The sequence below is a fragment of the Paracoccus shanxieyensis genome (assembly GCF_009711265.1).
In the GTDB taxonomy this organism is placed as follows: domain Bacteria; phylum Pseudomonadota; class Alphaproteobacteria; order Rhodobacterales; family Rhodobacteraceae; genus Paracoccus; species Paracoccus shanxieyensis.
This window is the reverse complement of sequence record NZ_WMII01000004.1, coordinates 166,755-278,497: the sequence shown is the minus strand read 5'-3', so window position 1 is coordinate 278,497 and position 111,743 is coordinate 166,755. Positions and strand designations below refer to the sequence as shown.

Sequence of the window (111,743 nt, the reverse complement as noted above, 5' to 3'; positions counted from 1 at the left end):
GCTTTCCCAGAATGCGCCGCCCCGCCGTGACCGAGGTATCGGCGCACAGCACTGCGCCATCCACGCCGGCAAGGGCCTGCGCCTTTTCCCGCGCCATCCGGGCGGTATAGATGCGGGCGTCTTCGGCACGGTGCGGTGTTTCGTCGATATCTGCCGGGCGGATCTCATCCGGGCGGATGCCGATCTGGGCCAGCAGCTCCAGCCGCCGCGGGCTGGCAGAGCCTAGCACAAGCCGGGGCCGCATATGCGAAACCCCGCCGTCATGCGTGCGGGGGCAGGTGGTCTTATCCATGTGAGGCCGCCTTCCACTTGCCGACATTCGCGATGACCGCGAATGGGGCCAGAGGTTCACTTGAAGCGGTAATTGATCCGCCCCTTGGTCAGGTCATAGGTGTTCATTTCCACCTGCACCTTGTCGCCTGCCAGAACACGGATGCGGTTCTTGCGCATCTTTCCTGCCATATGTGCGATGATCTCATGGCCGTTTTCAAGCTCGACCCGGAATGTCGCATTGGGCAGGAGTTCCTTCACGACGCCGGGAAATTCGAGCAGTTCTTCCTTGGCCATGTTCTCTCCTGTAAGGGTGACCCGCTATGGGCGGGCGCCCGCTACATGCGTCCGGAAGCCCGGATTTTCAAGGGGAATCTGCATCGGCATGAACAGGCGGGTCTGCAAAGGCGGCGATTTTGCTGCTTTTGCGGCCTTTGCCCTGCCGGAACGCGGGGGAAAACCGGCGGCGCTCAGGCGGTATTCTGATGCGGTGGCTGCGGTGCCTGGGCGTCACTGCGAAAGGCATCGGGGCGATGCACGTCGCCCATGGGAAGGTCAGCTGCCTCGGGCGCGGCGGGGGCCGAGGGCGCCGCGCGCAGATCGGCCGCGCGTTTCAGGCGCAGGGCGTGACGCCCCTCGGCCTCGCCCAGACGGGCGCGGGCGATGAACTGCCCCGAGGCGGTTTCGATCCGCACCTCATCCAGCGCATTCGCCGGGAGTGAGATGGTGGCGCCCGCCGTCAGGCCCCGCAATGCGCCTAGGCTCAGCACGCGGCGCGCCAGCACGCCGACCAGCGGTACCGGCGCCTGCTGCATCGCTGCGGCAAGCGACAGCGACGCTGCCTCGGCTGCGGCCGGGATCGGGGCCGGGGCCGCATCAGGACCGGCCAGCAACGCCGTGCCCGATCCCTGCGCCGATGATGCCTGCGGGGCACCCGTCGGCATCGGCAGGGCGATGGTGATGGTCCCGTCGCGCTGACCGCCGCTGCCGATGCGGAATTTCATCGTCATGCGCATCATCTCGCCATCCTCCAGCATCAGCGCCAAAGGGCGGGGATCGTCCAGATATGTGGCGTAGCGGAAATTGCCGAAGCTGGGGACGCTGTCGCGGCCCGAAAGTTCTCGGCCAAGCTCGGCAAGGAACAGGTTGACGAAATCGGCGGCGATGGTGGCGTCCGTGCGCGTGGCGCGGCGCGGCACGGCGGGCCGCGAGGTCACGCGACCCAGCGCCTGCATTTCAATCAGCGAGGTCAGAAAGCCGGGACAGATCGCTACGACGCCCAGCGTGTCGCGCCCGCCTTCGATCACCGCCAGCAAGGCGCGTTCGGGCAGAAGTTCCGGCATTTCCGACAGTGACATGGGCGCGAATGTCGTGGCCTCGACGAATATGGGCAGGTGATGCAGCCGTTCGGCGGCGCGCCCCAGAGCCGTCGCCGCTGCGCGTTCGCGGGTGACTTCGCCCGCCAGATCCGCTGCCGCAGCCGCCTGCCGTCGCGGCGTCTGGGCCAGATCGCGTTCCGCGATCATCCGGCGCAGAATCTGCCCCGGTTGCGCGCCCTGCGTCGCCATCTGCGTATCTGCGCTGTCCATCGTGAAACCCGAATCATCAATCGTCTTGTTTGCAGGATCGCAAGAAGCGGTTTCTAAATGATTGACCGCACCGCCTTTTTGGCCTCATCGCCGCCGATGCCCGGCGGGCGCGGCGGCAGGGTCATGCGAAAAGCCGCCCCGCCCTGACCGGGAAGATAGGCGATCGAGCCGCCCAGAAACTCCATGATCTCGCGGCAGATCGCCAGTCCCAGACCGGCCCCGCCCGCCCGCGCCGGATCGTCAAGCCGCGAGAATTTCTCAAAGATCAGCGCCCGGTCGCGTGGCGGGATCCCCGCGCCATTATCGGCGATATCGATCTGGATCACGCCGTCACGGCGCTTGCGGGTGCGGATGGCGATCTGCGGTGCGGCGGCATCGCAATATTTGCAGGCGTTCAGAATGACGTTCAGCAAGACCTGCAACAGCCGGTCGGCATCGGTCATGGCCATGATCTGTTCGGCGGCAATGTCGCGCAGCACCGCGAAATCGCGGCCCGGCAGGGTGGCGCGGGCAGAGACCAGCGCCCGCTCGATCAGCTCATGCAGGTTGACCACGCGCGGGATCAGTCTGGCCTGACCCGCCTCAAGCACGGCAAGATCCAGCAGATCCTCGATCAGGCGGGTCATGCGCGCGGCCTCATCGTGGATGATGGTGGCAAAGCGGGCGCGGTCGGCGTCGGACAGCGGCTCCATCAGGATTTCCGAAAACGCCCGGATCGAGGTCATCGGCGTGCGCAATTCGTGGCTGATCTGGCCCAGAAACGCATCCTTCTGCGCTGAAAGCTTGGTCAGTTTCTCATTGGCTTCCTGCAGCTTGCGGGCCGAACGCGCCAGATCCTCGCCCGCGGTTTCAAGGCGCTGTTTGTCGGCACGGGCCTGACTGGCCTCGCCTGCGACCTCCATCAGATCGGCGACCGTGATATCGCCGCGTCCTGCGACATGGGCCATCAGCGCGACGGCGGTGGCGGCCCCCACGGTCCCGGCCAGTTCGCGTTCAAATTCGGACAGAAAGCGCGGCGTCAGGTCCGGCAGATAGCCGGATTTGCCCTGTGCCTCGGCGGCGGCGCTGAAGATCGCCAGCGCCCGGTCCGTGCCCCAGAAGCGGCGGGCCAGCGTCAGCATCGCCTCGGCCCGGTCGATGCCGCTGGTGTCGCGGGCCCGGCTGTCGGGCGCGATGGCATGGACAAAGGAAAACGCCTGCATCCGCTCGACCGGGTTGGGAAAATCGGCAAGCGACAGCACGATCAGCAGCAGCATGTTCGCGCCCAAGGACAGCAGGACGGCGGCGGCGAAGGGGTCGATGCCCTGCGGCATGGTCGGCGCGGCCACCAGCCCCAGCGAGGGCAGAAAGATCAGCGCCAGCCAGATCAGCGCGCCCGCGCCGATCCCCGCCATCGCGCCGCTGCGCGTGGCCCCGCGCCAGCACAGGCCCGCAATCATCGCCGGCAGCACCTGCGCCATGCCGGAAAACGCCACGATGCCCATGACCGCCAGCGCCGAGGTCCCGCCCGAGATCTGGTGATAGGCCCAGCCGCCGCCCACGATCGCAAGGATCGCGATGCGGCGGGCGTTCAGCATCAGGGCGCGCAGATCCTCTCCGTCCTGACCGGATTGGGCCGAAAAACCGCGCAGCCACAACCAAACCGGCACCAGCCAATGGTTCGCCATCATGGTGGCCACGGCGATGGCGCTGACCACCACCATCGACATGGCCGAGGAAAAGCCGCCGATAAAGGCAAAGCCCGCCAGCCGGTCGTGCCCCTGCGACAGCGGCAGTTCCAGCACATACAGATCGGGATTGGCGCTGGCCGGCAGCATGTCGCGGCCCATGACGGCGATGGGCAGAACCAGAAAGGTCATCGCGAACAGGTAAAGCGGAAAGGCCCAGCCCGCATGACGCAGCCGGTCGTCGTCGCTGGCCTCGACCACCAGCACCTGAAACATGCGCGGCAGCACCAGCACAGCCGCCCCGGCCAGCGTGATCAGCACCACCCAGCGGTCGGGCTTGATGACCCAGCCCGCGCCTTCGGGTGTGGTGGCGATGCGGTCGATGCGGGCCAGCACATCCGCCGGGCCATCGGCCACCCCCCACAGCACAAAGGCGCCCACGGCCAGAAAGGCCGCCAGCTTGACCACCGCCTCCAGCGCGATGGCCATGACGACGCCGTGGTGACGCTCATCCGCGGCAAGGTTGCGGGTGCCGAACAGGATGGTGAAGGCGGCAAGGCCGATGGCCGTCCACAGCGCGACACTGCGGGGCAGCGGCGCGCCGGGTTCGGCAAAGGCCGACAGCGCCATCTGCACCGATTGCAGTTGCAGCGCGATATAGGGCGTTACCGCCACCACCGCGATCAGCGTGACCAGCGCTGCCAGCCCCGCGGATTTGCCGAACCGGCTGGAGATCAGATCGGCGATCGAGGTCACACGGTGCAGCCGCGCCACCCTGACCAGATGCCGCAAGCCCCACCACGCGCCTGCAAAGACGATGCCCGGACCCAGATAGATCGTCATGTATTCCAGCCCGGACTGCGTGGCATAGCCAACCGCGCCGTAAAACGTCCATGCCGAGCAATAGACCGACAGCGACAGAGTATAGATCACCGGGCTATTCATCCATGACCAGCGCCCGGCGCTGGCGGCGCGGTCGGCGGCATGGGCCAGCAGAAACATCGCGGCGACATAAAGGATCGCGGCGACGCCAAGGGCTTCAGGCGTCATCCTCGTCCTCCGGGCTGTCGCGGCCGATGGCGCGATGCAGCAAAGCGGTGGCAAGGATGGTGACGCTCCAGCCGCCCGCCAGCCACAGCGTGCCGGTCGCAAAGCTGAAGCGTTCGGGCAGCCAGACCAGCGGCAGCAGCACCGCCGCCGCAAAGGCCACCGGCACCAGCCGCGTCGCGTCGATCAGACGGCGGCGGCGATAGGCGGCGCGGCCAAGAAACAGGCGGGGGCCGCGCAGCCTCATGCCGGACCCAGGATCGAGGGCTCGTGCCGGGCGGGGCAGGCGGTGCGCGGACAGATGCGGCAGGCCGGGCCCACGGCCAGCGCAGGCCGCGTTTCGCTTAGCGGCGCAGGCAGCAGCAGCATCTGCGCCCGGCTGAGCGCGGGGCCGTCAAAGCCCATGGGCAGCAGCCGCTCGGCCACCGCCCATGCCAGAAACCGCGCGCCGTCCGGGGTCTGGATCACCCTGACCACCGGCAATTGCGGCTGGGCCAGCGCCTCGAACAGCGGCCACAGCGCGCAGCCTTCGCCCGGGCGAGGCAGGTCAAAGCCGGGCGGCGCCTGCCGATACAGCGTCGCGCCCGAGCCGTCGCAGATGATCAGCCCCGCCTGCGCCCACCGGCCCGGCCGCAGAATGCCAAGGCGGCGCAGCACCAGATCCAGCGGCTTTGCGATGCGCACGGCCAGCGTGGCCGGGTCGATGTCACCCGGCGCATCGGCGGCGCTGGCCAGTTCGGCATCGGCCAGCATCGCCCGGTCGCGGGTCTGGATCGCCAGCACGCCCCCGGCCAGCATCCGCGCCGCGTCCGAGGCCAGACCATCCGGCTGCGGCTGGCCTGCGGCGATCCATTCCTCGACCTCTTCCTGCGGCGACATCGGCACCGCGTCATCTTCAAAACTGTCCAGATAGGCGACAAGCGATTGCGCCGTGCGGGCCAGTCGCTGGCTGTCGCTGTCCAGATTGGCGTGGAACCGGTCGCGCCAGTCGGGCTCGATCTCGGGCGTTTCGGCCAGGATCGAGGCGGTCGAGCGCACGGCGGTCACGGCGGATTGCACCTCGTGCAGCGTGGCCAGCAGATAGGGGTCGCGCGTCATGCGGTCCGACATCGCGATCAGCCGCCGTTCAAGCCCGTCGGCGCGGCGGATCGCGGCGGCCAGCGCCGTGGCCCAGCCGGGAAAGCGCGCGGCGAATTCCGAGATCTGGTCCAGTTCGACGGCGAAGCGCTGGCCATCCGCCATGGCGGCGGCTTCCCGCAGGCCCGAAATCAGCGTCTCCTCGCGGTCCGAGGCCAGTTCGGTCGCGTCGATATCCAGCGCCTCGGCCAGACGCGACAGCAGCGCATCGCCGACCGGGCGGCGGTTATGTTCGATCAGGTTCAGATAGGCCGCCGAGATATCGGCCCGCCGCGCGACCTCGGTCTGGCGCTGGCCCAGAAGCATCCGCCGCTCGCGGATCCGCGTGCCGATCAGCGGGCGCCGTGCGGCGGGCAGGCGGATCGACATGCGGGCGGAGGGATCCTGCGGGGCGTTCGGCATCGGTTCAGATCCGGTCTCCGGTTTCGTCCAGATAGCGGATGGCCTTGACCACCAGATCGGCAAAGCTGTTCGCGCCCAGCTTGTCCTTCAGCGTCTGGCTGACATTCGACACGGTCTTGTAGCTGATGCCGGCGCGTTCGGCGATGTCGCGATACGCCAGCCCCTCGGCCATGGCGCGCAGGATATCGGTTTCGCGGGGCGTCAGGCGCGGGCGGGCCGGACCGCCCGGACGCTCCATCAAGGCGATGCGCCGCGCCAGATCCGCCGGGACGTAATCGCCGCCCGCCGCGACCTGCTGCAGCGCAAGACCGATCTCGTCCGAGGGGCTGTCTTTCATGATGATGCCGTTGCAGCCCGCCTGCAAGGCGCGCCGCGCGATGATCGGGCTGCGATGCATGGTAAAGACCAGCACCGGCTGCATCGCCCCCGCCGCCCGCAGCCGTTCGATCAGCCGGATGCCCGCCAGCTTGGCGTCGCCCATGGTCAGGTCCACGACGATGACATCCGCCGACGCCCGTCGCCACGCCCGGAAGGCCTGCAAGGGCGATGCCGCAGCGGTCACGCGGCAATCCAGCCTGCCGCGGGTGATGCGGTCCCAGCCCTCGGCCACGACGGGGTGGTCATCGACGATCAGGACGTGAAGCGGGCGGGTGTCGGTGTCGGTCATGGATGCGGCCTGTCTGCGGGGATCCTGTCTGCGGGAATACGGAATTCGGTCATCGTCCAGCCGCAGCGCCGCTCGGGCGGCAGCCATGTCGCCCCCAATGCGGCGGCACGGTCGGCGATGCCGGTCTGGCCCTGACCGCGCCGCTGCCGGGGCGCTGGGCCTGCACCGTCATCCTGCACGCGGGCAAGGGCCGTGCCGTGGTCGTGCTCAAGCCGGACCCGAACCTGAGGCGGGCGGGCATGGCGCAGGGCGTTCAGCACGCTTTCGCGCACGAACCGGTACAGCGCGATATTACCCGCATCGTCCAGGGTGGGCATGTCCGGGGCGCAGACAAAGCCGAATTCGGTGTCGGGGGCCATGTCCTGAAACTCGATCACCAGTTCCTGGATCATCTCGGCCAGACTGGCGCCCTCGGCGGGGCCAAGGCGCAGATCGTCGATGGCCGCGCGGGCCGAGTTGCGCACGGCTCCCGCGTGACGCGCGATGGCGGCCAGCGTTTCGGCCAGTTCGGGATCGGTCTCATGGCGCGCCGCCTGACCAACGGCGGCCTGCAGTGCGAAAAGCTGCGGGCCGATATCGTCATGCAGATCGGCGGCGATGCGGGCGCGCTCGGCCTCGGCCAATGTCATCATGCGGCCCTGCAGGCGGCGGTTTTCGGCGCGTTCATGGGCAAGATGCGCGGCCAGCGCGTTCACATCCTCGGTCAGGGCGTTCAGTTCGGCCAGCCCGGTCATGGGCGCCTGATGGTCCAGATCTCCGGCCCGCATCCGCGCCAGGGACCGGCCCAGCAGGCCAAGACGGCGCAGCACCAGTGCGGTGACGGCCATGGTGACGCCGATGGCCACCAGCGCCGTCACCAGAAGCAGGGGCAGCAGCACCCGCAGATCCTGCCAGACCTCGGCGATTTCGTCCGAGGGCTCGGTGCGGATCTCCAGCACGCCAAGGACATTGGGATATTGCGTGATGGGGATCAGATCGCGTTGCGGTTCGGGGCGCAGCAGGCGGGCGAACCAGTCCGGCGCGCGGGCGGCGCGGCCATCGGGGCCGGGCAGGGCGACGGGCTGACCCTTGGCATCGCGCAGCTCGGCGGTGACATGGCGCTGGTTGCGGATGTCGAAGGCGATCATCGCCGCCTGCGCCATCATGTCCTGCCGCTGGAACGAGGTCGGAAGCCGCAGGGTCGCGGCCGCACTGGCCAGACGGAACGCGCTGTCGGTTTCCTGCCGGACCGAGTCGCGGGCGTTCCACACGACGACCGTCACGGTGATGGCGAACATCACGATCCAGACCAGCGCCGAGCCGCCAAAGGCGATCGTCGAAAGCGCCATGCCGCGCCGCCGCCCGGCAACCTGTGCCGTGGCCATCGCGCCCATCTGGCCCGTCGCGTCCATATCCCCCCTCTGCCGGGTCACGGCAGTTCCCATCCCGAAAGACTAGGCCCGCCGGGGGCGCGGGGCAAGCACCGCGTCAGGCCCTGACTGTGGCGGGCGTCGTGTTGTCCTTGCGGTTCAGCACGCGCCGCACCAGCACGAAGAACAGCGGCACGAACAGCACGCCCAGCACCGTGGCCGAGATCGTGCCGCCCAGAACCGTCGCGCCGATGGTATTGCGCCCATTCGCCCCCGCGCCCGAGGACAGCACCAAAGGCAGCACCCCCAGCGAGAAGGCGACCGAGGTCATCATGATCGGACGGAAGCGCTGGCGCGCGGCCTCGACCACGGCCTCATAAAGCGGCTTGCCGCTTTGTTCGACCTGTTCGCGGGCAAACTCGACGATCAGGATGGCGTTCTTGCCGGTCAGGCCGATGACGGTCAGCAGGCCGACCTGAAAGAACACGCCATTGTCGAACCGGCCCAGCCACGCCCCAATCAGCGCGCCCAGAACGCCGATGGGCATGGCCAGCATGACGGCAAAGGGGATCGACCAACTTTCATAAAGCGCCGCAAGGCACAGAAACACCACCGCCAGCGACAGCGCATAAAGCAGCGTGGTCTGGTTGCCGGCCTGCTGTTCTTCCAGCGAAAGGCCGGTCCATGCCACGTCGAAGCCGTCGGGAAGCTGGCCTGCGATCTCCTCGACCGCGTCCATGCCCTCGCCCGAGGAGATGGTGGGCACGGGGTTGCCCTGTATCTGCATTGCGGGCACGCCGTTATAGCGGTCCAGACCCTGCGGCCCGAAGGTCCAGCGCCCCTCGGCAAAGTTGGAAAACGGCACCAGCCCGCCCGAATTGTTTCTGACGCGCCATTTGTCGATATCGGTCGGCTGCGCGCGCGAGACCGGCTCGCCCTGCACATAGACCTTCTTGATGCGGCCCCGGTCGATGAAGTCGTTCACATAGGTCCCCGCCCATGCCACCGACAGAAGGCTGCCGACATCGGTGGCCGAAACCCCCATCGCGCCCGCCTTGCGCCAGTCGATGTCCAGATTGTATTGCGCCGCGTCCTCCAGCCCGTTGGGCCGGGCCTGCGCGATGCGCGGGTCTTGCGCGATCATGCCCAGAAGCTGGTTGCGGGCCTCCAGCAATTGCTCATGCGATTGCCCCGAGCGCGCCTGAAGGTAGAAATCGAAGCCCGAGACATTGCCCAGCTCGATGACCGAGGGCGGCACGATGGGAAACACCATTGCGTCGCGGATCTGGCTGAAGGCCCCGAAGGCGCGACCCGCCACCGCCTGCACGTTCTGATCGGCATTGGGCCGGTCGTCCCAATCCTTCATGCGCACGAAGGCGATGCCCATGTTCTGGCCCTGACCGGCGAAGCTGAAGCCGGTGACGCCGAACATGCTGTCGACATTGGCCGATTCCTGTTCGGTGAAATAGGTCTGGATCTGTTCGATCACCGCCTCGGTGCGTTCGGTCGTGGCCCCTGTCGGGCCCTGGACCAGCACGAACATGATGCCCTGATCCTCATCGGGCAGAAAGCCGGTGGGGGTGCGCAGGAACAAGAACACCATGGCCGCGCCCAGCAGCAGATAGACCAGCATCATCCGCAGCGGGCGGCGGATCATCCAGCCGACCGCGCCGCTGTAGCCATGCATGGTGCGGTCGAAATTGCGGTTGAAGAACCCGAAGAAGCCGCGGGTCTTGTGGCCATGTTCATTGCGCAGCAGCGTGGCGCACAGTGCGGGCGTCAGCGTCAGCGCCACCACCACCGACAGGCCCATGGCGCTGGCGATAGTGATGGCGAACTGCTTGTAGATCACCCCGGTCGAGCCGCCGAAAAACGCCATCGGCACAAAGACCGCCGACAGCACCAGCGCGATGCCGACCAGCGCGCCGGTGATCTGGCCCATGGATTTGCGCGTGGCCTCGCGCGGCTCAAGGCCTTCCTCCTCCATGATGCGTTCGACGTTTTCCACGACGACGATGGCGTCATCGACCAGCAGGCCAATGGCCAGCACCATCGCCAGCATGGTCAGCGTGTTGATGGTGAACCCCAGCGCGGACAGGATGCCGAATGTGCCCAGGATCACGACCGGCACGGCCAGCGTCGGGATCAGCGTGGCGCGCCAGTTTTGCAGGAACAGCAGCATCACCAGAAACACCAGCACGATCGCCTCGACCAGCGTCTTGACCACCTCCTCGATCGAGATCAGCACGAAGGGCGTGGTGTCGAAGGGGATGACATAGCTGACGCCTTCGGGGAAGAAGCGGGCGAATTCCTCCATCCGCGCCTTGACGCGGTCGGCGGTGTCCAGCGCGTTCGCGCCCGAGGCAAGGCTGATCGCCAGACCCGAGGACGGGTTGCCGTTGAATTTGGCGCTGGTGGAATAATCCTCCGCGCCGATTTCCACGCGGGCCACGTCCTTCAGCAGGATCAGCCCGCCATCGGGTTCGGCGCGCAGCACGATCTGTTCAAAATCCTGCGGCGTCGACAGCAGCGATTGCGCGGTGATCGTCGCGTTCAGCATCTGGCCCTGCGGCGCGGGCTGGCTGCCGAACGCCCCGGCCGAGATCTGCGCGTTTTCCGCCGAGACCGCGCTGACCACATCGCCCGGCGTCAGTTCATAGGCGGCCAGCTTCGACGGATCCAGCCAGATGCGCATGGCATATTGCGCGCCGAAGATCTGGACCGAGCCCACGCCCTCGACCCGGCTGAGATCATTGACGAGGTTCGAGATGAGGTAGTCGGACAGATCGACCTGCTCCAGATCGCCGCCCTCCGAGATCAGGCCGATGACCATCAGAAAGCCTTCGGCGGATTTCTCGACCACGACGCCCTGACGCTGCACGGGTTCGGGTAGAAGCGAGGTCGCCTGCGCCAGCTTGTTCTGCACCTGCACCTGCGCGATGTCGGCATCCGTGCCGGTCTCGAAGGTCAGGGTGGTGCTGGAAATCCCCGCCGAGCTGGAGCTGGAGTTGAAATAACGCAGCCCGTCCAGCCCGGTCATCTGCTGTTCGATCACCTGCGTCACGGTATTGGCGATGGTATCCGCCGAGGCCCCCGGATATGTGGCGCGGATCGTGACCGACGGCGGCGCGATCTGGGGATATTGCGCCACGGGCAGGGTAAAGATCGACAACAGGCCGATCCCCATGATCAGGATCGAGATCACCCACGCAAAAACCGGACGGTCGATGAAAAAGCGCGCCATGATAGGCTCCTATGGGTCTTGTCTCGAATCGGGATCACCCGTCCGAGCCTGCCGTGCCTTCGGATTGCTGCGGGGGTTGGGCGGGCGTGTCGCCAGACGCTGCGGGGGCGGCGTCGCTTGATGCCTCGCCTGTTGGAGCCTCCTCTGCCGGAGCTTCGTCTGCCGGAGCCTGTCCTGATGGCGCCTGTCCCGTCGCTGCATCTGCTGCCGGGGCGGCGCCGCCATGCTGCGGGGCGGGGGTATCGCCCGATGCCGCCGCCTGCCGTTCCTGCGGATTGACCGGCGCACCGGGGGCGATGAATTGCAGCCCCTCGACGATTAGGCGGTCGCCGTCCTTAAGGCCCTTGCTGACCACCCAGTCATTGCCAAGGTTCTGCAGCACCGTCAGATCGCGGCTTTCGACCTGATTTTGCGCATTGACAACCATGGCGACCGGCAGCCCGCGCCGGTCGCGGCTGACGCCTTCCTGCGGGGCAAGGATAACGCCCTGCGCGGTCGCCTGCTGAACCACGGCCTGCACATACATGCCCGGCAGCAGGATACGCTGCGGGTTGTCAAAGGACAGCCGCAGCGTGACCACGCCGGTGGTTTCGTTCACATAGGGCTCGGCTGCGGTCAGTGTGCCCTTTTCGGGATATTCCGTGCCATCGGCCAGCCGCAGCGTCACGGCCTGTCCGGGATGTTCGCCGCCACCGCTCGTGGTGGTCTGCGCAGCCATGTCGCGCCGCCAGCGGATCAGTTCCGCCGCCGATTGCGTCACATCGACATGTACCGGGTCCAGCGTGCGGATCACCGCCAAGGGGTTGGCCTGACTGGCAGTGACCAGCGCGCCCTGACTGGTCTGGGCAAGGCCGATCTCTCCGTCCAGTTCGGCGCGGATGGTGGTGCGGTCCAGTTCGATCCGGGCGGCCAGAAGCTGCGCCTCGGCGACCTTGACCGCGGCCTCGGCGGCGTCCCGGTTGGCGATGGCGCTTTCGGTCGAGCTTTCGCTGGTCACGCGGCGGTCGCGCAGCGCGCCCGCGCGCTCGGCCTCGCGCCGGGCATTGTCGGCGGTGGCGCGGGCCTGCGCCACGCCCGCCTCGGCCTGCGCGACGGCGGCATCATAGGTGGTGGCGTCGATGCGGAACAAGGGATCGCCGCGCTTGACCTGCCGGCCTTCCTCGAACAGGCGTTCGGTCACGATGCCATTGACCTGCGGCCGCACCTCGGCTTCGGCCGAGGCAGAGACGCGGCCGGGCAGGGTGGTCGTCAGCGCCACGTCCTGACTGTGCAGCGTCACCACCGTCACCGTCGGCGGCGGCGCATCGCCCCCCGGTTGCTGGGCATGGGCGGGCGATGTGGCCAGTGCCGCCAGAAACGGCAGGATCAGACGGGGGGCATTTCGGCGCATGAAGCGTGTCATGATATGCTCGGCTAAGGCGGGCGTTCGGCCTATAACCACCGGAATCGTTACTCCGATCAATCTTTTTGTCGCAAATCCTTCGCGGAAACCCGGACGGCGTTGCCGTTTGCCGCGATCTTGCGAAGCATATCGGTGGCTCTGGATAATGGCGCGGAACCTGCGCTAACCTGCAAGTCAGTTGCGATGTCGCGCGGGGGGCAGAGGAGGCCCGCCGCCCGGTTGAGGGAGGTAATCATGGCGCATCCGAATATCTATGATCAGGGACTTGAGGCAGGTCCGGCGAATTTCGAGCAGCTGTCGCCCCTGCGTTTCATCGAGCGCACCGCTGTGACCTTTCCCGATGCGCCTGCCGTGGTGCATGGCGATCTGCGCCGCAACTGGGGCGAAACCTATGCCCGGTGCCGCCGGCTGGGCAGCGCGCTGACCCGGCGTGGCATCCGGCGTGGCGATACGGTCGCGGTGCTGGCGGCGAATATTCCCGAAACCTTCGAATCGCATTTCGGCGTGCCGATGGCGGGGGCGGTGCTGAACGCCATCAACACCCGGCTGGATGCGGCCAGCGTCGCGTTCATCCTGAACCATGGCGAGGCCAAGCTGCTGATCGTCGATCCCGAGTTTTCGCAGACCGCGCAGGATGCGCTGGCCCTGCTGGGGCGCCCGATCGAGGTGATCGACATTCTTGACCCCGCCATCCCCGCGCCGCGTCTGGGGCGTGAAAGCTATGAGGAGATGCTGGCCCAAGGCGATCCGGCCTTCGACTGGCAGATGCCGCAGAACGAATGGGATGCGATTTCGCTGAACTATACCTCGGGGACGACGGGCGATCCGAAAGGTGTCGTCTATCATCATCGCGGCGCGACGCTGAACGCGATGGGCAACATCATTTCATGGCAGATGCCGCAACATGCGCGCTATCTGTGGACGCTGCCGATGTTTCACTGCAACGGCTGGTGCTTCCCATGGGCGGTGGCGGCAGTGGCGGGGGTGAATATCTGCCTGCGCGCGGTCCGTGCCGAGCCGATCTTCCGGCTGTTTCGCGACGAGAAGGTGACGCATTTCTGCGGTGCGCCCATCGTTCTGAACATGCTGGCCAATGCCCCCGACGAGATCAAGGGCTTCGACCATCCGATCAAGGTGATGACCGCGGGCGCGCCGCCCCCCGCCACCGTCATCGCCGCGGTCGAGGCGATGGGCATCGACGTGACCCATACCTATGGCCTGACCGAGACCTATGGCCCTTCGGTCGTCTGCGCCTGGAAGGATGAATGGGACGACCGCCCCGAGGAAGACCGCGCCCGCCTGAAGTCGCGCCAGGGCGTGCGCAATGCCGCCCTTGGCGGGCTGATGGTCGCGGATCCCGCCACGCTGGAGCCGGTTCCCGCCGACGGGGCCAGCATGGGCGAGATCTTCATGCGCGGCAATGTGGTGATGAAGGGCTATCTGAAGAACTCCGGCGCGACCAAGAAAAGCTTTCGCGGCGGCTGGTTCGCCTCGGGCGATCTGGGGGTGATGCATGCAGATGGCTATATCGAGCTGAAGGACCGCTCCAAGGACATCATCATCTCGGGCGGGGAAAACATCTCATCGGTCGAGGTCGAGGATGTGCTGTATCGCCATCCCGCCGTGATGGAGGCCGCCGTCGTCGCGCGCCCCAGCGCCGAATGGGGCGAAACCCCCTGCGCCTTCGTCGCGCTGAAACCCGGACGCGAGGCCGGGCCTGAGGAACTGATCGCCTTCTGCCGCCAGAACATGGCGCATTACAAAGCCCCGAAGACGGTGATTTTCGGCGAGTTGCCCAAGACCTCGACCGGGAAGATCCAGAAATTCATGCTGCGCGAACAGGCGCGCGAACTGGGCTAGCGCCGCGCCCCTTGCCGGCGTCGGCATGGGTATTTGGAAAACAAGGAAGACCCGTTCGCGCGCGAGAAGGGGCTTGCGGGCGGGCGGGTTGCAATGCTATCGGGTCGGCTGCGCGGGTATGGTGAAATGGTATCACACGAGCTTCCCAAGCTCTTGGCGCGGGTTCGATTCCCGCTACCCGCTCCATAAAATCCCTGAATGGTTAGATTTATCAATATTTTGCGGGGCGTGGCGTCCCATGCGCGCTTGGCCGTGGGGCGACTGTTGCGCGCTGGCGCGGAGGGTGTGCGCCCACAAAAGCAGTCTGGCCGGAATCGCCTTATCGGGCTGTTTTTGTGTGAAGGTGACGGCTGCACGAGGATCGTGTTGCCTGTTGCTACCGCAGTCCCATTTCAGCCAGGGCGCGGGCGATGTCGGGGGGGAGGGTGGTTTCTTCCTCGCGGCCTTCGGGCAGGTCCGGGGGGGCGTCATGCGCGGTCAGGTAGCGCCAGCCCTGAAATGGGCGGCGGGGCACGGCCGCGGTGCGGATCATGCGCGGCTCCATGACAAGGGCGCAGCGGCGGATGCCGTCCTCACCCTGAACCTCCTCAAGGGCGATCAGGCGCTGGCGGGCCTGCATTACGCCTTTGAACACCCAGTAGATCGACCCGCCGGCCAGAATCTCGGCCTCGCGTTTGGGCCACATGCGGGTGACATGACGGGCCGGGCCGCCGTTCCAGCGGTCGCTTTGCCATGCGGCAAGCTCGGCCGGGCTGTCGCAGCCGACGCAGAGCTTCATGAGATTCAGAGCTTGGGTCATGCGCCAGATATAGCCCGCGCACGGGGATGTGCAACGGCGCGGGCCTTGCGCCGGGCGGAGGACGGGGATAGGGCGCAGAGGCTCCTACAGCATGAGGCCCCCTATGTCCGAGACGACATCGCCAGCCGCCGCCCGGCAGAGCCAGCCCGAATTCATCGCGATGCTTGCCGTGATCTTTGCGGTCATCGCCTTTTCCATCGATTCCATGCTGCCCGCGCTGCCCGAGATCGCGCAGGTCCTGACCCCGGAAAACGTCAACCGCGCGCAGCTTGTGCTAACGGCCTTTGTCGCCGGTATGGGGCTGGGGCTGTTCTTTGCCGGGCCGCTGTCGGATGCCTATGGCCGCAAGCGGGTCATCACGCTGGGCTTTGGCATCTATGCGCTGGCGGCGATTGCGGCGGTGTTTGCGCAGTCGCTGGAGATGCTGCTGGTGGCGCGCTTCGTGCAGGGGCTTGGCGCCGCCGGGCCGCGCATCGTGTCGCTGGCGCTGGTGCGCGACCTGTATCAGGGCCGCGAGATGGCGCGGATCACCAGCTTTGTCATGATGATCTTCATCCTGATCCCGGCGGTCGCGCCCTCGATCGGCGCGGGGGTGATCCATCTGGTCGGCTGGCGCGGGGTCTTCGGCTCATTCGTGGTGCTGGCGCTGATCGGCAGCCTGTGGCTGAACCTGCGCCGCGAGGAAACCCTGCCGCCCGAGCGTCGCCGCCCGATGAACCTGCGCAGCATGGTTCTTGGCGCGCGCGAGGTGCTGGGCGATGGTCAGGTGCGGCTGATCGCGGTGGTGATGACGCTGGGCTTTGGCCAGATGTTCGCGCTGCTGAGTTCGGCGCAGCAGCTGTTCGCCGACACCTATGGCAAGGTCGAGAGTTTTCCGACGTGGTTTGCGGTGATGGCGCTGCTGTCGGGCACGGGAACCGTGCTGAATGCGCGCTATGTCCTGCGGCTGGGGATGAAGCGGATCGTGACCAGCGCCTATGCGATGCAGGTCTGTGTCTCGGCGGTGATGGTGGTGCTGGTCTGGGGCGATCTGCTGCCGCCGCCGCTGCGCTTTGCAGCCTTCTTCATCTGGGCGGTCAGCGTGTTCTTCATGGCGGGCGTGACCTTCGGCAATCTGAACGCCATGGCCTTGCAGCGCATGGGGCATCTGGCCGGCACGGCGGCCTCGGTCATCGCGGCGATCTCGACGATTGGCGCGGTGCTGATCGCGGCGCCGGTGGGGCAGCTTTATGACGGCACGGCGCGGCCCATCATGCTGGCGACGCTGATCTGTTCGGGGCTGGCCTTGCTGCTGATGCGGCGCATTCAGGATGTCGGTTGAAACGGGGCGCTGCGGCGCCCTTTTTCGTCTTTGACCATACTGGGGAAAGTGGCAGCCCGTAGGGGAGTCGAACCCCTCTTTTCAGGTTGAAAACCTGACGTCCTAACCGATAGACGAACGGGCCACATTGCCTGCGGCTGAGGGGCGTTTAGGCCAGCCCGCGCGCCGCCGCAAGAGGGATGCGGCAAAATTCCGATGATTTTTCGCTGCCGGGTCACGGCCTTCACGACAAAAGAAAATGCGCCGGAAAGCGATGGGCTTTCGGCGCGCAACCTGATGATTTCAGGAAGAAGTGGCAGCCCGTAGGGGAGTCGAACCCCTCTTTTCAGGTTGAAAACCTGACGTCCTAACCGATAGACGAACGGGCCACTTTCTTTTCCGCCGGGTCAGTGCCCTGCGGCGTGGAGCGGTGTTTAGGCGAGGTGTCGGCAGCACGCAAGCACAAAAGCGGCAGTCCGGTGAAGTTTTTTCACGGCACCGCGGCGGCATCGTCCAGACGCAGCCGCACCCGTTCGCGCCCGCCCCAAAGCGACAGCTCCAGCTTGCCCGCAAGGTGAAAGCGGCGGCCCTTGGCCCCCAGCAGCGCAGGCCCCAGCGGGCCGATCATCGCACCCCATGCCACCGCCTCCAGCGCCGGGCTGCCGGGGCTGCGAAAGCGCAGGCGCAGGTGGCTGTCGCCAATGGTCGAGGCGCTGTCGATCACCTGATCGGCAAAGGCGAAACGCGGGGCAGGCGCGGCCTGACCGTAAGGCCCGGCGCGTTCCAGCATCTGCATCAGTTCGACCGTCGCCCCGGCGGGGTCCAGAAGCCCCGAGATGCGCAACTCATCCGCGCCGCTGCGGTCGGCCATTTCGCGCGCCAGAAGCTCGGACAGGCGCTCCATCGCGGCGGGGATGCTGGCTTCCTCGACCGTCAGACCGGCGGCCATGGCGTGGCCGCCGCCTTTCAGCAGCAGCCCTTCCTGTGCCAGCCGCTGGATGGCGCGGCCCAGATCGACCCCCGGCACCGACCGGGCCGAGCCCTTGCCGATGCCGCGTTCCACGCCAATCACCACCGAAGGCAGGCCGGTCGCCTCTTTCATGCGCGCGGCCACGATGCCCACGACACCGGGATGCCAGCCGATCCCGGCGGCCCATGCGATCAGCGGATCCCCCCCGCGCGCATCGACCTGCGCCAAGGCAGCCTCGCGCACCGTGGCTTCGATGGCGCGGCGTTCGCGGTTCAGATCGTCCAGTTCGGCGGCGTATTTCTCGGCCAGCCGGGGATCGGTGCAGGACAGGCATTGCGCGCCCAGATCGGCGCGACCGACGCGCCCGCCCGCATTGATGCGCGGCCCCAGCAAGAAGCCCAGATGAAAGGCGCTGGGGGCGCTGTCAAGGCGCGCTACATCGGACAGGGCCACCAGACCCGGACGCTCGCGCCGGGCCATGATGGTCAGGCCCTGCCGCACGAACGCGCGGTTCACGCCCACCAGCGGCGCGACATCGGCCACCGTCGCCAGCGCCACCAGATCCAGCAGGCCGACCAGATCGGGCTGGGGCAGGCCCGCCGCCCGCAGCAGGCGGTTGCATTGCACCAGCGTCAGAAACACCACGCCAGCCGCGCAAAGATGGCCAAGGCTGCCGTCTTCGTCCTGCCGGTTGGGGTTCACCACGGCCAGCACATCGGGCAGGGTCTCGCCGCCCTGATGGTGGTCCAGCACGATCACGTCGCGGGGGGCGGCGGCGGCCAGCGCCTCATGGCTGAGCGTGCCGCAATCGACGCAGATGATCAGGTCATGCGCCGCCGCAAGCCCCTGCATGGCGGGGATGTTCGGGCCATAGCCCTCGTCGATGCGGTCGGGGATATACAGCGTCGCCTCAAGGCCCTGCCGGCGCAGCCAGTCGATCAGCAGCGCGGCCGAGGCGCCGCCATCCACGTCGTAATCGGCAAAGATCGCAATGCGCTGCCGGGCCTGCACCGCGGCGACGATGCGGTGGGCGGCGCGGTCCATGTCGCGCAGGGTCAGCGGATCGGGCAGCAGGTCGCGCAGCTTGGGGTCCAGAAAGCCCGGCGCCTCATGCGCGGGAATGCCGCGCGCGGCCAGCACGCGGCTGACGGGCAAAGGCAGGCGGCTGTCCTGAGCCAGCGCCTCGGCGGCGCGGTCAAGGGCGGCATCGGGACCGCGCCATGTGCGGCCGGTCAGCGAGGAGGAGACGGAAAGAAAAGCGGTCATGAGGGGCTTCATCCCCCATGACCGCCCGGCAATCAAGTTCCTTGATTGCGCCGGTTACTTGATCGGGTTGCGATAGATCATGCGACGGACCGAGCCGGTCTTCGAGCGCATCAGGATGGTTTCGGTGGTCAGGTATCCCGGCTCGCGCTTGACGCCCGCCACGATCGAGCCGTTGGTCACGCCCGTCGCCGCAAAGATCACGTCGCCGGTCACCAGCTCGTCGCGCGCATAGATGCGGTTCAGATCGGTGATGCCCGCTTTCTTGGCGCGGCCCTTTTCGTCATCGTTGCGGAACAAGAGCTTGCCCCACATCTGACCGCCCATGCATTTCAGCGCCGATGCCGCCAGCACGCCCTCGGGTGCGCCGCCCGAGCCCATATACATGTCGATCCCGGTCAGCTCAGCCTCGGCGCAGTGGATCACACCGGCCACGTCGCCATCGGTGATCAGGCGGATCGCCGCGCCGGTCGAGCGGACCTCGGCAATCAGATCCTCGTGGCGCGGACGTTCCAGAATGCAGACGGTGATGTCGCTGTCCTTGACGCCACGGGCCTTGGCCAGCGCGCGCACACGTTCGGCAGGCGACATGTCAAGGCTGACGACATCCTTGGCATAGCCGGGACCGATGGCCAGCTTTTCCATATAGACATCGGGGGCGTGCAGCAGCGTGCCGCGCGGGGCCATAGCGATCACGGTCAGGGCGTTCGGCATGTCTTTGGCGGTCAGCGTCGTGCCTTCCAGCGGGTCCAGCGCGATGTCCACCTCGGGGCCCGAGCCGGTGCCGACTTCCTCACCGATATACAGCATCGGGGCTTCGTCACGCTCGCCTTCGCCGATGACGACGACACCCTTGATGTCCAGCATGTTCAGCTGTTCGCGCATGGCATTGACGGCGGCCTGATCGGCGGCCTTTTCGTCACCGCGCCCGATCAGACGGGCCGAGGCATGGGCCGCAGCCTCGCTGACGCGGGCAAGGCCAAGGGAAAGCATGCGGTCATTGAAATCGGTAGGCGCAGACATTCGACTAATTCCTTGTAATGGCGCGTTGCTGGGCTTCTACGCGGCGTGTGTGACAGCGGCAAGTCTGGGTGCGCTAACGGTCTAGCTTTCGGCCAGCTCAAGCGCCAAAGCGTGAATTCTGGGCACGATATCGCCCAAGGTGCGATGCACCAGCCGATGCCGGGCAATCAGGCTGAGCCCGGCAAACTGGGCGCTGGCCATGCGGATGCGGAAATGGCTTTCGCCGCCTTCCGGCGCCCCTGCATGGCCGCGATGCTGGTGGCTTTCGTCGATCACCTCAAGCCTCGTCGGATGCAGCGTGGCAAGCCGGTCGCGCATCTGGTCCTTAATCATCTGAATGCCCCTTTCATGTCCCGCGAAATAGCTTAGACTGCGTGTCCCGATCAGGACAAGGCAGGCAGATGAGCAATAGCGACCCGTTCGGATTCGATATTTCGGCAGCGTCCGACAAGAAGCGTCGATCGAAAGGACGGCGCGGCATGTCCGGCGCGTTCGAGACCTCGACCCGCCGCTGTGACAAACCCGGCTGCCAAGAGCCGGGACAATATCGCGCGCCGAAATCGCCAAGGAATCTCGACGACTATTACTGGTTCTGCAAGGACCATGTGCGCGAATACAATTTGAACTGGAACTATTTCCAGGGGCAGTCCGAAGCAGAGTTTCAGGAATTTCTGGACAATGCCACGGTCTGGGAACGCCCGACCAAACCTTTCGGAAAGGCGGCGCAGGAAGACAAATGGGCCCGCCACGGCGTCAGCGACCCGCTGGAGATCCTTGGCGCCAATGGCACCAATCCCGAGGTGCGCCGGACCGCCACGCGCAAACTGCCGCCGACCGAACGCAAGGCGCTGGAAATCCTTGAGGCGAAGGACAGCTGGACCCGCGCAGAAATCCGCAAGCAATACAAATCCTTGGTGAAAGATCTTCATCCGGATATGAACGGTGGGGACCGGTCTGACGAAGACCGCCTGCAGGAAGTCGTCTGGGCCTGGGATCAGGTCAAGGACAGCCGCAGCTTCAAGGATTAAGGGTGGGGGCTTTGCCCCCGCGCGTTCCGCGCTCCCCCAGAGTATTTCAGGAACAGAGAAGCGCGGCGTCAGCGCATCTTCGTTCTGCAAATACTCCGCGGGGGTCCGGGGGCGCGAAGCCCCCGGTGTCGTGACATCACAGCTCGCGCTTCAGGGCGTCGGCAAGGTCGGTGCGTTCCCACGAAAAACCGCCATCGGCTTCGGGCGCGCGGCCGAAATGCCCATAGGCGGCCGTGCGGCGATAGATCGGGCGGCACAGGTCCAGATGCTCGCGGATGCCGCGCGGGGTCAGATCCATCGCGCGCGAGATGGCGTGTTCGATCTGTGCCTCGGGAATTTCCGAGGTGCCGAAGGTGTCGGCATAGATCGACAGCGGTTTGGCCACGCCGATCGCATAGGACAGCTGGATCACGCAGCGTTTTGCCAGACCTGCCGCGACGACGTTCTTGGCCAGATAGCGCGCGGCATAGGCGGCCGAGCGGTCCACCTTGGTCGGATCCTTGCCGGAAAACGCGCCGCCGCCATGCGGGGCCGCGCCGCCATAGGTATCGACGATGATCTTGCGCCCGGTCAGGCCGGCATCGCCATCAGGGCCGCCGATCACGAACGTGCCGGTCGGGTTCACCCACCATTCGGTCTTTTCGGTCAGCCAGTCCGCAGGCAGCACGTCGCGGATATAGGGCTCGACGATGGCGCGGATGTCGTCCGAGCTTTGCGATTCGTCCTTGTGCTGATGCGACAGCACAAGGCTTGTCACCTCGACCGGCCTGCCGTTTTCATAGCGCAGCGACAGTTGCGATTTCGCGTCCGGGCCCAGCATCGGCTCGGCGCCGGATTTGCGCGCTTCGGCCAGACGGCGCAGGATCGCGTGGGAATACTGGATTGGCGCCGGCATCAGCTCGGGCGTCTCGTCGATGGCATAGCCGAACATGATGCCCTGATCGCCCGCGCCGTCGCGGTCGACGCCCTGGCTGATATGGGCCGATTGTTCGTGCAGGTAGTTGTGGACGTGGCAGGTATTCCAATGGAACTTTTCCTGCTCATAGCCGATGTCATGGATTGTATCGCGCGCGATCTGCGTCACGCGACCCATATACTCGCCCAGCTTCTTCTGATCGGTCAGGCCGATTTCGCCGCCGATCACCACGGTGCCGGTGGTGGCGAAGGTTTCGCAGGCGACGCGGGCCATCGGATCTTCGGCCAGCAGCGCATCCAGCACCGCGTCAGAGATCTGGTCGCAAAGTTTGTCGGGATGCCCCTCGGAGACCGATTCCGAAGTGAACACATAGTTCTGTCTGGCCATGGGTGAAATGCTCCGTTGAATTACGCCGTCACGCCAGGAAGCCGTTGTGACGGTCAAGGGTCAGCGATAGATCACGCCTTTGCCTGCGTCAACCTGCGGCGGAAAATAGCCAGTATGACCAGTGCGCAAGCCAGGATCAGGGCCGGCCAGTCGCGCCATGTCGCCCAAGGCGTCGGAGGCAGCGCGCCGGGCAGGCGGGCGTCGATGCGGCCTTCGCGGTTCAGGTCCAGTTCGGCCCGGATCTGTCCCCGCGCGTCGATCACCGCCGAGATCCCGGTATTGGCCGCCCGCATCAGCGGCAGGCCGGATTCGATGGCGCGCAGCCGCGCCTGCGCCAGATGCTGCCATGGCCCCGAGATCTGTCCGAACCAGCCGTCATTCGTGACCTGCAGCAGCCATTGCGGCCGGTTTGCCCCGGTGATCAGGTGCTGGGGAAACACCGCCTCATAGCAGATCAGCGGCTGCATGGGCGGCAGGGTTTCCAGTTGCATCACCTGAGGGCCGGGGCCGGGGGAATAGCCGAAGCCGTGCTGGGCGGCAAAGGCGCGGATGCCGAACCGCGCCATGACATCGCCCCATGGCGTGTATTCTCCGAAGGGGACAAGGTGGAACTTGTCATAGACCGGGCCGATGCCCTTGGCGGAAAACTCGGTCAGGCTGTTGTAATACCGCTCGCCCCAGGCGCGCTGGATGCCAAGGATCACCGGCGCGCCCGCATAGGCCGCGATGTCCTGCGGCGCGGTGCCCGACTGGTCCAGCAGGAAATTCACCGCCGTTTCCGGCCAGATCACCGCATCGGGCGCAGGCTGGCCGGGATCGCGTGCGGCCGAGAGATCCAGCAGGCGGCGAAAGAACACCTCGGACCAATAGGGGTCCCATTTCAACGCCTGCGTGGCGTTGGGCTGGATCAGCCGGATGTGCTGGTCGGTATCGGCGGGCAGCGGCTGGGACAGCCGGGCCATGCCAAAACTCCATGCCGTGCCGATCAGCAGAACGGAAAGCACCGCGCCGCCGGTCGTGCCGCGGCCATTCTGCCGGAAGGTCAGGGGCAGGCTTGCGGCCAGCATGGTCAGCGTCGAAAGGCCGAGTGCCCCAAAGACCGAGGCCGTCTGTCCGGCGGGCGTCGAGATCCAGATATGGCCGGTCAGCGCCCAGGGCAGGCCGGTAAAGATCCAGCCGCGCAGCCAGTCCGACAGCACGATCAGCCCGGCAAAGGCCAGCGCCGCGCGGTTCATGCCGGGGGCAAGGCGCGCTGCCAGCCAGCCGGGCAGGGTCCAGAACAGCGCCCCGCCCGCTGCCATCAGGATCAGCGCGAAGGGGGCCATCCAGCCATAGACATCGGCCTCGACCAGAAACGGCTCGACGATCCACGACATGGCAAGGGCGAAATGGCCGAAACCTGCGGCAAAGGCGTGCCACGCCGCCCGGCGCGCCGTGGCCGAGGCGGAGATGCGCCAGCACAGCAGCCCCATGGCGATCACGGTCAGGAACCACAGGTTCCACGGCGCCTGACCCAAGGCAGCCATCAGGCCGATGCCAAGATCGACAACCAACGACGCCAGCGAGGGGCGGCCTCGCTGGCGTGCAGTCATGGTGCGGTCTTTCGCAGGGGCCGTCATGGCCGGGATCAGGCCTCGCTGGGCGTTTCGTCGGTATGCGGCTGGGCCACGGCTGGCGCGGTCTGCTCAGCGGTGTCGGCCTTTTTCTTGCGCGGGGCCCGAGGCTTGGCAGGCTTCTTTGCAGGCGTTTCGACGGTCTCGGCGGCATCGAGGGCAGGCTCGGCCTTGGGCTTGGCTGTGCGGGTGCGGCGCTTGGGCTTGGCCGGGGTCGCCTCGGCCTCGGCTTCGGTTGCCGCGGGGGCTTCCGGTGTGGCGGCTTCGGCCTCGGTCAAGGTCTGCACCGGCTCTGCCGCCTTGCCACGCGGCTTGCGCGGGGCGCGGGGTTTGCGCGCGGGCTTGGCCGGGGCCTCGGAGGCTTCGGGGGCGGCTTCTGCGACTTCGATTGCCGGGCTTGCCTCTTGCGGCTGGGCCGGGGTCTCGATGGTCTGGACCGGAGCTTTGGCCGGGATTTCGGCGGCGACGGGCTTTGCGGCGACCGGCGCTGCAGGGGCCGCCGTTGCTTCGGTTGCCGGCAGATCGGGGGCGTCGTCCGACAATGCGCCTTCGACCAGACCCGGACGGAAGATCCGCGTCATGAATTCGGGGACGTGATCGCCCATGCCCATGACGGAATTGCGATCGCTGCGGCGATCATCGCGACGGTCATGCCGATCATCGCGGCGGTTGTCGTCGCGCCGGTTGTCATCGCGGCGGCTGCGATGGTCGTGACCGCGCGTATCATTGCCCCGGTTGTCATTCCCACGATTGTCATGGGAACGGCTTTCCGGCACGCGGGCTTCGGGCGCACGGCTTTCCGCAGCACGAGTTTCGGGACGGGCTTCTGCGGCGCGCGGCTCGGCGCGGCGGGCATCCTCGCGCGGGGCCTCTGGCGAGGCGGCGCGCTGTTCGCTGTCATCGCGGCGACCACGGCGGTCGCGATCGCGGTCCCTGTCGCGCCCGCCGCGGCGGCCGTTTTCGCGCGGCGCGCGCGGCGCGTCCTGTGCGGCGGCAGACAGCGAGAAGCCCTCTGGCACGTCGGCACGGGGCAGGGTCTGCTTCACCAGCGCCTCGATGGCGGTCAGATATTTCTCATCCGCCGGGGTCGAGATCGAGATGGCGGTGCCCAGACGACCGGCACGGCCGGTGCGGCCGATGCGGTGGACGTAATCCTCGGCATGGCTGGGCAGGTCATAGTTGAAGACATAGCCGACCGAGGGAATGTCCAGCCCGCGCGCCGCCACATCCGAGGCGACAAGGATCTGCAGCTTGCCTTCGCGGAATTCGTCCAGCGTGGCCATGCGGTGCCGCTGGTCCAGATCGCCATGGATCGGGGCGGCGTTGAAACCGTGCGATTTCAGCGATTTCGCGACGATATCCACATCGGTCTTGCGGTTGCAGAAGATGATGGCGTTCTTCATCGCCTCACCCTCGGCACGGATCAGGGCGCGCAGCAGCTCACGCTTCTGTTTGGCCGACTGGTCGCGGCGGGTGGGCGCGATCTCGACCAGTTTCTGCGTGATGGTTTCCGAGGTGGTGGCCTGACGCGCCACCTCGACCCGTTCGGGGGCGTGCAGGAAGGTGTCGGTGATGCGTTCGATTTCCGGCGCCATGGTGGCCGAAAAGAACAGCGTCTGCCGGGTAAAGGGCGTCAGCTGGAAGATCCGCTCGATATCGGGGATGAAGCCCATGTCCAGCATCCGGTCGGCTTCGTCCACGACCATGATCTGCACGCCGTTGAGCAGCAGCTTGCCGCGTTCGAAATGGTCCAGCAGGCGGCCCGGCGTCGCAATCAGCACGTCGACGCCTCGGTCGATCAGCTTGTCCTGTTCGCCGAAGCTGACGCCACCGATCAGCAGCGCCTTGGTCAGCCGGGTGTGCTTGGCGTAGACGTCGAAATTCTCGGCAACCTGCGCGGCCAGTTCGCGCGTCGGGCACAGGACCAGCGAACGCGGCATGCGCGCCCGCGCCCGGCCACGGCCCAGCAGGGTGATCATCGGCAGCGTGAAGCTGGCGGTCTTGCCGGTGCCGGTCTGGGCGATCCCCAGCACATCGCGGCCTTCCAGCGCGGGCGGAATCGCCGCAGCCTGAATCGGCGTCGGGCTTTCATAGCCTGCCTCGGCGATGGCTTGCAGAACCTTGGGGTCGAGCTTCAGATCGGAAAACTTGGTCATTCAGGGCTTTCGTGTCAAAGCGCGGCATCATCTGCCCGCGCAGTTCTTTGCGTCCTTCGCCGCCGGGGTTCGGAAACCGGGGGCAGCGTTCAGGGACGCAATACCGCACGCCCCTCGCCTTGTCTGCCGGATGCAGACGCGCTGCACCTAACCGAAAAGCTGCGCCCCGTCAATCTGATCGCGCCATATCGGGACGGGGCGCAGTTGACGGCCCCCCGCGCCAAAGGCTATCCCGCAGCGACTAAGGATGGATGCGATGAACCTCTTTTCGGATATCCGCGTGCTGGTGCTGGATGCGCTGGCGCAGATGGAACAGGCGGGCGAGCTGCCCGCGGGCCTTGATACCGCCGCCGTGACGGTCGAGCCGCCGCGCGATGCCGCGCATGGCGACATGGCCACCAATGCCGCGATGGTGCTGGCCAAACCCGCCGGAAAGAAGCCGCGCGACATCGCCGATGCGCTGGCCGCGCGCCTTGCCGCCGATCCGCGCATCACCGCCGCCGATGTGGCGGGGCCAGGCTTTCTGAACCTGCGCATCGACCCGGCCCAATGGCAGGGCGTCATCCGTGCCGCGCTGGCCGCGGGGGGCGATTACGGCCGTTCCGATCTGGGGCGGGGCATCAAGGTCAATGTGGAATTCGTCAGCGCCAACCCGACCGGGCCGATGCATGTCGGCCATACGCGCGGCGCGGTCTTTGGCGATGCGCTGTCGGCGCTCTTGGATTTCGCGGGCTATGACGTGACGCGCGAATATTACATCAACGACGGCGGCGCGCAGGTCGATGTGCTGGCGCGCTCGGCCTATGAACGCTACCGCGAGGCGAACGGGCAGGAGCCCGCGATCCGCGAGGGCCTGTATCCCGGCGATTACCTGATCCCGGTGGGCGAGGCACTGAAGGCGAAATATGGCGACAGCCTGCTGGATCAGCCCGAGGATGTCTGGCTGGCCGATATCCGCGACTTCGCCACCAGCGCGATGATGGAGGTGATCCGTCAGGATCTGGCGCTGCTGAACGTGCATATGGATGTGTTCGCCAGCGAAAAGGCGCTGTATGGCACCGGCCGGATCGAGGCCGCGATCGACCGGCTGCGCAGCATGGACCTGATCTATGAGGGCGTGCTGGAGCCGCCGAAGGGCAAGACCCCCGAAGACTGGGAGCCGCGCCAGCAGACGCTGTTCCGCTCGACCAGCCATGGCGACGATGTGGATCGTCCGGTGAAGAAATCGGATGGGGCCTGGACCTATTTCGCGCCCGACATCGCCTATCACTGGGACAAGATCGACCGGGGCTTCGACCAGCTGATCGACGTGTTCGGCGCCGATCACGGCGGCTATGTCAAGCGCATGACCGCCGCCGTCAAGGCGCTGTCGAATGGCCGCGTAGCCTTGGACGTGAAGCTGATCCAGCTGGTCAAGCTGTTCAAGAACGGCGAGCCCTTCAAGATGTCGAAGCGCGCCGGCACCTTCGTCACGCTGCGCGATGTGGTGGAACAGGCGGGGGCCGATGTGACCCGTTTCCACATGCTGACGCGCAAGAACGACGCGGCGCTGGATTTCGATTTCGACAAGGTGCTGGAACAGTCCAAGGACAACCCGGTCTGGTATGTGCAATATGCCAGCGCGCGGGTGAACTCGGTCCTGCGCAAGGCCGCCGATCTGGGCGTCGCGACCGAGGATGCCGCCTTGGCCAAGGCCGATCTGGCGCTGCTGGATCACCCGGCAGAACTGGAACTGGCGCGCAAGGTCGCCGAATGGCCGCGCACCGTGGAAATCGCCGCCCGCGCCAATGAGCCGCACCGGATCGCGTTTTTCCTGTATGATATCGCGTCGGATCTGCATTCGCTGTGGAACCGCGGCAATGACGAATTGTCGCTGCGTTTCGTGCAAGAGGGTGATTTGGCCGCAACTTCGGCAAAAATCGCGCTGGTGCGCAGCGTTGGCGTTGTCATTTCAGCCGGTCTTGGTATCTTGGGGGTGACTCCGGCCAAAGAGATGCGCTGAAAACAGCGCCCTGCCGGTGTCGAGCAGAGTAACGAGCAGACAGCAAATCCGGGCAAACCGGCAGGCAGGCAGAGATGGCAGTAGTAGATTTCCGCTCGGGCGGGTTCCAAGGCGCGCGGCCCCAACGCCACGAGCATGACTTCCCTCATGCCCATGACCCGGATGGCGCGTATCACGACCAGATGCACGATCCCGATTGGGACGAAAGCCATTATCAGGCTTATGCCGAAGGGCCGCCCGCGCCGGTATCGCTGCTGGGGCGGTTGTCGCGGCTGACGCATTATCTGGGGGCGCTGGTCTCGGTCGGGCTGATCGTGATTTTGGCGGTCTGGGGCTTCAAGCTGGTGGTGCGCGATGTGTCCGGTGTGCCGGTGATCCGCGCCGTGCAGGGCGAGGCCCGCACCGCGCCGGAAAATCCCGGCGGAGAGCTGTCGGACCGCACCGGCCTTGCCGTGAATTCGGTCGCTGCCGGCAGCCAGCCGGGGCAGGTGGATCAGGTGGCGATTGCCCCCGCCGCCGCCGGGCTGGAGCCGCAGGATGTCGCCATGGGCGTTCTGGGGGCCACGGCGCAGCAGCCGTCGCGCGCCGTCGAATTGCCGCCCGAGGATGACATCGCGCCGGTCATCGCCACGACCGATCAACAAGCCGCCGCTGCGGCTGCCGCTGCCGCCGCGCAATCCACCATCGAGCCGGATTCGGTCGAGGCCGCGATCATCAGCGATGTGCCCGCCGCCCCCGAAGCCCCGGTGAACGAGGCGCTGACCGATCTGTCGGGCCAGCAGACGCAGGATACCGCGATCAATCAGGCCCTTGCCGAGGCGCAGGCCCCGGTCGCGAATCCGGTCGCGAACCCCGCCGTGGCGCAATCCGTGCGCCCTGCGGCCCGTCCGCAGCGTGTCGCGCGTGCTTCGGCTGCGGCGCCCGCTGCCGCCGCTGCCCCTTCTGCCGCCCCAGCGGCCCCAGCCGAACGTCCGCCGGTCGTCGCCGACGCACCCGCCGCAGCGCCAGAACCTGCGGCCAAGCCTGCCTCGGGCTCGGCCATGGCGCAGATCGGCGCGTTTGACAGCGACAAGCTGGCGCGCGGCGAATGGAACCGCGTCGCGGCCAAGTTCGGCGCGGTCTTCGCGGGCAAGAACATGGTCGTGCAGGAACATGCCACCAATGGCCGCACCTTCTGGCGGCTGCGCGCGGGCGGCTTTGCCTCGAAGGACGAAGCGCGGCGCTTCTGCGCGGCGCTGATCGCGGGCGGCGTGGATTGCATCCCGGCCACGGCGAAGTAAGTGGCCGGAGCGACGATCCTTGGCGGCATCGCCGGGCCTGACCTGACCCCGGCCGAGCGGGATTTCTTCCGCGCGGCCGATCCCTGGGGCTTCATCCTGTTCGGCCGCAATATCGACACGCCCGACCGCCTGCAGCGGCTGACCGGCGATCTGCGCGAGACGCTTGGCCGCGACGCGCCGATCCTGATCGATCAGGAAGGCGGGCGCGTGCAGCGCATGCGCGCGCCGCACTGGACCGACTGGGCCGCACCGCTGGACGTGGCCGCGCGGGGCGAGCGCGCCGTCTGGCTGCATCACCTTCTGCTGGGGCAGGAATTACGCCAGATGGGCATCGACGCCGATTGTGCGCCGGTTCTGGACATCGCCCGCGACGACACGCACCCGTTTCTGCGCAACCGCTGCCTTGGCACGGATGCGGGCAGCGTGGCGCGGCTGGGCCGGGTGGCGGCGGATGCGCTGCTGGCCTCGGGCGTGCTGCCGATCATCAAGCATATGCCGGGCCATGGCCGGGCGCGCGTCGACAGCCACAAGGATCTGCCCGTGGTCGACGCGCCGCTGCAGGACCTGCTGGCCAGCGATTTCGCGCCCTTCGTCGCGCTGGCGGATCTGCCGATGGCGATGACCGCGCATATCCGCTTTACCGCGATCGACGATGCGCCCGCCACGGCTTCGGCCCCGGTGATCGCGCTGATCCGCGACACCATCGGCTTTGACGGGCTGCTGATGTCCGACGATATCGGCATGCAGGCGCTGTCGGGCAGCATGTCCCAGCGCGCGGCCTCGATCATCGCGGCGGGTTGCGATCTGGTCTTGTCCTGCAACGAAACCCCGGCCCAGATGGAGGCGATCGTCACCGCAGCCGGTGCCATGACCCCGCAGGCCGCGCGCCGTGCCGAGCGGGCGCTGGCCATGCGCTCTGCCCCCGCGCCGATGCAACTGGCCGCACTTCGCGATGAGCTGCGCGAACTTGGCGCGCTGGCCTGAGTGTTTGGCCCGAGTGTTTGGCCCGCGTGTTTGGCCTGAGCGATTGACTTGCCCCATGCCATGCCCGATTCTGTGCCGATCCCTGCGCATGGCCCGATGATGACCAAGGTTCCCTATCTGACCCCCGTTCCCGACGATGCGCCCGAACTGCCGGGCCTTGCGCCGCAAAGCGTGGCCGACCGGCAGGCGGATGAGGTGCTGGTCGTCGATGTGTCCGGCTTCGAGGGGCCGCTGGATCTGCTGCTCAGCCTGTCGCGGACGCAGAAGGTGGATCTGATGCAGGTCTCGATCCTGACGCTGGCCGATCAGTATCTGGCCTTTGTCGATCAGGCGCGGGCGCTGCGCATCGAACTGGCGGCGGATTATCTGGTCATGGCGGCATGGCTGGCCTTTCTGAAATCGCGGCTGCTGTTGCCGCCAGATCCCGAAGCCGAAGGCCCCAGCGCCGAAGACATGGCCGCGCATCTGGCCTTTCAGCTGGAACGTCTGCAGGCCATGCGCGAGGTCTCGGCGCAGCTGATGGGGCGCGACCGGCTGGGGCATCAGCGCTTTGCGCGTGGCGCGCCCGAAACCGTGGTGCGGTCGCGGCAGGTGGCGTGGCAGGCCGGGCTGATCGACCTGATGCGCGCCTATGCCCGGCTGCGCACCCGCGACGAATTCCGCCCCTTTGCCTTTGACCGCACCGATGTCTTTACCATGGAGCAGGCGTTGGAGCGCGTGCGCGGCCTGATCGGCTATGCCGGGGACTGGACGCAGCTTGCCGATTTCCTGCCCGATGGCTGGGCCGCTGATCCCCGGCGCCGCCGTTCGGCCACGGCGGCGACCTTTGCCGCGACGCTGGAACTGGCGCGGCAGGGCAAGCTGGAATTGCGCCAATCCGACACCTTCGCCCCCATTACCATCCGCAGCAGGCGTCCCGAATGACCGAACCGACCGATCCGCAGCGCTTCCCGCCGCCCGCCATGGCCGAGCAGGAGCGCATGGTCGAAGCCGTGCTGTTCGCCGCCGCCGAACCGATGAGCCTGCGCGAGATCTCGGCGCGGCTGCCCGTGGGCTGCGACGCGCCCGAGGCGTTGCAGGCGCTGCGCCGACGCTATGACGGGCGGGGGGTGCAGCTTGCGCGCGTGGGCGATGCCTGGGCGTTCCGCACGGCGGCGGATCTGTCCTTTCTGATGCAGGAACAGACCGTCGAAAGCCGCCGCCTGTCGCGCGCCGCGACCGAGACGCTGGCAATCATCGCCTATCACCAGCCCGTCACCCGCGCCGAGATCGAGGAGATCCGCGGCGTCGCCGTCAATCGCGGCACGCTGGATCAGTTGATCGAACTGGAATGGGTGCGGGTGGGCCGCAGACGGCAGACGCCGGGCCGTCCGGTGACCTTCGTGGTGACGGAAACCTTTCTGGACCATTTCTCGCTGGAAAGTGCGCGCGATCTGCCCGGACTGGCCGAACTTCGTGCGGCGGGACTGCTTGAATCCCGCCCGCCCGGAGCAGATATTCCGGGACTGTTCCCCTCGGCCCAGACCGATGAGGACGAGGGCATCACCGCCCCCGCAGAAGACCTTTTTGAGGACGATTAAGGACAGATCATGGGCATCGGCCAAGTCATCAATATGTTCATCCGCATGTTCGGCAACCGGCTGATGAACAAGGGGATCAGCAAGTCCATCCGGACGATGAACCAGACCGGCGGCAAACAGACCGCGCAGCAGAGAAGCCGCGAAAAGGCCACGCGGCAGGCAGTGAAGCGCGCCCGTCAGGCCGCGCGCATCACCAAGCGTCTGCGCTAGACGAACTGCTTGGCCAGTTTCAGGCCCTGACCCTGATAATTCGAGGCGATGCCCGTGCCGTAAAGCTGCGCGGGCCGCTGGGCCATCCGCTCATAGATCAGCCGCCCGACCACCTGCCCGTGTTCCAGCGCGAAGGGGGCTTCGTGGCAGCGCACCTCCAGCACGCCGCGCGCGCCGTGGCCCTGTCCATGCCCGAAACCGGGATCGAAAAATCCCGCATAATGCACACGGAATTCGCCGACCATCGCCAGATAGGGCGCCATCTCGGCGGCGTAATCGGGCGGGATCGCCACCGATTCGCGGCTGACCAGAATATAGAACGCGCCGGGATCCAGAATCAGCTGGCCATCGCTGGTGCGCAGCTCATCCCAGAAATCCGCCGCCCGGTAGGCGCCGATGCGGTCCAGATCGATCACCCCGCTATGGGGGCGGGCGCGATAGCCGACCAGATCGCCGCTTTTGGGTCGCAGATCGACGGAAAAGCCCAAGCCGTCGTCGATCAGCGCCGCGCCCGTCACCAGCGGCTGGGCGGCATGCAGGTCGCGCAGATCGTCATCGGACAGCACCGCCTGACCCTGACGCAGCCGCAGCTGGTTCAGCCGCATGCCGGGGCGCACCAGAACCGAAAAACTGCGTGGGCAGATCTCGGCATAGATCGGGCCGTCATAGCCATCGGGCAGGCGATCGAATTCGGTCCCCTCATCCGTGACAAGCCGGGTCAGCAGATCCAGTCGCCCGGTCGAGCTTTTGGCATTGGCCACGGCATCCAGACCGGCGGGCAGGGTCAGCCGCTCCATCAGGGGCACCAGATAGACGCAGCCCTTTTCCAGCACCGCGCCGTTCGACAGATCCATGCGGTGCATCTCGAAATCGGCCAGCCGCTCGCTGACCTTGCGCCCCCGCCCGCACAGGAACGAGGCACGCAGCCGCCAGGCGGTCGTGCCTAGGCGCAAGTCAAGGCTGGCGGGCTGGATCTGGCCGGGCAGGATCGGTTGTTCGGCGCGGATGGCCCCGGTTTCGATCAGTTGCCGCAGGGCGTTGTCGGGCAGGACACCGTTCATGGGGATCTTTCAGAAAGGGGAAACGCCTGTCCCTGAAAAGGAACAGGCGTTTTCGGAATGGTCGGGCCGGAGAGATTCGAACTCTCGGCCTTCCGCCCCCCAGACGGACGCGCTAACCAGGCTGCGCCACGGCCCGACGAGGCGCATATAGAGCGAAGCGCGCGCGAAGCACAAGGGGGCGCGGGCGGAAAATCGGGGGATAATGTCGATCTTATGACGCGCGACAGCCATGGCCGCGAAATCGCGCCGGATCATGGCTCTAGCGTCGGTACAAACCACCGCGAAGGGCGGCGGATTCGGGGGGCAGCGGCTGGCCCGAGGCCTCATGCGCGCGCAACATCGCGGCAAGGCGGGTCAGGCGCAGGATCCAAGGCGCCGTTTGCGGGGCGATTTCGGGGAACAGCGGCAAAGGCTCATCCGCCGCAGGCTTGCGGCGGCGGGCCGTGGCGCGGGTCACGTCAACCCGGTCGCGGGCGGGGGGCGGCACAGCGGCCAGCGCCGTGTCTTGGGCCGTTTCGGATCCTGTTGGTTCGGGCAGGGCCAGCCGCACGGCTGCCGGAGCCCGGCGTTGAGTGTCATCCGCGGATGCGGTTTCGCCCAGTCGCTGCGCGCCGATCTGGCGCAGCCCCGCGCCGCGATCCGCGGCAATCAGCCGCTTGGCGCCGCGAATGCTCATGCCCTCTTCGCGCATGACCTGACACAGCCCGGCGATCAGCCGGACATCCTCGGGGCGGTAATAGCGGCGGCCGTCGCTGCGCTTGACCGGAGACAACTGGGTGAACTGCGTTTCCCAGTAACGCAGAACATGCGGCGCGACGCCCACCAGGCGCGACACTTCACCGATGGAGCGGAAGGCGTCGGGCGACTTGTCCATCAGCTATCGGCGTCGTTTCCGGCGGCCACGCGATCCTTCATCAGATGCGAGGGGCGGAAGGACAGCACGCGGCGGGGCGTGATCGGCACTTCCTCACCCGTCTTGGGATTGCGACCGATGCGTTCGTTCTTGTCGCGCACCGAAAACGTGCCGAAGGACGAAATTTTGACCTGTTCGCCACGCACCAGCGCGTCCGAAATATGGCCAAGCACGCTTTCGACCAGTTGCGCGGATTCATGCCGCGACAAGCCAACCTCGCGGAACACGGCCTCTGCCAGATCCATACGGGTCAGGGTGGAGTCGCTCATCTGGAAACCTCTCTATTGGCTCAAGGATGATTTTTTTGTCGCATTGTGTCAACAACCTGCGCCCGTTTCAGGTTCCGCAACAGACGGATTTTACAGCGAAGTTGCGAAGATCTGCAATCTGCGGGACGTCCGGGTATTTGACTGCCGCAAAAAGCGACCTATCTTTTCTGTTTTGCAGGGCGGGGATGACATGGCTGGCGGCTGGGCGCGCGATGACGCGGTGAACGAACAGATCGACATCTCGACACAAGAGGCGATTGCGCGGATGCGGGCGCGCAATGCCGGGCGTGGGGCTGTCGCCAGCGCCGAATTCTGCGCCGAATGCGATGAGCCGATCCCCGAGGCGCGCCGCGCCGCAATTCCCGGTGTGCAGCTTTGCGTCCATTGCCAGTCGGGGCGGGACCGCGCCTTCAAACCGGCAGGCGGGATCAACCGCCGCGCCTCGAAGGATTCGCAGCTGCGCTGATTACCAGCGCAGCACCACCGACCCCCAAGCCAGCCCGCCGCCGATGGCCTCGGCCACGACGATCTGGCCGGGCTGGAAACGGCCTTCGGAATTGGCGACCGACAGTGCCAGCGGGATCGAGGCGGCCGAGGTATTGCCGTGATCGGCAACCGTCAGCACGACCTTTTCCAGCGGCAGGTTCATGCGCTTGGCAGTCGCCTCGATGATGCGCAGATTGGCCTGATGCGGCACCAGCCAGTCGACGCCATCTTCGGGGATGCCGGCTTTTTCCAGCGCGCGATGCGCGGTCGCGGCCAGCTTTTCGACGGCATGGCGAAAGACCAGATTGCCCTGCATCCGCAGATGCCCCGCCGTGCCGGTGGTGGCAACGCCGCCATCGACATAAAGCAGGTCACGATATTTGCCGTCGCTGTTCAGGTCGGTGGCAAGAATGCCGCGATCTTCTGCCGTGCCCGCGCCTTCGGCGGCTTCCAGCACCAGCGCGCCCGCGCCGTCGCCGAACAGCACGCAGGTGCCACGGTCGGTCCAGTCCATGATGCGGGTAAAGGTCTCGGCACCGATCACCAGCATCCGGTCCGCCTGACCCGACCGGATCATCGCATCGGCATTCGACAGCGCAAAGATGAAGCCCGCGCAGACTGCCTGCACATCGAAGGCAAAGCCGCGCGTCATGCCCAGACCGGCCTGAACCATGGTTGCGACCGAGGGGAAGGTATAGTCGGGGGTCGAGGTCGCGACGATCACCGCGTCGATATCATCGGCCTGCAGCCCGGCATTCGCCAGCGCGGCCTTGGCGGCGGCGATGCCCAGATCGCTGGTGCCCTGATCGTCAGCGGCGAAATGGCGACGCTCGATCCCGGTGCGCGACCGGATCCAGGCGTCGGTGGTGTCCAGCTTGTCCTCGAACCAGCTGTTTTCCACCACGCGTTCGGGCAGGTAATGGCCGGTGCCTCGGACAATTGCGCGCCGCATCAGGACATCCCCTTGTGTTCGGTGGTCGTGGCGGCCTCGGCGGCCAAGGATTGCGCGATCCGCGCGGCCAGACGGTCGTGAAAGCCGGACTGCGCCAGCTGGAAGGCCAGTTTCAGCGCGGCCGACACGCCGGTCGCATCGGCCGAGCCATGCGACTTCACGACCGTGCCGTTCAGACCCAGAAACACCCCGCCATTGACGCGGCGCGGGTCGATGCGCTTTTGCAGCCGCTTCAGCGAGGTCATCGCCAGAAGCGCCGCGAATTTCGACATGACGGAATTGCCGAAGGCTTCCTTCAGGAAATCGCCCACCAGCTTTGCGGTGCCTTCGCCGGTCTTCAGCGCGACATTGCCGGTAAAGCCGTCGGTGACGATCACATCCACCCGGTCCGAGGGCAGATCGCTGCCTTCGACAAAGCCGATATAGTCAAAGCTGCCCGCCTCGGACATCCCGGCGATCAGCTCATGCGCCTGTTTCAGCTCGGCGCGGCCCTTGTGTTCTTCGGTGCCGACATTCAGCAAGCCCACGCGGGGGCGGGACAGGCCCAGACCGTTGCGGGCATAGGATGCCCCCATCAGCGCATAGGCCAGCAGGTCTTCGGCATCGGCGCGGATATCGGCGCCCACATCCAGCATGACGTTGAAGCCCTGCGGATTGCGCGAGGGCCACAGGCAGGCGATGGCCGGACGGTTCACGCCCGGCAGCTTGCGCAGGCGCAGCATCGACAGCGCCATCAGCGCGCCGGTATTGCCGCAGGAGACGGCAACCGTCGCCTCGCCCTGACGGACGGATTCGACGGCAGACCACATCGAGGTGCCTTCGCCCTTGCGAAGCACCTGACTGGGCTTGTCGGTCATCGAGACGACGCCCTGCGCATCGCGGATGTCGCAACGCGCAAGCAGGTCGCTGCGGCGCCCGATCAGGCGCTCAAGCTCGGGTTTCGGGCCGTGGACGATAAAGCGGATATCGGGATTTTTCTCGGCGCTTTGCGCAATCCCGCCCATGACCGCGGCAGGGCCCCGGTCTCCGCCCATGGCGTCAACAGATATCACCACGCCGCCCTTGTTTTCCGGGGCAGGCGCGTTGGTTTTGCTTTCCGCCAAAGTCATGTCCGCGGTCGGTCCGCTTAGGCCGCGTCGTCGTCCAGGTCGACTTCATTCGCCTGCGCGACCACTTCACGGTCACCATAGTGGCCGCAGGACGGGCAGACGTGGTGCGGGCGCTTCAGTTCGCCGCAGTTGGTGCATTCGTTCGGGTTGCCGGCAACCAGTGCATCATGCGAACGACGCATGTTGCGGCGGGAGCGGGTAACTCGGTTCTGAGGGACGGCCATGTCACAACCTCAAGGTTAGGGGGGCGATCCAAAGACGGCCCCGGATTCTGAATATCGGGTCTGGGGCGGGGCATAGGACAATGGAGCGTCAGCCGCAAGTCGCGAAACGGTTTAGTTGCGCATACGGGGGCGTCGGTCCGGGACTTCCCCCGCCGGTCTGATGAACGCGCGAAAATAGCGTTGTTTTCGTATTTCGCAAGGGAAATCTTCGCGCCTTGCCCGCCGTGACGCGATTGTCATGGCGGGCAGGGGGCTGTCAGCGGCCCAGCTTGGCGTGAACCTCGTTCAGGTCCACCTCGGATTTGGGCATCTTGTTGTCGGGATTGTCGAAATCGTATTTGAACAGCTGGAAATCCTTCTTGTAGATTTCCCAGACCAGATGGCGCGACAGATCGTCGAAATATTCGCTGATCTTATGGGCGCGCTTGGGGCCGTGACCTTCGGATTCGTTGAATTTGGGCACGTCGTTCACGTCCAGCTTGACCCGGGTCGGTGCGGCGTCCAGCGCCTTCTGCATCCCGTCGTTGAACTTCTCGGTAAAGAAGATCTGATCGTAACGCCCGCCATTGACGATGAAGGTCGAGATGTGACCGGCCATCGAGGACCAGTGAATGTCCGGCTCCATCGGGCGGCGCCAGCGGATGGTGTCGCGCGCAAACAGCAGGAATCGACGGAAGCTGGCGATCTGGTCGAAGTCGAAATTGTTTTCGGGGCTGCCCACGTCGATGCCGTAACGCTGGATCAGCTGCGGCACCAGATTGCCCCGGTAGCGCTTGCCGTTGCGCTGGATGCCCGCGATCTTGTCGAAGAACGACGACAGGATGCGCCCGTAGGGGTTGCGCACGCAGGTGAAGGTCAGCGACTTGTGCGCCTTGACGCTTTCCTCGATCGGGCGCTGGCTGGCCTCCTGGCTCCACTTGTGCAGACCGCTGGTGGAATCATGGATGTCGCCGTCGAAATACCGGCCATGATCGGAAAAAAACATGATCTGACCAATGGATGAGCAGGCGCATTTCGGAACGACGCGATAGACCATGCTTTCGCTTTCCGTCATCCAGGTTCCGGGAAATCCCATTCTATCATTCCTTGTTCTGGGCTAGGGCCGGGTTGTCGCCATCGCCAAAATCGTTAGAGACAGAAAGCAAATCGCCGAAAGAGATTCAACCGCGTGTAGAACGACATGGCAGCTCTTGATTACGGATTGATTACATAATGGCCCGGATTGCCTTCATTCTGCTCTGCCACAAGGACCCCAAGGGCGTCATTGCTCAGGCCAAAAGGCTGACCGCATCGGGCGATTACGTCGCCATCCATTTCGACGGCCGCGCGAATCCCAAGGATTTCGAGGCGATCCGCAGCGCCCTAGCCGATGATCCCAGCGTCGCCTTCGCGGCAAAGCGGTGGAAATGCGGCTGGGGCGAATGGTCGCTGGTCGGGGCCACATTGGAGGCGGTTCGCGTTGCGGTTGATTCGTTTCCGCTGGCGACGCATTTCTATATGCTGTCGGGCGACTGCATGCCGATCAAGTCGGCCGAATACGCCCATGCCTTTCTGGACGCCGAAGACTGCGACTACATCGAGAATTTCGATTTCCTTGAATCGGACTGGATCAAGACCGGCTTCAAGGAAGAGCGGCTGATCTATCGCCACTGGTTCAACGAACGCACGCAGTCCAAGCTGTTCTATGCCAGCTATGCATTCCAGAAGCGGTTCAAGATCACGCGGCAGATCCCGGCCGATATTCAGGTGCAGATCGGGTCGCAATGGTGGTGTCTGCGCCGCCAGTCGGTCGAGCGGGTGCTGGAGTTCTGCGATTCGCGCCCCGATGTGATGCGGTTCTTCGCGACGACATGGATCCCGGATGAGACATTCTTCCAGACCATCGTGCCCCATGTCGTGCCGCGCAAGGAAATCCGCGCCCGCACGCTGACCTATCTGGTCTTTACCGATTACGGGATGCCGGTGGTCTTTCACAACGATCAATACGATCTGCTGATCGGGCAGAATTATCTGTTCGCCCGCAAGATCTCGCCCGAAGCGATCCGGCTGCGCGAGCGGCTGGGTGCGCTTTGGGCGGCGACCGGCGTGCATTTCCCGATCTCGAACGAGGCGACGGGGCTGTTCAAGTTCCTGACGGGCCGGGGCCGGATCGGCCGGCGTTTCGCGCCGCGCTTCTGGGAAACAGATGGCAGTCTGGGGCGCGAAAACTCGCTGTGTCTGATCGTCGGCAAGAAATGGCATGTCGCCAAGCGGCTGACCCATGCGATCCGCAGCCATACCGACATTCCGGCGGTGGATTACCTGTTCAACGAAAGCGATGCGCATCTGCCCGATCTGGGCGGCGTCGAAACCACGGTCGAGAAACGCCAGCGCCACCGCCGCGCGCTGATCAAGCTGCTGTTCGAGCAATTCGAATCGAACCGGCTGGTGATCTGCCTTGATCCCTCGGCGCTGCATCTGATCCAGGATCTGATGGCGGACAAGGCCGACACCCGGATCCTCCTGATCGATTCGCATTTCGATGAGGATTACGTCCGCGGCCATATCGGGCGCGTGGGCCTTGCCGGACCCGAGACGCCGCCCGGCGTCATCGAGCGGCTGATCCCCACGGTGCGCGCCGATCTGGAACACGAGGCCGAGCGCCTGCGCGATGTGGATTTCACCAATTTCCACTCGGTCGCGCCGTGGCGCAGCCCGGATGACAACGCCGTGCAGCTTGCGAAATTTCTGGACGTGATGCCCGAGACCGCGCATGACATCGCCACCACCGACCACCTGTTCAGCGACTGACGGAGAGGCATATGCCCGCCTATGACGACCAGAACATCTTTGCCCGCATCCTGCGCGGCGAGATCCCCAACAAGACCGTGCTGGAAACCGACCATACGCTGGCCTTCGAGGATATCCGCCCGCAGGCCCCGGTGCATGTGCTGGTGATCCCCAAGGGCGCCTATGTCAGCTATGACGATTTCGCGCAGAACGCCTCGGATGCCGAGATCGTGGATTTCACCCGCGTCGTGGCGCGGCTGACGCGCGATCTGGGCGTGGGTCTGGATGTGGGGCAGGGTTTCCGCGCCATCACCAATGCCGGGCTGCATGGCGTGCAGGAAGTGCCGCATTACCATCTGCACATTCTGGGTGGCCGCGATCTGGGCCGGATGCTGGACCCGGCCTGACCGGGCCCGAGCTGAACGAACCTCTCTGAACCGGCCTAGCGCCGCGAGGTCAACTGGACGAAGACATCTTCCAGATCCGGCACCTCGACGGCGATATCGCGGATCGGCAGGTCGGCCTCGCGCAGCAGGTCGATCAGCCCGTCGGCGGTGATCCGTGAGGGGGCATAGCTGATGGCCAGTCGGCCATCGGCGCGACGTTCGGCGCGCAGGCCGTCGGGCAGGGCGGGAATGGCGCGGCTGGGTCCGGTATCGACGATCAGCGATTTGGAATCGGCTCGGCCCAGAATGGCGCTGGTATCGTCGCACAGCACCAGTTGGCCGCGGTCGATGATGGCGATGCGGTCGCACATCTGTTCGGCCTCTTCCAGATAATGCGTGGTCAGGATGATGGTCATGCCCTGTTCGTTCAGCTTGCGCACATTGCGCCACAGCATGTCGCGCAGCTGGATGTCGACGCCCGCCGTCGGTTCGTCCAGCACAAGGATCTGCGGGCGATGCACCAGGGCCTTGGCCAGCAGCAGCCGCCGCTTCATGCCACCCGACAGATGCCGGGAATAGCTGCCCGCCTGTTCAGTCAGGCCCACCAGCTCCAGCAGCTCATCCGTCCAGCGTTCGGCCTTGGGCACGCCGTAAAGCCCGGCCTGCACCTCAAGGCTGGCACGGGGGGACAGGAACGGGTCGATATTGAGTTCCTGCGGCATGACGCCGATGGCCGCGCGGGACTGGCGCGGGTTCACGTCCTGATCGAAGCCCCAGATCGTAACCTTGCCCGCCGTCTTGCGCACCAGCCCGGCCAGAATGTTGATCGTCGTCGACTTGCCCGCGCCGTTCGGACCCAGAAGCCCGAAGATCGAGCCTGCCGCGATCGAGAGATCCAGTCCCTTGAGCGCCGTCTTGGCCGGGTTGGTCCCGGCGGCGGCATAGGTCTTGGTCAGGCCCTGGATCAGGATGGCGTCTGCGGTGTCTTGGGGGGCTGGCATAGCGCCTCGGCTGTCATTATGATCGGGTCCGGTTTAACCGCGTTTGTCGTCAAAGCTCAAGGAACTGCCATGACCCTTCCGGCCCCCGAGATTCAGGTCGTCACCTCGTGGAAGGTGGCGTGCGATGGCGATGAGAGCCGTGGGCTGGGACATCCGCGCGTCTGGCTGGCGATCCCGCAGACCACGGGCGAGGTGGATTGCGGCTATTGCGACAAGCGTTTCGTGATCGACCGCGATCACGCGCATGACGATCACTGAACCGGCCGCGCGGCAGGGTCGGGGGGCGCTTTCGGCGCGGTCCTGACGCCTCCGGCGGGGGTATTTGGAAAACAAGGACGCGGATGGCCCGCCCATGTGTCAGGCTTGGCCCCCGGCTGCCATCGTGCCAGAAGGGGGCCTGATCATTGCAGCAAGGAGCGACAGGCATGGGTGAGGCATTCGGCAAGGGGCACCATCTGCATCTGATCGACGGCTCGGCGTTCATCTTTCGCGCCTATCATGCGCTGCCTCCCCTGACGCGGCGGTCGGACGGGGTGCCGATCGGGGCGGTGGCCGGGTTCTGCAACATGTTGTGGAAATACATTCAGGACGGCACGGGCAGCGATGCGCCGACCCATGCAGCGGTGATTTTCGACCATTCCTCGAAGACGTTCCGCAATGAGATCTATCCGCTTTACAAGGCGAACCGCCCTGAGCCGCCCGAAGATCTGCGACCGCAATTTCCGCTGACGCGCGAGGCGACGCGGGCCTTCAACATCGCCTGTATCGAGACCGAGGGCTATGAGGCCGATGACATTATCGCCGCGCTGTCCTGTCAGGCGCGCGATGCGGGCGGGCGGGTGACGATCATCAGTTCGGACAAGGATCTGATGCAGCTGGTCGGCGGCGGCGTCGAGATGCTGGACCCGATCAAGGGCAAACCCATAGGCCCCGACGAGGTGCGCGAGAAGTTCGGCGTCGGCCCCGAGCGGGTCATCGACGTGCAGGCGCTGGCCGGGGATTCGGTCGACAACGTCCCCGGCGCGCCGGGAATCGGCATCAAGACTGCCGCGCAACTGATTGAGGAATACGGGGATCTTGAGACCCTGCTGGCGCGCGCCAGCGAGATCAAGCAGCCCAAGCGCCGCCAGACGCTGATCGATCATGCCGAGCAGATCCGCATCTCGAAGCGGCTCGTCGAGCTGGACTGCAACACGCCGCTGGATTTCGGGCTGGAGACGCTGGAGGTCCGCGATCCCGATCCCGAGGGGTTGCTGGAGTTTCTGAATCGGATGGAGTTCCGCACCCTGACCAATCGCGTGGCCGAGCGCTTTGGCACCGAGCCGCCGCCCGCGGTCGAGGTTGCGGCAGCGGCCGCCGAAAGCAAGGCCGATCTGCCCGCCATCGACCGGTCCGGCTATGAGATCATCCGCGACGAGGCCGCCCTGAGCCTGTGGCTGGCCGAGATCACCGAGAAGGGCCAGGTGGCCATCGATACCGAGACCACCGGGCTGGATGAGATGCAGGCCGATCTGGTGGGGGTTTCGCTGTGCACGGGGCCGGGGCGGGCAGCCTATCTGCCGCTGGGCCATGTCAGCGAAGGGGCGGCGGGCGATCTGTTCGGTGCGCCCGCGCGGCTGGACGGGCAGATGGAGATGGCCCGTGCGCTGGCGCTGCTGAAGCCGGTGCTGGAGGATGCGGCCACACTGAAGATCGGCCAGAACATCAAGTATGACTGGAAGATCCTTGCCCGGCACGGCATCCGCATGGCGCCGGTCGAGGATACGATGCTGATGTCCTATGCCCTGAATGCGGGCGATCACAATCACGGAATGGATGAGCTTGCCGACCGCTATCTGGGCCATCGCTGTATTCCGATCAAGGACCTGATCGGCTCGGGCAAGTCGCAGATCGGCTTTGCCGAGGTGCCGATCGCCAAGGCCGGGGAATATGCCGCCGAGGATGCCGAAGTGACATGGCGGCTGTGGCATCATTTCCGCCCGCTGCTGCCGAAAAACCGTGTGATGACCGCCTATCAGCTGCTGGAACGGCCGATGGTTGCGGTGCTGGCCGATATGGAGATGACGGGCATCCGCATCGACGCCGATCACCTCAAGCGCATGTCCAGCGCCTTCGCCCAGAAGATGGCCGCGCTGGAGGCCGAGATCCACGAACTGGCCGGCGGGCCCTTCAATGTCGGCAGTCCCAAGCAGCTGGGCGAGATCCTGTTCGAGCGCATGGGCCTGCAGGGTGGCAAGCAGGGCAAGACCGGGGCGTTTTCGACCAGCGCCGATGTGCTGGAGGATCTGGCCGCCGAGGGGCATGATCTGCCCGCCCGGGTTCTGGACTGGCGGGCGATTTCCAAGCTGAAATCGACCTATACCGACGCGCTGCCGCAGCATGTGAACCCCGAGACCGGGCGCGTTCATACCAGCTATTCGATCACCGGCGCGCAGACCGGGCGTCTGGCCTCGACCGATCCGAACCTGCAGAACATCCCGGTTCGGACCGAGGAGGGGCGGCGCATCCGGCAGGCCTTTGTCGCGGGGCCGAGGATGCGGCTGGTCAGTCTGGACTATAGCCAGATCGAGCTGCGGATTCTGGCGCATGTTGCGCAGATCCCGGCATTGAAACAGGCGTTCCGCGACGGCATCGACATTCATGCGATGACCGCCAGCCAGATGTTCGGCGTGCCGATCGAGGGGATGGATCCGATGATCCGCCGCCGCGCCAAGGCGATCAATTTCGGGGTGATCTATGGCATCTCGGGCTTTGGGCTGGCGCGCAATTTGCGCATTCCGCGGGCCGAGGCGCAGGCGTTCATCGACACCTATTTCGAGCGTTTCCCGGAAATCCGCGCCTATATGGACCGCACCGTGGCCGAGGCCAAGCAGGACGGCTATGTCCGCACGCTGTTCGGGCGGCGGATCATGACGCCGGGCATCAACCAAAGCGGCCCGGCGGCAGGCGGTGCGCGCCGCGCCGCGATCAACGCGCCGATTCAGGGGGCGGCTGCCGACATCATCCGCCGGGCGATGATCCGGATGCCCGCCGCCATCGCCGACCTGCCCGCAAAGATGCTGTTGCAGGTGCATGATGAACTGGTCTTCGAGGTCGAGGAGGGCGCGGTCGACACGCTGATCGCCGAGGCCCGCAAGGTCATGGAAGGCGCGGCCGCACCCGCCGTGCAGCTGGACGTGCCGCTGGTCGTTGACGCAGGCACGGGCGCAAGCTGGGCCGAGGCGCATTAGCGCCCCGGCCCTGCGGGTCAATGCGCCATCAGGATGGGCACTTCCGCCTTTTGCAGCATGTTGCGGGTGGCGCCGCCCAGAAACGCCTGCCGAAAGCGCGAATGGCCATAGGCGCCCATCACCACCATATCGGCGCCGATCTCGATCACGCGACGGGACAGGATGTCGCTGATCTGCGGCAGGGTGCGGGCCAGCACGGCGATTTCGGCCTTGATGCCCTGACGGACCAGCATCTGGCACAGGGCGGCACCCGGCTCGGCGCGTTCGGGATTGCTGGGTGAGGGGTCGACGACCGTGATCTCGACCGCATCGGCGGCCTGCAGCAGCGGCATGGCACGGCGCACGGCATTCAGCGCCTCATTGGATTGGTCCCATGCGATCAGGATCTTTTTGCCGCAGGGCTTGTCGAGCGTCTGCGGCACGATCAGCACCGGCGCGGTGCCTTCGAACAGCGCGGCTTCGGTGACAGCCTCGGCATCCGGCGTCGCGTCCTGCGCATAGGGCAGGTTCAGCACCACCAGATCGGCATAGCGCGCGCGCATCCCGACCAGCGTGGACAGGCCCCCGACCTGGGCCACGGCCGAGTCGACCGACCAGCGGATATCCTGCGCGGCAAGATGCGCGCGGACCTCGGCCTCAAGCGCGCTGGCATCGGTCATGGCCTTGTCGATGGATTCCTGAAAGACATAGGCCGACGCACCGGCATAGTAATAGCCGCTTTGCGTGTGATCCACGCCCAGACAGAACACGTCCAGATGCGCATCCTGACGTCGGGTCATGGCGATGGCGGAATCCAGCAATGTGGTCTGGCTGCGGGTCAGAACGGTCAGGATCGACTTGTAGCCCATGGTGTCTCCTCTGGCGGCGCGCGCGCCGGACGGTTTCCGTGCCGGTCCGGGATGCGTCGCCGCCCCCCAAGGCACCGGCTTCACGTTCAACGCATTGCTGCGGCTTGCGGTTTCGACATGCGGCGCAGGCCCGAATGCGTGGGCTATGGCTGCTGTTTGACTTGGCCACCGCCCAAAAGAACACCGCCCGGAATCTCCGGGCGGCGCAATGGGGTCAGTTGTCGCAGGGCCTAGGGGCCGACGACGGTGCAGTCCTGCTGGCGGGCGCCAAGGCGACCGCAGGCCAGTTCGGCGGTTTCGCGCGACATGCCCGTAAAGCCCGGCTCGAAGCCGCGGCGGGTATTGGCGACGCTGCCCGAGGCCGCGCCAAGCGCGCCGCTTTCCTGCAATTCGGCCTTCAGCAGCGCATTCTGCGCCGCGACCTGCGAGGTATAAAGGCCCAGCGAAATGCCATAGCCACGCGCCCCGCCATTGCGGCTGACGACATGCGTGGCCGCCGTATCGGCCGGATCAACAGGATCCAGCGAAGTCAGGATGATCGCATCCTGACGCGGAGCAGGGGCGGGGGCCTCAGTCAGCGCCATGCGCGGTGCGGGCTGGGCGTCCTGTGCCTGAGGCGCGGGGGCCTGCAGCATGAAAAGCGATGCCTGCGGCTGCGGGCTGGCCGCATCGTCGCTGCGCGGGGCGGGCGTCGGGCGATCCGATTCCAGCAGCGCATCGGCCCCGGCCACATCGCCTTCGGGGCGGCTGGTGGGACGCGCGGTGGCCAGCAGATCCTCGCTGCCCTTGGTCGAAGCCGTGACCGTCGCGCCCGGTTTGCGGATGGGACGCGAGGATGCGGCCAGCGTTTCGCCGTCCCGCACCGCGGCCTGTGCCCGCGAGACCGCTGCCGAAATCGCGGCGGGCGTCACGACGCCTGCGGTCGAGGCCCGCGCCACCGGACGATCCGAGGCCGAAAGCTGCACGGTCGATCCCGCCTGCGCCTGGGCCTGGGCTTGCGCCTGCGCCGGCGCCGAGGGCTGCACCCGCGCGACCTGATCTGCGCGGCGCACGACCTTGCGGGGTTCGGCGACGATCAGCTCGGGCGGCGCGGGCTTGACCTCTCGCGCACGGGTGGGGGCCTTTCCGAAGCCTGCATCCAGAAGCTGCGCCATGACGGCGTTTCTGTGCGCAGTCGAGTTGCCACCCAGAACGGTTGCGATGATCCGCTTGGAGCCGCGCTTGGCCGAGGCGGTCAGGTTGAAGCCCGCCGCACGGGTATAGCCGGTCTTGATGCCGTCCGCGCCTTCATAGCTGTCCAAAAACCGCTTGTTGGTGCTGGAGACCGTGGCAATCCCCGCATCCGCCGAGCGACGCGAGAAGATGTTGTAATATTGCGGATAATCATAGAACAGCCGGCGACCCAGCACCGACATGTCATGCGCTGTCGAATAATGGCCTTCGGCGGTCAGGCCATTCGCGTTGCGGAACTGGGTATTGTTCATTCCCAGCGCCTTGGCCATCGCGGTCATCTGGGCCGCGAATTTCTGTTCCGATCCGGCGATGTTTTCCCCGATGGCGGTGGCCGCGTCATTGGCCGATTTCACGGCGGCGGCACGGATCAGATAACGCAGCTCGATCCGCTGGCCCGCACGCAGGCCCAACCGCGATGGCGGCTGCGCTGCGGCATGGCTGGAGACCAGAAACTTGCTGTCCAGCCGGACCTGACCGCGTTCAATGGCGTTGAAGGCCATGTAAAGCGTCATCATCTTGGTCAGCGAGGCCGGATGCAGCCGAGTATTCGCGTTCTGCGAATAGATCTCGTTGCCGGTGCGCGCGTCCATGACATAAGCCGCGAAAGGTGCCGCGGCGACGGACATGGGGATCGCCCATGCAAATAGGATCATCAGTCCGAGTCGGACGTTTTTGGTGATTCTGCTCACTGTCCCGGTCTCTTCTGCCTCAGAGGATCCGTTCAATATGCGGACCCTTCGTTAATAAACCGACAATATCACGGCTCAGGCGACACGGAAACCTTAACTTTGCCGCATTTTCGCCTATTTCTCGTATTGGTTGTGCTGGGTCGCGATCCGGCGTGGCAAGCAGGGCTTACATCCCGATGGAAAAGTCCTATATTCTTGCCATCGCAACCATTCGCCGCAGGCCTCGTGACAGATCCGCATATGACCAATCCCGATGATCGCGAGGATGTCGATCTGGCGGTCAAGACCAAGCCGCGCACCCAGCGTCCGCCGCTTTACAAGGTCTTGCTGCTGAACGACGATTTCACGCCGATGGAATTCGTCGTGCATGTGCTTGAGCGCCTGTTCAAGATGACCCATGCGCAGGCGATCGAGATCATGCTGACGGTTCACCGCAAAGGCGTGGCCGTGGTCGGCGTCTTCTCGCATGAGATTGCGGAAACGAAGGTGGCGCAGGTGATGGAACTTGCACGCCGCCAGCAGCATCCGCTGCAATGCACCCTGGAAAAAGAGTAAAAAATTGGCTGGTTCCCGTCTGGAACTCGTTTTCGGCGATACGCCGCCCGCTGGCCGTTTGCTGGTGCTGGGCGCAGATGCCGACAGCGATTTGTCCCATTTCGACGCCGCGCAGATGCAGATCGTGCAGCGGCATTATCCCGAATTCGCGGCGCTAAAGGCGCGCGGCTTTGATGTCGCGACCGCTGCCACGGGCGATTTCGATCATGCGCTGGTGTTTCTGCCGCGTGCCAAGGCCGAGGCCCATGCCCGCATCTCCGATGCCGCGTCACGTCTGCCCTCGGGCGCGGCGCTTTGGATCGACGGGCAAAAGACCGATGGCGTCGATGCGATCCTGAAGGAAATGCGCGGGCTGGCCACGGTCGATGAGCCGCAGTCGCGCGCGCATGGCAAGATCTTCCGCGTCACCGTCGGCGCGCCCGGCTGGCTGCCCGCCGACTGGGCCGACCGCGAAATTCAGGCGGCACCCGGCTTCGTGACGCGGCCGGGCGTGTTTTCCGCCGATGGTCCCGATCCCGGCTCGGTCGCGCTGCTGCAGCATCTGCCGGAAAAGCTGCCCTCGCGCATGGTCGATCTGGGCGCGGGCTGGGGCTGGCTGTCGGCCGAGGTCCTGAAACATCCCGGCATCGGCACGCTGCATCTGGTCGAGGCCGACGCCTTGGCGCTGGACTGCGCGCGCCGCAACGTGACCGATCCGCGCGCCCAGTTCCATTGGGCCGATGCCCGTGATTTCCGCCTGCCCGAGCCGGTGAACGGCGTCATCATGAACCCGCCATTCCATCAGGGCCGCACCGCAGATCCCAAGCTGGGCGCGGCCTTCATCCGCGCCGCCGCCGGTCTTTTGACCGGGGCAGGGCGGCTGTGGATGGTTGCGAACCGGCATCTACCCTATGAGGCCGTGCTGCGCGACCATTTTGGAGATGTATCGGAACTGGGGGGCGACAACCGCTTCAAGATCCTGACGGCGACCGGCGCGCGCAGGAATGCTGCCCGGCCGGGTGCTGCGAAAGGACGCCGCAGATGAGCTTTTCCGTGCAGGGCCGCAGCGCCATCGTGACGGGGGCCGCAAAAGGCATCGGTCTGGCCATCGCCCGCCATCTGGAAGAGGCCGGCGCCCATGTCGTCTTTGCCGATAGCGACGAAGCCGCGCTTGAGGCCGAACTGGGCAGTGCCGCCTGGACCGAGGGGCCGGTGCGTGCCTTCGCGGGCGATCTGGGGCAGAAGTTGACGCTGGCCAATCTGGTCTCGGCCACGATCGACGCCTTCGACCGCATCGACATTCTGGTAAATGCGCATCGCATGGTGCAGTTCTGCGACCCGCTGGCGGTCAATGATGAATTGCTGGGCGACATGCTGCGCGAGAACATGATCTCGGGGCTGAAACTGTCGCAGATGGTCGCCAGACGCATGGTGGCCCAGGCCGAGGCCGATCCTGAAAACGAAGCGCTGCAGAACGGCGCCATCGTCAATCTGACCTCGCTGGCCGCTGACCGGCCGCAGCCGCAGATGCTGGCCTATTCCATCGCCAGCGCGGCGCAGGCGCAGGCCACGCGGTCGCTGGCCATGGCGCTGGCCCCCCGGCGCATCCGGGTGAATGGTGTGGCCTTCGGCTCGATCATGTCGAACCAGTTGCAGATGAGCCTGCGCGAGGATCCGCAATTGCGCGACAAGCTGGTGTCGGCGACGCCCTTGGGGCGCATCGCCGGGGCGGATGAGCTGGGTGCGACGGTGCAATATCTGGCCAGCGACGGCGCAGCCTTTGTGACCGGCCAGATCCTGCGCGTCGATGGCGGGCGCAGTCTGGGCGATGCCGTGGCTCCGGCGGCGTTTTAGCCTTGAGCGGCATCCTCGGGATAGGCGGCCTTGCAGGCATCGACCGCGCGCGCCGCAGGGCGTGACAGCGCCGTCTTGCGGGCCTCGAGGTTGTCGCGTTTGCGGGTTTCGGCCGCGGGGTCGATCGGCACGCGATACCGTTCGGTGTCCACGACATCGCGCAGGCAGGACCGATACAGCACCCGCCGCTCACCATCCTTGCCGCGCACGACATAGGGGCAGTCATCCCATTCGGTGCGGGTGATCTGGCGTTCTTCCCACGCATATCCGCGCGCCAGATTGCCCTCGACCTCGGCCAGAAGCCTTGCGACGGTGCGGTATTCACTGGTGTTGCGGCTGATGCAACGCTCCTGCGGGGTGCCGCAGGCTGCGACAATAAGCACAGGCAGAAGTCCGATCAGGATGTTGCGGGGCATGGTGCGGATCTCTAGTTGTTTCAGGCAAGCATATGTCCGGCACAAGCGGCGGGCAAATCACGAAAAGGGCCGGGGAGCATGATGGGGATTATGACGGGTGACATGCAGATGCAGGCGGAACGTGAACAGGCTGCGGCGTGGTTCAGGACGTTGCGCGACCGCATCGTTGCGGCATTCGAGGCGCTGGAGGATGACGGCCCCCGCGATCTGCCCGCCGGACGGTTCGAGGTGAAGCCGACCCAGCGCGGCGAAGATGGCGGCGGCGGGCTGATGTCGGTGATGCGCGGCGGGCGCGTCTTTGAAAAGGTCGGCGTGAACTGGTCCGCGGTGCATGGCACGCTGGGGCTGGCCGCGCAGCAGGCGATGGCCGCGCGGGGCGTGCCGGGGATCGGGGATGATCCGCGGTTCTGGGCCTCGGGGATCAGTCTGGTGGCGCATATGCGCAACCCCTATGCCCCGGCGGTGCATATGAACACAAGGATGTTCTGGACGCCCGGCGCCTGGTGGTTCGGCGGTGGAACCGACCTGAACCCTTGCCTTGAACTGCCTGAAGATACGCAACATTTCCACGATACGCTGCGGCTGGCCTGCGATCCGCACGGCCCTGATTACTATGACCGCTTCAAGGCCTGGGCGGATGAGTATTTCTTTATCCCGCATCGCGGCCGCGCGCGGGGCGTCGGCGGGATCTTCTATGACGATCTGAACACCGGCGACTGGCAGGCCGATTTCGCCTTTACCCATGCCGTGGGCGAGGCGTTTCTGCCCGCCTTCCTGCCCCTGGCCCGTCGCCGCATGGACCAGCCATGGACCGATGCCGACCGCGAGGCGCAGTTGATCCATCGCGGGCTCTATGCGGAATACAACCTCGTCTATGACCGGGGCACCAAATTCGGTCTGGCGACCGGCCATGACGCCGAGGCCGTGCTGATGAGCCTGCCGCCGCTGGCGAAATGGGTCTGAACCTGCCGGACCTTTACCTGCTGCGTCACGGCCAGACCGAATGGAACCGGCTGGGGCGGCTGCAGGGCAGGCTGGATTCGGCCCTGACCGATCTGGGCCATGCGCAAGCCACGCGGCAGGCCGAACTGGTCGCCCGGTTGCCTGCGCAGATGGCGCGGTTCAGCAGTCCGGCGGGGCGGGCGGTGGCAACGGCGCGCATCGTCTTTGGGCCGAGGCCCTTTCTTCAGGACGCCCGCCTGCACGAGATCGATATCGGCGATTTCACCGGCGCGACCGAGGCCATGCTGCGCGCGGATCACCCACAGCTTTTCGCCGATGGCGGCATCGCATGGTATGACCGCGCCCCCAAGGGCGAGGGGTTCGCGGCGCTGGAGGCGCGGGTGCGCGATTTCCTGACCGATCTGCGCGGCCCGGCGATCATCGTGACGCATGGCATGACGCTGCGCATGCTGATTGCCGTCGCGACCAAACGTTCCGCCGCGCAGATGGACCAGATCCAGATGACACAGGGCGCGCTGCACCATATCGGCGCAAGCGGGCACAGGATCCTGCGTTAGCCTTTGGCTGGCATCGGGCGGGCGGGGTTGCCGACGACCGTGGCCCCTGCGGGCACGTCGCGCGTGACGATGGCCCCCGCGCCGATGATCGCGCCATCGCCGACGGTCACGCCGGGCAGAATGATCGCGCCGCCGCCGACCCATACATCATCGCCGATGGTGATGGGCTTGCCCCATTCGACGCCTGCCGCGCGTTCCTTGGCATCGCGCGGGCGATCCTCGGTCAGAAGCTGCACGCCGGTGCCGAACTGGCAACGCGCGCCGATCCTGATTTCGCAGATATCCATGAAGAAGCAGCCGAAATTGACAAAGCAATCCGGGCCGAAATGAATGTGCTTGCCGTAATCGACATGGAAGGGCACGCGCACCACCGTGCCGTTCCATGTGCCCAGCATCTGCGTCAGCAGGCGGGCGCGGGTCTTGTCGCCGATGATCGTGGCATTGTAGTCGCGCATCAGGCCCTGAGCGGTCCTGCGCATGGCGACCAGTTCTCCGTCGCCGGGGGCATAGGGCCGCCCGGCCAGCATATCTTCGCGTGCGGTCAAATGAACCCAAGCTCCAGTCGGGCCTCTTCGGACATCATGTCCATGCCCCATTGCGGCTGAAAGGTCATCTCGACATCGACCTGCTTGATGCCGGGAACGGCCTCGACGGCATCCGCCACCCAGCCGGGCATCTCGCCTGCGACGGGGCAGCCCGGCGCGGTCAGCGTCATGACCACGCGCACGGCGTTTTCCGGGTCGATGGCGATGGTGTAGATCAGGCCAAGGTCAAAGATGTTGACCGGGATTTCCGGGTCATAGACCGTGCGGCACGCTTCCACGACATTGTCGTAAAGCGGATGTTCAGTCGTGGAGGGCGCGATCAGCGGATCGCCTTCCTGCAAATTCTCGGTGCTCATGCGTGGAGTCCTGTAGATGCTTGACGCATATATAGGACCGTCGCCCGTCAGGGTCCAGACCGCAACCTGCGGGCGCGGTCCTGCCGGGTCAGAAGCGGAAATTCAGCTGGCGTGCGACACCGATGCTGATCGAGGGCTGGTTCTTGTCCTCGACGATCGGGCTGTCTGCGGCATCGCCCAGCAGACGACCATAGGTCACCTTGCCCATGACCGAGGTTTTCGGCGTCAGCATATAGCGCGCCTCGACCGACAGATTGGCGGCATAGGCACCGCCTTCGGGATCATAGGCCGCGAAATTGCTGGTCAGCGCCTCGGAATCGGTGATGCCGAAATAGGTGCCGGTGAATTTGTCATCGCCCAGTTGCAGCTCGGCCCCGGTCCACAGGGTCAGCTTGTCATTGGGCTGGTAGCGATAGCGGGTGCCGATTTCACCGGCCACGCCCTCATGCCCGCCAAAGCCTTTGCGGATCGTGCCATAGCTGCTGAACGGGCCGGTCACATAGTTCAGCCGCAAGCCGACCTCGCCCGCCGCGTCGATATTGTCGAGCCCGGTCAGACGGTCATAGTCGCCACTGTCGCGTTCGCCCATATAGCGCAGCGACGGCGTGATCGAGAAGCCCTGCTTCTCGCCCTCGGGCGTGCCCAGCGTGATGTTTTTCAGGATGAACCAGGGCGAGGCGTCATTGTCGCCCGACCCCATGTATTCCGGGCTGTAGCTCATGCCCAGACCCGCATCCAGCGTCACCTGATCCACGTCCATGAACGACTGCGCCATGGCGGGCGCGGCCAGCAGGGACGATGAGATCAGCGCAAGGGCAAGCAGTCGGGGCATCAGGGGATCCACTTAATATCTGGCTTCGACCAATGGGCGATTCGCTGCTGTGCGGCAACCCAACAATGACATATCGCGCATCAAAAAGCTGTAGCTGTGGCTTTCAGGCGCGCTCGGCCGCGTCCAGCTTTTCCAGCGCCGCCATCCACAGGCTTTCGGCACGTCCCATCGCCTCGGTCGCCTCGGCATGTTTGCGGCCGTAGGCGCGCACGCGGTCGGGGTCGTCGTAGGTGTCCGGGTCCGCCATGATCGCGTCCAGCTTTTTCAGCATCTCGGTCAGCTTCTCGATGCGTTCCTCGGCGCGACGGGCATCGGCCCGCAGCTCAAGGATCTGATCGCGCGAGGGCTTCTTGACCGCCGGCTTTTCCGGCTTGGCCGCGGGCTTTTCGTCACCGCTCAGCAGCATCCGGCGGTAATCGTCCAGATCGCCCTGCCACGGTTCGACCGCGCCCTGATCGACCAGCCACAGCCGGTCGGCCACCAGCGACAGCAGGTGCATGTCGTGGCTGACCAGCACCACGGCGCCGGTATAGTCGTTCAGCGCCTCGGTCAGCGCCTCGCGGCTTTCGATATCAAGGTGGTTCGTCGGCTCGTCGAGGATCAGCAGATGCGGCGCGTCGATGGTCGCCAGCAGCAAGGACAGCCGTGCCTTCTGCCCGCCCGAAAGCTGGCCGACCCTGGTTTCGGCCTGCGCCTCCATCAGCCCGAACCCGGCCAGCCGCGCCCGCAACCGGGGCGGCGCTTCGTTCGGGCGCAGACGGCGGACATGGGCCAGCGGCGTTTCGTCCAGTTCCAGCTCATCGACCTGATGCTGCGCGAAATAGCCGATGCGCAGCTTGCCCGAGCGGTTGATGCGCCCTTCCATCGGCTCCAGCCGGTCGGCCAGCAACTTCGAAAGCGTCGATTTGCCCTGACCGTTGCGGCCCAGAAGCGCGATGCGGTCGTCCTGATCGATGCGCAGGTTCAGCCGGTTCAGCACCGCCCGCCCGTCATAGCCGACCGACAGCCCGTCCAGCGAGATGATGGGCGGCGACAGTTGATCGGGCTGCGGGAAGGTGAAGCGGTGGAACTTGGCCTCTTCTGGGGCGGTGATCGGCTCCATCTTGGCCAGCATCTTGACGCGGGCCTGTGCCTGAACGGCCTTGCTGGCCTTGGCGCGGAAACGGTCGACAAAGCTTTGCAGATGCGCGCGCCGGGCCTCCTGCTTCTTGGCCTCGGCGGCTTGCAGCGCCCGCTTTTCGGCGCGTGTGCGGGCAAAGGTGTCATAGCCGCCGGTGTAAAGCGTCAGCTTGCGGTCTTCCAGATGCAGGATATGACCCACGGCGCGGTTCAGCAGATCGCGGTCGTGGCTGATGACGATAACGGTATGCGGATAGCGCTGCAGATAGCTTTCCAGCCACAGCGCGCCTTCCAGATCCAGATAGTTGGTCGGTTCGTCCAGCAGCAGCACATCGGGCTGCGAAAACAGCACGCCCGCCAGCGCCACACGCATCCGCCAGCCCCCGGAATAATCGCTGGTCGGTCGGGCCTGATCCTGCGTCGAAAAGCCCAGACCCCGCAGGATGGTGGCGGCGCGGGCCTCGGCGGACCATGCGTCGATATCGGCCAGCCGGGTCTGGATCTCGGCGATGCGGGTGGGATCGGTGGCCGTCTCGGATTCGGCCATCAAGGCGGCGCGTTCCTCATCGGCGGCCAGCACGGTGTCCAGAACGCTGACCGCGTTGCCCGCCGCTTCCTGCCGGACGCCGCCGATGCGGGCGCGGCTGGGCAGGCTGATTTCGCCGCCGTCAAGGCCAAGCTCGCCCCGGATCAGCTTGAACAGCGTGGTCTTGCCTGCGCCGTTCGGGCCGACAAAGCCGATCTTGTGGCCTTCGGGGATCGAGGCCGAGGCGTGTTCAAACAGCGGGCGGCCCGCAATGGAATAAGATATGTCGTCGATGCGCAGCATGATGGCCCCCGCATGGCGCAAGGCGCGCCGGGCGTCAATGCCGCTGCCGCTTTTCTTTGCGGCTGCCCCATGCTAACGGGGCGCGGATTCCCGTACCATGGGGTTCGGGACGCGGAAAAGGACAGCATCATGGCCACCGAGCGCACGCTTTCGATCATCAAACCCGACGCCACCAAGCGCAACCTGACCGGCAAGATCAACGCCAAGTTCGAGGATGCCGGCCTGCGCATCGTCGCGCAAAAGCGCATCCAGCTGACCCTTGCCCAAGCCGGCCAATTCTATGCCGAGCACAAGGAACGCCCCTTCTTTGGCGAACTGACCGAATTCATGGTGTCGCAGCCGGTCGTCGTGCAGGTTCTGGAAGGTGAAGGCGCCATCCTGAAAAACCGCGAAGTCATGGGCGCGACCAACCCGGCCAATGCCGACGCGGGCACCATCCGCAAGGAATTCGCCCTGTCGGTCGGCGAAAACTCGGTCCACGGCTCGGACAGCCCGGAAGCTGCCGCGCGCGAGATCGCCTTCTTCTTCTCGGGTCTTGAACTGGTCGGCTGATTTCGCCGTCCCAAGACTGACCGGAAGGGCCGCCCGCACAGGCGGCCCTTTTTCCTGCGGTTTCCCCAAAGGCCGCCTTGCGGTAACAAGGCGCATAATCAGAAACGGGGCAGGATGATGACGACACGATTTGCCGGGGCATTGGCCCTTTCGCTGACCGCCGCCGGGCCGGGGCTGGCGCAGGATCTGGCCCCCGCCGCCGAGGCCGCCTTCCGCGAGGCCATCGCCCGGCACGACATCCCCGGCCTTGTCGTCGGTGTCACGCATCACGGCCGCCACAGCTTTTACACCACCGGGCTTGCCTCGCGGCAGGACGGGCGCGAGGTGACGCCCGATACGCTGTTCGAGCTGGGCTCGATCAGCAAGATCTTCACCGTGACGCTGGCGGCACTGGCCGAAGAGCGCGGCAAGCTGTCGCTGGACGCGCCGCTGGCCACGCATCTGCCGCAACTGGACAAGACCCCGGCGGGCGCGCTGACGCTGATGGATCTGGCCACGCATCACTCGGGCGGGATGCCCTTGCAGGTGCCAGACGCGGCGGGCAGCACGGAGGACGTGATCGCCTGGCTGGCCGGTTGGACGCCGCCGCAGCCCGGTGCGCGCAGCTATTCCAATGTCAGCATCGGTCTGCTGGGTCATGTGACCGCGCAGGCCTTCGAGATGCCCTATGCCGACGCGGCCCAGCAGGTGCTGTTCCCGGCCATGGGGCTGACCGACAGCTGGATCACCGTCCCGGCGCAGCGAATGCCCGATTACGCATGGGGCTATGACCGCAAGACCGACGCCGCGATCCGGGTCAATCCCGGCGTGCTGGATGCCGAGGCCTATGGCGTCAAATCCAGCGCCCGCGACTTGGTGAAGCTTCTGGACCTGCAACTGGGGCACGGCGGATCGTCCGCGTTGCGCGCCGCCATCCAGCGGACGCAGCAGGGGCAGGGGCGCACGGAATATTTCACACAGGCGATGATCTGGGAAAGCTATCCATGGCCCGCCGCGACCCAGGCGATGGTGGCGGGCAACGGCACGGATTTCATCCTGTCGCCGCAGCCGATGCAGATGATCGCGCCGCGCCTGCCGCAGGGGGTGATCCTGAACAAGACCGGCGCGACCAACGGCTTTGGCGGCTATGTGGCGCTGATCCCCTCGGAGGATCTGGGCATCGTTGTGCTGGCCAATCGCAACTACCCGAACGAGGCGCGGGTGCGGGCCACGCATGATCTGATCCAGAGGCTGCTGGCCCGATAGGACACGGGCCGGGGATCGCCCCGGCCCGTCCTTCTGATGTGTGTTACTGCTTTCGGGCCGTCAGATCGAAACTGATCGCGACGGTAAAGCCCACCGTGCTTTCGTCGGCATAGCCTGCGCCGATGCCGAAATCGCGCCGGTCGACCTGCATCACCCCCTTGGCGGTGGCATCGTCGCCATTCAGCGTCAGATCAAAAGGCAGCTCGGCATCGACGGTCTTGCCCGCGATGGTCAGCTGGCCCTTGGCGATATGCTGGCCGCCTTGGGCCGGGGGCAGGATATCGGCCACGAAACTGGCTTTCGGATGGGCGGGCGCGTTCAGGAAGTCCGGTCCGGTCGCGGAACTGCTGACCGATCCCAGCGCCAGCGAGGCGATGTCGATATCGACATTCACCTTGCCCGCCTGCGTGGCCGGGTCATAGTCGATCTGTGCCGTCCAATTGGCGAACTGGCCCTGAACGGGATTGCCGCCCTGAACGACCTCGATGCCCAGCGTGCCTTGCTGCACGGCCCAGCCAGCGGCTTGCGCGGGTGCGGCGTCGGCAGGTGCTGCGGCGGTTTGCTGGCTTGCGGCAGGGGCTTGCGCCGCCGGGGCCGGTTCGGGGGCGGCCAGCAGGGCGGTTGCACCCCAGATGGCCAGACCCGCCACGGCTGCCAGCACATGCATGATGGTGCGGTGTTCGGCATGGGGCGGCTCGGGGGCTTTATGCGCGGGACCGGCCATGCGGTTCAGCGTGCCGTCGCGGTCGATGACCGTGTGCTTGATCGCGCCCGCGACATGCAGAACGATCAGCCCCGCCAGCACCCACCAGCCGGTTTCATGAAAGGCGGCAAACCGTTCGGCCAGATGCGCATCCTCGGGGACGATGGGCAGGCGCTGGCCAAATGGCCACAGGATCCGCGAAAACCCGCCCGGCGCCGCCGAATGCAGCAGCCAGCCGGTCAGCGGCATGATGACCATGCCGATCCACATGCCCCAATGCACGATCTCGGCCAGAAAGGTCTCGGCGCGGCGATGCGGGTGCAGGGGCTTGGGCTTTGTCTGCGTCAGCGTCCACAGGATGCGCAGGACGGCCAGAAACAGCACCGCCACGCCCACCGTCTTGTGGACCGAGAAGGTGGCAAAGATCGCCTGCAACTGGTCCTGCGAGCCGCTGGGCAGGTTGGCCCCGTAAAGGCCCAGACCGATGGCCGCAAGGATCAGCAGGGCGACGGTCCAGTGGAAGAAGCGGGCCACCCCGCCATAGGCGCGGGCGTCGTTGCTGGCTTTCATATCGGTTCTCCGGTGGCTTCCCGCCAGTGACGGCGGCAAAGCGAGACATAGGTTTCATTCCCCCCGATCTGGACCTGCGCCCCCTCGCGCAGGACCGTGCCGTGTTCGTCCTGACGGACGACCATCGTGGCCTTGCGGCCGCAATGACAGATGGTGCGCACCTCGCGCAGATCGTCGGCCCATGCCAGCAGCGCCTGCGATCCGGGGAAAAGCTGCCCCCGGAAATCGACGCGCAACCCATAGCACATGACCGGCAGATGCAGGTCGTCGGCGACCCGGGCCAGTTGCCAGACCTGCGCCTTGGTCAGAAACTGCGCCTCATCGACGAAGATGCAGGCGCAATCCGCGCCCTGATCCGCGATCAGCGCCAGCAGATCCGTGGCGGGCGTGAAGGTCGTGGCGGTTTCCGAAATCCCGATGCGGCTGCCGATCCGGCCCGGCCCGGCGCGGTCGTCCATCGCGGCGGTCAGCAGCAGCGTCTGCATCCCGCGTTCGCGATAGTTATAGGACGCCTGCAGCAACAGCGTGCTCTTGCCGGCGTTCATCGTGGAATAATGGAAATAAAGCTTGGCCATGCAGGCAGATAGCCGCGCGCATGGGCATCAGGCAAGCCGCCGCATCGCCATGGATGCGGCGGCTCACGCATTGTTCAGTCGCGCTGTGCCGATTTCGGCGCGCGCGAGGGGCGGCGGGCAGGGCGCTTGCGCGCGCCACCGGCAGGGGCGCCGCTGCGACCGGCGGGACCGCCGCGTTCGCGCATCTTGGCGGCCTCGAACGGGGCCTCGCCGCCGACGACCGGGATCGTGGCTTTCATGCTTTTCTCGATCGCGCGCAGATCGGCGATCTCGGCGGGCGAGCAGAAGGCGATGGCCCGGCCATCGCGACCGGCGCGCGCGGTGCGGCCGATGCGGTGGACATATTGATCGGGCACGTTCGGCAGGTCGTAATTATAGACATGCGCCACGTCCGGGATGTCGATGCCGCGCGCGGCCACATCGGTCGCGACCAGCACCTTGGTTTCCCCGGCGCGGAAGCCCGACAGCGCCCGTTCCCGCTGGCCCTGCGACTTGTTGCCGTGGATCGCCGCGACCTTGAAGCCCCATTTCTCAAGCAGTTTCGACAGCTTTTCGCAGCCATGCTTGGTGCGGCCAAAGACGATCGCCAGCTCATCGCGATGCTTGCCCAGATATTCGGCCAGAAGCGTCGCCTTGTCGCCCTGATTGACGAAATGCACGCCCTGTTCGATCTTGGCGGCCGCCTGACCCGGCGGGTTCACCGCGACCTTCAGCGGATCGGTCAGATAGCTGTCGGCCAGTTCCTCCATCAGCTTGGGCATGGTGGCTGAAAACAGCAGCGTCTGGCGTTCGCGCGGCAGCAGCTTGGCGATGCGGCGCAGCGCGTGGATGAAGCCGATGTCCAGCATCTGATCGGCCTCGTCCAGCACCAGATACTTGGTCTGCGACAGATCGACCGCGCCGCGTTCGATCAGGTCGATCAGCCGACCGGGCGTGGCGATCAGCACATCGACGCCGCGCTCCATCCGCATGGTCTGCACGTTGATCGAGGCGCCGCCGACGACGCGGAACTGCCGGATGGCAGTGCCTGCGGCGTAAAGGTCGATGTTTTCGGCGATCTGGGTGGCCAGTTCGCGGGTGGGGGCAAGGATCAGCGCGCGGCAGGTCCGGGGTTCGGGCTTGCGGCCGATGTTCAAGAGGCGGGTCAGCATCGGCAGGCCGAAGGCTGCGGTCTTGCCGGTGCCGGTCTGTGCCAGACCCAGCAGGTCACGCCCTGCGACGATGCCGGGGATAGCCTTTTCCTGAATGGGTGACGGCGCGTCGATGCCCATGGGCGGCAGGTTCACCGCGACGCGGGCGTCGATGCCCATCTGGGTAAAGGGCGTGTCGATATCGGGAATGGCGCGACGGATGAACTTTTCCTCGGGCTCTTCGCGATGGCGGCGGTGGTTGTGGCTGTGGTTGGTGCCGGGGCCGTCATTGCGCGGGAAGCGCGGCTTTGCGCTTTTTTCGCCCCGGGGCTTTGCATCGGCACCGCGCGGTTGGCGGGGCTTGCCGTCATGGTGACGGGGTTTTCCCTGACGGGCAGGGCGGGTGGTCGTGTCTTGCGTCATGTCGTCTTTCAGCCAGATCGCCCGCGTATAGGCGCAAATGGCAGGGGGCCGCGGATTTTCCGCGGCGTTGCGAGGGAACGGGCGCGATACGCTTTGCCCGCAAGCCTCCCCGCGTGAATGGGAAACTGAAAATCGTGCCGACCTGACGCAGGTTGCGTCGGCTGCTCACGCGGCAGCGGACGGCGACAGGGCAGGAGATGAGGGCAGGGCGCTGAAAAGTCAAGCGCGGTCGGTGGAATCCATCCAGATCGTCACCGGACCGTCATTCACCAGCGACACCGCCATATCGGCGCCGAAGCTGCCGGTTTCGACCGGCAGGCCCAGACCGCGCAGCGCCTGGGCGAATTGCTCATACAGCGCCTGTCCGCGTGCGGGGGCCTCGGCCGAAGAAAAGCCCGGACGGTTGCCGGTGCGCGTGTCGGCGGCCAGCGTGAACTGGCTGACGACCAGAACCGCGCCGCCGATATCGCTGACCGAGCGGTTCATCTTGTCCGCCTCGTCGCGGAAGATGCGCAGCTTGGCGATGCGCGCGGCCAGCTTAAGCGGCGCGTCGTCCGGATCGCCCTGCATGGCGCAGACCAGCACCATCAGGCCCGGCCCGATGCGGCCCACGGTCTGTCCGGCGATATCGACCTGCGCCTGCGTGACACGCTGGATCAGGGCGCGCATCTCAGCGGCCCAGCATGATGCCAAGGACCACGAACATCAGCCCGAAGACCGATCCGGCCAGCGCCGCCATGTTGACGACCACGACCCGGCGCATGACCGCGCGCATGCCTTCATCGTCCAGCTTGCGGGATTTGGCGCGCGCGACCGTGACCATGCACCAGACCAGCGCCGCCAGTCCCGCCACGGTCAGCACCGTGCCGCCCCAGATGAAGCCGTCCCAGATCGTCATATGCGCCCCCATGTCCTGCCGGTCGGGACTAGCCGCGATTGCACTGGCTCGCAAGACCGCCTATTCCCCGGCCAAAAGCAAAGGAGCGGAAATGTCTGACGACAACGCCTATGGCATCGCAGCCGGAGAACTGCGCCAGTTCATCGAGCAGTTCGAGCAGCTGGAATCCGAAAAGAAGGACGTGGCCGAGCGCCAGAAAGAGCTGATGGCCGAGGCCAAGGCGCGCGGCTATGACACCAAGGTGATGCGCAAGGTCATCGCGCTGCGCAAGCGCGACAAGGACGACATCGCCGAGGAAGAGGCGATCCTTGAGATGTACAAGGCCGCGCTTGGCATGGCCTGATGACAGGCATGGCGTGACGACAAAGGGGGCCGCGCGCCCCCTTTTTCATCCGCAGGTTTTCGTCAGGCTGCGTCTGTTCGGGGCGCGAGATCAGGGCGCGATGAATTCGACGCCGGACAATGCGGCGATTTCGGCCACGTCCTGATCGTAAAGTTCGGTGATGTGGTCGACCAGATCCTGCGTCCAGCCCGGCAGGTCGATGTCGATCTCCATCTGATCGGGCAGGGCATGGGCGGCAAGCGCCGCCGCAAAGATCTCGCGCCGGGTGTCGACCGTCAGGCGCTCTTGCTTGGCCATCTCGTCGCGGATCATCTGCAGACCCTCGGGGCTGAGGATATCGCCCAGCACCTGCAAACCGGCGCGCAGCGGCACGTCGCTGGGCATGGTGGCGATGCGGCGCACGACCTCGGGCCAGATCAGCGAGGTGTCCTCGTGGCACCAGATCACAAGGCGGCTGTCCGGGACGGCGGCCTGAATGGCACGGATCGCCGGGGCCCAACGCAGGCTTTCGGGCGGAATGGCGCCCATCCATTGCTCATAAGGGCCGGTATTGTCCTGACTGGCGACATAGGGGATCAGCGTCGCCGGGTTTTTCAGCGCGATGAAGAACTCGGTTTCCGCTGAGGGAAACAGGTTCGCCAGCGCCGCCAGCTGCCCGCCCGCCTTGGCATAAAGCCCGTCCGAAGACGCCGCGCGCGAGGCCTTGCCCAGAAAGGTCGGCGTCGAAAAGATCACCCGGCGCGGATTGTCCGTGTCAAGGATCGCATCCAGCATGACCTGTTCCATCTCGGGCGTGGACGGATCGCCGTTCAGCGCGGTCAGCGCCTCATTGAAGATGTCGCGATGCTTGGCCGGGGTCAGCGCCTCGACGCCATGTGTCAGCAGCCAGTCGCGGTTCTGCGTCAAGGTCTTGACCATGCGATAAAGATCGGTGCCATGGACCCCGCAGTGAAAGACGACTTGCATGCGTTGCGCACTCCCCGACTCGTTCAGGCGCGCACAGTAGCGAGCAACGGGGCGCAGGAAAACCACCCCTGCGGATCAGCACGAAAGATCATTCATCGGCAACGTGCGGCGCGAAACCGACCGCGCGCGACGATCACGTCTCGCGTCTGACGGGAATCCTGGGGACAGGAGGGACAACCGGGCGAGCGCCACCACAACACTCGCCCAGTTCTGTCGGGGCTAAACAAAACAAACGCTTACCACCACAACCAGCTACCGCCTACCGACGTGTGTGTTATGCCAAAGCTCGCGCTTTACGGGTAGTTGACTATTTGGTCAGGCTGCGGGTGAACCTGCCTGTCTGTTTCGACAGGTTTTGGGCGGTTTCGGCAGCAAGATGGGCGAAAATTCGCCCCATGGGCGATGCGGCGGGGGATTCGCCGGAATGGAATCACCCCCTTGCCCGCCAATTGCGGCCAGAGGCGAACGGAACCTGCCGGGCCGGTCTTGGTTGATCCCAAAGCCCCTGCCGGGCCGGAGAGGAACCACAATGACTTCGCTCTATAAGGAATCGACGGGCAGCGGACGCCCGGTCGTGCTGATCCATGGCTGGCCGCTGTCCGGTGAGGCTTGGGAAAAACAGGTGGGCGTCATCGCCGATGCCGGTTACCGCGTCGTCACCTATGACCGGCGGGGCTTCGGCCGGTCGGAGAAGCCGTCCTCGGGTTATGATTACGACACGCTGGCCGCCGATCTGGCGGATCTGCTGGAAGCCGAGGATCTGCGCGACGTGACGCTGGTCGGTTTCTCCATGGGTGGCGGCGAGGTGGCGCGCTATGTCGCCAATCACGGCGAGGATCGTTTGCACAGCGTCGTCTTTGCCTCGGCCGTGCCGCCCTTCATGATGAAAAGCGACGACAACCCGGATGGCCCGCTGACCCCCGAGGCCGCCAAAGAAATGGAGGACGGGCTGAAGGCCGACCGCGCCAGTTTCTTTGATGAGTTCACCACCAATTTCTTCAGCGCCGATGGCGAATTGCGTGTGACCGAGGCCGACCGCCAGAAAGCCATCGCGCTGTGCGAGCAATCCGACCAGACCGCCGCGCTGGCCTGCATGGAATCCTTTGGCACCACCGATTTCCGCGAGGATCTGAAAAAGATCACCGTGCCGACGCTGGTTCTGCATGGCGATGCCGACGGGATCGTGCCGCTGGAGGGATCAGGCGCGCGGACCCATGCGGCGGTCGCGGGCTCGACGGTGGTGACGATCGAGGGCGGGCCGCATGGGGTGAATGTCAGCCATCCGGACGAATTCAACGCAGCGCTGCTGGACTTTCTGAAGCGCTGATCCGGCACCGCTTACCGAATCCCCCTTGCGGCACATCGCGGCAAGGGGGCTGCAAACTGGCTGAGGTTTGCGGTTCAATATATTGATTTCAGGCTGAATTCATGGTGCCGGTTATAGGAATCGAACCCACGACCTTCTGATTACAAATCAGCTGCTCTACCTGCTGAGCTAAACCGGCGTTGCGCCCGAACTACCTGTAATTGCTGGGGTGGGCAAGGGGCTTGGGATGGCCGTGCTCATGGGCCGTGGCCCGATTTCCCAACCGAGTTCCCACTTTCACGTTCCGCCCCGGATCTGTTCCCGCGCTGACCGCGCTTGTGATACCCGGCGGCTGGCCGGGGACGTTAATGCCTCGGCCCGAACCCGGACTGTTTGACAATCGCCACGGCCCGCGAAAAAGTGAACCATCCTTCGCGTCCGCTCCACCCTGCGATCCGGTGACGGCTTTTCCTGCCGCATCCGCAGACGGCTCTTGCAATCTGTGGCGAAAAGGCCTAGATCGCGCGCACTTCACAGGTGGGGTCGGGCCTCCGAGGGAGAAATCCTCGCAGGTCCACCGGTTGGGGCAATTGCCCTGAAAGCCCCGCCAAGGCGCAAACCGGAAAGGAACATGGAATGGCGCTTCCCGAATTCTCCATGCGTCAGCTGCTTGAAGCTGGCGTGCACTATGGTCACCAGACGCAACGCTGGAACCCCCGTATGGCCGAGTTCATCTATGGTGAACGCAACGGCATCCACATTTTCGACCTGACGCAGACCGTCCCGATGCTGGACGCCGCTCTGCAAGCCGTGCGCGACACCGTGGCCAAAGGCGGCCGCGTGCTGTTCGTCGGCACCAAGCGTCAGGCGCAGAAGGCCATCGCCGAAGCCGCCGAGAAATCGGCCCAGTATTACATGAACCACCGCTGGCTGGGTGGCACGCTGACCAACTGGAAAACCGTTTCCCAGTCGATCCAGCGCCTGAAAGCCATCGATGAGACCATGGCTGGCGGCGCCGAAGGCCTGACCAAGAAAGAGCGTCTGCAGATGGAGCGCGAGCAGGCCAAACTGCAAGCCTCGCTGGGCGGCATCCGCGAAATGGGCGGCCTGCCGGATCTGCTGTTCGTCATCGACGTGAACAAGGAAGACCTTGCCATCGCCGAAGCCAAGAAGCTGGGCATCCCGGTCGTCGCCATCGTCGACACCAACTGCTCGCCGAAGGGTGTGGACTATATCATCCCCGGTAACGACGACGCGGCCCGCGCCATTGCGCTGTATTGCGATCTGGCCTCGCGCGCTGCTCTGGACGGCATGACCGCCCAGATGGGTGCGGCCGGTGTCGATCTGGGCGCGCTGGAAGCAAGCCTTGACGAAGATCTGGAAGGCGAAGTCGCCGAGACCGTCGAAGCCTGATCGGACAGGATCCCGTTCTGTGCGGGGTCCGGCCGAACCCCTTGGGGTTCATGGAATATTCATCAGGCGGGGATAAGCCCCGCCTGACGCATGAGAAAGCAAGGAGACATCCGATGGCTATCACCGCTGCGATGGTGAAAGAGCTGCGCGAAACGACCGGCGCGGGCATGATGGACGCCAAGAAGGCGCTGACCGAAACCGAAGGCGACATGGATGCCGCCATCGACTGGCTGCGCACCAAGGGTCTGGCGAAAGCCGCCAAGAAAGCCGACCGCGTTGCCGCCGAAGGTCTGATCGGCGTGGCCGTCAGCGATGGCCGCGGTGTCGCGATCGAAATCAACTCGGAAACCGACTTCGTTGCCAAGAATGCCGACTTCCAGTCGCTGGTGGCCGAAGTGGCCAAGGTGGCGCTGCAGACCGGCGACTCGGTCGAGGTGGTCAAGGCGGCCGACCTGAACGGCGAAACCGTTGATACCGTCATCACCAATGCGATCGCGCGTATCGGTGAGAACATGACCTTCCGCCGGATGCATGTGCTGGAAGGCGACACCGTCGTCTCCTATGTCCACAATGCCGCCACCGAAGGCATGGGCAAGATCGGCGTGCTGGTCGCGCTGAACGGTCCGGCCGACAAGGCGCAGGTCATCGGCAAGCAATTCGCCATGCACATCGCCGCGACCAATCCGCTGTCGCTGTCGGAAGCCACCCTTGACCCGACGCTGGTCGAGCGTGAGCTGCAGGTCCAGACCGCCAAGGCGCTGGAAGAAAACGCCTCGGCCGACAAGCCGAAGCCCGAGCAGGTGATCCACAACAACATCATTCCGGGCCGCATGAAGAAATTCCTGTCCGAGAACACGCTGCTGGGTCAGGCTTTCGTCATCAATCCCGACCTGACGGTCGAGCAGGCCGCCAAGGAAGCCGGGGTCGAGATCACCGGCTATGCCCGCGTCGCCGTCGGCGAAGGCATCGAGAAGAAGGAAGAGGATTTCGCAGCCGAGGTCGCCAAGACCCTCAGCGGCGCCTGATCCCCGATATCCTGCGATACGGCAAACGCCGGTCCCCTTGGGGCCGGCGTTTTGCATTGGATCAGATCTGGTTGCTGCGGGCGGCCCGTTCCATCGCCTCGATATAGGACCATGGCTGGGCGGGCGTGTCATCTGCAGGGGCCGCGGGCGCGGGCCTTGGCGGTGGCGGGGTGCAGGCCTCGCCCGGATCCACGAAGATCTGGCGGCGGCTCATGGCCAGCAGCACCGCCTGCGCGCTGGTGCGGGCGCCAAGCGCCTTGCGCGCCAGCCGCATGTGCTTTTCGACCGTGCCGGGGGTCAGATCCAGTCCCAGCGCGATTTCCTGCGTGGTCATGCCGCTGCCGGTCAGTTCCAGCACCTCGCGCTGACGCAGGGTCAGGATCTGGTCCGGCTGACGATAGGGCAGGTTGGCCAGTCGTTGATGCAGAACCGAGGTCAGCAGCACGCCATAGCGCTGGCATTCGCTCCAACGGTGGTCAAGTTCGGTCTGTGCGATCCCCGCAGGGCCGATCAGCAGGATACCCGCGCGCACACGCGGCACGCGGTCCGACAGGCTGATGGCGATGCCTGCGCGCAGGCCGTGGCTGGCGAACAGGTCCAGACATCCCGCCTCGGCGATGCTCAGCCGGCCGTCGCGACGACGCTGATTTGCCCAGTCCCAACTGCGCCAGCCATGGTTGCGCACCATCCAGCCCAGCATGGGGATGCTGTCGTGAAACTGCCGCTCAAGGATCTGGGTATCCAGCCCGTCGGGCAGGTTGGACAAGCGGATGCCCTCGTCCAACGAGGTGGTGCCGGTGCCGCCGATCAGGCGATGCCCGCCATACATCAGAAAGGGAAACCCCATGCGCGCCATGGATCCGGCATAAAGCGCCCAGGCGTCGTCGACGCTGCGGGCCGCGAGTATCGCCTCGATCTTGTGCAGCACGCTTATCCCCGACAGGTCTGTTTTTCACTTTGGCATCTTCCGGCACGCTCTTGTGACGGTTGGTAATAATATTGCCCGCGCAATTGAAGATGCGCAATCCGCGCGGGTTGGCAGGGTTTTTAGCATCAGGTCACGAAAGTGAAACCCCATTGCGGTCAGATACCCTCCGCTCAACCAGAGGGGCGGGTTTGCACTGGGCACATGCCTTGCCCTGCCGCCGGGCTGGTCATGCGGGGCCGGTCGTGGCATGGGTTCATGAAAACATGCAGCGGGACGACGGACATGCCCTTTACCATCGCCATCGACGGACCGGCAGCCGCGGGCAAGGGCACCATCGCCCGCGCCCTTGCGCGGCATTTCGGCTTTGCGCATCTGGATACCGGGCTTTTGTATCGCGCGGTCGGCGCGATTGGCGGCGATCCGGTGGCGGCGGCGCGCGGCCTTTCCCCCGCCGATCTGGAACGCGACGATCTGCGCAGTTCTGAAGCCGGGCAGGCGGCCAGCCGGGTCGCGGCCATCCCCGAGGTGCGCACGGCATTGGTCGAGTTCCAGCGCCGCTTTGCCCGCGCGGAACCGGGCGCGGTGCTGGACGGTCGTGACATCGGCACCGTCATCTGCCCCGAAGCCGAGGTCAAGCTTTACGTCACCGCCAGCGATATCGTGCGTGCCCGTCGCCGCGCGCTGGAGCTGGCCGCCGACGAGGCGCTGATCCTTGCCGAGCTGCGCGAACGCGATGCCCGCGACGCCGCGCGCGACGTGGCCCCCTTGCGCCCGGCAACCGACGCGATCCTGCTGGACACCTCGGATCTGAGCATCGAGGACGCGCTGGCCCGCGCCATCGACTATGCCAAAGCGGTCGGCGCATGAGCCTGCTTCTGGCCAATCTGGAGGTGCCGGTCATTCAGGCCCCCATGGCCGGAGCGGCAACGCCGCTTCTGGCGGCCGAGGTCAGCCGTGCGGGCGGGCTGGGCGCGCTGGGGCTGGGGGCGTCAAGCCCGCAGGACGCCGCCCGGATGATGCAGGAAACCCGGCAGCGGCTTGGCTCGGGCCGGTTCGGCGTCAATCTGTTCTGTCACCGGCCAGCGCATCGCGACCCCGCGCGCGAGGCGGGCTGGCTGGAGTTTCTGGCACCGGAATTTGCCCGGCATGGCGCGGTGCCGCCCGCGTCGCTGCACGAGATCTATCCCAGCTTTCTGCAGGATGACGACATGCTGGCCGCGGTCATCGCCGCGCGTCCGGTGATGATCAGCTTTCATTTCGGCCTGCCCGATGCCGCGCGGATTGCCGCGCTGCGCCAGACCGGGGCGGTGCTGATGGCCAGCGCCACCTCGCTTTCCGAGGCGCATGCGATCCGCGATGCCGGGCTGGACGCAATCATCGCGCAGGGCTTCGAGGCGGGCGGCCATCGCGGCATCTTCGATCCGGACGGGCCGGATGCCTGCCAGCCGGCGATGGATCTGATGTCGGGCTTCAAGGGGCTGGGCCTGCCGCTGATCGCGGCGGGCGGGATCATGACTGGCGCAGACGCCGCACATCACCTGCGGGCGGGCGCGGTGGCGGTGCAGATGGGCACGGCGTTTCTGGCCTGCCCGGAATCGGCGGCGGGCCCGGACTGGCGCGCAAGGCTGCGGCTGGGGCGCACGGTCATGACCCGCGCCATCTCGGGCCGTCCGGCGCGCGGCCTTGAAAACCGCCTTGTCGCGCTGGGAATGCGCCCCGACGCGCCCGCCTTGCCGGATTATCCGGTGGCCTATGACGCGGCCAAGGCGCTGCACGCGGCGGCGGGCGGGTCGGACTATGCCGCGCAATGGGCGGGGACAGGGGCTGCGCGGGCGCGGGCCATGCCTGCCGCCCGGCTGGTCGCGCAACTTGCCGCCGAAATCGCCGAGGCGCTGCAAACCAGCTGAAACCCTTGCCAGACTGGCAATTCCCCGCTATATCGCGCCGGTCGGAATGATGGATGCGGCCATGACAGGCCATGTCGGGAAGGGTCGGGCAGTCGCCGCGGCCCTTTCATCAATCCCGGCAGCGAAGCAAAAGACCGGCGGAGCCAACCGCAAGGCCAGAAAACCATGCAAAGGAAACTGTATATATATGTGCGCTAAAGCGACCATGGAGGAATTCGAGGCCCTCCTGAATGAAAGCCTCGAAATCGACACCCCGGACGAAGGTTCGGTTGTCAAAGGCAAGGTCATCGCCATCGAGGCGGGCCAGGCCATCATCGATGTCGGCTACAAGATGGAAGGCCGCGTCGATCTGAAAGAATTCGCAAATCCCGGCGAAGCCCCCAGCATCGCAGTCGGCGACGAAGTCGAGGTCTATCTGGACCGCGTCGAGAACGCCCGCGGTGAAGCCAGCATCTCGCGCGAGAAAGCCCGCCGCGAAGAAGCCTGGGACCGTCTGGAAAAAGCCTATGCCGCCGAAGAGCGCGTCGAAGGCGCCATCTTTGGTCGCGTCAAAGGCGGCTTCACCGTCGATCTGGGCGGCGCTGTTGCCTTCCTGCCGGGCTCGCAGGTCGATGTCCGTCCGGTCCGCGACGCTGGTCCGCTGATGGGTCTGAAGCAGCCCTTCCAGATCCTGAAAATGGATCGCCGCCGTGGCAACATCGTCGTGTCGCGCCGCGCCATTCTGGAAGAAAGCCGCGCCGAACAGCGCGCCGAAGTCATCGCCAACCTGACCGAAGGTCAGACGGTCGAAGGCGTGGTCAAGAACATCACCGAATACGGTGCGTTCGTTGATCTGGGTGGCGTTGACGGCCTGCTGCACGTCACCGACATGGCATGGCGCCGTGTCAACCACCCGTCGGAAATCCTGTCGATCGGCGAAACCGTCAAGGTTCAGGTCGTCAAGATCAACAAAGACACCCACCGCATCAGCCTTGGCATGAAACAGCTGCAGGCCGATCCGTGGGATACCGTCGGCGACAAGTTCCCGATCGGCTCGGTCCATGCCGGCCGCGTGACCAACATCACCGATTACGGCGCGTTCGTTGAACTGGAAGCCGGCGTCGAAGGTCTGGTCCACGTTTCGGAAATGAGCTGGACCAAGAAGAACGTCCACCCCGGCAAGATCGTCTCGACCTCGCAGGAAGTCGACGTGATGGTGCTGGAGATCGACGAAGCCAAGCGCCGCGTGTCGCTGGGTCTGAAACAGACCATGCGCAACCCGTGGGAAGTCTTTGCCGAGACCCACCCCGAAGGCACCGTCATCGAGGGCGAAGTCAAGAACATCACCGAATTCGGTCTGTTCATCGGTCTGGAAGGCGATATCGACGGCATGGTTCACCTGTCCGACATCTCGTGGGACCAGCGTGGCGAAGACGCGATCCAGGACTTCCGCAAGGGCGACATGGTGAAAGCCGTCGTTCAGGAAGTCGATGTCGAGAAAGAGCGCATCTCGCTCTCGATCAAGGCGCTGGAAAACGAAGCGATGGCGGAAGCCGTCGAAGGCGTCAAGCGCGGTTCGGTCATCACGGTTGCGGTCACCGCGATCGAGGATGGCGGCATCGAGGTCGAATACAACGGCATGAAATCCTTCATCCGTCGTTCCGATCTGGCCCGCGATCGTCAGGACCAGCGCCCCGAGCGCTTCCAGGTTGGCGACAATGTCGACGTTCGCGTGACGAACATCGATTCGAAATCGCGCCGTCTGGGCCTGTCGATCAAAGCCCGCGAAATCGCCGAAGAGCGTGAAGCCGTCGAACAGTTCGGCTCGTCCGACTCGGGCGCGTCGCTGGGCGACATTCTGGGCGCGGCGCTGAAAAGCAAGAACTGATCGCGTTCGATAAGAACCGGAAACGCCCCCAGACCCCGCGGTCTGGGGGCGTTTTCATGCAAGATGCCGCCGAGCCGGGCGCGAGACGGTAAAAAATCGGCAACCATTTCAGCAGGAAGGCGTTCTGGGATTGCAAGGCGCTGGGGCTGATCTAGAATGGTCTCGGCAGGTCATCCTCCATACTGCCAAATTCGGGAACCGAAATGATCCGATCCGAACTGATCCAGAAGATCTCAGAAGAGAATCCCCACCTGTTCCAGCGCGATGTCGAACGGATCGTCAACACCGTTTTCGAAGAGATCATCACTGCCATGGCGCGTGGTGATCGGGTCGAATTGCGTGGCTTCGGGGCGTTTTCCGTCAAGAAGCGCGATGCCCGTCAGGGCCGCAATCCCCGCACCGGCGAGGCGGTCAGCGTCGATGAAAAACATGTGCCGTTCTTCAAGACCGGCAAGCTGCTGCGCGAGCGGTTGAACGGCGAAGACGAATAGTCCAGATTGTCGCCAAGTTTTCCTTAGGGGTGATCCATGCGCGCGATCCGCTTGTTCTTCGTGGTTGTTCTGGCAGTGATGCTGATCTTTCTGGCATTGGCCAACCGTGACTTGGTGACCGTCAGCCTGTTCCCCGCGAATATGTCGCATTTCATCGGCGGCCAATGGGCGCTGACCATGCCGATCTTTCTGGCGCTGGTTCTGGCCATGGTCGTCGGTCTGCTAATCGGTCTGCTGTGGGAATGGCTGCGCGAGGCTGATATCCGCGCCGAAGCCAAGGCACGCGGCAAGGAGCTGGCCCGGCTTGAGCGTGAGGTGGGCGATCTGCGCCGCAGCCATGCCGGCCCGCGCGACGACGTTCTGGCCATTCTGGACGACTCCGCAGCGCGCCCCGCTGCAGGATCGAACCTGCCCGCAACGCGCTGATCCCATGTCGGTTTCTGTCAAGATCTGCGGGCTGACCCGCCCGGACGGCGTTGATGCTGCCGTCAAGGCGGGCGCGCGCTATCTGGGTTTCGTGTTCTTTCCGAAATCCCCCCGGCACGTCACCGCCGCCGAGGCTGCGGCACTGGCGGCTGATGTGCCTTTGGGCATCGCGCGGGTGGGGCTGTTCGTGAACCCGGACGATGCGCTGTTGGAAAGCACGCTGGCCTCGGTGCCGCTGGATGTGATCCAGTTGCATGGCGGCGAAGACCCCGCCCGCGTGGCCGAGGTCAAGGCGCTGACCGGCCTGCCGGTGATGAAGGCCGTGGGCGTGGCCGAGCCGAAGGATCTGGATGCGCTGTGGGACTATGGGCTGGTGGCCGACATGCTGCTGATCGACGCCAAGCCGCCCAAGGATGCCGATCTGCCCGGCGGCAACGGGCTGGCCTTCGACTGGCGCCTGCTGGCCGGTCGGCAGATCCTGAAGCCGTGGCTTCTGGCAGGCGGGCTGACGCCGGACAATGTGTCACAGGCCCTGCGGCTGACGCGGGCGCAGGGGGTCGATGTGTCCTCGGGCGTGGAAAGCGCGCCGGGGATCAAGGATCCCGACCTGATCCGCAGCTTCATTGCCCGCGCGACCGCGCCGATCCTGTAAGCGGCGCGGCTTTACCGTCCGGCGGATCGGATATAAGACTGCCCTCTGACACCGCGCGGAGGAAGCCATGCCCGAAGACCTGATCAACAGCTTCATGAACGGCCCGGATGAGCAGGGGCGTTTCGGCATTTTCGGTGGCCGTTTCGTCAGCGAGACGCTGATGCCGCTGATCCTTGACCTTGAGGACGAATATAATCGCGCCAAGCACGATCCGGCCTTCCGGGCCGAGATGGATGACCTGTGGGCGCATTATGTCGGCAGGCCCAGCCCGCTGTATTTCGCCCCGCGCCTGACCGAAGAACTGGGCGGCGCCAAGATCTATCTGAAGCGCGAAGAGCTGAACCATACCGGCAGCCACAAGATCAACAACGTGCTGGGCCAGATCCTGCTGGCGCGCCGCATGGGCAAGACCCGCATCATCGCCGAAACCGGCGCCGGGCAGCATGGCGTGGCGACGGCAACGGTCTGCGCGCGGTTCGGGCTGCAATGCGTGGTCTATATGGGCGCGCATGATGTGGAACGGCAGGCGCCGAACGTGTTCCGCATGCGGCTGCTGGGGGCCGAGGTCGTGCCCGTCACCTCGGGTCGCGGCACGCTGAAGGACGCGATGAACGACGCGCTGCGCGATTGGGTGACCAATGTGCGCGACACCTTCTATTGCATCGGCACGGTGGCGGGACCGCATCCCTATCCGGCGATGGTGCGCGATTTTCAGGCCATCATCGGCCGCGAAACCCGCTGGCAACTGGCCGAGCAAGAGGGCGAGGGCCGCTTGCCCGACAGCGTGATCGCGGCCATCGGCGGCGGCTCGAACGCCATGGGGCTGTTTCACGAATTTCTGGACGATCCTTCGGTCCGCATCATCGGCGTCGAAGCCGGTGGGCGCGGCGTCGATGACCGGATGGAACATTGCGCCAGCCTGACCGGCGGGCGTCCCGGCGTCTTGCACGGCAACCGCACCTATCTGTTGCAGGATGCCGAAGGCCAGATCCTTGAGGGCCATTCCATCAGCGCCGGTCTGGATTATCCGGGTATCGGGCCGGAACATGCCTGGCTGAAGGAACAGGGCCGCGCGGAATATGTCAGCGTCACCGATACCGAGGCGCTTGAGGCGTTCCAGCAGCTTTGCCGCACCGAAGGCATCATCCCCGCGCTTGAGCCCAGCCACGCGCTGGCCCATGTCAGCAAGCTGGCCCCGACGCTGCCCAAGGATCACATCATGGTGGTGAACCTGTCCGGGCGCGGCGACAAGGACATCTTCGCCGTGGCCAAGCATCTGGGCTTCGAGATGAAGGTCTAAGGGCCTCACGATCCGACACAAGCGATGACGACACGGCGACTGGCGGCAACCCGCCCGTCGCCGGTTTCGTTTCAGACCCAGAGATCGCAAAGGCGGTCCCGGTTTGGCACGAAGGAGGCCAATCATGTTTTCTAGATCCCTGAAAATCGCCTGTCTTGCCGCGTTGCCGCTGTTGTCGGCTGGTGCGGCCATGGCAGATTCCATCGCCGTTCTGACGCAATATCCCACGGCCAGAAACGAACAGACTGCCGATGACGTGTTCAAGGCGCAGCTCAGCGGGCAGGGCTTTCAGGATGTCGCGCTGAACCGCACCGCCGACCGCATCGACGTGCGCGGCGATCGCAATGGCGAACAGATCATGCTGAGTTATGACAGCGCCAGCGGCAAGCTGGTCGAGGTGAACGGCAAGCCGGCGCTGCTGGCCGATACCGAAGAACAGGCCATGACCGGCCACGGCTCGGCAGGCCATATGTAGGGCAAGGCCAAGCAGGGCCGGGGCAGTCCGGCCCTTACCTCGCCTGACTGGCGCGCGCCTCGGCGATCAGTTCGGCCAGATCGGCGCGCGGCAGCGCCCCGAAGCTGGCACGTTCGCCCGAGACAAAGCTGGGCGTGCCGACAAGGCCGATGGTGTCGGCCAGTTCCAGCGATTTCTCGATCCGCGCGGTGATCTCGGGCGATTGCATGTCGCGTTCCAGCCGCGCCACGTCCAGCCCGACCTGACGCGCGACGCGCAGGACCGAGGCTTTCTCGGCGCGGCCCCGCATCGCCATTAGCGCCTGATGGAATTCGGCGTATTTGCCCTGTTTCTGCGACGCCAAAGCCGCCGCCGCCGCATATTGCGAGCCTTCGCCAAAGATCGGGATCTCATGGATGACCAGCCGGACGCCGGGGTCGCTGGCAACGACTGCCGCCACATCCGGCGCGGCGCGGCGGCAGAAGCCGCAATTATAGTCGCTGAATTCGACCAGCGTCACATCGCCATCGGGATTGCCCATGACGGGCAGTCCTGCGCCGTTGAAGACCTGATCCTTGATCGCGGCGGTCTCGGCCGCGCTGCGGTCCTGCGCCAGCGCGGCAAAGGGCAAAAGGCACAGCAGGGCAAGGGCGGTCAGGTGGCGGCGCATCGGGATCTCCTTTAAGATCAGAAGCCATTGCCGGGCCTGCGGGTCAAGCCCGGTGCGATGACATTGACGTGGGAGGGGGCGATGGACCTGTTCGGAAAGCGCAAGGAAATGATCGGCCCCGGCGCGGTGATCCTGCGCGGCTTCGCGCAGGACCCGGAATTGCTGCAGGGCGTTGCCCGCGTGGCCGAGGTCGCGGCGTTCCGGCATTTCCAGACACCGGGCGGGCGGCAGATCGGGGTGCAGATGACGAATTGCGGCGCTTTGGGCTGGATCAGCGACCGGCGCGGCTATCGCTATGACGCGCAGGATCCGCTGACCGGACAGCCATGGCCCGCGATGCCCGATGCCTTTGCTGCGCTTGCGCGGGATGCCGCGTCACAGGCGGGATATGTGGGGTTTTCCCCCGATGCCTGCCTGATCAACCGCTATGTGCCAGGCGTCAAGATGGGCCTGCATCAGGACCGGGATGAGGCCAGGATGGAGGCGCCCATCGTCTCGGTCTCGCTGGGGCTGCCTGCGATGTTCCAGTTCGGCGGCACTGACCGCAAGGATCCCGTCCGGCGCTATGCGCTGGACCATGGCGATGTGGTGGTCTGGGGCGGGCCTGCGCGTCTGGCATGGCATGGCGTCTTGACCCTGAAGGACGGCGCGCATCCCGATACGGGACGCGCGCGCATCAACCTGACCTTCCGCCGCGCGGCCTAGCGCCACAGCGTCGCGTGGCGGTTCACATCCTTGTACAGCAGATAGCGGAAATTCCCCGGACCGCCCGCATAGCAGCATTGCGGGCAGAAGGCGCGCAGCCACATGAAATCGCCGGGTCCGACCTCGACCCAATCGCGGTTCAGGCGATAGACGGCCTTGCCCTCGATGACGAACAGCCCATGCTCCATGACATGGGTTTCCGCAAACGGGATCGAGCCGCCGGGCGTCAGCGTCACGATGGTGATATGCATGTCGTGGCGCAGATCGGCGGGATCGACAAAGCGCGTCGTGGCCCAGCTTCCGCCCGTGTCGGGCATGGGCGTTGGGGTGATGTCGCGTTCATTGGCGATCAGCACCTCGGGCTTGTCGACCCCCGGCGCGGGCTGCCAGCGTTTGCGCCACCAGTGAAAGCGCGAGGTATCCGCGCCGTTTTCCACCGACCATTCGGTATCCGCCGGGATATAGGCAAAGCCGCCCGGCGTAAGGTCATGCGTTTCGCCCGCGATGGTCAGGCGCAGCCCGCCATCGGTCACGAAGATCGCAGCCTGCACGCCGGGCTCGGTCTCGGGCGTCCTTGATCCGCCGCCCGGCTGCAATTCCACGACATATTGGCTGAACGTCTCGGCAAAGCCCGATAGCGGGCGGGCGATGACCCACATGCGCATCCCCGTCCAGCCCGGCAGGAAGCTGGTGACGATATCGCGCATGGTCGAGGCCGGGATGACGGCATAGGCCTCGGTGAAGACGGCGGTATCGGTGGACAGGTCCGTCTGCGGCGGCAGGCCGGCGAAGGGTCCGGCATAGCAGGCTTGGCTCATGGGTTTGTCTTTCATTTCAGCATGTCCTGCAGGCGCAGGGCGCCGATGCGTGCGACCTGACGTTCGGCCTCGGCGCGTTCGGTTTCGGTGTCATTGGCAAGGCGGGCGGACATCGCCGCCATGATGCCGGGCTTGTCGTGGTCGCGCACGGCGATGATGAAGGGAAAGCCGTGCTTTGCGACATAGGCGGCGTTCAGGCGCTGGAATTCGGCCCGTTCGGCATCGGTCAGCGCATCCAGCCCGGCCGAGGCCTGTTCGGCGCTGCTGTCGGCGGTCAGCTGTTTCGCTGCTGCCAGCTTGCCCGCCAGATCCGGATGCGCGTTCAGCACGCCCAGGCGTTCGGCGTCCGAGGCGCTGCGAAAGACCTGCGCCATCCGCGCTGCCAGACCGCCGGGCGTGTCGTGGATGGCCCCCATCTCGGCGTCCCAGACCCGTTCCGCGATAAAGGGCGAATGTTCATAGACCCCGCCAAACCGCTGCACGAAGGCATCGCGGTCCATCTGCGAGGGCCGCTCGCGCGGGTGATAGGGATGTTCGCGCGCCCAGTGACGGGCGATGTCCAGACGGCTGGCGAACCACACGCCCTCATGCGCGCGGCAATGCTCCAGAAAGCGCTGGATCGCCATGGCCCGGCCCGGACGACCGGCAAGGCGGCAATGCAGGCCGATGGACATCATCTTGGGCGACCCGGCCTGACCTTCGGCATAAAGCACGTCGAAGCTGTCGCGCAGGTAGTCGAAGAATTCGACCCCCGTGCCGAACCCCTGACCCGAGGAGAACCGCATGTCATTGGCGTCCATCGTATAGGGCACCATCAACTGCGGCTTGCCCTTGTGGACATGCCAATAGGGCAGGTCGTCGGCAATCGTGTCGGCCAGATATTCAAAGCCGCCTTCCTCGCATCCCAAGCCCACCGTGTTCATCGAGGTGCGGCCCTGATAGAAGCCATAGGGCCGTTCGCCGGTGATGCGCGTGTGCAGCTCGACCGCCTTGGCGATGTGTTCGGCTTCCACCTCGGCGGGGATGTCGCGATAGTCGATCCATTTCAGACCATGCGTGGCGATTTCCCAGTTCGCGGCCTGCATCGCGGCGACCTGTTCGGGCGCACGCTCCAGCGCGGTGGCCACGCCATAGACGGTGACGGGAATGTCGCGCAGCATCCGGTACAGCCGCCAGAAACCCGCGCGCGCGCCATAGTCATAGATCGATTCCATGTTCCAGTGGCGTTTGCCGGGCCATGGCTGGCAGCCGATGATCTCGGACAGGAACGCTTCGGATGCGGCATCGCCATGTTCGATGCTGTTTTCGCCGCCCTCTTCATAGTTCAGGACGATCTGGACGGCGATCTTGGCGCCGCCGGGCCAGCGGGCGTCCGGGGCGTGTTCGCCATATCCGATCATGTCGCGGCTGTATCGCATCGCTTGCGTCCTTTCCAGTTTTCTGGCTGATTGTGTCCATACTGCCCATTGCAGGTGCAAGTCGTGTTTTCCTAAAAACAGAAAACGGATTTCGTTGATAATACCGCTTTCTAAAGGAAGTTTTGAAACTCTGTCGCCAGAGCCAGCATATTCTGCGCAATGCGCTGGTTCTAGTCTGCTGTCACGGCGGGCCAACCGCCAGTGGGAGGATAAATGCTAGATAAACAGTTCGGCCTGACGGCCAACGGCACCAGCGTAAGGACCGAGGTGATCGCCGGGATCACCACCTTCCTGACGATGGCCTATATCATCTTCGTCAACCCCGAGATCCTGTCCAGCACGGGCATGGATCGCAATGCGGTCTTTGTCGCCACCTGTCTGGCGGCGGCGCTGGGATCGCTGGTCATGGCGCTATGGGCAAACTGGCCCATCGGCATGGCGCCGGGCATGGGGCTGAACGCCTTTTTCGCCTTCACCGTGGTGGGCGCGCTTGGCTTTACCTGGCAACAGGCGCTGGGGGCGGTGTTCATCTCGGGGATCATCTTCCTGATCCTGTCGGTGACGGGCATCCGGCGCTGGCTGATCGCCGGGATCCCCAGTTCGATGCGAAGCGCCATCGCGGCAGGCATCGGGATGTTCCTCGGCCTGATCGCGTTGAAGAATGCGGGCATCGTCGTCGATAACCCGGCCACGCTGGTCGGCCTTGGCGATGTGACCCAGACCGGCGCGCTGCTGGCCATCTTGGGCTTTTTCACCATCGCGGCGCTGGATGCGCTGAAGGTGCGGGGTTCGATCCTGATCGGCATCCTGCTGGTGACGGTGATTTCCATCGTGATCGGCGCCAGCGCCTTTGGCGGGGTCATGTCGATGCCGCCGTCGATTGCGCCGACCTTCATGCAGCTGGATATCGCGGGGGCGCTGACGGTCGGCATCTTCCACGTCATTCTGGTGATGGTTCTGGTCGAGGTCTTTGACGCCACAGGCACGCTGATCGGCGTGGCCAAGCGGGCGGGTCTGCTGACCGAAGGTCCGGCGCATCAGAACAAGGGTCTCAGCCGGGCGCTGATGGCCGATTCCACCGCGATCGTGGCCGGTTCGATGCTGGGCACCAGTTCGACCACCGCCTATGTCGAAAGCGCCTCGGGCGTGCAGGCGGGCGGGCGCACCGGGCTGACCGCGCTGGTCGTGGCGGTGCTGTTCCTGCTGGCGATGTTCTTTGCGCCGCTGGCCGGATCGGTTCCGGCCTATGCCACCGCACCGGCGCTGCTGTATGTCGCCTGCCTGATGGTGCGCGAGTTTGAAGACATCGCCTGGAGCGATGTGACCGAAAGCGCGCCCGCCGTGCTGACGGCTCTGATGATGCCCTTTACCTATTCCATCGCCAACGGTCTGGCTTTCGGCTTTGTCAGCTATGCGCTGATCAAGCTGGCGACAGGCCGCGCGCGTGAGGTGCATCCGGCGACATGGGTCGTCGCGGCCTTGTTCGTGATCCGCTTCGCCTTCTTCATGGAATAAGACGGCAAGGGCCACGGGCTGCGGTTGCAACCAACGGCTGTGCGCTTCGGCGCGCAGCCTTTCTTTTTGCCTGCAGATGGTGGGGGCGACCACGAAGGCCGCCCCCTGATCCCCCACCACTGGGAGACATAACAGTGTATATGATCCCCAGCGCCCGCAGCAATCTTGCAATTATGTTGATCCATTCATCCACAGCGCGCAAAATCATTGCGGGAACTCGCAATTGCGCGCGCATCCTGTCCGGCATCGGCTGATCGCCGGGCCTTCCCCGGACCCAAGGCGATTGCGCCATTGCGGTGCAATCGCCCCTAGGCTCAGGCGTCGACAAGCCCGTCCAGCAGGGCGGCGTGGAAGCGGTCGGGGTCCTGGACCTGCGGCGTATGGCCAAGATCCTCGAACTCGATCAGCGTCGCATTCGGGATCGCTGCGGCGGCGGTCTTGCCAAGCTGGGTGTAATCTCCAAGCTGCTGAGCCAGTTCCGGCGCGGCGCGGTCGCGGCCCTGCGCGGTCTTGTCGGTCATGCCGATCATCAGCAGCGTCGGCGGCTGGAGATTGCCGAACTCATGCACCACCGGCTGGGTAAAGATCATGTCGGCGGTCAGTGCGTGGTGCCATGCAACCTGCTCGGCCCCCGGACCTGCGAACATGCCGGTGCCCATCTCGACCCATTTGTCATATTCGGGTTTCCAGGTGCCGGAATAATAGATGTTCTGCTGATAGCTTTTCTGGCTGTCAAAGGTGGTCTGCTTCTGCCCCTCGAACGTCTCGTCGATCGAGACATAGGGCACGCCCATTTCCTGCCAGTCCTCAAGCCCCAGCGGGTTCACCATCACCAGTTGCTGGGTGAATTCCGGATACATCAGCGCGAACCGCGAGGCGAGCATTCCGCCCATGGAATGGCCGATGACGATGGCCTTGTCGATCTCGCGCTGGTCCAGCACGGCCTTGGTGTTCATCGCCAGCTGATGAAAGCTGTATTGATAGCCATCGGGCTTTTCCGATTTGCAGAAGCCCACCTGATCGGGTGCGATGACGCGGTATCCCGCCTCGCTAAGCGCGGTGATCGTGCCTTCCCATGCGGCGGCGCAGAAGTTCTTGCCATGCATCAGCACGACGGTTTGACCATTGGGTGTGTCGGGCGCGACATCCATCAGCGCCATTTCGACATCCTTGCCCTGACTGGCGACCGTCGCCAACTCGACCGGGTGGGGATAGTCAAAGCCTTCCAGACGCGGGCCATAAGCCGGGCGTTCGGGTGCTGTATCTTGGGCGAGCGCTGGCGCAGCAAAAGCGGGGACTGCAAGGGCAGGCATCAGCGCAGTCAGAGCAAGACGAGCATAGCGGGTCATACGGATTCCTTCTGTTGAAAATCTCGCACCGGCTGGCACGAGCGATCGGCCTGTCAGGGGGATCGCGGTCCAACTTTGGCGCGCACTGCGGATCTGGCAAAAACACAATCCAAGCAATGCGTTCACATCTGGGACAGACATTGTGATGGAACCGTTTGGCGTGGCGCTTGGGCTTGCCTGCGGTTCTGGTGAAACTTGGGCGCATGGGCAGAAAGCTGCGGCGATTTCACCGGATGGCTGTGCCTGTTCGCATGGGCCGATCCGCGCCGAACCGATGTCTTCAGCGGCGCAGCATTCCGCGCTTGCCTGATGTCGAATTTCTACGCTCCCCGACAGGCTTATCGCCGGGGTGCGGATCGCTGCCGCTGCGTGTCGATGGGTTTCGACATGATCGGCGAGGCGAACGGGATTAAGCAGCGGCAGACCGGGCCGCCCATGACAGCCCGCAAGACGGCGTTAAACCAACGGCTTTTCTTGATCAATGCCGCGCGCGATCTCGGGCAAAGCACGCCGGAATTCCTCGAAGTCGCTGAAGATGTCCTCTTTCTTCAGCAGAGCCGGAATGACGTGCATCGCCTCAAGGCGGTCGATCAGGCTTTGTTCAAGACCGGTGACGCAGATGCGCCAGTTCGCCTGCTGCAGATCGACCAGCATATCCTGCAGCGCATAGATCCCGGACTGGTCCATATAGGACACCCGCTCCATCCGCAGCAGCAGCACCTGACCTTCCTTTACCTGAGATGCGATCGAGCGGAACGCATATACGAAGCCAAAGAAAAGCGGCCCTTCGACATGCTTGATGACCAGCTGTTTCCGCAGGTCGTCCGGCAGCCCGATTTCATCTGCCCACGCATCATCGCTGGCCAGTGTCAGCCGCGATGTCTGCTCTGAGATCCCCGCCACCTTGGCCATGAAAACGAAGGCGGCGATCACCATGCCGACGCCCACGGCTGTGATAAGGTCTGCGAAGATGGTCAGCAACACGACCAGCAGCATGATCGCGATATCTGATCTTGGCGCGTTGGAAAGATGCGCCAGGCTGCGATAGTCGATGATGCTGAGGCCCGCGCCCACCAGAATGCCCGCCAGCACCGCATTCGGGATGAATTGGACAACGCTCGACAGTCCCAGCAGCACCGTCAGCAGAAACAGGCCGTGGATGACGCCCGAGGAGTGGTGACGCCCACCGGCCTTGACATTGATGGCGGTGCGCATGAAGGCGCCGGCGCCGGGGATGCCGCCGAACACCGCCGCGCTCATGTTGCCGATACCTTGCCCGACCAGTTCCTGATTGCTGTTGTGATGTGTTTTGGTCAGGCTGTCGGCCACAAGCGAGGTCGTCAGCGCGTCGATCGAGCCAAGAAACGCCAGTTGCAGGGCCGTGACCACGATCGGTCTGATATCGGACATATCCAGCGACGGGAACACGAACTGCGGCAGACCGGGCGGAATTTCCCCGATCGTCGGCACGGTCAGTCCGATCAGGACCGAAAGCGTGCTCAATACCGCAAGCGCGATCAGCGACGGCGGTATGACCTTGATGAAGCGTGGCAGGATATAAAGCGACGCCACGGTCGCCACGCCAAGGACCAAGGCATCAAAACGTGCGCCTTGGCTGAGCATGCCAAGCGAACCGACGATTTCGACGGGATTGGACGATGGCGCGGCCAGACCCACCAGCGGGAATATCTGTTGAATGACGATGATGATCCCGATCCCGGTCATCAGTCCCGAAACCACCGGATAGGGCAGAAAGCGGATATACTGTCCAAGCCGCAGGATGCCGAACAAGACCTGAAACGCGCCCGCAAGCACGAAGACGCCGACGATCTGCGAAAGATTGACCTCTCCGGTCGGAGAGATATTCGCCGCAACGATCCCGGCGGAAACCAGTGTCATCGGCGCGGTCGGCCCGGAAATCTGGACCGCAGTTCCCCCAAGCACAGAGGCGACGATCCCAAGGATGATGCCGCCATAAAGCCCGGCCGTCGGACCAAGGCCCGATGCGACGCCGAAAGCAAGGCACAGGGGCAGCGCGACGATGCCCGCCGTCAGGCCACCGAAAATATCGCCGCGGGTGACTGCGAAGCGTGACGCGAACATCCGGCGGGCTTATTCGGCAGGAACATAGGGAAGGGCGGATTTGTGGACGCAAAGCCGCAATTTGCCGTCCTCGCACAGCCGAAAGACAAAGGTCTTGTCGACCATGATTTCATTGCCGTCCACATCGGCAAGATAAACATTGCCCATGGTGATCGCGATATCGCCGTGGATCTGGATCCCGTTTTCCGCAGCATTGTTGTCATACCACGCCTTGTCCCAGCCCTTCAGCGCGAAGCCCGTGTCCTCGGGAAAGTCGGGATCGCCACCGACGAAGTAGGAAAGCGCGCCCTTGTGGGTGGCGCGGAAGGTGTTCTTGCCCTGAGCCAGCGTGGGTTTGAAGAAGACGACGCCGTTCTTGTAATCGTAAAGGTCGTCGATCATCGCCGAGGCCACGGCTTTGACCTGCCCGCCGGACCGATGTGTCTGGCTTACCCTCACAAGGCCGTCACACCATGCCTGCTGGGCGGCGTTGACCATTTCCGGCGTTATTCCCATTTGCAGAATCCCTCAATCGATTCAGACGGCTATGGTCAGCGTAGCATGGCCTTCAACGCTAGGGGAACGGGTCTTGCGATCCAGCCTTGAGTTTTTCGGAATTTGACATTCGTGTTGCACTGCTTGCGAGGGTCGGGCTGGCATCTGCTGGGTTGGACGGCACGGCGATTGCGATCACGCTGCCGAAATAGCGTGCGCTTCGCTGCGACCGGCCATGGTGGCCTGCGGACGCAGGCTTTCGGCTTTGTTCGGGCGGTGGGGAAGCATTGCGCTGACTGAATTGCAACATCTGATGGGTCAGTCCGACGACGAGCCGCGCAAGATTTTCGGCGGTCTTCCTGACTTGCTTGCCGAGGGTCCATGCCCTGAGGAATCGCTGCCGTTCCGGGACATCTTGCAGCGGCACATCATAGAAAGCTGGCGGCTTGCGCCCCGGCGACGAGGTGCTGGGCAAGCGGGTGCTGAGGCATGGTTCCATGTCGCTAGCTTGGCTAATGCGGGTGCAGGGGGCTGGTATTCAAGCCGCAATAAAGGTTGATGATCGATCTCCATCGGGATGGACACTGATCGATCATTCTGACGTGCGGGCATCGTTCCCGGATGGGCTGGTCGAACCTGATTTCCTGCAGGCCATGTCTTTGAGGCCGGACCAGTTTGCACAGGCGCGGGATGCGGGGCTGTTCGAGCGCACTGATAACCTGCGCTGGAGCGCTTGGGCCGCGCGGGACCTTGTCGATGCCTTGCTGCTTGGTGCCGAGCCGATCTACGTCGCGATGCATGATTGGTGCAGCTTGTCCGAGGCTGCTGTTCGGTTGCGAACGACCTTTCCCGACCTCGTTGAAGATATTCGCTCGGGACGTATGGTGCAGATAGGAAAATATCTCCAGCGGTCGGGTTTTGCTCCGGTCTTGGTGAATCTCGGGCATGTCGGACAAGAAGGCGAGGCAATTTCATTGGATGCCTTTGCCTATTCACAAGGGTTGAGGCCAAGCGAGCTCCTGACCTTTGTTCGCCGAAATGGCCTGTCATGCCAGCAGGCGCGCGGGCCGCGAGGTGGGGCGCAGCTGCGGATGAGCGCCGCCGACCGCGAGGCATTCCACGATAGGTTCATCAGTTTTCGCACGCTGAGTGTTATTGCCCGTCTGCGGTGGATCGCGCTTCAATTGCGGTTTGATGACGGCGAAATACGCCCGACAGGCGGCAGCGCGAGGGTCTGTTCCCGCGCCGCCGTCGCGCATCTGCTCGGACAAATCAGCGATCCGCGCAACGTGACGCCTATGCGCATGCTTCCCCTTTTTTTGGCACTTTCAGCCCGGCATGCCCGGCAGCATGGGTTTTCCGGCGACATAGGTTTGCGCCACGCTGCGGTCGTCGCCCATGATTTGCAGGATGAACAGTTCCTCGGCCAGCGTTTCGGCGCGGGCCATGCGCAGGGCCATGGCGGGGGTGGCGCGGCTGTTCAGGACCACCAGATCGGCGGCGGTTCCGGGGTCGAGCGTGCCGATCTGGTCCTGCATCCCCAGCGCGAGGGCATTGCCGCGCGTGGCCCAGTGGAAGGCTGCGAACGGGTGCAGCTTCTGGCCGCGCAGTTGCAGGATCTTGTAGCCCTCATTCAGGGTTTGCAGCATGGAATAGCTGGTGCCGCCGCCGATATCGGTGGCGATGCCCGAGACGACGCCCGCGTCGCGCAGACCCTGCGCATCAAACAATCCCGAGCCAAGAAACAGGTTCGAGGTCGGGCAGAAGACCGCGCGGCTGCCGGTTTCGGCCATGCGCGCGATCTCGCGCGGTTCCAGATGGATGGAATGGCCCAGAAGCAGGTTTTGGGACAGCAGACCATAGGTCTCGTAGATGTCCAGATAGTCGCGGGCCTTGGGGTAAAGGCTGAGGGTGAAGGCGATCTCGTCGCGGTTTTCCGACAGATGCGTCTGGATGTGGCAGTCGGGATGTTCGCGGACCAGCTGGCCGGTCATCTGCATCTGTTCGGGCGTCGAGGTGATCGCGAAGCGCGGCGTGATCGCGTAACGCTGCCGGCCTTTGCCGTGCCATTCGGCGATCAGCGCCTTGCTGTCGTCATAGCCCGATTGCGGCGTGTCGAGGACGCCTTCGGGCGCGTTGCGGTCCATCATCACCTTGCCCGCGACCATCGCCATGTTGCGGGCATGGGCGGCCGAGAACAGCGCTTCGGCCGATGCCTTGTGCGACGAACAGAAGGCCACGGCGGTGGTGGTGCCATGGGCCAGCAGCAGGTTCAGGAAATGCTCGGCCATTTCGGGGGCATGGCCTTGCTGGGCGAAGCGGGTTTCCTCGGGGAAGGTATAGGTGTTCAGCCAGTCCAAGAGCTGCGCGCCCCAGCTGGCCACCACCTGCACCTGCGGGAAATGGATATGCGTGTCGATGAAGCCCGGCAGGATCAGATGCGGGCGGTGGTCGGTTTCGGGCAAGGCGGGGTCGTACAGATCGGCATAGGGGCCGATGGCCTTAATCCTGCCGTCTTGGGTGATGATCGCGCCGTCTTCGTGATAGATATAGGCGGTTTCGGTGTCGATGGGGTCGGCATAAAAGGAGAGGGTGCGCCCCCGGATCAGCTGTCGCATGAGTATTTTTCGAACGAAGAAGTGGTTTGGGTCAGGCGGCCGATCAGTTCGGCGGCGGTGAAGGCGGCGATGATTTCCGGGCGCTTGTCATGGGAAAAGCCCGCGCCGATCGGGCAGGTCAGGCGGTCGGTTTCAAGACCTTGTGCGCGGGCATAGCGGCGGAACTGTGCCAGTTTCGTGGCGCTGCCGATCATGCCAATATAGGGGGCGTCCATGCGGCGCAGGGCCTCGGCGGCCAGAAGGAAGTCCAGCGCGTGATCATGGGTCAGGATGATATGGCTGGTGCCGAAGGGGGCGTGGCGGATTTCGGCCTCGGGCAGGGGCGTCAGGCGGGTTTCGCCGGGGGATCGGGCGATTTCCGGGGCGCGCTGGTCGATGAGGATCGGGCGCAGCGGCAGAAGCGACAGCGCGCGCGACAGGGCGCGGCCGACATGGCCCGCGCCGAAGATCATCACCTGCGGCAGGTCGGGCTGTCCGGGCAGCGCATCGGTGCGGGTCAGTTCCAGTTCGACGCGCCCACCGCAGCATTGGCCGATTTCCGGCCCCAGCGGCACGTTCATCCGCGCGGTCAGTTCGCCGCGCGCCAGCATCTGCCGGGCGCGGTCAATGGCCATGTATTCCAGCTGCCCGCCGCCGATGGTGCCTGTCGTGGCGCTGTCGGTGACCAGCATCTCGGCCCCGGCCTCGCGCGGGGTCGAGCCGCGGGTGTGGGTGATCAGCACGCGGATCATCGCAGCGCCTCGATGGCCATCAGCACGCGTTCGGGCGTGGCGGGGGCGTCGATGCGCGGGTTCGCGCGATAGCCGTTGAAGCTGGCGACTGCCATGTTCAGCGCCTGAAACACGCTGATGCCCAGCATGAAGGGCGGCTCGCCCACGGCTTTCGACCGCTTGATGGTGTTTTCGCGGTTCACCGACCAGTCGGCCAGATCGACATTGAAGATCTTGGGGCGGTCCGAAGCCAGCGGGATCTTGTAGGTCGAGGGCGCATGGGTGCGCAGCCGACCCTGCTTGTCCCACCACAGCTCTTCGGTCGTCAGCCAGCCCGTGCCCTGCACGAAGGCGCCTTCGACCTGTCCCTTGTCCAGCGCCGGGTTCAGCGACCGGCCCACGTCATGCAGCACATCGGCGCGTTCGATGACATATTCGCCGGTCAGCGTATCGACCGAAACCTCGGCGCAGGCGGCACCATAGGCGTAGTAATAAAAGGGCCGCCCGCGCCCGGTCTCCCGGTTCCAGTGGATTTTCGGCGTCTTGTAGAACCCGGCCGCCGACAGCTGGATGCGGGCGATATAGGCCGTCTTGATGAAATCGGCGAAGGGCATGTCTTCGCCCCCCATCCGCACGGTTTCGCCGATCTGGATGTCGTCAGGCGTCAGACCCTTGGCCTCGGCGGCAAAGGCGGTCAGGCGCTGGGTCAATTGCCGGCAGGCGTCCAGCGCCGCCATGCCATTCAGATCCGACCCGGACGAGGCCGCCGTCGCCGAGGTGTTGGGCACTTTTTCTGTGGTCGTCCTGGTGATGCGGATGCGGGCGATGTCGATGCCCAAGGCTTCGGCCACGACCTGCGCCACCTTGGTGTTCAGCCCCTGACCCATTTCCGTGCCGCCATGGTTCAGATGCACCGAACCATCGGAATAGATATGGATCAGCGCCCCGGCCTGATTGAACCAGGTCGCGGTGAAGCTGATGCCGAACTTGACCGGCGTCAGCGCGATGCCCTTGCGGATCGTGCCGCCCATGGATTTGGCGCGCGCGTTGAAATCCAGCACGGCCTGACGGCGTGCGTGGTAATCCGACGACGCCTCGAGTTCCTCGAAGATGCGCGGCAGGATCTGATCCTCGACCTCTTGGTGATAGGGGGTCAGCTGGCCGTTTTCATAAAGGTTCAGCTTGCGGATTTCCAGCGGATCGCGGCCAAGCGCATAGGCGATGTCTTCGACCACGCGTTCGGCCATGATGACGCCTTGCGGCCCGCCGAAGCCGCGGAATGCGGTGTTCGAGCAGGTATTCGTCTTCATCGGGTGGCTGCGCAGTTCCACCGCCGGATAGTAATAGGCATTGTCGGCGTGAAACAGCGCGCGGTCCGTGACCGGGCCCGACAGATCCGCCGAGAAGCCGCAGCGGGCATAGAAATCGCCGCTGACCGCGTGGATGCGGCCGGTATCGTCATAGCCCACGTCATAGTCGATGACGAAATCATGCCGTTTGCCGGTGATGGCGAAATCGTCGTCGCGGTCGGGACGCAGCTTGACCGCCCGCTTCAGCCGCTTGGCCGCAAGGGCCGCCACGCAGCAGAAGAGGTTCATCTGCGTTTCCTTGCCGCCGAAGCCGCCGCCCATGCGCCGCACATTGACCACCACGGCATTGGCCGGGACATGCAGCACATGCGCCACCATATGCTGCACCTCGGTCGGGTGCTGGGTCGAGGTGTGCAGCACCACCTCGTCATCCTCGCCGGGGATGGCCAGCGCGATCTGGCTTTCCAGATAGAAATGTTCCTGCCCGCCGACCGTCAGCCGCCCGTCCAGACGGCGGGGGGCGGCATCCAGCGCGGCCATGTCGCCGCGCGAAAGCGTCAAGGGCTTCGTCACATAGCCCATGCCCGCGTCGCGCGCCGCCATCGCGTCCAGCGCAAAGGGCAGTTCTTCGTAATCCAGCTTTGCCAGCTTGCAGGCGCGCCGCGCCTGATCGCGGGTTTCGGCGATCACCGCAAAGATCGGCTGGCCGTGGAACTGCACTTCGGGAAAGGCAAAGACCGGATCGTCGTGCAGCCCGTTCGGGCTGATGTCGTTGACGCCGGGAATGTCATCGGCCGTCAGCACCAGATGCACGCCGCTGGCCTTGCGCACCGCGTCCAGATCCATGCGGCTGATGCGGCCATGCGCGACCGTCGAAAGGCCCAGATAGGCATGCAGCGTGCCTTCGGGCAGCGTCAGATCGTCGGTGTAATCGGCCTGACCCGTGACGTGCTTTTCGGCGCTGTCATGAATGATCGAGCTGTGGGCTGCCCCACGGGCAATCACGTCCTGTTTCATTCGACCCTCCTCAGGCGGTGGTCCTGACCGGATTGTTCCAGCCAGAAGCGGCGGAAGAAATTGGCGGCAAGCGTCTGACGGTATTCGGCGCTGGCGCGCCAGTCCGACAGCGGCGTGAAATCATTGGCCACGGCATGGGCTGCGGCCTCGAAGGTTTCGGCGCTGAAGGGCTGGCCGCGCAGCGCGGCTTCGGCGTTCGCTGCGCGTTTCGGCGTGGCCGCCATGCCGCCGAAGGCCACGCGGGCATCGGTGATCGTGGCCCCGTCGGTTTCGATGTGAAAGGCCGCCGCAGATGCGGTGATGTCGGCATGATGGCGCTTTGACACCTTATAGGCCGCGATGCGGGCATCGCCGCGCAACGGCACATGGATCGCCTGCACGAACTCGCCGGGGCGGCGGTCCTGCTTGCCATAGTCGATGAAGAAATCCTCGACCGCGATGTCGCGCGTCCCTGCGGCGCTGCACAGCGTCATCGTCGCCCCAAGCGCGATCAGCAAGGGCGGGGTTTCCCCGATGGGCGAGCCATTGGCGACATTGCCGCCGATGGTCCCGGCATTGCGCACCTGCCAGCCGCCGATGCGGCGCCAGTAATCCAGCGCCTCGGGGAAATGTTGCAGGATGAAGGGCTCGAATTCCGAATAGGTCACGCCCGCGCCGATGCTGATCTGGCCCGGCGTGATCTGGATATGCTTCAGATCCTGCAAATGGCCGATGAACACGGCCGGAGAGATGTCGCGCAGGAACTTGGTCACCCACAGCCCCACATCGGTCGCGCCCGCGACGATGGTGGCCTTGGGGTTTTCGGCCAGCACCTGCGCCAGATCGGCGGCATCGGCGGGCAGGATGGCGCGGTCATCGCCGCGCGACACGGTGACGCGCTGGCGGGGCAGATCGGCCAGCCATGCCGTCACGCGGTCGCGTTCCACGGTCAGCGCGTCGAAATTCTGCCCCCCGGCCTGCGAGGCGGCGAAGGCGGCTTTCACGATCGGCTCATACCCGGTGCAGCGGCACAGATTGCCTTGCAGCGCGGTTTCCACCGCCAGCATGTCGGGGCGCGGGTTCTGCATCCACAGCCCGTAAAGCGCCATGACAAAGCCCGGCGTGCAAAACCCGCATTGGCTGCCGTGATGTTCCACCATCGCCGCCTGAACCGGGTGCAAACCCTGCGGGCCGCGCAGATGTTCGACCGTCACCACATGGCAGCCATGGCACGAGGCCAGAAAGCGGATGCAGGCATTGATCGGTTCATAGTGCAGCCGCCCGTGATGCAGACGGCCCACCAGCACGGTGCAGGCACCGCAATCGCCCTCGGCGCAGCCCTCCTTGGTGCCGGTCAGGCGACGGTTCAGGCGCAGGAAATCCAGCAGCGTGTCGCGCGATCCCGCTTCGGTCAGGCTGATTTCGGTGTCATTCAACAGAAAGCGTATCGTACCGCCCATCAGTTCCTCGCACTTGCTGGGTATGGGGAAAGCCTAGACGTGAATTCGGCTTTGCGGAATCCTGTGATTGAGCATAAGACTTTCAGCCATTCCTTGAAAGAAGCGGGTTTGAGCCGTGGCATATCTTGAAAGTCTTCGTGTTTTCGTGCGCGTCGTCGAGCTTGGGTCGATCACGGCCGGAGGGCGCGATTTGCGTATGTCTCCGGCAGTTGCCTCAAATCGCATCAAGGATCTGGAGACCCGCTTCGGGGTGCGGCTGTTGAATCGCACGACTCGCAAGCTGGTGCCGACCGAGGTGGGGCGGGCGTTTTACGACAGCGCGCGCCGGGTGATCGAAACGCTGGACGAGGCCGAGGCGGTGGTGTCGGGCTTTTCGGGGATGCCGCATGGCGCGTTGCGGGTGACGGCCCCCTTGGGGCTGGGTCGGCGGCTGATCGCGCCTTTGGTGCCGAGGTTCTGTGCGGAATATCCCGGCGTGGAAATCCGCCTGCGCCTGTCGGATCGCAATGTGGACATCATCGCCGACGGGATCGACCTGTCGTTCTTTCTGGGCGAGCCGCAGGACAGCGCGTTGAAATGGCGTCGTATCGCGGAATGCAAGCGGATCCTGGTGGCAACGCCGGAATATCTGGCCAAGCACGGCACGCCGCAGACCCCGGATGAATTGCTGGCCCATAACTGCCTGCTGCTGCGCTATCCGCGCAGCCCGGAATTCTATTGGGTGCTGCAGACCCCGGAAGGCCCGCAGAAGATGCTGGTGAACGGGCATTTCGACGCCGATGACGGCGATGTCCTGACCGACTGGGCGCTGGATGGCTGCGGCATCGCCAACCGCCCGAAATATGAGGTGGCCGAGCATCTGATCTCGGGGCGGCTGGTGCAGATCCTGCCCGACACGTTGCCCATGCCCGCGCAATTCGGTGTGCTGACGCCGCATCGGCGGTTGCAGGATCCGAAGGTGCGGCTGTTTGCCGACTATATCGCGCGCGAGACGCGGGGGCAGTTCGACTGACGCCTTGGATCAGCGGCGGGCCTCGGTCAGCATCTTCAGCGCAAGGCCCGCCAGCACGCTGCCCATCAGCCAGCGCTGCGCCAAGGCCCAGACCGGGCGGCGCGACAGGAAGGCCGCGACCGATCCTGCGGTCAGCGCGATCATCGCATTGACGGTGACGCTGATGGCGATCTGGGTAAAGCCAAGCGCCAGCGATTGGCCCAGCACATGGCCTTGTTCGGGGCGGATGAATTGCGGCAGCAGCGACAGATACAGCACGGCGATCTTGGGGTTCAGCAGGCTGGTCAGCAGCCCCATCAGAAACAGCTTGCGCGCCGGATCATGGGGCAGGGTGCGCGGCTGAAAGGCCGCCCGGCCATTGGGGCGCACCGCCTGCCATGCCAGCCATAAGAGATAGCCCGCCCCGGCGATGCGCAGCGCGTCATAGGCATAGGGCACGGCCATGACGATGGCCGTGATCCCCAGCGCCGCGCAGAGCAGATAGACCACGAACCCCAGCGCCACCCCGCCCAGCGAGATCAGCCCCGCCCCCGGTCCCTGACAGATCGACCGCGAGATCAGATAGATCATGTTCGGCCCCGGCGTCAGCACCATGCCAAGCGCGATGGCGGCAAAGCCCAGAAGGTTCGCAAGATCGGGCATCGGTCCCCCCATGACAGCAGAAAGCCGCCCCGTGGGGCGGCGCGGGCCACAGGGCTTTTGCCGTCTTAGTTGAAGGCGAAGGTCTTGGGCAAGCTGCGATACCAGTCCATGATCGCCTGCCGTTCGGCACGCTCCATGAAGCTGACATTGGCCGGCGGCATGGCATTGGTGACGCCCGCCTGAATATAGATCTCGCGCGCGGCACGGGTGATGTCGTCGGGGGTTTCCAGGAGCACGCCCTTGGGCGCGGTGTGGATGCCTTCATAGCTGGGCTCGCGCGCGTGGCACATGCTGCAGCGGCCCATGACGGCGTTGAAGGCGGGCTCCCATCCGCGAGCCTCGATCATGGCGGTCTGGGTGGCGGTCAGGGGACGGGCCTCGGACTGTTCGACGGTTTCGCGAAACATCGGCGCGGTCGAGAGCCACATCACGATGATGAAAAGGATCGCCGTGACCGCCCAGGTCCACCACTGATAGCCCTTGCGGGCATGCATGGTGTTGAAGAAATGCCGGATGGTCACGCCCATCAGGAAGATCAGCCCGGCGATGACCCAGTTCAGTTCCGAGGCGAAGGCCAGCGGGTAATGGTTCGACAGCATCAGAAAGACGACGGGCAGCGTCAGGTAGTTGTTATGGGTCGAGCGTAGCTTGGCGATCTTGCCATATTTCGGATCGGGCGCGCGGCCCGCCTTCAGATCGGCGACGACGATGCGCTGGTTCGGCATGATGATCAGAAAGACGTTCGCCGTCATGATCGTCGCGGTAAAAGCGCCCAGATGCAGCATGGTGGCCCGGCCGGTGAAGACCTGATTATAGCTGTAGCCCATCACCAGAAGCAGGACGAACAGCAGCAGCATCAGCAGCGTCGGCGTTTCGCCCAGCCGCGATTTGCACAGCGTGTCATAGACCAGCCAGCCGATCGACAGCGACCCGGCCGAAATCAGGATGGCCTGCCAGGGCGCAAGCGCCATCTTGGCGGGGTCGATCAGGAACAGTTCCGAGCCGACCCAATAGGTCACCATCAGCAGCGCCGCCCCCGAAAGCCAGGTGGCATAGCTTTCCCATTTGAACCAGGTCAGGTGTTCGGGCATCCGCTCGGGCGCGACGAGGTATTTCTGGATGTGGTAGAAGCCGCCGCCATGGACCTGCCATTCCTCGCCATGCGCGCCCTTGGGCAGATGCGGGGCTTTTTGCAGGCCCAGATCTAGGGCGACGAAATAGAAGGACGACCCGATCCATGCGATCGCGGTGACGACATGCGTCCAGCGGATCGCGAAGGCCAGCCAGTCCCAGATCACGGCGAAATCGGACATCAAATGCTCCCTGTCTTGCTGGCCCGATCCTAGCGCATTGCCGCCATTTGCGAAAATCCGGAGGAGTGCCGTGGCTGTCTAAAGATTTGGTTGAAAATCTTTCGGGCAGGCTGGCGGTTGAAACGGCAAAAAGGGGGCGCTGCCCCCTCGGCCCCCTTTTTGGGGGCCTTCACCCCCGGAGTATTTTCGGAACAGAGAAATCAGCTGCCGCGATAGGTCGAATAGCCATAGGGCGAGATCAGCAGCGGGACGTGGTAATGGTCCTGTTCCGACATGCCGAAGCGCAGGGGAATGGTGTCCAGAAAGCGCGGCTTGCCGGCCTGATGGCCCTGCGCGTCCAGCCAGTCGCCGACATGGAACACCAGTTCGTATTCGCCAGGCTGGAACTGGTCTGCGGGCAGGATATGGCTGTCGGTGCGCCCGTCATGGTTGGTGGTGGTCTGCGCAATCAGGCGGCGGTCCGGGTCGAGGCGATAGAGGTCGATCTTCATGCCTTGCGCCGGGGCGCCATTGGCGGTGTCGAGGACATGGGTTGTCAGATAGCCGGTCATGGGGATCCTTTCAGGTCGCAAGTCGGGCGGTGGCCCTGCGTGCCTGTTCGTTCAGGCGGCGCGGGTCGGCGGTCAGAAGCTGGTGGTCGCGGACCACGGCGCGGCCCTCGACATAAACGGATCTGGGCCGCATCGGCGCGCAGAAGACAAGGGCCGCGACGGGATCCCATTCGCCTGCCGCCGCAAGTTCGGTCACGTCCCACAGCACGAGGTCGGCGCGTTTGCCGGGTTCGAGCGCGCCCAGATCGCTGCGGCCCAGGAGGCGGGCGCCGCCGAGGGTGGCGATTTCCAGCGCCTCGCGCGCGCCCATGGCGGCGGGGCCGTTCTTCAGCCGTGCCATGAGCATGGCCTGCCGCGCCTCGAGGCCCAGATGCGAGCAGTCATTGCTGGCCGAGCCATCGACACCAAGGCCGACCGGCACGCCTGCATCGCGCATGGCCCTGACCGGCGCGATCCCCGAGGCAAGCCGGGCATTCGAGCAGGGGCAATGCGCGACCCCCGTGCCGGTGCGGGCGAACAGGTCGATTTCGCTGTCGGAGAGTTTGACGCAATGCGCGTGCCAGACATCATCGCCGGTCCAGCCAAGGCTTTCGGCGTAATCGCCGGGCAGCATGCCGAAATTCGCCAGAGAATAGGCGATGTCCTCGTCGTTTTCGGCCAGATGCGTATGCAGGCGCACGCCCTTTTCGCGCGCCAGAATGGCCGCGTCGCGCATCAGCTCGCGGCTGACCGAGAAGGGCGAGCAGGGGGCCAGCGCGACCTGCAGCATCGCGCCGGGCTTCGGGTCATGGAAGGCGGCGATCAGACGTTCGCTGTCCTTGAGGATCGCGGCCTCGGGCTGGACCAGCGCATCGGGCGGCAGGCCGCCCATGCTTTCGCCGATCGACATCGCCCCGCGCGTGGCATGAAAGCGGATGCCGATGTCGCTTGCGGCTTCGATGCTGTCATCCAGCCGCGCGCCGTTCGGGAAGAGATACAGATGGTCCGACGAGCAGGTGCAGCCCGACAGCGCCAGTTCGGCCAGCCCGATCTGCGCCGACAGCCGGATATCGTCCGGGCCCATGCGGCCCCAGATCGGATAGAGCGTGCGCAGCCAGCCGAACAGCGCGGCGTCTTGTGCTGCGGGCACGGCGCGGGTCAGGGTCTGGAACAGATGGTGATGGGTGTTGATCAGGCCGGGCGTCACCACGCAGCCCGCCGCATGGACGATCTCGGCGCCGTCAGAGGGCAGGTCATGGCCGATGGCGAGGATTTCCCCGCCATCGATCAGCACGTCCGCGCCTTTGATCTCGCGTCTTGCGGCGTCCATGGTCACGACCACATCGGCTTTGCGGATCAGGGTTTTCATCGCCGCTCCTTAATGCGCTTCGGCGGCATGGCCTGCGGCGCGGATCTCATCCTCGCTGACGGGGGCTGCGCCGTTGAAGAACCAGTTCAGCAGCACCGCCGACAGCGTGGCCAGCAGGATGCCCGAATGGATCAGCGGATGGATGGCGTGGGGCATCCACTGGTTGAAGTCCGGCGCGATCATCGGGATCATGGCAAAGCCCAGCGAGATCGCGACGACGAACAGATTGTGCCGGTTGCCCGCGAAATCGACCTTGGAGAGGATGCGGATGCCGGTAGCCGCGACCATGCCGAACATCACCAGCCCCGCGCCGCCCAGCACGGTCGTGGGCAGCGATTCCACCAGCGCGCCCATTTTCGGGATCAGTCCCAGCACGATCATGATCGCGCCCCCCGCCACGCAGACGAAGCGCGAGCGGATGCCCGTGACGCCGACCAGCCCGACATTCTGGCTGAACGAGGTATAGGGGAAGGTGTTGAACAGCCCGCCGATGGCCGTGCCCAGCCCGTCGACGCGCAGACCCGCGGTCAGCGTCCTGGGCGTGACGCGGCGGCCGCAGATTTCCCCCAGCGCAAGGAACATGCCGGTGGATTCGACCATGGTCACGAACATCACCAGCAGCATGGTGGCGATCATGATCGGATCGAAGATCGGGGTTCCGAAATGGAAGGGCTTGATCGGCGCGAACCATGCGGCATCCGCCACGGCGTCGAAATGCATCATGCCCATCAGCGCGGCAAGGATGCCGCCGCCGATGATGCCCAGCAGCACCGCGATATTGGCGACAAACCCGCGGCCAAAGCGCGACAGCAGCAGGATCGCGCCCAGCACGACGATGCCGATCAGGATATTGGCCCCCGAGGCATAGGCGGGGTTCGGCACGGTGGGCAGCAGCCGCACGCCCTCGGGCACGCCACCTGCGGCGATGGCGCTGTTCAGCCAGTCCTGCGCCGCCGGATCGACCAGCTTCGGCGCGGTCGGCCCGACCGGCAGTCCGAAGATCCAGTTGATGCCGATGGGCATCAGGCTGATGCCGATGGCAAGGATCACCGTGCCCGTCACCACGCTGGGGAAGAACCGCAACAGCCTGCCCACGAAGGGCGCCAGAAAGATCGAGATGACGCCCGCCGCGATGATGGCGCCAAACAGCATCCGCGCGCCTTCATTGCCGGGATTGGCGCTGGCGATCGACACCATCGGCCCCACGGCGGCAAAGGTCACGCCCATCATCACCGGCAGCTTGATGCCGAACCACTGCGTCGCGCCCATCGACTGGATGATCGAGACGATGCCGCAGACGAACAGGTCGGCAGAAATCAGAAAGGCCACATCCTGCGGCGACAGCTGCAAGGCGCGGCCGACGATCAGCGGCACGGCGATGGCGCCGGCATACATGACCAGCACATGCTGAAAGCCCAGCGTGAACAACCGGGGTGCCGGCAGTATTTCCTCGACCGGATCGAATGCCCGGCCGGTTTCCATTTGTGACATGGTTCCTCCTCCCTTGTCGGTTATGGCCCTAGACCTCCACTTCCAGAGCGATGCCTTTTTCCTGGGCGATCTTCACGACCCTGGCCGCGACGGCCAGATCCTGAAGGCCGACGCCCGTGCCGTCGAAAATCGTCAGCCCGGCGCCGTCGCGGCCCGGATCGGCGCCGTTGATGACTGCGCCCAGCCGGGTGATCTGGTCCTGTTCGATCAGACCGGCGGCGATGGCGTGCTGGAATTCGCCGATGCTGACCGATTGGGCGATTTCGTCGGTGTAAAGTTTCGCCCGCGCCACCAGCGCCGGGTCCAGTTCCTGCTTGCCCTTGGTATCGGTGCCCATGGCGGCGATATGGGTGTCGCCTTTGACATGTCCGTCCAGCAGCAGCGGCGAAAAGGCCGAGGTGATCGAGATGATGACATCCGCCTCGGTCCCCAGCTGGTCCAGTTCCACGGCCTCGAAGGGCAGGCCCAGTTCGGCGGCGGTATCGGCCAGCCGGGTCAGCATCTCGGGATGCGGGTTCCAGCCGATGACCTTTTCAAATCTCTGCACGCGGGCGGCGGCGCGCATCTGGAAGGCCGATTGGTGGCCCGCGCCGATCATGCCCAGCACCTTGGCCCCTTTCGGCGCCAGATATTTGATCGACACGGCCGAGGCCGCCGCCGTGCGCAGCGCCGTCAGCAGATTGCCCCCGACCGCCGCCGCGACGCGCCCGGTATCGGCGTCGAACAGAAAGACCGTGGACTGGTGATTGATCAGGTTGCGGGTCGCGTTGTTGGGCCAATAGCCCCCGGCCTTCAGCCCCAGCGTCAGGCCCGCCGCGTCGAAGCCGCCCTTGAAGCCGTAAAGCGCATCCTGATGACCGATGGCCTCGCGCACGACGGGGAAATTATAGGCCTGCCCGGCATCCATGGCGGCAAACACCGCCTGAATGGCGTCAAAGGCGGCGTCGGGGGTCATCAGACCCCCGATCTCCTTTTCCGGGACGATCAGCATCAATAGCCCTTTCCGCGCGCCGAGACCGGCCAGACGCATTCGACGCGGCCATTGCGGACGCCGACATACCAGTCATGGACATTGCAGGTCGGATCGCAGTGACCGGGCACAAGGCGCAGCTTGTCATTGACCTGCAGGACGCCGTTGGGATCGGCGATGACGCCATGTTCGTCGCTGCATTTGATGTATTCCACATCGTCGCGGCCATAGACGAAGGGCAGGCCGCTATCGACCGACTGGGCTTTCAGACCGGCATCGCAGATGGCCTTGTCAGCCTTTGCATGACTCATGACGCTGGTCAGGATGAACAGGGCGTTTTCCCATTCGCCCGCGTCGATGCGCTTGCCGCCCTGATCCTTGATGCGGCCATAATCGGCATCCATGAAGGCATAGCTGCCGCATTGCAGCTCGTTGTAGACGCCCGAGTTGCTTTCAAAGTAATAGCTGCCCGTGCCCCCGCCCGAGACCAGTTCGGGCGACAGGCCCACGGCGTCCAAAGCCGCCACGGCCTCTTTGACCTGCGCGATGGCGGCATCCAGCTTGGCCTTGCGGTCGGCAAAGCTGTCCATGTGCTGCATCGCGCCCTGATAGGCCTGAATGCCGGTGAATTTCAGCCCCGCTGCCGCATCGACGGCCTTGGCGATCTGGACCACGGCATCCGCTGTGGTGACGCCGCAGCGGCCCGCGCCGCAGTCGATCTCGATAAAGACCTCCAGCACCGTGCCGTGCTTTTGCGCGGCGGCGGACAGGTCGGCCACATTCGCCAGATCATCGACACAGACGATGACGCGCGCACCCAGCTTGGGCAGGCGGGCCAGACGGTCGATCTTGGCAGGGTCGCGGACCTGATTGCTGACCAGAATGTCCTTGATGCCGCCACGGGCAAAGACCTCGGCCTCCGAGACCTTCTGGCAGCAGACGCCGACCGCACCGCCCAAAGATTCCTGCAGCTTCTGCACATCGACGGATTTGTGCATCTTGCCATGGCTGCGATGGCGCATGCCGTGGGCGCGGGCATAGTCGCCCATTTTCTTCACGTTGCGTTCCAGCGCATCCAGATCAAGGATCAGGCAAGGGGTCTGGATCTCGGCCTCGGACATGCCGGGCAGGGCGGGAATGTCATAACCGACCTCATAACCCGCGAAATCGGCGGCGATCTTCTGGGGGGCGTTCATGGCGTTTCTCCTTGGGTCCAGGGCAGGCGGTCAAGATCGACATTGCCGCCGGTGATGATGATGCCGACACGCTTGCCGGCAAATGCGTCGCGGTTCTTCAGGATCGTGGCCAGCGGCACGGCGCTGGAGGGCTCCATCACCACGCGCAGATGTTTCCAGATCAGCTTCATCGCGTCGATGATCTCGGCGTCCGAGGCGGTATAGATCTGGCTGACATGGTTGCTGACGAAATGCCATGTCAGATCCTTCAGCGGCACCAGCAAACCGTCAGCGATGGTTTTTGGGGCATCATCGGCGATGATATGGCCGGCCTTGAAGCTGCGATAGGCATCATCGGCCTGCTCCGGCTCGGCGGCGATGACCTGCACATCGGGGGCCAGCGTCGCAAGTGTCAGGCAGGTGCCCGAGATCATGCCGCCACCGCCGATGGGCGCGACAACCGCGTCCAGCCCGCCGCCGTCCAGTTCCGCGATCTGTTCCATCAGTTCCAGCGCACAGGTGCCCTGACCCGCGATCACGCGCGGATCGTTATAGGGATGCACGAAATCGCCCCCCGTGCGGGCCTGCACCTTGGCAAACGTCTCCTCGCGCGAGGTGGTCGAGGGTTCGCATTCGGTGATGACGCCGCCGTAACGCCGCACCGTGTCCTTCTTGGCCTGCGGCGCGGTGCGGGGCATGACCACGTTGCAGGGGATCCCCCGCAGCATCGCCGCATAGGACAGGCAGGACGCATGGTTGCCCGAGGAATGCGTGGCAACCCCCTTGGCCGCCTGTTCGGCATCCAGGCCAAAGACCGCGTTGCTGGCGCCGCGCACCTTGAAGGCGCCCGGCTCTTGAAAGTTCTCGCATTTGAAGAACAGCTGCGCGCCGGTCAGGGCGTTCAGGTGGTCCGAGGTCCGCACCGGCGTGCGGCGGATATGCGGGCGGATGCGGTCATGGGCATCCAGCATGTCCTGATAGGTCGGGATATACATGGCGTCCCTCATCATGCGGCCTTGCGCAAGGCGGTGGTGGATTGGCGGTAATGTTCCTGCGCCGCAGCGACCCCCGAGCCCAGACGGACATTCAGGCCCAGATCGGCCATGGTCATTTCGGCGACCGCGATGCCCGACAGTGCCATGGCATCGGTCAGGCTGCCCAGATGGCCGATGCGGAAGACCTTGCCCGCAACCTCGCCAAGGCCGGTGCCAAAGGCCATGTCATAGGTGTCCAGCGCATGGCTGACGATGCGGTTGGCGTCAAAGCCCTCGGGCACGCGGATGGCGCTGACGCTATCGGAATACAGGTCCGGGCGGACGGCGCAAAGCTCCAGCCCCCATGCGGCGACGGCGGCGCGCACACCGCCCGCGATGCGGCGATGGCGGGCAAAGACGTTCTCCAGCCCCTCGGACAGCAGGCGGTCACAGGCGTGGTTCAGCCCGTTGATCAGCCCGACCGGCGGCGTATAGGGATAGCCGTTGCGCGCGTAGCCGGTGGCCATGTCGCGGATGTCGAAGAAGGTGCGGGGCAGGCGGGCGCTTTCCACCGCAGCCATCGCCTTGGCCGAAAAGCCCAGGATGGCCAGACCGGGGGGCAGCATGAACCCCTTCTGGCTGCCGGTGACGGCGATATCGACGCCCCAGTCATCCATGCGGAAATCCATCGACCCGATCGAGCTGACGCCATCGACAAACAGCAGCGCCGGGTGGCCCGCCGCGTCCAGCGCCCGGCGCACGGCGGCGATATCGGAGACGACGCCGGTGGCGGTCTCGTTATGGGTGGCCAGCACGACGCGGATCTGATGGCCCTTGTCGGCGGTCAGGATGTCCTGAAAGCGGTCGGCCGGGATGCCTTCGCCCCAAGGGGTTTCGACGAAATCGACATCCAGCCCGTGACGCTGGCACATGTCGATCCAGCGGTGACTGAACATGCCATTGCGCGCGGCCAGCACTTTGTCGCCGGGCGACAGCGTGTTGGTGATCGCGGTTTCCCAACCGCCCGTGCCGGTCGAGGGGAACAGGAACACCTGCGCATCGCGGGTCTTCAGCACCTGTTTGACGCCCTCAAGCGCCGGGTGCAGCATCCGCCCGAAAACCGGAGAGCGGTGGTCGATGGTTGGCATGTCCACCGCCTTGCGCAAAGCCTCGGGGATATTGGTCGGGCCGGGAATGAAGATCGGGTTCTGGCTGGTCATGATGTCCTCCTTCGCTTGTGACCCAGCCTAGGTGCTGCTGTCCATTCCGGCAATTTTTCTGAAAAACATTTCGCAATCGCGGAAAAACACGATATTCACATTTCAGATCAAAGCGTTGATGTTTTCCATTTCAGGAAGGCGATTTTCAATGTTTTATTTCAGCTGTCGAAAGGATTTGCGTGATGTCAGCAGAGCTTCGCAAACGGGGCCGCCCGCGGGGCCGGGGCGAGGGCGGCTACGACCAGGGCGGCACCGACAATGGCGGGGTCCGCGCGCTGGACCGGGCCTTCGACATTCTGGATCTGGTCGCGGCGTCGAACGGTCTGACCCTGACCCAGATCGGTCAGGCGCTTGAACTGGCACCTTCCACGGTTCACCGCGTGCTGACAACCCTTGCGGCACGCGGCGTTCTGGAAAGCGATGCGATCACGCAGGCCTGGCATATCGGGCCAACCGCCTTTCGGCACGGTTCGGCCTTCATGCGCCGCTCGGGTCTGGTGGAACGCGCCCAGCCGGTTTTGCGCCGCCTGATGGAGGTGACGGGCGAAACCGCGAATTTCGGCATCCTGAACGGCGATGCGGTGCTGTTTCTCAGTCAGGCGGAAACCCATGAAACCATCCGCGCCTTCTTTCCGCCGGGCACGCGGTCCGCGCTGCATGCCTCGGGGATCGGCAAGGCGCTGCTGGCCCATGCCCGCCCGCATGAGCTGCGCCGGATGATCCGTGGCCTGACGCTGCAGCGGTTCACCGATCACACCCTGACCGACCCCGAGGCGCTGGGCGCGGATCTGGCCCGGATCCGGGTGCGGGGCTATGCGCTGGACAATGAGGAACGCGCCACGGGGATGCGCTGCATTGCCGCGCCGATCTTTGACGTGGCGGGGGCCGCCGCTGCGGGGATCTCGGTCTCGGGCCCGGTGCATCGGATGAGCGATGCGCGCCTTGACGCGATCGCCCGCGCCGTGGTGCAGGCGGGGCGCGAGCTGTCCTTCGGCATGGGATTGGCCAGTGTCGAATCGGAACGCAGCACCGGGCCGGTGGCGGCAACGGATTGATCAGTGTCTCTCGTCATGGTTGAATATCGTGGGCTGTCAGCCGGTTCGGCGTGACGACATGCTGCTGATTTCATTGGACTGTGTGCAGATTCACGCCGCGTTCACGCCGGGCTTCCTAGCCTGAGATCACGGTCGCCCAAGCGTCCCCGTGATGTCACCCGCAGGAGCCAGCGATGCAGGATCTGAAACGCCCCGCCCCAGTTGCGCGCAGCCTGCCGGGCTGGCTGCCCGAGATCGCCACGGACGGATCGGACCCCGCCGAGCCTGCGGCGGCGTGCCACGCCCTGAAACAGGGCCTGTATGGCGCCTGCTCGGTCGAGACCTTCCGCGCCGCCGGGTCGCTGAACGCGGCACATCGCGATGCGGGCGGCTTTCTGGACGGCGTGGACCGCTATGCCACGGCGGATTTCTGGCGGCGTGACGGGTTGGTGCAATCATGGATCTTTGCCCGCCCCGAGGCCGCGCCCGCCGCGCAAGGGCTGGATGACGTGCGGGTGTTCTACCACGCGGGCCATGGCGCGATGGATGAGGCAGGGGTGTTTCATCTGCCGATGGGCGCGATGTGGGCGGGGGCGGATGCCAGCCTTGCCTCGACCCGGATGCGGTTCGGGGCCGAGAAGCTGCGCTATATGTTCTGGTCGGCCAGTGAATCGCTGCGCGTGGCCGAAGGCCACAGCCCGATGCGCAGCTGGGCCCTGGCCAATCGCGGCCTGCGCATGATGTTCGGCTTTGAGTCTGCATCATGGGACAGCGGCAGCTATGGCCGGAATTTCTGGCGTCACTGGGCGCGGGGCAAGGGCTTCGCGCAGGCTTGGCTGGATGGCGCGGCCGATGTCGCGCAGGATCAGGTCGCGGTGGCCTGCGCCATGGGCGGCACCCGCGACGAGGCGCAGGCGCGGCTGTTTGGCGAAAGCCGCTTTCGGCCCGCACCCTCGGGGCGGGATTGGTGGATGTGGCGCTGGCGTCAGCCCTTGACGCAATATCACCGCGATCCCGTCACGCAGGTGTCGCGGGGCGCGGCGCGGGTCCGGCTGGTCGCGCCAGATCAGGATCTGCATCTGATCGGGGCCGTGCTTGCGGCGCTGGATCTGGACCCGGACAGCCTGCCGCCGCCGCCCGCACCCCACCTGCCGCAAAAGCTGTCCTTGCCGGGATTGCGCGTCCTGCGCTGTCCGCGCGGCACTGTGATGGTGGATTATGGCCGCGGCTCACGGGGCGGGCGGGGCCGCGTCGCCGTGCAGAAACGCGCCTTGCTGGGGCGGGCATGGTCGGCCTTGCGGCGACACGGCTTTCTGCGCGCGGGCTATGATCTGTGCTTCGATGGCATTGCGCTGTCGCTGTCGGCGGGGCGCTGTCTGCGGCCTGATGGCGAGAGTTTGCCGGAAACCTGCGACGACATCATCGTGCAGTTTCGTCAGGTGATCGACGGCATTCCGGTGATTACCCCCGATCTGGGCCGGGTCCGCGTCACGCTGCGCCCCGATGGCAGCCTGCTGCGGATCGAGGCCGATCTGCGGCGGCCAGCCTTGGCTCATCACCCCATTCCGCCCGAGGCCGCGCCGCTTTCCGATACGAGCCATGGCGGCAGCGCCGTCCGCGATGCGCTGGCACGGGAAGGCGCGCGGCTGATGCGCGATCTGGCCGCGCGCGGGGCCGCGCCGCTGACCCTGCGCGTCCTGCCCGGCATGACCGAGATCGGCTATGCGATCCGCAGCAATACCGCGCGTCTGGTGGCCCGGCAGGGCATCGAGATCTGCTGCGTGCGCGGCTACCGCAAGCGTTACTGGATCCAGTCAGACCTGGGCGACTGAATCCAGTAGCCCGGGGATGGAGGCAGCCATTCCCGGGCACCGCCCGGCAGCAGAACCGCACAGCCACAGGAGGGAGGCGGGAATGGCAAAGCACACGCGGGCCCAGATCCTGCGCAAGATCGTGGCGCTTGGCCAGCTTCAGCTGGGCGGCGCGGATCTGTCGGGCCTGAACCTGTCGGGCCTGACGCTGGTCGGCGCGGATCTGAGCTATGCCGATCTGACCGGGACCGATCTGCGCCATGCCCAGCTTTGCGGCGCTTGTCTTTGGTCGGTCTCGGCCCGGCGCGCGGATTTTCGCGGCGCGAACCTTGCCGGGGCCAATCTGGGGCTGGCGATGCTGGCCGGGGCCGACCTGCGCGGCGCGGTGATCTGCGACAGCGACCTGACAGGCGCCCAGCTTGACGGGGCCGATTTGACCGGGGCCGAGCTGGAAAATTCATGGCTGGACGCCATGCAGCGCGCATTGGCCATCGGCGCGCCGCCGATCCGTTTCGTGCAGGCCACAGGTCCCCGGACGCGCGTGCTGCTGCAAACGGAACTGGACGGGCCGGTCACGCTGCGTCTGGGCGAGCGGCTGGAGCTGCGGCTGGACGATCCGCCGCAGCGCGCCCGCATCCGGCAGGACGAAAGCGGCGCCGCCCCCATCCTGCGCCCGGTCTGGCCGCGACCGGGCAGCCCGCCTGAACCCAGACTGATCCTTGACGCGCTGGCCGTCGGGCAGGCGCAGCTGCGCATCGGCATGGGCAAGGGGCGAAAGACCCTGACGATTGATATCCGGGTGGTGCCATGAGCGCCGCGTCACAGCCGCGAGCGGGTGATGTCCATCAGCCCCGCCATCCGCAGGGTCGAGACCGGATAATCCGGGTCGGCCATCAGCTCCAGCGTGAAATCCGGCTCGATCACCCGCAACCGGCGAAGCGCATCGGCGGCCCCCGCCTGATCGCCGCGATGCCATCGCAGCGCCGCCATGAAGCGCAGCGACGGGCGGTTGTCGGGGGCGAAGGCATAAGCGGCGGCGGCGCTGTTTTCGGCGTCCCCGAAACGCCCCAACCGGACCTGCACCACCGCGCGGCGCATCAGCCACGAGGCCGGGCCAAGTTCGGCCAGCGCGCCGCAGGCCCCACGATCCGTGGCCTCCAGCGCCTCGGCGTCGCGGCCCACATCGGTCAGGGCCTGCGACAGTGCGTGGCAGGCGATTTCATTGTCGGGATCGGCGCGGCAGGCGGCCTGCGCCAGTTCCAGCGCGCCGATGGCATCGCGCCGCCAGCTTGCCGACAGCGAGGCGACCGCCAGCACCACCGGATTGTTCGGCGCGAGCGCCCGGGCCTGCCGGGCAAAGGCATCCGCCTGATCGGAACACAGCGCCGGATCGTCGGTCAGCCGCTCGATGATCAGCGTGTTGCGCAGATAGGAGCGCAGGGCCAGACTGACGGCGTTTTCCTGTTCCGGGGGCAGGGCGGCCAGAATGGCATCCGCCGCCTCCAGCCGCTCCCGCGAGAAGCTGAAGACATCCCAGATCGGAAAGCCGGTCCAGTTCGGCGAGGCCGTGCGCCGCGCCCGGTCCAGCAGCGCCACGGTGATCTGGGCGATGGCATGGCGCATCGTGGCGGTTTCATCGCTGGCGCGGATGCCGAAGCGCCGCGTCCAGCCCCGCGCGCCCGAGGCGATGTCGCGCATCACCAGCATCAGCGAACAATCCGCGCCCACGCCATAGCAGATCGCCGCGATCCTTGTGCCAGTGGCCGTCTGGTCGTCCTGCACGCGGTCGGCCAGCGTGGCGGGGATCATCTCGCAGGCGCGGGCGGCGGCCTCGTTCACGATCATCTCGCCGATGACATGGGCGCGGGCTTCGTTGCTCTCGACCGGATCCAGCGCCACGACATAGGCGGGTTCGGTCCGACGTCCGACCGGGAGATGGGTCGCGCCGTCGATCAGAAAGGACCGAGGCGGCGGAATGTCGGGCTTGCGCATCCGCGCGGTCGGGCCGTCGCTTTCGGGCGTCAGCCGCAGGCGCATGTCGCGCAGCCAGCTTTCAAACTCCGGGTCGGGCACGTCGATATCGGCGGCAAATTCGATCGGCGCGCCCCCGGCATCATAGACCGGGCTCAGGTCGATGCGCAGCCGCTCTGGATCCAGCCCGACCCAGCCCACGCCGGTTTGCAGGATCTCGCGGTCGTCCTGCAGGCTGGAGCGCAATTCCCGCAGCATCTGGCGCAGGCTGTCCGAGCCCTGATGCTTGCTGCGATCGCTCCACAGCAGATCCTGCAGCCGCGCCCGGTTCAGGCGCAGGTCGGGGGCCGTGCCCAAAAGCGCCAGCGCGCCACGCGCCTTCTGGCTGCGCGGTGTCAGGTCTTCGCCGACGGACCCGCGCAAGCGGACCGTTCCCATCAGGCTCAACGTCGCTGTCATCGCGAATCGCAGCCCCTGCTAATGTTCAGATATATTATCCGAATTAAGCATTCCGCACGAAACCTTGCTGGTTATGAAAGGCTATCACCGTGTCGCTGACAAATGCCCATAACGCCCATAATGCACATAATGCCCATAATGCGCACCAGTCGTCCGGGTCTGGCGGCGGCAGTGGCAGCCTGTCAACAGCGCTGATGATCGCGCGCGACGGCATTGCCGACGCCGTGCCGCCGCCTGCCGCCACGCCGCAACGCGCGCCCCTGACACCGCTGCGGCGGCTGCGGCGGCTGGAGGAGCATTTCGCCCATGGCATCCTGCTGTTCGAGATGCTGGAGACGCTGACCGTCACGCCAGCGCCCGCCGATCTGCCCAGCACCAAGGTCACGCTCTACGGGCGCGGCGATGCGGGGAAGGCGGCGCTTTTGAAGCTGCGACTGCCCTCGGATCAGGATTTCGCCGAGGAACTGGCGCTGGTGCTGGGCTATGCCGATCTGCGGCCCGAGCGGCAGGAGGAGATTCTGGTCCAGACCACCGATCTGGACAGCTTCTTCACCTCGATCCTGCCGATCAAGGCGGGACGCGCGCCGATGACGCGCCGGCTGATGGCGCTGGTTGCCGATCTGGGGACATTCGCGGTGCAGCGCGTCAAGCTGGCCTTCGCCGCGCCCCGCGCCGAGATGCTGAGCGATCAGGTCCAGCCGATGATCCCCACGCCGCTGCATGGCAGCTATCCCAGCGGCCATGCCACGCAAGCCTTTGCGCTGGCGACATTTCTGGCCATCCTGACCCGCGCCGATCACACCGCCCCCGCGCCGATCACCGCCGACAGCCAGCTGTATCGCATGGCGGCGCGGATCGCGGTCAACCGCACCGTCGCCGGGGTGCATTTCCCGGTCGACAGCGCGGCGGGCGCGGTTCTGGGCATCACGCTGGCGCGCTGGCTGGCCTCACGCGCGGGCGTTGCGGGGCAGGATTGCCCGGCGCTGGATTTCAAGGGCGAGCAGTGGGGCAACACCGCCCCCGGCCATAGCCGCGATTTCCATCTGGCGCGGCTGTGCGACGTGATCGGCGGCGATGACTGTCTGGTTGTGGGCGCGTCGGTGCAGGCCAATGTCTCGGACCTGCTGGCGGCGCTGTGGGCCGAGGCGCAGGCGGAATGGGGGTCCAGATGGCTGTGAAGCACCCCCGCCCGGATCTGCGGTTCCAGCCGCTGGACGATCAGGCGAATGCCCGGATCGGGGCCGAAGGCTCGGCCCTGGTGGATTACCTGCTGCATCCGCCGCAGGGCGCGCAGGCCGAACTGGGCGCGGATGTATCCCACGATCTGCGGCGGGCGCGGCGTGGCGCGCTGGAGGCGCTGATCCGCTCGGCGTTCGACACATGATCGCGCTGAACACGGTCGCGCGCTATGACGCGCTGTATGAGCAGCTGACCCGCAATCTGCCGCTGTTCGCGCCGCCCGAGCCTCCGGCAATGGGCGTCCCGCCCGGCGATGATCTGCTGTCGGCAGAGGCCATGCCGCCCGATCCGCGCCAGATGGCCATCGTGGCGGTGATCGACCATTGCATCCCCTTTGCGCATCGCCTGCTGACAACGCAAAGCGGGCATAGCCGCGTGGCCTCGATCTGGATGCAGGACGGACCGCCGCCGATGGTGGCGCGGCCCGATATTCCGTTCGGTCAGGAACTGCGCGGACCCGAGATCGACCAGCTTCGCGGCGCGGGCAGTGCCACGCTTTGCCCGGATGAGGCGCTGTATCGTGGGCTTGGCCTGATGGATGCGGCCCGCGCCCAAAGCCGCTGGATGCTGCGGGCGCGCAGCCATGGGGCAGGGATCGCCTGCACGGCAGCCGGCTATCCGCCCGACGATCCGACCGGTCGGGCGCATCCGCTGATCGCCGTCGGCCTGCCCGACTGGGCCTTGGCAGATACCTCGGGCGCAGCGATGCCGCTGCTGATGCAGGTCGCGGTCGTGTTCATCATCAGCCGCGCGCGGTTGCTGGCGCGCCAGATCAACCGCAGCCTTGCCGGGCCGCCCGTTCGGCCGCCGCTGGTGGTCAATATCTCATTGGGGATCACCGCAGGGTCGCGCGATGGCCAGTCGCTGATCGAACTGATGCAGCAGCATCTGGCCGATGACCCGCCGCCCGAGCTTGGGCCGGTGCATTTCGTGCTGGCCAGCGGCAACACCCGGCAGCGGCGGCTGAACGGGGTGCTGGCGCCGGGCCAAGGTCTGGGCTGGCAGCTTCTGCCCGATGACCGCACCCTCAGCGAGATGCAGCTTTGGACCCCGCCCGCAGCCATTGGCGCGCCCGCCATCCGGCTGCGGCTGGAACTGCCGGGGCTGGATGCGGTCGAGACGGCCTTCGCCGCCCCTGGCGGCGCGGGCGCGCAGATCGCCAAGCTGGTCGATCCGCAGGGACGAGAGCTTGCGCGGCTGGTCCTGCAGGCGGTCGAACGCGATACCGGCCTGCGCCAATGCCTGACGCTGATCGCCCCGCCCACGGTTGCGGATGCGGCGGGGCAGGCGCTGGCGCCGCCGGGGCTGTGGCAGATCACGCTGCTTCAGGCACCCGGCGCCTGCGATGTCACCGTGCAGCGCGACGACCGGCTGTTCGGCTTTCCGCGTGCGGGCCGGCAGTCGCGGCTGGCCGATCCCGCCTATCACGACCGCGATGCCAGCGGTCGCTGGCAGTCACGCGATCCGCAGCCCCCGAATGCCGTCATCCGGCGCGACGGCACGCTGAACGCCTATGCCTGGGGGCCGCAGCAGATCCGCTGCGGCGCGCATTACGCGGGGCGGGGTGGGGCGATCACCTCCTATGCCAGTCTGCTGGGGGATGGCGCATGCGGCGATCTGACCGCGCCGGGTGACCGCAGCGCGCTGCTGGCCGGGATGCCCGCCCCCGCTCTGCGCGGGGCCGGTCTGCAATTTGTCAGCGGCACCAGCATCGCCACCGCGCGGGTGGCGCGCTGGCTGTCGCAGCGCATGGCCGGGCCGAACCCGCCGCGCACCCGCGCCCAGGCGGTCGATCTGGCCCGCGGGCAGGGCGGGCCGCGGCTGGACCCGCCGATGCCATGGGACCGGCGCTGAGGATCAGGGATGCGCAAGCGATCATTGCCTGCGCCGCCCGGCTGCGGTATCGGGACGACAAACCAGAAAGGACCCGACGAATGACCCAGCGCAAAGATGGCCTGTCCTATGCCGCAGCCGGAGTGGATATCGACGCAGGCAATGCGCTGGTCGAACGGATCAAGCCCGCCGCTGCCGCGACCAAGCGTCCCGGCGTGATGGACGGTCTGGGCGGGTTCGGCGCGCTGTTCGATCCGCGCGCGGCGGGCTTCAACGACCCGGTTCTGGTCGCCGCCACCGATGGCGTCGGCACCAAGCTGCGCATCGGCATCGACACGGGCGAACTGGACGGGCTGGGCATCGACCTTGTGGCCATGTGCGTCAATGATCTGGTCTGCCAAGGCGCGGAGCCCTTGTTTTTTCTGGATTACTTCGCGACCGGCAAGCTGTCCGTCGATGAGGCCGCGCGCGTCATCAATGGCATTGCCGAAGGCTGCCGCCTGTCGGGCACGGCGCTGATCGGAGGCGAGACCGCCGAGATGCCGGGCATGTATGCCAAGGGCGATTTCGATCTTGCAGGCTTTGCCGTCGGCGCGATGGAGCGCGGCAAATCGCTGCCCGCAGGCGTCAAGGACGGCGACGTGCTGCTGGGCCTTGCCTCGGACGGGGTGCATTCCAACGGCTTTTCGCTGGTGCGCAAGGTGGCCGAACATGCCGGTCTGACATGGGAATCGCCCAACCCCTTTGGCAGCGGCACGCTGGGTCAGGCGCTGCTGGTGCCCACGCGGCTTTACGTCAACGCGGTGCTGGCGGCGATCCATTCGGGCGGCGTCCACGCGGCGGCCCATATCACCGGCGGCGGCATCACCGAAAACCTGCCGCGCGTGCTGCCCAAGGGTCTGGGCGCGGAAATCGACCTTAACAGCTTCACGCTGCCCGCCGTCTTCGACTGGCTGGCCGAGGCGGGTGGCATCGCCGATGCCGAGATGCTGAAGACCTTCAACTCGGGCGTCGGCATGATCCTTGCGGTCGCGGCCGACCGCGCCGAGGCGCTGGAAGCCCTGCTGAAATCCGAAGGCGAAACCGTCTTCCGCCTTGGCCATGTGACGCCGGGCGAAGGTGTGCGCTATTCCGGCAACCTGCGGTGAAACGCACCGCCATCCTGATTTCGGGCGGCGGCTCGAATATGGTGAAACTGGTGCAGGCGATGGTGGGCGACCACCCCGCCCGCGCGGTCATCGTCGGATCGAACGATCCGCAGGCCGGGGGGCTGGCCAAGGCGCGCGATATGGGCGTTACGACCTTTGCCATCGACCATCGTGCCTATCAGGGCGACCGCGCCGCCTTCGAGGCCGCGCTGCTTGAGCCCTTGCTGGCCGCCCAGCCCGACATTCTGTGCCTTGCAGGCTTCATGCGCATCCTGACGCCTGCTTTCGTGCAGCGGTTTCAGGGGCGGATGCTGAACATCCACCCCTCATTGCTGCCGAAATATCCCGGCCTGCACACGCATCAGCGCGCCATCGACGCGGGCGATGCCGAGGCGGGCGCGACGGTGCATCTGGTAACGCCGGAACTGGATGCCGGGCCGCTGCTGGGTCAGGCGCGCGTGCCGGTCCTGCCGGACGATACCGCCGACACGCTGGCCGCGCGGGTCTTGGTGCAGGAACATCTGCTGTATCCGCAGGTGCTGCGCCGCTTTGCCAGCGGCGACCAGACACCGGTGCTGCTGAACGCGGCATAGCAAAAGGGGCCAACGCGGCCCCTTTTTTCGTGTCTTAGGGATGTCCCGATCAGCGCGCCTTGCCCACCCCCATCAAGGGGGCGGACAAGGCGGGGGCGATGCCCCCTTGCGCCCTATTTCTCGGGGACGAGGCCACGCGGGGCGAAGCGCAGCACCAGTAGCAGCACCAGCCCCATGGCGATGAAGCGCATATGCGGCGCGCCGCCCAGAAGTTGGCTGCGCAGGCCGCCCTCGGGCAGCGGCAGGGTGATCAGATGCATCAGCGCCGGACCCCAGACCTCGGCCTTGATCCACAGGAACCAGACCAGCACCGCGCCCA

Annotated in this window: 106 protein-coding genes, 5 tRNA genes, 1 pseudogene and 1 riboswitch (2 of these 113 cut by a window edge); of the genes and pseudogenes, 45 read left to right on the top strand and 67 right to left on the bottom strand. The window is 65.5% G+C overall.

Going from position 1 to position 111,743, the window contains the following annotated elements:
• From GL284_RS06505 to GL284_RS06460, 10 genes are all read right to left on the bottom strand, one after another.
• Positions 1-292, bottom strand: the beginning of a protein-coding gene (locus GL284_RS06505; protein WP_155043775.1) for a Maf family protein. Its footprint begins 329 nt before the window's first position; the window shows 292 of its 621 coding nt (coding positions 1-292); the start codon lies at positions 290-292; the stop codon falls past the left edge of the window.
• A gap of 56 nt (positions 293-348) precedes the next feature.
• Complete coding sequence (gene infA, locus GL284_RS06500) at positions 349-567, bottom strand: translation initiation factor IF-1 (protein WP_145396103.1); 219 nt, start codon at positions 565-567, stop codon at positions 349-351.
• 173 nt (positions 568-740) lie between these two features.
• Positions 741-1,859 (bottom strand): FliM/FliN family flagellar motor C-terminal domain-containing protein, encoded by a 1,119-nt coding sequence (locus GL284_RS06495; RefSeq protein ID WP_155043774.1) that lies wholly within the window; start codon positions 1,857-1,859, stop codon positions 741-743.
• A 53-nt stretch (positions 1,860-1,912) separates the two neighbouring features.
• Entirely contained in the window at positions 1,913-4,576 is a 2,664-nt protein-coding gene (locus GL284_RS06490) for an ATP-binding protein (protein WP_155043773.1), read from the bottom strand.
• Complete coding sequence (locus GL284_RS06485) at positions 4,566-4,820, bottom strand: hypothetical protein (protein WP_155043772.1); 255 nt, start codon at positions 4,818-4,820, stop codon at positions 4,566-4,568. The genes GL284_RS06490 and GL284_RS06485 overlap by 11 nt, the downstream gene beginning before the upstream one ends.
• Positions 4,817-6,112, bottom strand: a complete 1,296-nt coding sequence (locus GL284_RS06480; protein WP_425274167.1) for a short-chain fatty acyl-CoA regulator family protein — start codon at positions 6,110-6,112, stop codon at positions 4,817-4,819. The genes GL284_RS06485 and GL284_RS06480 overlap by 4 nt, the downstream gene beginning before the upstream one ends.
• Before the next feature lie 4 nt (positions 6,113-6,116).
• On the bottom strand, positions 6,117-6,779 hold the full coding sequence (locus tag GL284_RS06475; protein WP_155043771.1) for a response regulator transcription factor: 663 nt from the start codon (positions 6,777-6,779) through the stop codon (positions 6,117-6,119).
• Entirely contained in the window at positions 6,776-8,170 is a 1,395-nt protein-coding gene (locus tag GL284_RS06470) for a LapD/MoxY N-terminal periplasmic domain-containing protein (protein WP_155043794.1), read from the bottom strand. The genes GL284_RS06475 and GL284_RS06470 overlap by 4 nt, the downstream gene beginning before the upstream one ends.
• 76 nt (positions 8,171-8,246) lie before the next feature.
• On the bottom strand, positions 8,247-11,372 hold the full coding sequence (locus GL284_RS06465) for an efflux RND transporter permease subunit (RefSeq protein WP_155043770.1): 3,126 nt from the start codon (positions 11,370-11,372) through the stop codon (positions 8,247-8,249).
• A 34-nt stretch (positions 11,373-11,406) separates the two neighbouring features.
• Positions 11,407-12,762, bottom strand: a complete 1,356-nt coding sequence (locus tag GL284_RS06460; RefSeq protein WP_155043769.1) for an efflux RND transporter periplasmic adaptor subunit — start codon at positions 12,760-12,762, stop codon at positions 11,407-11,409.
• Between the two features lie 246 nt (positions 12,763-13,008).
• Between GL284_RS06460 and GL284_RS06455 the strand changes: the two genes are divergently transcribed.
• Together GL284_RS06455 and GL284_RS06450 are read left to right on the top strand one after the other, a co-directional pair.
• Positions 13,009-14,634 carry an acyl-CoA synthetase gene (locus GL284_RS06455; protein ID WP_155043768.1) on the top strand — a complete coding sequence of 542 codons (1,626 nt, stop codon included), beginning with the start codon at positions 13,009-13,011 and terminating at the stop codon, positions 14,632-14,634.
• 112 nt (positions 14,635-14,746) lie between these two features.
• Positions 14,747-14,820: transfer RNA gene (locus tag GL284_RS06450), tRNA-Gly, on the top strand.
• 190 nt (positions 14,821-15,010) lie between these two features.
• Here the strand turns inward: GL284_RS06450 and GL284_RS06445 are convergent.
• A complete protein-coding gene (locus GL284_RS06445) occupies positions 15,011-15,433 on the bottom strand; it encodes a DUF1489 family protein (RefSeq protein WP_155043767.1) in 423 nt (140 codons plus the stop codon).
• A 103-nt stretch (positions 15,434-15,536) separates the two neighbouring features.
• Between GL284_RS06445 and GL284_RS06440 the strand changes: the two genes are divergently transcribed.
• On the top strand, positions 15,537-16,754 hold the full coding sequence (locus GL284_RS06440) for a multidrug effflux MFS transporter (RefSeq protein WP_230382914.1): 1,218 nt from the start codon (positions 15,537-15,539) through the stop codon (positions 16,752-16,754).
• 49 nt (positions 16,755-16,803) lie between these two features.
• Here the strand turns inward: GL284_RS06440 and GL284_RS06435 are convergent.
• From GL284_RS06435 to GL284_RS06415, 5 genes are all read right to left on the bottom strand, one after another.
• Positions 16,804-16,878: transfer RNA gene (locus tag GL284_RS06435), tRNA-Glu, on the bottom strand.
• Positions 16,879-17,047: 169 nt separating this feature from the next.
• Positions 17,048-17,122: transfer RNA gene (locus GL284_RS06430), tRNA-Glu, on the bottom strand.
• Between the two features lie 101 nt (positions 17,123-17,223).
• Positions 17,224-18,969 (bottom strand): single-stranded-DNA-specific exonuclease RecJ, encoded by a 1,746-nt coding sequence (gene recJ, locus GL284_RS06425; RefSeq protein WP_155043766.1) that lies wholly within the window; start codon positions 18,967-18,969, stop codon positions 17,224-17,226.
• A gap of 54 nt (positions 18,970-19,023) precedes the next feature.
• Positions 19,024-19,989: a class II fructose-bisphosphatase gene (gene glpX / locus GL284_RS06420; RefSeq protein ID WP_155043765.1), complete on the bottom strand. Its 966-nt coding sequence runs from the start codon at positions 19,987-19,989 to the stop codon at positions 19,024-19,026.
• Between the two features lie 81 nt (positions 19,990-20,070).
• Positions 20,071-20,322 carry a BolA family protein gene (locus tag GL284_RS06415; protein WP_155043764.1) on the bottom strand — a complete coding sequence of 84 codons (252 nt, stop codon included), beginning with the start codon at positions 20,320-20,322 and terminating at the stop codon, positions 20,071-20,073.
• 68 nt (positions 20,323-20,390) lie between these two features.
• Between GL284_RS06415 and GL284_RS06410 the strand changes: the two genes are divergently transcribed.
• Complete coding sequence (locus GL284_RS06410; protein ID WP_155043763.1) at positions 20,391-21,017, top strand: J domain-containing protein; 627 nt, start codon at positions 20,391-20,393, stop codon at positions 21,015-21,017.
• Between the two features lie 136 nt (positions 21,018-21,153).
• On the opposite strand, the gene metK is transcribed toward GL284_RS06410, so the two are convergent.
• The 3 genes and pseudogenes from metK to GL284_RS06395 all read right to left on the bottom strand — a co-directional run.
• Positions 21,154-22,320: a methionine adenosyltransferase gene (gene metK, locus GL284_RS06405; RefSeq protein ID WP_155043762.1), complete on the bottom strand. Its 1,167-nt coding sequence runs from the start codon at positions 22,318-22,320 to the stop codon at positions 21,154-21,156.
• 8 nt (positions 22,321-22,328) lie between these two features.
• Positions 22,329-22,376: riboswitch (SAM-SAH riboswitch) on the bottom strand.
• Between the two features lie 15 nt (positions 22,377-22,391).
• On the bottom strand, positions 22,392-23,912 hold the full coding sequence (lnt, locus tag GL284_RS06400) for an apolipoprotein N-acyltransferase (RefSeq protein WP_155043761.1): 1,521 nt from the start codon (positions 23,910-23,912) through the stop codon (positions 22,392-22,394).
• Positions 23,913-24,427: 515 nt separating this feature from the next.
• Positions 24,428-26,089, bottom strand: a pseudogene (locus GL284_RS06395) (DEAD/DEAH box helicase); the annotation flags it as partial.
• 256 nt (positions 26,090-26,345) lie between these two features.
• On the opposite strand from GL284_RS06395, the gene argS reads away from it, so the two are divergent.
• The 6 genes from argS (at position 26,346) to GL284_RS06365 (ending at position 32,145) form a co-directional block, all read left to right on the top strand.
• Positions 26,346-28,091, top strand: coding sequence for an arginine--tRNA ligase (argS, locus tag GL284_RS06390; RefSeq protein WP_155043759.1), 1,746 nt, complete (start codon positions 26,346-26,348; stop codon positions 28,089-28,091).
• A gap of 74 nt (positions 28,092-28,165) precedes the next feature.
• Positions 28,166-29,371 (top strand): SPOR domain-containing protein, encoded by a 1,206-nt coding sequence (locus GL284_RS06385; RefSeq protein ID WP_155043758.1) that lies wholly within the window; start codon positions 28,166-28,168, stop codon positions 29,369-29,371.
• Positions 29,372-30,355, top strand: coding sequence for a glycoside hydrolase family 3 N-terminal domain-containing protein (locus tag GL284_RS06380; RefSeq protein WP_341870286.1), 984 nt, complete (start codon positions 29,372-29,374; stop codon positions 30,353-30,355).
• Between the two features lie 99 nt (positions 30,356-30,454).
• Positions 30,455-31,279, top strand: a complete 825-nt coding sequence (locus GL284_RS06375; RefSeq protein WP_155043757.1) for a segregation and condensation protein A — start codon at positions 30,455-30,457, stop codon at positions 31,277-31,279.
• A complete protein-coding gene (scpB, locus tag GL284_RS06370; protein ID WP_155043756.1) occupies positions 31,276-31,935 on the top strand; it encodes an SMC-Scp complex subunit ScpB in 660 nt (219 codons plus the stop codon). The genes GL284_RS06375 and scpB overlap by 4 nt, the downstream gene beginning before the upstream one ends.
• A gap of 9 nt (positions 31,936-31,944) precedes the next feature.
• Positions 31,945-32,145: a hypothetical protein gene (locus GL284_RS06365; protein WP_155043755.1), complete on the top strand. Its 201-nt coding sequence runs from the start codon at positions 31,945-31,947 to the stop codon at positions 32,143-32,145.
• Here GL284_RS06365 and GL284_RS06360 read toward each other — a convergent pair.
• The 4 genes from GL284_RS06360 to ihfA form a co-directional block, all read right to left on the bottom strand.
• A complete protein-coding gene (locus tag GL284_RS06360; RefSeq protein WP_155043754.1) occupies positions 32,142-33,206 on the bottom strand; it encodes a 2'-deoxycytidine 5'-triphosphate deaminase in 1,065 nt (354 codons plus the stop codon). The two genes, GL284_RS06365 and GL284_RS06360, sit on opposite strands and share 4 nt — an antisense overlap.
• Positions 33,207-33,264: 58 nt before the next feature.
• Positions 33,265-33,342, bottom strand: a tRNA-Pro gene (locus GL284_RS06355).
• A 123-nt stretch (positions 33,343-33,465) separates the two neighbouring features.
• Positions 33,466-34,080, bottom strand: coding sequence for a MerR family transcriptional regulator (locus GL284_RS06350; RefSeq protein ID WP_155043753.1), 615 nt, complete (start codon positions 34,078-34,080; stop codon positions 33,466-33,468).
• Positions 34,080-34,388 (bottom strand): integration host factor subunit alpha, encoded by a 309-nt coding sequence (gene ihfA, locus GL284_RS06345; protein WP_155043752.1) that lies wholly within the window; start codon positions 34,386-34,388, stop codon positions 34,080-34,082. Before ihfA ends, GL284_RS06350 begins: the two co-directional genes overlap by 1 nt.
• A gap of 190 nt (positions 34,389-34,578) precedes the next feature.
• On the opposite strand from ihfA, the gene GL284_RS06340 reads away from it, so the two are divergent.
• Complete coding sequence (locus GL284_RS06340; RefSeq protein ID WP_155043751.1) at positions 34,579-34,854, top strand: DksA/TraR family C4-type zinc finger protein; 276 nt, start codon at positions 34,579-34,581, stop codon at positions 34,852-34,854.
• Here the strand turns inward: GL284_RS06340 and GL284_RS06335 are convergent, their stop codons facing one another.
• From GL284_RS06335 to GL284_RS06320, 4 genes are all read right to left on the bottom strand, one after another.
• Positions 34,855-35,826 (bottom strand): beta-ketoacyl-ACP synthase III, encoded by a 972-nt coding sequence (locus tag GL284_RS06335; RefSeq protein ID WP_155043750.1) that lies wholly within the window; start codon positions 35,824-35,826, stop codon positions 34,855-34,857.
• Positions 35,826-36,935, bottom strand: a complete 1,110-nt coding sequence (gene plsX, locus GL284_RS06330) for a phosphate acyltransferase PlsX (RefSeq protein ID WP_155043749.1) — start codon at positions 36,933-36,935, stop codon at positions 35,826-35,828. The genes GL284_RS06335 and plsX overlap by 1 nt, the downstream gene beginning before the upstream one ends.
• 17 nt (positions 36,936-36,952) lie before the next feature.
• Positions 36,953-37,159, bottom strand: a complete 207-nt coding sequence (gene rpmF / locus GL284_RS06325) for a 50S ribosomal protein L32 (RefSeq protein ID WP_142662950.1) — start codon at positions 37,157-37,159, stop codon at positions 36,953-36,955.
• Between the two features lie 256 nt (positions 37,160-37,415).
• Positions 37,416-38,234, bottom strand: a complete 819-nt coding sequence (locus GL284_RS06320; protein WP_155043748.1) for a sulfotransferase family protein — start codon at positions 38,232-38,234, stop codon at positions 37,416-37,418.
• Between the two features lie 137 nt (positions 38,235-38,371).
• Here GL284_RS06320 and GL284_RS06315 point away from each other — a divergent pair, with 137 nt between their 5' ends.
• Entirely contained in the window at positions 38,372-39,949 is a 1,578-nt protein-coding gene (locus GL284_RS06315) for a DUF5928 domain-containing protein (protein WP_155043747.1), read from the top strand.
• A gap of 11 nt (positions 39,950-39,960) precedes the next feature.
• Positions 39,961-40,335 (top strand): histidine triad nucleotide-binding protein, encoded by a 375-nt coding sequence (locus tag GL284_RS06310; protein ID WP_155043746.1) that lies wholly within the window; start codon positions 39,961-39,963, stop codon positions 40,333-40,335.
• A gap of 35 nt (positions 40,336-40,370) precedes the next feature.
• Here the strand turns inward: GL284_RS06310 and GL284_RS06305 are convergent, their stop codons facing one another.
• A complete protein-coding gene (locus GL284_RS06305; RefSeq protein ID WP_155043745.1) occupies positions 40,371-41,315 on the bottom strand; it encodes an ABC transporter ATP-binding protein in 945 nt (314 codons plus the stop codon).
• Positions 41,316-41,384: 69 nt separating this feature from the next.
• Between GL284_RS06305 and GL284_RS06300 the strand changes: the two genes are divergently transcribed.
• Both GL284_RS06300 and polA read left to right on the top strand, forming a co-directional pair.
• Entirely contained in the window at positions 41,385-41,573 is a 189-nt protein-coding gene (locus GL284_RS06300; protein ID WP_155043744.1) for a zinc-finger domain-containing protein, read from the top strand.
• Positions 41,574-41,740: 167 nt separating this feature from the next.
• Complete coding sequence (gene polA, locus GL284_RS06295; protein WP_155043743.1) at positions 41,741-44,545, top strand: DNA polymerase I; 2,805 nt, start codon at positions 41,741-41,743, stop codon at positions 44,543-44,545.
• A gap of 17 nt (positions 44,546-44,562) precedes the next feature.
• Here polA and GL284_RS06290 read toward each other — a convergent pair whose 3' ends face one another.
• Both GL284_RS06290 and GL284_RS06285 read right to left on the bottom strand, forming a co-directional pair.
• Entirely contained in the window at positions 44,563-45,393 is an 831-nt protein-coding gene (locus GL284_RS06290) for a universal stress protein (RefSeq protein WP_155043742.1), read from the bottom strand.
• Between the two features lie 230 nt (positions 45,394-45,623).
• Positions 45,624-47,252, bottom strand: a complete 1,629-nt coding sequence (locus GL284_RS06285; RefSeq protein WP_230382915.1) for a D-alanyl-D-alanine carboxypeptidase family protein — start codon at positions 47,250-47,252, stop codon at positions 45,624-45,626.
• 303 nt (positions 47,253-47,555) lie between these two features.
• Between GL284_RS06285 and clpS the strand changes: the two genes are divergently transcribed.
• From clpS to GL284_RS06270, 3 genes are read left to right on the top strand one after another with little or no spacing between them, the layout of a single operon-like run.
• Positions 47,556-47,870: an ATP-dependent Clp protease adapter ClpS gene (gene clpS, locus GL284_RS06280; RefSeq protein ID WP_155043740.1), complete on the top strand. Its 315-nt coding sequence runs from the start codon at positions 47,556-47,558 to the stop codon at positions 47,868-47,870.
• A gap of 4 nt (positions 47,871-47,874) precedes the next feature.
• Positions 47,875-48,894 (top strand): class I SAM-dependent methyltransferase, encoded by a 1,020-nt coding sequence (locus GL284_RS06275; protein ID WP_155043739.1) that lies wholly within the window; start codon positions 47,875-47,877, stop codon positions 48,892-48,894.
• The gene (locus tag GL284_RS06270; RefSeq protein WP_155043738.1) at positions 48,891-49,703 is read left to right on the top strand and encodes an SDR family NAD(P)-dependent oxidoreductase; all 813 of its coding nucleotides are present in this window, start codon (positions 48,891-48,893) and stop codon (positions 49,701-49,703) included. The genes GL284_RS06275 and GL284_RS06270 overlap by 4 nt, the downstream gene beginning before the upstream one ends.
• Here GL284_RS06270 and GL284_RS06265 read toward each other — a convergent pair.
• Positions 49,700-50,119, bottom strand: coding sequence for a hypothetical protein (locus GL284_RS06265; protein ID WP_155043737.1), 420 nt, complete (start codon positions 50,117-50,119; stop codon positions 49,700-49,702). The genes GL284_RS06270 and GL284_RS06265 overlap by 4 nt on opposite strands.
• 102 nt (positions 50,120-50,221) lie before the next feature.
• Between GL284_RS06265 and hemF the strand changes: the two genes are divergently transcribed.
• Together hemF and GL284_RS06255 are read left to right on the top strand one after the other, a co-directional pair.
• Positions 50,222-51,082: an oxygen-dependent coproporphyrinogen oxidase gene (gene hemF / locus GL284_RS06260; protein WP_155043791.1), complete on the top strand. Its 861-nt coding sequence runs from the start codon at positions 50,222-50,224 to the stop codon at positions 51,080-51,082.
• Complete coding sequence (locus tag GL284_RS06255; protein ID WP_155043736.1) at positions 51,073-51,639, top strand: histidine phosphatase family protein; 567 nt, start codon at positions 51,073-51,075, stop codon at positions 51,637-51,639. Before hemF ends, GL284_RS06255 begins: the two co-directional genes overlap by 10 nt.
• Here the strand turns inward: GL284_RS06255 and GL284_RS06250 are convergent.
• The 4 genes from GL284_RS06250 to GL284_RS06235 all read right to left on the bottom strand — a co-directional run bounded on the left by GL284_RS06250 (position 51,636) and on the right by GL284_RS06235 (position 55,320).
• Positions 51,636-52,184 carry a sugar O-acetyltransferase gene (locus tag GL284_RS06250; RefSeq protein ID WP_155043735.1) on the bottom strand — a complete coding sequence of 183 codons (549 nt, stop codon included), beginning with the start codon at positions 52,182-52,184 and terminating at the stop codon, positions 51,636-51,638. The genes GL284_RS06255 and GL284_RS06250 overlap by 4 nt on opposite strands.
• Positions 52,181-52,540, bottom strand: coding sequence for an SUF system Fe-S cluster assembly protein (locus GL284_RS06245; RefSeq protein WP_155043734.1), 360 nt, complete (start codon positions 52,538-52,540; stop codon positions 52,181-52,183). Before GL284_RS06245 ends, GL284_RS06250 begins: the two co-directional genes overlap by 4 nt.
• A gap of 88 nt (positions 52,541-52,628) precedes the next feature.
• Positions 52,629-53,372 (bottom strand): MipA/OmpV family protein, encoded by a 744-nt coding sequence (locus tag GL284_RS06240; RefSeq protein WP_155043733.1) that lies wholly within the window; start codon positions 53,370-53,372, stop codon positions 52,629-52,631.
• Between the two features lie 103 nt (positions 53,373-53,475).
• Complete coding sequence (locus GL284_RS06235) at positions 53,476-55,320, bottom strand: ABC-F family ATP-binding cassette domain-containing protein (RefSeq protein WP_155043732.1); 1,845 nt, start codon at positions 55,318-55,320, stop codon at positions 53,476-53,478.
• A gap of 129 nt (positions 55,321-55,449) precedes the next feature.
• Here GL284_RS06235 and ndk point away from each other — a divergent pair, with 129 nt between their 5' ends.
• Both ndk and ampC read left to right on the top strand, forming a co-directional pair.
• The gene (gene ndk, locus GL284_RS06230; protein WP_155043731.1) at positions 55,450-55,872 is read left to right on the top strand and encodes a nucleoside-diphosphate kinase; all 423 of its coding nucleotides are present in this window, start codon (positions 55,450-55,452) and stop codon (positions 55,870-55,872) included.
• Positions 55,873-55,989: 117 nt separating this feature from the next.
• Positions 55,990-57,117 carry a class C beta-lactamase gene (gene ampC, locus GL284_RS06225; RefSeq protein ID WP_230382916.1) on the top strand — a complete coding sequence of 376 codons (1,128 nt, stop codon included), beginning with the start codon at positions 55,990-55,992 and terminating at the stop codon, positions 57,115-57,117.
• A gap of 43 nt (positions 57,118-57,160) precedes the next feature.
• Here ampC and GL284_RS06220 read toward each other — a convergent pair whose 3' ends face one another.
• The 5 genes from GL284_RS06220 to GL284_RS06200 all read right to left on the bottom strand — a co-directional run bounded on the left by GL284_RS06220 (position 57,161) and on the right by GL284_RS06200 (position 61,416).
• Positions 57,161-58,390 carry a cytochrome b/b6 domain-containing protein gene (locus GL284_RS06220; RefSeq protein ID WP_155043729.1) on the bottom strand — a complete coding sequence of 410 codons (1,230 nt, stop codon included), beginning with the start codon at positions 58,388-58,390 and terminating at the stop codon, positions 57,161-57,163.
• Entirely contained in the window at positions 58,387-58,965 is a 579-nt protein-coding gene (locus GL284_RS06215; protein ID WP_155043728.1) for a thymidine kinase, read from the bottom strand. Before GL284_RS06215 ends, GL284_RS06220 begins: the two co-directional genes overlap by 4 nt.
• 74 nt (positions 58,966-59,039) lie before the next feature.
• A complete protein-coding gene (locus tag GL284_RS06210) occupies positions 59,040-60,518 on the bottom strand; it encodes a DEAD/DEAH box helicase (RefSeq protein WP_155043727.1) in 1,479 nt (492 codons plus the stop codon).
• A 219-nt stretch (positions 60,519-60,737) separates the two neighbouring features.
• Complete coding sequence (gene dtd, locus GL284_RS06205; RefSeq protein ID WP_155043726.1) at positions 60,738-61,187, bottom strand: D-aminoacyl-tRNA deacylase; 450 nt, start codon at positions 61,185-61,187, stop codon at positions 60,738-60,740.
• A 1-nt stretch (position 61,188) separates the two neighbouring features.
• Positions 61,189-61,416 (bottom strand): hypothetical protein, encoded by a 228-nt coding sequence (locus tag GL284_RS06200; RefSeq protein WP_155043725.1) that lies wholly within the window; start codon positions 61,414-61,416, stop codon positions 61,189-61,191.
• A 91-nt stretch (positions 61,417-61,507) separates the two neighbouring features.
• Between GL284_RS06200 and GL284_RS06195 the strand changes: the two genes are divergently transcribed.
• Entirely contained in the window at positions 61,508-61,759 is a 252-nt protein-coding gene (locus tag GL284_RS06195) for a DUF2312 domain-containing protein (protein ID WP_155043724.1), read from the top strand.
• Between the two features lie 90 nt (positions 61,760-61,849).
• Here GL284_RS06195 and GL284_RS06190 read toward each other — a convergent pair whose 3' ends face one another.
• On the bottom strand, positions 61,850-62,725 hold the full coding sequence (locus GL284_RS06190; protein WP_155043723.1) for a hypothetical protein: 876 nt from the start codon (positions 62,723-62,725) through the stop codon (positions 61,850-61,852).
• Between the two features lie 529 nt (positions 62,726-63,254).
• Between GL284_RS06190 and GL284_RS06185 the strand changes: the two genes are divergently transcribed.
• Positions 63,255-64,052: an alpha/beta fold hydrolase gene (locus tag GL284_RS06185; protein ID WP_155043722.1), complete on the top strand. Its 798-nt coding sequence runs from the start codon at positions 63,255-63,257 to the stop codon at positions 64,050-64,052.
• A 102-nt stretch (positions 64,053-64,154) separates the two neighbouring features.
• On the opposite strand, the gene GL284_RS06180 is transcribed toward GL284_RS06185, so the two are convergent.
• Positions 64,155-64,230: transfer RNA gene (locus GL284_RS06180), tRNA-Thr, on the bottom strand.
• Positions 64,231-64,667: 437 nt separating this feature from the next.
• On the opposite strand from GL284_RS06180, the gene rpsB reads away from it, so the two are divergent.
• Together rpsB and tsf are read left to right on the top strand one after the other, a co-directional pair.
• A complete protein-coding gene (gene rpsB / locus GL284_RS06175) occupies positions 64,668-65,444 on the top strand; it encodes a 30S ribosomal protein S2 (protein ID WP_155043721.1) in 777 nt (258 codons plus the stop codon).
• Between the two features lie 113 nt (positions 65,445-65,557).
• On the top strand, positions 65,558-66,469 hold the full coding sequence (tsf, locus tag GL284_RS06170) for a translation elongation factor Ts (protein WP_155043720.1): 912 nt from the start codon (positions 65,558-65,560) through the stop codon (positions 66,467-66,469).
• Between the two features lie 61 nt (positions 66,470-66,530).
• Here tsf and GL284_RS06165 read toward each other — a convergent pair whose 3' ends face one another.
• Positions 66,531-67,397 (bottom strand): autoinducer binding domain-containing protein, encoded by an 867-nt coding sequence (locus tag GL284_RS06165; protein WP_155043719.1) that lies wholly within the window; start codon positions 67,395-67,397, stop codon positions 66,531-66,533.
• Between the two features lie 282 nt (positions 67,398-67,679).
• Here GL284_RS06165 and GL284_RS06160 point away from each other — a divergent pair, with 282 nt between their 5' ends.
• The 8 genes from GL284_RS06160 to GL284_RS06125 all read left to right on the top strand — a co-directional run bounded on the left by GL284_RS06160 (position 67,680) and on the right by GL284_RS06125 (position 74,515).
• Positions 67,680-68,264: a (d)CMP kinase gene (locus tag GL284_RS06160; RefSeq protein WP_155043790.1), complete on the top strand. Its 585-nt coding sequence runs from the start codon at positions 67,680-67,682 to the stop codon at positions 68,262-68,264.
• Positions 68,261-69,304 carry an NAD(P)H-dependent flavin oxidoreductase gene (locus GL284_RS06155; RefSeq protein ID WP_155043718.1) on the top strand — a complete coding sequence of 348 codons (1,044 nt, stop codon included), beginning with the start codon at positions 68,261-68,263 and terminating at the stop codon, positions 69,302-69,304. Before GL284_RS06160 ends, GL284_RS06155 begins: the two co-directional genes overlap by 4 nt.
• Before the next feature lie 187 nt (positions 69,305-69,491).
• A complete protein-coding gene (rpsA, locus tag GL284_RS06150; protein WP_155043717.1) occupies positions 69,492-71,171 on the top strand; it encodes a 30S ribosomal protein S1 in 1,680 nt (559 codons plus the stop codon).
• Between the two features lie 203 nt (positions 71,172-71,374).
• Positions 71,375-71,662: an integration host factor subunit beta gene (gene ihfB / locus GL284_RS06145; RefSeq protein WP_155043716.1), complete on the top strand. Its 288-nt coding sequence runs from the start codon at positions 71,375-71,377 to the stop codon at positions 71,660-71,662.
• Positions 71,663-71,698: 36 nt separating this feature from the next.
• A complete protein-coding gene (locus GL284_RS06140; RefSeq protein WP_155043715.1) occupies positions 71,699-72,088 on the top strand; it encodes a LapA family protein in 390 nt (129 codons plus the stop codon).
• 4 nt (positions 72,089-72,092) lie between these two features.
• Complete coding sequence (locus GL284_RS06135; RefSeq protein WP_155043714.1) at positions 72,093-72,740, top strand: phosphoribosylanthranilate isomerase; 648 nt, start codon at positions 72,093-72,095, stop codon at positions 72,738-72,740.
• Between the two features lie 67 nt (positions 72,741-72,807).
• Positions 72,808-74,040 carry a tryptophan synthase subunit beta gene (trpB, locus tag GL284_RS06130; RefSeq protein WP_155043713.1) on the top strand — a complete coding sequence of 411 codons (1,233 nt, stop codon included), beginning with the start codon at positions 72,808-72,810 and terminating at the stop codon, positions 74,038-74,040.
• A gap of 124 nt (positions 74,041-74,164) precedes the next feature.
• Positions 74,165-74,515 (top strand): hypothetical protein, encoded by a 351-nt coding sequence (locus tag GL284_RS06125; protein ID WP_155043712.1) that lies wholly within the window; start codon positions 74,165-74,167, stop codon positions 74,513-74,515.
• 34 nt (positions 74,516-74,549) lie between these two features.
• Here the strand turns inward: GL284_RS06125 and GL284_RS06120 are convergent, their stop codons facing one another.
• Positions 74,550-75,164: a DsbA family protein gene (locus GL284_RS06120; protein WP_155043711.1), complete on the bottom strand. Its 615-nt coding sequence runs from the start codon at positions 75,162-75,164 to the stop codon at positions 74,550-74,552.
• An 81-nt stretch (positions 75,165-75,245) separates the two neighbouring features.
• Between GL284_RS06120 and alkB the strand changes: the two genes are divergently transcribed.
• A complete protein-coding gene (gene alkB / locus GL284_RS06115) occupies positions 75,246-75,869 on the top strand; it encodes a DNA oxidative demethylase AlkB (RefSeq protein ID WP_230382917.1) in 624 nt (207 codons plus the stop codon).
• Here the strand turns inward: alkB and GL284_RS06110 are convergent.
• Positions 75,866-76,687, bottom strand: coding sequence for a bifunctional allantoicase/(S)-ureidoglycine aminohydrolase (locus GL284_RS06110; protein WP_155043789.1), 822 nt, complete (start codon positions 76,685-76,687; stop codon positions 75,866-75,868). The two genes, alkB and GL284_RS06110, sit on opposite strands and share 4 nt — an antisense overlap.
• An 11-nt stretch (positions 76,688-76,698) precedes the next feature.
• Positions 76,699-78,105, bottom strand: coding sequence for an allantoinase PuuE (gene puuE, locus GL284_RS06105; protein ID WP_155043709.1), 1,407 nt, complete (start codon positions 78,103-78,105; stop codon positions 76,699-76,701).
• Positions 78,106-78,318: 213 nt separating this feature from the next.
• Here puuE and GL284_RS06100 point away from each other — a divergent pair, with 213 nt between their 5' ends.
• Entirely contained in the window at positions 78,319-79,620 is a 1,302-nt protein-coding gene (locus GL284_RS06100; protein WP_155043708.1) for an NCS2 family permease, read from the top strand.
• A 314-nt stretch (positions 79,621-79,934) separates the two neighbouring features.
• Here GL284_RS06100 and GL284_RS06095 read toward each other — a convergent pair whose 3' ends face one another.
• The 10 genes from GL284_RS06095 to xdhA all read right to left on the bottom strand — a co-directional run bounded on the left by GL284_RS06095 (position 79,935) and on the right by xdhA (position 90,640).
• Entirely contained in the window at positions 79,935-80,969 is a 1,035-nt protein-coding gene (locus GL284_RS06095; RefSeq protein ID WP_230382918.1) for an alpha/beta fold hydrolase, read from the bottom strand.
• A gap of 456 nt (positions 80,970-81,425) precedes the next feature.
• A complete protein-coding gene (locus tag GL284_RS06090) occupies positions 81,426-83,072 on the bottom strand; it encodes a SulP family inorganic anion transporter (protein ID WP_155043707.1) in 1,647 nt (548 codons plus the stop codon).
• A gap of 9 nt (positions 83,073-83,081) precedes the next feature.
• Positions 83,082-83,567: a hypothetical protein gene (locus tag GL284_RS06085; RefSeq protein ID WP_155043706.1), complete on the bottom strand. Its 486-nt coding sequence runs from the start codon at positions 83,565-83,567 to the stop codon at positions 83,082-83,084.
• Positions 83,568-83,625: 58 nt separating this feature from the next.
• Positions 83,626-84,021: a hypothetical protein gene (locus GL284_RS21460; protein WP_155043705.1), complete on the bottom strand. Its 396-nt coding sequence runs from the start codon at positions 84,019-84,021 to the stop codon at positions 83,626-83,628.
• Between the two features lie 37 nt (positions 84,022-84,058).
• Complete coding sequence (locus tag GL284_RS21285) at positions 84,059-84,502, bottom strand: hypothetical protein (RefSeq protein WP_196217073.1); 444 nt, start codon at positions 84,500-84,502, stop codon at positions 84,059-84,061.
• 90 nt (positions 84,503-84,592) lie between these two features.
• Positions 84,593-84,817, bottom strand: coding sequence for a hypothetical protein (locus GL284_RS06075; RefSeq protein ID WP_155043704.1), 225 nt, complete (start codon positions 84,815-84,817; stop codon positions 84,593-84,595).
• 57 nt (positions 84,818-84,874) lie between these two features.
• Positions 84,875-86,164, bottom strand: coding sequence for a guanine deaminase (gene guaD / locus GL284_RS06070; protein ID WP_155043703.1), 1,290 nt, complete (start codon positions 86,162-86,164; stop codon positions 84,875-84,877).
• Positions 86,152-86,895, bottom strand: a complete 744-nt coding sequence (gene xdhC, locus GL284_RS06065) for a xanthine dehydrogenase accessory protein XdhC (protein WP_155043702.1) — start codon at positions 86,893-86,895, stop codon at positions 86,152-86,154. The genes guaD and xdhC overlap by 13 nt, the downstream gene beginning before the upstream one ends.
• Positions 86,892-89,201, bottom strand: a complete 2,310-nt coding sequence (xdhB, locus tag GL284_RS06060) for a xanthine dehydrogenase molybdopterin binding subunit (protein ID WP_155043701.1) — start codon at positions 89,199-89,201, stop codon at positions 86,892-86,894. The genes xdhC and xdhB overlap by 4 nt, the downstream gene beginning before the upstream one ends.
• Positions 89,198-90,640, bottom strand: coding sequence for a xanthine dehydrogenase small subunit (xdhA, locus tag GL284_RS06055; RefSeq protein ID WP_155043700.1), 1,443 nt, complete (start codon positions 90,638-90,640; stop codon positions 89,198-89,200). Before xdhA ends, xdhB begins: the two co-directional genes overlap by 4 nt.
• Before the next feature lie 115 nt (positions 90,641-90,755).
• Here xdhA and GL284_RS06050 point away from each other — a divergent pair, with 115 nt between their 5' ends.
• Positions 90,756-91,652: a LysR family transcriptional regulator gene (locus GL284_RS06050; RefSeq protein WP_341870287.1), complete on the top strand. Its 897-nt coding sequence runs from the start codon at positions 90,756-90,758 to the stop codon at positions 91,650-91,652.
• Between the two features lie 9 nt (positions 91,653-91,661).
• Here the strand turns inward: GL284_RS06050 and GL284_RS06045 are convergent, their stop codons facing one another.
• The 9 genes from GL284_RS06045 to bhcA form a co-directional block, all read right to left on the bottom strand.
• Positions 91,662-92,294, bottom strand: coding sequence for a LysE family translocator (locus GL284_RS06045; RefSeq protein ID WP_155043699.1), 633 nt, complete (start codon positions 92,292-92,294; stop codon positions 91,662-91,664).
• A gap of 65 nt (positions 92,295-92,359) precedes the next feature.
• Positions 92,360-93,607 (bottom strand): urate hydroxylase PuuD, encoded by a 1,248-nt coding sequence (locus tag GL284_RS06040; RefSeq protein ID WP_155043698.1) that lies wholly within the window; start codon positions 93,605-93,607, stop codon positions 92,360-92,362.
• Positions 93,608-93,807: 200 nt separating this feature from the next.
• Positions 93,808-94,158 carry a hydroxyisourate hydrolase gene (uraH, locus tag GL284_RS06035; protein ID WP_155043697.1) on the bottom strand — a complete coding sequence of 117 codons (351 nt, stop codon included), beginning with the start codon at positions 94,156-94,158 and terminating at the stop codon, positions 93,808-93,810.
• 10 nt (positions 94,159-94,168) lie between these two features.
• Complete coding sequence (locus tag GL284_RS06030) at positions 94,169-95,506, bottom strand: 8-oxoguanine deaminase (protein ID WP_155043696.1); 1,338 nt, start codon at positions 95,504-95,506, stop codon at positions 94,169-94,171.
• Positions 95,507-95,515: 9 nt separating this feature from the next.
• Complete coding sequence (locus GL284_RS06025; protein WP_230382919.1) at positions 95,516-96,997, bottom strand: nucleobase:cation symporter-2 family protein; 1,482 nt, start codon at positions 96,995-96,997, stop codon at positions 95,516-95,518.
• 28 nt (positions 96,998-97,025) lie between these two features.
• On the bottom strand, positions 97,026-97,988 hold the full coding sequence (bhcD, locus tag GL284_RS06020) for an iminosuccinate reductase BhcD (protein WP_155043695.1): 963 nt from the start codon (positions 97,986-97,988) through the stop codon (positions 97,026-97,028).
• Positions 97,988-99,163 (bottom strand): 3-hydroxy-D-aspartate aldolase BhcC, encoded by a 1,176-nt coding sequence (bhcC, locus tag GL284_RS06015; protein WP_155043694.1) that lies wholly within the window; start codon positions 99,161-99,163, stop codon positions 97,988-97,990. Before bhcC ends, bhcD begins: the two co-directional genes overlap by 1 nt.
• Entirely contained in the window at positions 99,160-100,149 is a 990-nt protein-coding gene (gene bhcB, locus GL284_RS06010) for a beta-hydroxyaspartate dehydratase BhcB (RefSeq protein WP_155043786.1), read from the bottom strand. Before bhcB ends, bhcC begins: the two co-directional genes overlap by 4 nt.
• Positions 100,149-101,336 (bottom strand): L-aspartate--glyoxylate aminotransferase BhcA, encoded by a 1,188-nt coding sequence (bhcA, locus tag GL284_RS06005; protein ID WP_155043693.1) that lies wholly within the window; start codon positions 101,334-101,336, stop codon positions 100,149-100,151. The genes bhcB and bhcA overlap by 1 nt, the downstream gene beginning before the upstream one ends.
• Positions 101,337-101,518: 182 nt before the next feature.
• On the opposite strand from bhcA, the gene bhcR reads away from it, so the two are divergent.
• From bhcR to GL284_RS05990, 3 genes are all read left to right on the top strand, one after another.
• Positions 101,519-102,391 (top strand): HTH-type transcriptional regulator BhcR, encoded by an 873-nt coding sequence (gene bhcR / locus GL284_RS06000; protein WP_155043692.1) that lies wholly within the window; start codon positions 101,519-101,521, stop codon positions 102,389-102,391.
• A gap of 173 nt (positions 102,392-102,564) precedes the next feature.
• Entirely contained in the window at positions 102,565-104,202 is a 1,638-nt protein-coding gene (locus GL284_RS05995) for a DUF6345 domain-containing protein (protein WP_155043691.1), read from the top strand.
• Positions 104,203-104,284: 82 nt separating this feature from the next.
• Positions 104,285-104,992 (top strand): pentapeptide repeat-containing protein, encoded by a 708-nt coding sequence (locus tag GL284_RS05990; protein ID WP_155043690.1) that lies wholly within the window; start codon positions 104,285-104,287, stop codon positions 104,990-104,992.
• Between the two features lie 8 nt (positions 104,993-105,000).
• On the opposite strand, the gene GL284_RS05985 is transcribed toward GL284_RS05990, so the two are convergent.
• Positions 105,001-106,611 carry an SARP family transcriptional regulator gene (locus GL284_RS05985; protein ID WP_155043689.1) on the bottom strand — a complete coding sequence of 537 codons (1,611 nt, stop codon included), beginning with the start codon at positions 106,609-106,611 and terminating at the stop codon, positions 105,001-105,003.
• A gap of 194 nt (positions 106,612-106,805) precedes the next feature.
• Here GL284_RS05985 and GL284_RS05980 point away from each other — a divergent pair, with 194 nt between their 5' ends.
• The 5 genes from GL284_RS05980 (at position 106,806) to purN (ending at position 111,424) form a co-directional block, all read left to right on the top strand.
• Positions 106,806-107,789 (top strand): phosphatase PAP2 family protein, encoded by a 984-nt coding sequence (locus GL284_RS05980; protein WP_155043688.1) that lies wholly within the window; start codon positions 106,806-106,808, stop codon positions 107,787-107,789.
• On the top strand, positions 107,780-107,995 hold the full coding sequence (locus GL284_RS05975; RefSeq protein WP_155043687.1) for a hypothetical protein: 216 nt from the start codon (positions 107,780-107,782) through the stop codon (positions 107,993-107,995). Before GL284_RS05980 ends, GL284_RS05975 begins: the two co-directional genes overlap by 10 nt.
• Positions 107,992-109,704 (top strand): S8/S53 family peptidase, encoded by a 1,713-nt coding sequence (locus tag GL284_RS05970; RefSeq protein ID WP_155043686.1) that lies wholly within the window; start codon positions 107,992-107,994, stop codon positions 109,702-109,704. Before GL284_RS05975 ends, GL284_RS05970 begins: the two co-directional genes overlap by 4 nt.
• A gap of 80 nt (positions 109,705-109,784) precedes the next feature.
• Complete coding sequence (gene purM / locus GL284_RS05965) at positions 109,785-110,831, top strand: phosphoribosylformylglycinamidine cyclo-ligase (protein WP_155043685.1); 1,047 nt, start codon at positions 109,785-109,787, stop codon at positions 110,829-110,831.
• Positions 110,828-111,424 carry a phosphoribosylglycinamide formyltransferase gene (gene purN / locus GL284_RS05960; protein WP_341870288.1) on the top strand — a complete coding sequence of 199 codons (597 nt, stop codon included), beginning with the start codon at positions 110,828-110,830 and terminating at the stop codon, positions 111,422-111,424. The genes purM and purN overlap by 4 nt, the downstream gene beginning before the upstream one ends.
• A 113-nt stretch (positions 111,425-111,537) precedes the next feature.
• Here the strand turns inward: purN and GL284_RS05955 are convergent, their stop codons facing one another.
• Positions 111,538-111,743 carry the end of a branched-chain amino acid ABC transporter permease gene (locus tag GL284_RS05955; protein WP_155043684.1) on the bottom strand. 1,135 nt of this gene lie beyond the right edge of the window, so only the last 206 of its 1,341 coding nucleotides appear in the window; its start codon lies beyond the right edge, outside the window; the stop codon is at positions 111,538-111,540.

What these genes read in the sequence shown, in the direction of transcription:
- infA (WP_145396103.1), bottom strand. Translation starts at nt 567, where the DNA reads ATGGCCAAGGAAGAACTGCTCGAATTTCCCGGCGTCGTGAAGGAACTC.
- GL284_RS06495 (WP_155043774.1), bottom strand. Translation starts at nt 1,859, where the DNA reads ATGGACAGCGCAGATACGCAGATGGCGACGCAGGGCGCGCAACCGGGG.
- GL284_RS06490 (WP_155043773.1), bottom strand. Translation starts at nt 4,576, where the DNA reads ATGACGCCTGAAGCCCTTGGCGTCGCCGCGATCCTTTATGTCGCCGCG.
- GL284_RS06485 (WP_155043772.1), bottom strand. Translation starts at nt 4,820, where the DNA reads ATGAGGCTGCGCGGCCCCCGCCTGTTTCTTGGCCGCGCCGCCTATCGC.
- GL284_RS06480 (WP_425274167.1), bottom strand. Translation starts at nt 6,112, where the DNA reads ATGCCGAACGCCCCGCAGGATCCCTCCGCCCGCATGTCGATCCGCCTG.
- GL284_RS06475 (WP_155043771.1), bottom strand. Translation starts at nt 6,779, where the DNA reads ATGACCGACACCGACACCCGCCCGCTTCACGTCCTGATCGTCGATGAC.
- GL284_RS06470 (WP_155043794.1), bottom strand. Translation starts at nt 8,170, where the DNA reads ATGGACGCGACGGGCCAGATGGGCGCGATGGCCACGGCACAGGTTGCC.
- GL284_RS06465 (WP_155043770.1), bottom strand. Translation starts at nt 11,372, where the DNA reads ATGGCGCGCTTTTTCATCGACCGTCCGGTTTTTGCGTGGGTGATCTCG.
- GL284_RS06460 (WP_155043769.1), bottom strand. Translation starts at nt 12,762, where the DNA reads ATGCGCCGAAATGCCCCCCGTCTGATCCTGCCGTTTCTGGCGGCACTG.
- GL284_RS06455 (WP_155043768.1), top strand. Translation starts at nt 13,009, where the DNA reads ATGGCGCATCCGAATATCTATGATCAGGGACTTGAGGCAGGTCCGGCG.
- GL284_RS06445 (WP_155043767.1), bottom strand. Translation starts at nt 15,433, where the DNA reads ATGACCCAAGCTCTGAATCTCATGAAGCTCTGCGTCGGCTGCGACAGC.
- GL284_RS06440 (WP_230382914.1), top strand. Translation starts at nt 15,537, where the DNA reads ATGTCCGAGACGACATCGCCAGCCGCCGCCCGGCAGAGCCAGCCCGAA.
- recJ (WP_155043766.1), bottom strand. Translation starts at nt 18,969, where the DNA reads ATGACCGCTTTTCTTTCCGTCTCCTCCTCGCTGACCGGCCGCACATGG.
- glpX (WP_155043765.1), bottom strand. Translation starts at nt 19,989, where the DNA reads ATGTCTGCGCCTACCGATTTCAATGACCGCATGCTTTCCCTTGGCCTT.
- GL284_RS06415 (WP_155043764.1), bottom strand. Translation starts at nt 20,322, where the DNA reads ATGATTAAGGACCAGATGCGCGACCGGCTTGCCACGCTGCATCCGACG.
- GL284_RS06410 (WP_155043763.1), top strand. Translation starts at nt 20,391, where the DNA reads ATGAGCAATAGCGACCCGTTCGGATTCGATATTTCGGCAGCGTCCGAC.
- metK (WP_155043762.1), bottom strand. Translation starts at nt 22,320, where the DNA reads ATGGCCAGACAGAACTATGTGTTCACTTCGGAATCGGTCTCCGAGGGG.
- lnt (WP_155043761.1), bottom strand. Translation starts at nt 23,912, where the DNA reads ATGACTGCACGCCAGCGAGGCCGCCCCTCGCTGGCGTCGTTGGTTGTC.
- argS (WP_155043759.1), top strand. Translation starts at nt 26,346, where the DNA reads ATGAACCTCTTTTCGGATATCCGCGTGCTGGTGCTGGATGCGCTGGCG.
- GL284_RS06385 (WP_155043758.1), top strand. Translation starts at nt 28,166, where the DNA reads ATGGCAGTAGTAGATTTCCGCTCGGGCGGGTTCCAAGGCGCGCGGCCC.
- GL284_RS06375 (WP_155043757.1), top strand. Translation starts at nt 30,455, where the DNA reads ATGACCAAGGTTCCCTATCTGACCCCCGTTCCCGACGATGCGCCCGAA.
- scpB (WP_155043756.1), top strand. Translation starts at nt 31,276, where the DNA reads ATGACCGAACCGACCGATCCGCAGCGCTTCCCGCCGCCCGCCATGGCC.
- GL284_RS06365 (WP_155043755.1), top strand. Translation starts at nt 31,945, where the DNA reads ATGGGCATCGGCCAAGTCATCAATATGTTCATCCGCATGTTCGGCAAC.
- GL284_RS06360 (WP_155043754.1), bottom strand. Translation starts at nt 33,206, where the DNA reads ATGAACGGTGTCCTGCCCGACAACGCCCTGCGGCAACTGATCGAAACC.
- GL284_RS06350 (WP_155043753.1), bottom strand. Translation starts at nt 34,080, where the DNA reads ATGGACAAGTCGCCCGACGCCTTCCGCTCCATCGGTGAAGTGTCGCGC.
- ihfA (WP_155043752.1), bottom strand. Translation starts at nt 34,388, where the DNA reads ATGAGCGACTCCACCCTGACCCGTATGGATCTGGCAGAGGCCGTGTTC.
- GL284_RS06340 (WP_155043751.1), top strand. Translation starts at nt 34,579, where the DNA reads ATGGCTGGCGGCTGGGCGCGCGATGACGCGGTGAACGAACAGATCGAC.
- GL284_RS06335 (WP_155043750.1), bottom strand. Translation starts at nt 35,826, where the DNA reads ATGCGGCGCGCAATTGTCCGAGGCACCGGCCATTACCTGCCCGAACGC.
- plsX (WP_155043749.1), bottom strand. Translation starts at nt 36,935, where the DNA reads ATGACTTTGGCGGAAAGCAAAACCAACGCGCCTGCCCCGGAAAACAAG.
- rpmF (WP_142662950.1), bottom strand. Translation starts at nt 37,159, where the DNA reads ATGGCCGTCCCTCAGAACCGAGTTACCCGCTCCCGCCGCAACATGCGT.
- GL284_RS06320 (WP_155043748.1), bottom strand. Translation starts at nt 38,234, where the DNA reads ATGGGATTTCCCGGAACCTGGATGACGGAAAGCGAAAGCATGGTCTAT.
- GL284_RS06315 (WP_155043747.1), top strand. Translation starts at nt 38,372, where the DNA reads ATGGCCCGGATTGCCTTCATTCTGCTCTGCCACAAGGACCCCAAGGGC.
- GL284_RS06310 (WP_155043746.1), top strand. Translation starts at nt 39,961, where the DNA reads ATGCCCGCCTATGACGACCAGAACATCTTTGCCCGCATCCTGCGCGGC.
- GL284_RS06305 (WP_155043745.1), bottom strand. Translation starts at nt 41,315, where the DNA reads ATGCCAGCCCCCCAAGACACCGCAGACGCCATCCTGATCCAGGGCCTG.
- GL284_RS06300 (WP_155043744.1), top strand. Translation starts at nt 41,385, where the DNA reads ATGACCCTTCCGGCCCCCGAGATTCAGGTCGTCACCTCGTGGAAGGTG.
- polA (WP_155043743.1), top strand. Translation starts at nt 41,741, where the DNA reads ATGGGTGAGGCATTCGGCAAGGGGCACCATCTGCATCTGATCGACGGC.
- GL284_RS06290 (WP_155043742.1), bottom strand. Translation starts at nt 45,393, where the DNA reads ATGGGCTACAAGTCGATCCTGACCGTTCTGACCCGCAGCCAGACCACA.
- GL284_RS06285 (WP_230382915.1), bottom strand. Translation starts at nt 47,252, where the DNA reads ATGTCCGTCGCCGCGGCACCTTTCGCGGCTTATGTCATGGACGCGCGC.
- clpS (WP_155043740.1), top strand. Translation starts at nt 47,556, where the DNA reads ATGACCAATCCCGATGATCGCGAGGATGTCGATCTGGCGGTCAAGACC.
- GL284_RS06270 (WP_155043738.1), top strand. Translation starts at nt 48,891, where the DNA reads ATGAGCTTTTCCGTGCAGGGCCGCAGCGCCATCGTGACGGGGGCCGCA.
- GL284_RS06265 (WP_155043737.1), bottom strand. Translation starts at nt 50,119, where the DNA reads ATGCCCCGCAACATCCTGATCGGACTTCTGCCTGTGCTTATTGTCGCA.
- hemF (WP_155043791.1), top strand. Translation starts at nt 50,222, where the DNA reads ATGCAGATGCAGGCGGAACGTGAACAGGCTGCGGCGTGGTTCAGGACG.
- GL284_RS06255 (WP_155043736.1), top strand. Translation starts at nt 51,073, where the DNA reads ATGGGTCTGAACCTGCCGGACCTTTACCTGCTGCGTCACGGCCAGACC.
- GL284_RS06245 (WP_155043734.1), bottom strand. Translation starts at nt 52,540, where the DNA reads ATGAGCACCGAGAATTTGCAGGAAGGCGATCCGCTGATCGCGCCCTCC.
- GL284_RS06240 (WP_155043733.1), bottom strand. Translation starts at nt 53,372, where the DNA reads ATGCCCCGACTGCTTGCCCTTGCGCTGATCTCATCGTCCCTGCTGGCC.
- GL284_RS06235 (WP_155043732.1), bottom strand. Translation starts at nt 55,320, where the DNA reads ATGCTGCGCATCGACGACATATCTTATTCCATTGCGGGCCGCCCGCTG.
- ndk (WP_155043731.1), top strand. Translation starts at nt 55,450, where the DNA reads ATGGCCACCGAGCGCACGCTTTCGATCATCAAACCCGACGCCACCAAG.
- ampC (WP_230382916.1), top strand. Translation starts at nt 55,990, where the DNA reads ATGACGACACGATTTGCCGGGGCATTGGCCCTTTCGCTGACCGCCGCC.
- GL284_RS06220 (WP_155043729.1), bottom strand. Translation starts at nt 58,390, where the DNA reads ATGAAAGCCAGCAACGACGCCCGCGCCTATGGCGGGGTGGCCCGCTTC.
- GL284_RS06215 (WP_155043728.1), bottom strand. Translation starts at nt 58,965, where the DNA reads ATGGCCAAGCTTTATTTCCATTATTCCACGATGAACGCCGGCAAGAGC.
- GL284_RS06210 (WP_155043727.1), bottom strand. Translation starts at nt 60,518, where the DNA reads ATGACGCAAGACACGACCACCCGCCCTGCCCGTCAGGGAAAACCCCGT.
- dtd (WP_155043726.1), bottom strand. Translation starts at nt 61,187, where the DNA reads ATGCGCGCCCTGATCCAGCGTGTCACGCAGGCGCAGGTCGATATCGCC.
- GL284_RS06200 (WP_155043725.1), bottom strand. Translation starts at nt 61,416, where the DNA reads ATGACGATCTGGGACGGCTTCATCTGGGGCGGCACGGTGCTGACCGTG.
- GL284_RS06195 (WP_155043724.1), top strand. Translation starts at nt 61,508, where the DNA reads ATGTCTGACGACAACGCCTATGGCATCGCAGCCGGAGAACTGCGCCAG.
- GL284_RS06190 (WP_155043723.1), bottom strand. Translation starts at nt 62,725, where the DNA reads ATGCAAGTCGTCTTTCACTGCGGGGTCCATGGCACCGATCTTTATCGC.
- GL284_RS06185 (WP_155043722.1), top strand. Translation starts at nt 63,255, where the DNA reads ATGACTTCGCTCTATAAGGAATCGACGGGCAGCGGACGCCCGGTCGTG.
- rpsB (WP_155043721.1), top strand. Translation starts at nt 64,668, where the DNA reads ATGGCGCTTCCCGAATTCTCCATGCGTCAGCTGCTTGAAGCTGGCGTG.
- tsf (WP_155043720.1), top strand. Translation starts at nt 65,558, where the DNA reads ATGGCTATCACCGCTGCGATGGTGAAAGAGCTGCGCGAAACGACCGGC.
- GL284_RS06160 (WP_155043790.1), top strand. Translation starts at nt 67,680, where the DNA reads ATGCCCTTTACCATCGCCATCGACGGACCGGCAGCCGCGGGCAAGGGC.
- GL284_RS06155 (WP_155043718.1), top strand. Translation starts at nt 68,261, where the DNA reads ATGAGCCTGCTTCTGGCCAATCTGGAGGTGCCGGTCATTCAGGCCCCC.
- rpsA (WP_155043717.1), top strand. Translation starts at nt 69,492, where the DNA reads ATGTGCGCTAAAGCGACCATGGAGGAATTCGAGGCCCTCCTGAATGAA.
- ihfB (WP_155043716.1), top strand. Translation starts at nt 71,375, where the DNA reads ATGATCCGATCCGAACTGATCCAGAAGATCTCAGAAGAGAATCCCCAC.
- GL284_RS06140 (WP_155043715.1), top strand. Translation starts at nt 71,699, where the DNA reads ATGCGCGCGATCCGCTTGTTCTTCGTGGTTGTTCTGGCAGTGATGCTG.
- GL284_RS06135 (WP_155043714.1), top strand. Translation starts at nt 72,093, where the DNA reads ATGTCGGTTTCTGTCAAGATCTGCGGGCTGACCCGCCCGGACGGCGTT.
- trpB (WP_155043713.1), top strand. Translation starts at nt 72,808, where the DNA reads ATGCCCGAAGACCTGATCAACAGCTTCATGAACGGCCCGGATGAGCAG.
- GL284_RS06125 (WP_155043712.1), top strand. Translation starts at nt 74,165, where the DNA reads ATGTTTTCTAGATCCCTGAAAATCGCCTGTCTTGCCGCGTTGCCGCTG.
- GL284_RS06120 (WP_155043711.1), bottom strand. Translation starts at nt 75,164, where the DNA reads ATGCGCCGCCACCTGACCGCCCTTGCCCTGCTGTGCCTTTTGCCCTTT.
- alkB (WP_230382917.1), top strand. Translation starts at nt 75,246, where the DNA reads ATGGACCTGTTCGGAAAGCGCAAGGAAATGATCGGCCCCGGCGCGGTG.
- GL284_RS06110 (WP_155043789.1), bottom strand. Translation starts at nt 76,687, where the DNA reads ATGAGCCAAGCCTGCTATGCCGGACCCTTCGCCGGCCTGCCGCCGCAG.
- puuE (WP_155043709.1), bottom strand. Translation starts at nt 78,105, where the DNA reads ATGCGATACAGCCGCGACATGATCGGATATGGCGAACACGCCCCGGAC.
- GL284_RS06100 (WP_155043708.1), top strand. Translation starts at nt 78,319, where the DNA reads ATGCTAGATAAACAGTTCGGCCTGACGGCCAACGGCACCAGCGTAAGG.
- GL284_RS06095 (WP_230382918.1), bottom strand. Translation starts at nt 80,969, where the DNA reads ATGACCCGCTATGCTCGTCTTGCTCTGACTGCGCTGATGCCTGCCCTT.
- GL284_RS06090 (WP_155043707.1), bottom strand. Translation starts at nt 83,072, where the DNA reads ATGTTCGCGTCACGCTTCGCAGTCACCCGCGGCGATATTTTCGGTGGC.
- GL284_RS06085 (WP_155043706.1), bottom strand. Translation starts at nt 83,567, where the DNA reads ATGGGAATAACGCCGGAAATGGTCAACGCCGCCCAGCAGGCATGGTGT.
- guaD (WP_155043703.1), bottom strand. Translation starts at nt 86,164, where the DNA reads ATGCGACAGCTGATCCGGGGGCGCACCCTCTCCTTTTATGCCGACCCC.
- xdhC (WP_155043702.1), bottom strand. Translation starts at nt 86,895, where the DNA reads ATGATCCGCGTGCTGATCACCCACACCCGCGGCTCGACCCCGCGCGAG.
- xdhB (WP_155043701.1), bottom strand. Translation starts at nt 89,201, where the DNA reads ATGAAACAGGACGTGATTGCCCGTGGGGCAGCCCACAGCTCGATCATT.
- xdhA (WP_155043700.1), bottom strand. Translation starts at nt 90,640, where the DNA reads ATGGGCGGTACGATACGCTTTCTGTTGAATGACACCGAAATCAGCCTG.
- GL284_RS06045 (WP_155043699.1), bottom strand. Translation starts at nt 92,294, where the DNA reads ATGCCCGATCTTGCGAACCTTCTGGGCTTTGCCGCCATCGCGCTTGGC.
- GL284_RS06040 (WP_155043698.1), bottom strand. Translation starts at nt 93,607, where the DNA reads ATGTCCGATTTCGCCGTGATCTGGGACTGGCTGGCCTTCGCGATCCGC.
- uraH (WP_155043697.1), bottom strand. Translation starts at nt 94,158, where the DNA reads ATGACCGGCTATCTGACAACCCATGTCCTCGACACCGCCAATGGCGCC.
- GL284_RS06030 (WP_155043696.1), bottom strand. Translation starts at nt 95,506, where the DNA reads ATGAAAACCCTGATCCGCAAAGCCGATGTGGTCGTGACCATGGACGCC.
- GL284_RS06025 (WP_230382919.1), bottom strand. Translation starts at nt 96,997, where the DNA reads ATGTCACAAATGGAAACCGGCCGGGCATTCGATCCGGTCGAGGAAATA.
- bhcD (WP_155043695.1), bottom strand. Translation starts at nt 97,988, where the DNA reads ATGCTGATCGTCCCGGAAAAGGAGATCGGGGGTCTGATGACCCCCGAC.
- bhcC (WP_155043694.1), bottom strand. Translation starts at nt 99,163, where the DNA reads ATGAACGCCCCCCAGAAGATCGCCGCCGATTTCGCGGGTTATGAGGTC.
- bhcB (WP_155043786.1), bottom strand. Translation starts at nt 100,149, where the DNA reads ATGAGGGACGCCATGTATATCCCGACCTATCAGGACATGCTGGATGCC.
- bhcA (WP_155043693.1), bottom strand. Translation starts at nt 101,336, where the DNA reads ATGACCAGCCAGAACCCGATCTTCATTCCCGGCCCGACCAATATCCCC.
- bhcR (WP_155043692.1), top strand. Translation starts at nt 101,519, where the DNA reads ATGTCAGCAGAGCTTCGCAAACGGGGCCGCCCGCGGGGCCGGGGCGAG.
- GL284_RS05995 (WP_155043691.1), top strand. Translation starts at nt 102,565, where the DNA reads ATGCAGGATCTGAAACGCCCCGCCCCAGTTGCGCGCAGCCTGCCGGGC.
- GL284_RS05990 (WP_155043690.1), top strand. Translation starts at nt 104,285, where the DNA reads ATGGCAAAGCACACGCGGGCCCAGATCCTGCGCAAGATCGTGGCGCTT.
- GL284_RS05985 (WP_155043689.1), bottom strand. Translation starts at nt 106,611, where the DNA reads ATGACAGCGACGTTGAGCCTGATGGGAACGGTCCGCTTGCGCGGGTCC.
- GL284_RS05980 (WP_155043688.1), top strand. Translation starts at nt 106,806, where the DNA reads ATGATCGCGCGCGACGGCATTGCCGACGCCGTGCCGCCGCCTGCCGCC.
- GL284_RS05975 (WP_155043687.1), top strand. Translation starts at nt 107,780, where the DNA reads ATGGCTGTGAAGCACCCCCGCCCGGATCTGCGGTTCCAGCCGCTGGAC.
- GL284_RS05970 (WP_155043686.1), top strand. Translation starts at nt 107,992, where the DNA reads ATGATCGCGCTGAACACGGTCGCGCGCTATGACGCGCTGTATGAGCAG.
- purM (WP_155043685.1), top strand. Translation starts at nt 109,785, where the DNA reads ATGACCCAGCGCAAAGATGGCCTGTCCTATGCCGCAGCCGGAGTGGAT.